This is a genomic window from Flavobacterium fluviatile, from assembly GCF_010645065.1.
In the GTDB taxonomy this organism is placed as follows: Bacteria; Bacteroidota; Bacteroidia; order Flavobacteriales; family Flavobacteriaceae; genus Flavobacterium; species Flavobacterium fluviatile.
Window position 1 is genome coordinate 1 of the sequence record NZ_JAADZW010000011.1, and the last position, 115,343, is coordinate 115,343.

81 protein-coding genes and 1 tRNA gene (1 of these 82 running past the window's edge) are annotated in these 115,343 nt (G+C 34.5%); 34 read left to right on the forward strand and 48 right to left on the reverse strand.

The window, feature by feature from the left end; genetic code table 11:
• The first annotated feature begins 170 nt into the window (after window positions 1-170).
• Entirely contained in the window at window positions 171-296 is a 126-nt protein-coding gene (locus tag GXM17_RS12385; RefSeq protein WP_244307398.1) for a transposase, read from the forward strand.
• A 488-nt stretch (window positions 297-784) separates the two neighbouring features.
• Here the strand turns inward: GXM17_RS12385 and GXM17_RS12390 are convergent, their stop codons facing one another.
• The 8 genes from GXM17_RS12390 to GXM17_RS12425 all read right to left on the reverse strand — a co-directional run bounded on the left by GXM17_RS12390 (window position 785) and on the right by GXM17_RS12425 (window position 14,752).
• Window positions 785-1,057, reverse strand: a complete 273-nt coding sequence (locus tag GXM17_RS12390) for a hypothetical protein (protein ID WP_208796437.1) — start codon at window positions 1,055-1,057, stop codon at window positions 785-787.
• Window positions 1,058-1,181: 124 nt separating this feature from the next.
• Window positions 1,182-2,468, reverse strand: coding sequence for an Ig-like domain-containing protein (locus tag GXM17_RS12395; protein ID WP_144219268.1), 1,287 nt, complete (start codon window positions 2,466-2,468; stop codon window positions 1,182-1,184).
• Window positions 2,469-2,737: 269 nt separating this feature from the next.
• Window positions 2,738-3,475, reverse strand: a complete 738-nt coding sequence (locus GXM17_RS12400; protein ID WP_163399648.1) for a T9SS type A sorting domain-containing protein — start codon at window positions 3,473-3,475, stop codon at window positions 2,738-2,740.
• 276 nt (window positions 3,476-3,751) lie between these two features.
• Window positions 3,752-5,932 carry a T9SS type A sorting domain-containing protein gene (locus tag GXM17_RS12405; RefSeq protein WP_163399649.1) on the reverse strand — a complete coding sequence of 727 codons (2,181 nt, stop codon included), beginning with the start codon at window positions 5,930-5,932 and terminating at the stop codon, window positions 3,752-3,754.
• Window positions 5,933-6,050: 118 nt separating this feature from the next.
• Window positions 6,051-7,631, reverse strand: a complete 1,581-nt coding sequence (locus GXM17_RS12410; RefSeq protein WP_163399650.1) for a hypothetical protein — start codon at window positions 7,629-7,631, stop codon at window positions 6,051-6,053.
• Between the two features lie 19 nt (window positions 7,632-7,650).
• Complete coding sequence (locus GXM17_RS12415; RefSeq protein WP_163399651.1) at window positions 7,651-9,381, reverse strand: RagB/SusD family nutrient uptake outer membrane protein; 1,731 nt, start codon at window positions 9,379-9,381, stop codon at window positions 7,651-7,653.
• 20 nt (window positions 9,382-9,401) lie between these two features.
• Complete coding sequence (locus GXM17_RS12420; RefSeq protein ID WP_208796438.1) at window positions 9,402-12,416, reverse strand: SusC/RagA family TonB-linked outer membrane protein; 3,015 nt, start codon at window positions 12,414-12,416, stop codon at window positions 9,402-9,404.
• 653 nt (window positions 12,417-13,069) lie between these two features.
• Window positions 13,070-14,752, reverse strand: coding sequence for a tetratricopeptide repeat protein (locus tag GXM17_RS12425; protein WP_144219274.1), 1,683 nt, complete (start codon window positions 14,750-14,752; stop codon window positions 13,070-13,072).
• Window positions 14,753-15,243: 491 nt separating this feature from the next.
• Here GXM17_RS12425 and GXM17_RS12430 point away from each other — a divergent pair, with 491 nt between their 5' ends.
• From GXM17_RS12430 to GXM17_RS12485, 12 genes are all read left to right on the forward strand, one after another.
• Window positions 15,244-17,787 carry a glycoside hydrolase family 2 TIM barrel-domain containing protein gene (locus GXM17_RS12430; protein WP_244307393.1) on the forward strand — a complete coding sequence of 848 codons (2,544 nt, stop codon included), beginning with the start codon at window positions 15,244-15,246 and terminating at the stop codon, window positions 17,785-17,787.
• A 23-nt stretch (window positions 17,788-17,810) separates the two neighbouring features.
• Window positions 17,811-19,061 carry a glycoside hydrolase family 117 protein gene (locus GXM17_RS12435; protein ID WP_208796439.1) on the forward strand — a complete coding sequence of 417 codons (1,251 nt, stop codon included), beginning with the start codon at window positions 17,811-17,813 and terminating at the stop codon, window positions 19,059-19,061.
• Window positions 19,062-19,234: 173 nt separating this feature from the next.
• Window positions 19,235-20,026, forward strand: coding sequence for an IclR family transcriptional regulator (locus GXM17_RS12440; RefSeq protein ID WP_163399653.1), 792 nt, complete (start codon window positions 19,235-19,237; stop codon window positions 20,024-20,026).
• A gap of 196 nt (window positions 20,027-20,222) precedes the next feature.
• Window positions 20,223-21,239 (forward strand): zinc-dependent alcohol dehydrogenase, encoded by a 1,017-nt coding sequence (locus GXM17_RS12445; protein WP_163399654.1) that lies wholly within the window; start codon window positions 20,223-20,225, stop codon window positions 21,237-21,239.
• A 119-nt stretch (window positions 21,240-21,358) separates the two neighbouring features.
• Window positions 21,359-22,129: an SDR family oxidoreductase gene (locus GXM17_RS12450; RefSeq protein WP_163399655.1), complete on the forward strand. Its 771-nt coding sequence runs from the start codon at window positions 21,359-21,361 to the stop codon at window positions 22,127-22,129.
• Window positions 22,130-22,154: 25 nt separating this feature from the next.
• A complete protein-coding gene (aldA, locus tag GXM17_RS12455) occupies window positions 22,155-23,609 on the forward strand; it encodes an aldehyde dehydrogenase (RefSeq protein WP_144219277.1) in 1,455 nt (484 codons plus the stop codon).
• A gap of 16 nt (window positions 23,610-23,625) precedes the next feature.
• Entirely contained in the window at window positions 23,626-25,173 is a 1,548-nt protein-coding gene (locus GXM17_RS12460) for a sulfatase family protein (protein WP_163399656.1), read from the forward strand.
• 85 nt (window positions 25,174-25,258) lie between these two features.
• Window positions 25,259-27,391 carry a glycoside hydrolase family 3 C-terminal domain-containing protein gene (locus GXM17_RS12465; RefSeq protein ID WP_244307394.1) on the forward strand — a complete coding sequence of 711 codons (2,133 nt, stop codon included), beginning with the start codon at window positions 25,259-25,261 and terminating at the stop codon, window positions 27,389-27,391.
• A gap of 15 nt (window positions 27,392-27,406) precedes the next feature.
• A complete protein-coding gene (locus GXM17_RS12470; protein WP_163399658.1) occupies window positions 27,407-28,498 on the forward strand; it encodes a mandelate racemase/muconate lactonizing enzyme family protein in 1,092 nt (363 codons plus the stop codon).
• Window positions 28,499-28,957: 459 nt separating this feature from the next.
• Window positions 28,958-30,004 (forward strand): aldose epimerase family protein, encoded by a 1,047-nt coding sequence (locus tag GXM17_RS12475; RefSeq protein WP_163399659.1) that lies wholly within the window; start codon window positions 28,958-28,960, stop codon window positions 30,002-30,004.
• Window positions 30,005-30,037: 33 nt separating this feature from the next.
• Window positions 30,038-31,054, forward strand: coding sequence for an L-rhamnose/proton symporter RhaT (locus GXM17_RS12480; protein ID WP_144219282.1), 1,017 nt, complete (start codon window positions 30,038-30,040; stop codon window positions 31,052-31,054).
• A 113-nt stretch (window positions 31,055-31,167) separates the two neighbouring features.
• Window positions 31,168-33,717 carry a glycoside hydrolase family 2 protein gene (locus tag GXM17_RS12485; protein WP_163399660.1) on the forward strand — a complete coding sequence of 850 codons (2,550 nt, stop codon included), beginning with the start codon at window positions 31,168-31,170 and terminating at the stop codon, window positions 33,715-33,717.
• Between the two features lie 259 nt (window positions 33,718-33,976).
• Here the strand turns inward: GXM17_RS12485 and GXM17_RS12490 are convergent, their stop codons facing one another.
• Both GXM17_RS12490 and GXM17_RS12495 read right to left on the reverse strand, forming a co-directional pair.
• Window positions 33,977-34,843, reverse strand: a complete 867-nt coding sequence (locus GXM17_RS12490; protein WP_163399661.1) for a hypothetical protein — start codon at window positions 34,841-34,843, stop codon at window positions 33,977-33,979.
• 120 nt (window positions 34,844-34,963) lie between these two features.
• The gene (locus tag GXM17_RS12495) at window positions 34,964-35,842 is read right to left on the reverse strand and encodes an AraC family transcriptional regulator (protein ID WP_163399662.1); all 879 of its coding nucleotides are present in this window, start codon (window positions 35,840-35,842) and stop codon (window positions 34,964-34,966) included.
• A gap of 158 nt (window positions 35,843-36,000) precedes the next feature.
• Between GXM17_RS12495 and GXM17_RS12500 the strand changes: the two genes are divergently transcribed.
• The 5 genes from GXM17_RS12500 to GXM17_RS12520 all read left to right on the forward strand — a co-directional run bounded on the left by GXM17_RS12500 (window position 36,001) and on the right by GXM17_RS12520 (window position 40,835).
• On the forward strand, window positions 36,001-37,116 hold the full coding sequence (locus GXM17_RS12500; RefSeq protein ID WP_163399663.1) for a Zn-dependent alcohol dehydrogenase: 1,116 nt from the start codon (window positions 36,001-36,003) through the stop codon (window positions 37,114-37,116).
• 11 nt (window positions 37,117-37,127) lie between these two features.
• Window positions 37,128-37,922: an alpha/beta hydrolase gene (locus GXM17_RS12505; protein WP_163399664.1), complete on the forward strand. Its 795-nt coding sequence runs from the start codon at window positions 37,128-37,130 to the stop codon at window positions 37,920-37,922.
• A 173-nt stretch (window positions 37,923-38,095) separates the two neighbouring features.
• Window positions 38,096-39,247 (forward strand): cytochrome P450, encoded by a 1,152-nt coding sequence (locus GXM17_RS12510; RefSeq protein WP_163399665.1) that lies wholly within the window; start codon window positions 38,096-38,098, stop codon window positions 39,245-39,247.
• A gap of 17 nt (window positions 39,248-39,264) precedes the next feature.
• On the forward strand, window positions 39,265-39,573 hold the full coding sequence (locus tag GXM17_RS12515) for a 2Fe-2S iron-sulfur cluster-binding protein (RefSeq protein ID WP_144219289.1): 309 nt from the start codon (window positions 39,265-39,267) through the stop codon (window positions 39,571-39,573).
• A 14-nt stretch (window positions 39,574-39,587) separates the two neighbouring features.
• On the forward strand, window positions 39,588-40,835 hold the full coding sequence (locus GXM17_RS12520) for an NAD(P)/FAD-dependent oxidoreductase (RefSeq protein ID WP_163399666.1): 1,248 nt from the start codon (window positions 39,588-39,590) through the stop codon (window positions 40,833-40,835).
• 109 nt (window positions 40,836-40,944) lie between these two features.
• Here the strand turns inward: GXM17_RS12520 and GXM17_RS12525 are convergent, their stop codons facing one another.
• The 6 genes from GXM17_RS12525 to GXM17_RS12550 form a co-directional block, all read right to left on the reverse strand.
• Complete coding sequence (locus tag GXM17_RS12525) at window positions 40,945-41,610, reverse strand: bifunctional 4-hydroxy-2-oxoglutarate aldolase/2-dehydro-3-deoxy-phosphogluconate aldolase (RefSeq protein ID WP_144219291.1); 666 nt, start codon at window positions 41,608-41,610, stop codon at window positions 40,945-40,947.
• Between the two features lie 7 nt (window positions 41,611-41,617).
• Window positions 41,618-42,640 (reverse strand): sugar kinase, encoded by a 1,023-nt coding sequence (locus GXM17_RS12530; protein WP_163399667.1) that lies wholly within the window; start codon window positions 42,638-42,640, stop codon window positions 41,618-41,620.
• Window positions 42,641-42,657: 17 nt separating this feature from the next.
• The gene (locus GXM17_RS12535; protein WP_163399668.1) at window positions 42,658-43,914 is read right to left on the reverse strand and encodes a LamG domain-containing protein; all 1,257 of its coding nucleotides are present in this window, start codon (window positions 43,912-43,914) and stop codon (window positions 42,658-42,660) included.
• A gap of 50 nt (window positions 43,915-43,964) precedes the next feature.
• The gene (locus GXM17_RS12540) at window positions 43,965-46,166 is read right to left on the reverse strand and encodes a CRTAC1 family protein (RefSeq protein WP_163399669.1); all 2,202 of its coding nucleotides are present in this window, start codon (window positions 46,164-46,166) and stop codon (window positions 43,965-43,967) included.
• Window position 46,167: 1 nt separating this feature from the next.
• Window positions 46,168-47,418: a T9SS type A sorting domain-containing protein gene (locus GXM17_RS12545; RefSeq protein ID WP_163399670.1), complete on the reverse strand. Its 1,251-nt coding sequence runs from the start codon at window positions 47,416-47,418 to the stop codon at window positions 46,168-46,170.
• Between the two features lie 467 nt (window positions 47,419-47,885).
• The gene (locus GXM17_RS12550; protein ID WP_144219296.1) at window positions 47,886-48,911 is read right to left on the reverse strand and encodes a LacI family DNA-binding transcriptional regulator; all 1,026 of its coding nucleotides are present in this window, start codon (window positions 48,909-48,911) and stop codon (window positions 47,886-47,888) included.
• Window positions 48,912-49,195: 284 nt separating this feature from the next.
• On the opposite strand from GXM17_RS12550, the gene GXM17_RS12555 reads away from it, so the two are divergent.
• The 4 genes from GXM17_RS12555 to GXM17_RS12570 all read left to right on the forward strand — a co-directional run bounded on the left by GXM17_RS12555 (window position 49,196) and on the right by GXM17_RS12570 (window position 56,282).
• On the forward strand, window positions 49,196-50,842 hold the full coding sequence (locus GXM17_RS12555; protein ID WP_144219297.1) for a sodium:solute symporter family protein: 1,647 nt from the start codon (window positions 49,196-49,198) through the stop codon (window positions 50,840-50,842).
• 26 nt (window positions 50,843-50,868) lie between these two features.
• Window positions 50,869-53,148, forward strand: coding sequence for an FAD-dependent oxidoreductase (locus GXM17_RS12560; protein WP_163399671.1), 2,280 nt, complete (start codon window positions 50,869-50,871; stop codon window positions 53,146-53,148).
• A gap of 109 nt (window positions 53,149-53,257) precedes the next feature.
• On the forward strand, window positions 53,258-54,955 hold the full coding sequence (locus tag GXM17_RS12565; RefSeq protein ID WP_163399672.1) for a glycoside hydrolase family 2 protein: 1,698 nt from the start codon (window positions 53,258-53,260) through the stop codon (window positions 54,953-54,955).
• Between the two features lie 49 nt (window positions 54,956-55,004).
• Window positions 55,005-56,282, forward strand: coding sequence for a glycoside hydrolase family 117 protein (locus tag GXM17_RS12570; RefSeq protein ID WP_163399742.1), 1,278 nt, complete (start codon window positions 55,005-55,007; stop codon window positions 56,280-56,282).
• Between the two features lie 143 nt (window positions 56,283-56,425).
• Here GXM17_RS12570 and GXM17_RS12575 read toward each other — a convergent pair whose 3' ends face one another.
• The 10 genes from GXM17_RS12575 to GXM17_RS12620 all read right to left on the reverse strand — a co-directional run bounded on the left by GXM17_RS12575 (window position 56,426) and on the right by GXM17_RS12620 (window position 75,793).
• Entirely contained in the window at window positions 56,426-57,676 is a 1,251-nt protein-coding gene (locus GXM17_RS12575; RefSeq protein WP_163399673.1) for a T9SS type A sorting domain-containing protein, read from the reverse strand.
• 212 nt (window positions 57,677-57,888) lie between these two features.
• Complete coding sequence (locus tag GXM17_RS12580) at window positions 57,889-58,791, reverse strand: IS1595 family transposase (protein WP_163399674.1); 903 nt, start codon at window positions 58,789-58,791, stop codon at window positions 57,889-57,891.
• A 748-nt stretch (window positions 58,792-59,539) separates the two neighbouring features.
• On the reverse strand, window positions 59,540-60,565 hold the full coding sequence (locus GXM17_RS12585; RefSeq protein WP_163399675.1) for a hypothetical protein: 1,026 nt from the start codon (window positions 60,563-60,565) through the stop codon (window positions 59,540-59,542).
• Window positions 60,566-60,741: 176 nt separating this feature from the next.
• Complete coding sequence (gene avs4 / locus GXM17_RS12590; protein WP_163399676.1) at window positions 60,742-65,433, reverse strand: AVAST type 4 anti-phage nuclease Avs4; 4,692 nt, start codon at window positions 65,431-65,433, stop codon at window positions 60,742-60,744.
• Window positions 65,434-65,597: 164 nt separating this feature from the next.
• Complete coding sequence (locus tag GXM17_RS12595; RefSeq protein ID WP_163399677.1) at window positions 65,598-68,258, reverse strand: UvrD-helicase domain-containing protein; 2,661 nt, start codon at window positions 68,256-68,258, stop codon at window positions 65,598-65,600.
• 64 nt (window positions 68,259-68,322) lie between these two features.
• Window positions 68,323-72,966, reverse strand: coding sequence for a DUF3320 domain-containing protein (locus tag GXM17_RS12600; protein WP_163399678.1), 4,644 nt, complete (start codon window positions 72,964-72,966; stop codon window positions 68,323-68,325).
• Between the two features lie 82 nt (window positions 72,967-73,048).
• Entirely contained in the window at window positions 73,049-73,924 is an 876-nt protein-coding gene (locus GXM17_RS12605) for a hypothetical protein (protein WP_163399679.1), read from the reverse strand.
• A gap of 416 nt (window positions 73,925-74,340) precedes the next feature.
• Window positions 74,341-74,577: an IS3 family transposase gene (locus GXM17_RS22000; protein ID WP_163399680.1), complete on the reverse strand. Its 237-nt coding sequence runs from the start codon at window positions 74,575-74,577 to the stop codon at window positions 74,341-74,343.
• A gap of 59 nt (window positions 74,578-74,636) precedes the next feature.
• Window positions 74,637-75,494, reverse strand: coding sequence for a reverse transcriptase family protein (locus tag GXM17_RS12615; RefSeq protein ID WP_163399681.1), 858 nt, complete (start codon window positions 75,492-75,494; stop codon window positions 74,637-74,639).
• A gap of 8 nt (window positions 75,495-75,502) precedes the next feature.
• Window positions 75,503-75,793, reverse strand: a complete 291-nt coding sequence (locus GXM17_RS12620) for a helix-turn-helix domain-containing protein (RefSeq protein ID WP_163399682.1) — start codon at window positions 75,791-75,793, stop codon at window positions 75,503-75,505.
• 986 nt (window positions 75,794-76,779) lie between these two features.
• Between GXM17_RS12620 and GXM17_RS12625 the strand changes: the two genes are divergently transcribed.
• The 3 genes from GXM17_RS12625 (at window position 76,780) to GXM17_RS12635 (ending at window position 80,546) form a co-directional block, all read left to right on the forward strand.
• A complete protein-coding gene (locus tag GXM17_RS12625; RefSeq protein WP_163399683.1) occupies window positions 76,780-77,655 on the forward strand; it encodes a hypothetical protein in 876 nt (291 codons plus the stop codon).
• A 468-nt stretch (window positions 77,656-78,123) separates the two neighbouring features.
• Window positions 78,124-79,185 carry a nucleoid-associated protein gene (locus GXM17_RS12630; protein WP_163399684.1) on the forward strand — a complete coding sequence of 354 codons (1,062 nt, stop codon included), beginning with the start codon at window positions 78,124-78,126 and terminating at the stop codon, window positions 79,183-79,185.
• Entirely contained in the window at window positions 79,185-80,546 is a 1,362-nt protein-coding gene (locus tag GXM17_RS12635; protein ID WP_163399685.1) for a hypothetical protein, read from the forward strand. Before GXM17_RS12630 ends, GXM17_RS12635 begins: the two co-directional genes overlap by 1 nt.
• Window positions 80,547-80,587: 41 nt before the next feature.
• Here the strand turns inward: GXM17_RS12635 and GXM17_RS12640 are convergent, their stop codons facing one another.
• Window positions 80,588-80,842, reverse strand: coding sequence for a helix-turn-helix domain-containing protein (locus GXM17_RS12640; protein ID WP_163399686.1), 255 nt, complete (start codon window positions 80,840-80,842; stop codon window positions 80,588-80,590).
• A 604-nt stretch (window positions 80,843-81,446) separates the two neighbouring features.
• On the opposite strand from GXM17_RS12640, the gene GXM17_RS12645 reads away from it, so the two are divergent.
• The 3 genes from GXM17_RS12645 to GXM17_RS12655 are packed head-to-tail and all read left to right on the forward strand — an operon-like array spanning window position 81,447 to window position 88,581.
• Entirely contained in the window at window positions 81,447-84,473 is a 3,027-nt protein-coding gene (locus GXM17_RS12645) for a SusC/RagA family TonB-linked outer membrane protein (protein ID WP_163399687.1), read from the forward strand.
• 18 nt (window positions 84,474-84,491) lie between these two features.
• Window positions 84,492-85,922 (forward strand): RagB/SusD family nutrient uptake outer membrane protein, encoded by a 1,431-nt coding sequence (locus GXM17_RS12650; RefSeq protein WP_244307396.1) that lies wholly within the window; start codon window positions 84,492-84,494, stop codon window positions 85,920-85,922.
• Between the two features lies 1 nt (window position 85,923).
• Complete coding sequence (locus GXM17_RS12655) at window positions 85,924-88,581, forward strand: S9 family peptidase (RefSeq protein WP_163399688.1); 2,658 nt, start codon at window positions 85,924-85,926, stop codon at window positions 88,579-88,581.
• Between the two features lie 60 nt (window positions 88,582-88,641).
• On the opposite strand, the gene GXM17_RS12660 is transcribed toward GXM17_RS12655, so the two are convergent.
• Both GXM17_RS12660 and GXM17_RS12665 read right to left on the reverse strand, forming a co-directional pair.
• Entirely contained in the window at window positions 88,642-88,923 is a 282-nt protein-coding gene (locus GXM17_RS12660) for a DUF6520 family protein (protein ID WP_163399689.1), read from the reverse strand.
• An 88-nt stretch (window positions 88,924-89,011) separates the two neighbouring features.
• Entirely contained in the window at window positions 89,012-90,523 is a 1,512-nt protein-coding gene (locus GXM17_RS12665; RefSeq protein WP_163399690.1) for a DoxX family protein, read from the reverse strand.
• Between the two features lie 1,179 nt (window positions 90,524-91,702).
• On the opposite strand from GXM17_RS12665, the gene GXM17_RS12670 reads away from it, so the two are divergent.
• The 4 genes from GXM17_RS12670 (at window position 91,703) to GXM17_RS12685 (ending at window position 93,527) form a co-directional block, all read left to right on the forward strand.
• The gene (locus GXM17_RS12670; protein WP_163399691.1) at window positions 91,703-91,987 is read left to right on the forward strand and encodes a hypothetical protein; all 285 of its coding nucleotides are present in this window, start codon (window positions 91,703-91,705) and stop codon (window positions 91,985-91,987) included.
• 254 nt (window positions 91,988-92,241) lie between these two features.
• On the forward strand, window positions 92,242-92,673 hold the full coding sequence (gene mobA, locus GXM17_RS12675) for a conjugal transfer protein MobA (RefSeq protein WP_163399692.1): 432 nt from the start codon (window positions 92,242-92,244) through the stop codon (window positions 92,671-92,673).
• 277 nt (window positions 92,674-92,950) lie between these two features.
• A complete protein-coding gene (locus tag GXM17_RS12680; RefSeq protein WP_163399693.1) occupies window positions 92,951-93,223 on the forward strand; it encodes a MerR family transcriptional regulator in 273 nt (90 codons plus the stop codon).
• Entirely contained in the window at window positions 93,210-93,527 is a 318-nt protein-coding gene (locus tag GXM17_RS12685) for a hypothetical protein (protein ID WP_244307397.1), read from the forward strand. Before GXM17_RS12680 ends, GXM17_RS12685 begins: the two co-directional genes overlap by 14 nt.
• A 46-nt stretch (window positions 93,528-93,573) precedes the next feature.
• Here GXM17_RS12685 and GXM17_RS12690 read toward each other — a convergent pair whose 3' ends face one another.
• From GXM17_RS12690 to GXM17_RS12780, 19 genes are all read right to left on the reverse strand, one after another.
• On the reverse strand, window positions 93,574-94,884 hold the full coding sequence (locus tag GXM17_RS12690; protein WP_163399694.1) for a site-specific integrase: 1,311 nt from the start codon (window positions 94,882-94,884) through the stop codon (window positions 93,574-93,576).
• Between the two features lie 291 nt (window positions 94,885-95,175).
• Window positions 95,176-95,260: transfer RNA gene (locus tag GXM17_RS12695), tRNA-Ser, on the reverse strand.
• 149 nt (window positions 95,261-95,409) lie between these two features.
• Entirely contained in the window at window positions 95,410-95,808 is a 399-nt protein-coding gene (locus GXM17_RS12700; protein ID WP_163399695.1) for an acyl-CoA thioesterase, read from the reverse strand.
• Between the two features lies 1 nt (window position 95,809).
• Window positions 95,810-96,940, reverse strand: coding sequence for a 3,4-dihydroxy-2-butanone-4-phosphate synthase (ribB, locus tag GXM17_RS12705; protein WP_163399696.1), 1,131 nt, complete (start codon window positions 96,938-96,940; stop codon window positions 95,810-95,812).
• 2 nt (window positions 96,941-96,942) lie between these two features.
• Window positions 96,943-98,397 (reverse strand): LptF/LptG family permease, encoded by a 1,455-nt coding sequence (locus GXM17_RS12710; protein ID WP_163399697.1) that lies wholly within the window; start codon window positions 98,395-98,397, stop codon window positions 96,943-96,945.
• An 8-nt stretch (window positions 98,398-98,405) separates the two neighbouring features.
• Entirely contained in the window at window positions 98,406-99,053 is a 648-nt protein-coding gene (lolA1, locus tag GXM17_RS12715; protein WP_482788937.1) for an outer membrane lipoprotein periplasmic chaperone LolA1, read from the reverse strand.
• Window positions 99,054-99,104: 51 nt separating this feature from the next.
• Window positions 99,105-101,561, reverse strand: coding sequence for a DNA translocase FtsK (locus GXM17_RS12720; RefSeq protein ID WP_163399699.1), 2,457 nt, complete (start codon window positions 101,559-101,561; stop codon window positions 99,105-99,107).
• A 20-nt stretch (window positions 101,562-101,581) separates the two neighbouring features.
• Window positions 101,582-101,956 carry a diacylglycerol kinase family protein gene (locus GXM17_RS12725; RefSeq protein WP_163399700.1) on the reverse strand — a complete coding sequence of 125 codons (375 nt, stop codon included), beginning with the start codon at window positions 101,954-101,956 and terminating at the stop codon, window positions 101,582-101,584.
• 9 nt (window positions 101,957-101,965) lie between these two features.
• Window positions 101,966-102,463, reverse strand: coding sequence for a thiol peroxidase (gene tpx / locus GXM17_RS12730; RefSeq protein WP_163399701.1), 498 nt, complete (start codon window positions 102,461-102,463; stop codon window positions 101,966-101,968).
• A gap of 643 nt (window positions 102,464-103,106) precedes the next feature.
• Window positions 103,107-103,364 (reverse strand): DUF6952 family protein, encoded by a 258-nt coding sequence (locus GXM17_RS12735; protein ID WP_008462029.1) that lies wholly within the window; start codon window positions 103,362-103,364, stop codon window positions 103,107-103,109.
• 109 nt (window positions 103,365-103,473) lie between these two features.
• Window positions 103,474-103,782, reverse strand: coding sequence for a thioredoxin family protein (locus tag GXM17_RS12740; protein WP_163399702.1), 309 nt, complete (start codon window positions 103,780-103,782; stop codon window positions 103,474-103,476).
• A gap of 164 nt (window positions 103,783-103,946) precedes the next feature.
• Entirely contained in the window at window positions 103,947-104,585 is a 639-nt protein-coding gene (locus tag GXM17_RS12745; protein ID WP_073416931.1) for a peroxiredoxin, read from the reverse strand.
• Between the two features lie 124 nt (window positions 104,586-104,709).
• Window positions 104,710-106,323: a glycoside hydrolase family 3 protein gene (locus GXM17_RS12750; RefSeq protein WP_163399703.1), complete on the reverse strand. Its 1,614-nt coding sequence runs from the start codon at window positions 106,321-106,323 to the stop codon at window positions 104,710-104,712.
• Between the two features lie 2 nt (window positions 106,324-106,325).
• Entirely contained in the window at window positions 106,326-106,775 is a 450-nt protein-coding gene (locus GXM17_RS12755; RefSeq protein ID WP_163399704.1) for a GNAT family N-acetyltransferase, read from the reverse strand.
• A 256-nt stretch (window positions 106,776-107,031) separates the two neighbouring features.
• Window positions 107,032-107,379 carry a zinc ribbon domain-containing protein gene (locus GXM17_RS12760; protein WP_163399705.1) on the reverse strand — a complete coding sequence of 116 codons (348 nt, stop codon included), beginning with the start codon at window positions 107,377-107,379 and terminating at the stop codon, window positions 107,032-107,034.
• 6 nt (window positions 107,380-107,385) lie between these two features.
• A complete protein-coding gene (locus GXM17_RS12765) occupies window positions 107,386-107,727 on the reverse strand; it encodes a hypothetical protein (protein ID WP_163399706.1) in 342 nt (113 codons plus the stop codon).
• 21 nt (window positions 107,728-107,748) lie between these two features.
• Window positions 107,749-109,020, reverse strand: a complete 1,272-nt coding sequence (locus GXM17_RS12770) for an MFS transporter (RefSeq protein WP_163399707.1) — start codon at window positions 109,018-109,020, stop codon at window positions 107,749-107,751.
• A complete protein-coding gene (locus GXM17_RS12775) occupies window positions 109,007-110,578 on the reverse strand; it encodes a glycoside hydrolase family 10-like protein (RefSeq protein ID WP_163399708.1) in 1,572 nt (523 codons plus the stop codon). The genes GXM17_RS12770 and GXM17_RS12775 overlap by 14 nt, the downstream gene beginning before the upstream one ends.
• Before the next feature lie 465 nt (window positions 110,579-111,043).
• Window positions 111,044-112,252 (reverse strand): anhydro-N-acetylmuramic acid kinase, encoded by a 1,209-nt coding sequence (locus GXM17_RS12780; protein WP_163399709.1) that lies wholly within the window; start codon window positions 112,250-112,252, stop codon window positions 111,044-111,046.
• A 249-nt stretch (window positions 112,253-112,501) separates the two neighbouring features.
• Here GXM17_RS12780 and drt3a point away from each other — a divergent pair, with 249 nt between their 5' ends.
• Window positions 112,502-113,995 carry an antiviral reverse transcriptase Drt3a gene (gene drt3a, locus GXM17_RS12785; RefSeq protein WP_163399710.1) on the forward strand — a complete coding sequence of 498 codons (1,494 nt, stop codon included), beginning with the start codon at window positions 112,502-112,504 and terminating at the stop codon, window positions 113,993-113,995.
• Window positions 113,996-113,997: 2 nt separating this feature from the next.
• On the forward strand, window positions 113,998-115,343 hold the 5' portion of the coding sequence (gene drt3b / locus GXM17_RS12790) for an antiviral reverse transcriptase Drt3b (protein WP_163399711.1). 985 nt of this gene lie beyond the right edge of the window; only the first 1,346 of its 2,331 coding nucleotides appear in the window; it begins with the start codon at window positions 113,998-114,000; its stop codon lies beyond the right edge, outside the window.

Sequence of the window (115,343 nt, forward strand, 5' to 3'; positions counted from 1 at the left end):
TTTTTGGGCTTTTTAAAAGAGCTCAAATATTTTTCAGAATAACTTTTCAACTTACACAGTTAGTGAGACACTACCTAAAATAAAAGCATTCAGAAATCAATTTAGAGTAGTAAGGAATATAGACTTCTTCTTATTCAGATTATCTAATCTTTTTGCTTAATCCCCAACTTTTGCACCTGATCCCTAATGCTGCAGCAGAATCTTTCAATGCAAAAATAAAAGCTTTTAGATCCCAATTAAGAGGTGTTAGAAATGTAGAATTCTTCCTTTTTAGGCTAACTAATATTTATGCTTAATTTTTCAATCCCACAGGTTTTCGTATTGATCCCCATTTTTCAGAACAGGTACACCGATAGGTACAGTTTATCGTAAAAGCAAAAAAACCTTTAAATCGTGAGATCTAAAGGTTTTTGTTTTTTGAAGATTTCTTTCGAAATATCATCAAGCGGAGAAAGAGGGATTCGAACAAAAATTCTGCGTCCCGCTTTTATACTGCATTTCTAATATTTTTTCTGTTTTGCGCCACGATTCTGCCACGGACTTTTTATGCGTTTTTATGCATTTTGAAAAGTTCCGGAGCAAATTATCCGTTTAAATTTAAGTTGTAATTCTTAATTGATTCTAATACAAAAGTAAACCTTTTTATTACAAACTGCGACAAATATTTTATTACCTTTTAAGTAATTTAAATAGAATTGAATTATATTGGCTTTTTGTGTCACAAAGAAGATTCATTTCAGTTCAAGTAGATAATTCGTTTTTCTTAATTTTCATTGAGGCCACCTTAACTTTTTGTCGCAGAAATAGTATCAAGTCCAGTATAGGTTTTTCCAGATTTGTCTACACCTACCACCACGCTACCACCAGGCTCACCATCTAAATGGAACTGAATATTTTTGGAATCTTTCCACCATACTCCAAACGTATGGTAATCTTCATTCCATTTTACATCTTTCAACGGATTTACGTCTAGTAAACCACTTTGATTGAAGTTTCCATAATTTCTAATTTCTCCTGGCGTTTTTCCCGAATCAGCATGAAAATATTGTGGATTCATTTGGGTGGGAAAATTGGGTTGACAACCGCATGATGGTTTTGAATTATTCTCAATAATGTCTGTTAGATAAATTAGGCAATATGGTTGACTTTCTTTTGACAAGAAAAAGACAAAGAATGAGCGCTCAGTCTTTTTCAAGTTTCCAAGTTCTAACCCAATCCACTTTCATGGTATTGATACTATTATCATTCAGATCTGATTTTGAAGCTAATCCGCCTAACCACGTTTCATCAGCCGTCCATAAATCAAAAATGATTTCTAAATCTCTAGTAAACTCGCGATCGGTATAGGTTTTTCCAGATTTGTCTACACCTACCACCACGCTACCAGCAGGCTCACCATCTAAATAGAACTGAATATTTTTGGAATCTTTCCACCATACTCCAAACGTATGGTAATCTTCATTCCATTTTACATCTTTCAACGGATTTACGTCTAGTAAACCACTTTGATTGAAGTTTCCATAATTTCTAATTTCTCCTGGCGTTTTTCCCGAATCAGCATGAAAATATTGTGAATTCATTTGGGTGGGAAAATTGGGTTGACAACCGCATGATGGTTTTGAATTATTCTCAATAATGTCGATTTCATTCCTATTATAAGAGTCTCCATTGTTTAACCAATAGGTATTATATGCAGAAATATGAGCCGATTTTATTCTTGCTTCAGTATACATTGGATAGCTAATTTTAGTTCTTGAATGTATTCTAGCAGTTTGAAACCATCTTCCATCAGGATTACTCTCGTTTAAAGTTGCTTTTATCCATAAATTACCATCAGTAACACCAGAGTTGCTATTTGATGTTGACATGAAAACGGGTATACCGTAATTCCATGTAGATTTATACCATTTTGTAGCATCCCAAGCTGTAAATTCATCAGACATGTCTTCCTGCTTCACCCATTTCATGTCAGATGGAGTTGTATTTGTAATTGAAACAAATGAAGGATAATTTGGATCTATGTTTTTGAAATCTTCTGCAGTGGGGCCTTTAATTAGGGTATTAATCGTTATGTTTACTTTTGCAGTTGCTTTGTCTCCATTTTTATCTGTTAAGGTATACGAAAAACTATCGGAGCCGTAAAAATTTATTTTTGGAACATATTCAAAAATACCGTCTTTAACTTCTATTACAGTACCGTTGCTAGCAGTAGATAATAGGCTATAATCATCTCCTTTACCTCCATCTTGACCGATATTATCATTTAAAGAAACATTTACCTGATTGGAAGTTCCAGTGCTGCTGTTTTCATCAACAACAAGGACATCGTCTTGAGCTGTAGGTTTGGAGTAATCAGGAATAATGTCTGACTCAGAACTATTGCTGCTACAACTACATAGATACACTAGAGATGTTATAGCTATAAGTAAAAATTTTGTTTTTTCTGTAAGGGCGTGTTTAAAAATCATTTTATTTAATTTAACTAATTAATCCTAAAAGGATATTTTTTTATTGTTGAAAATATAAGAATTTCGCTTCGTATTTTAGGATTATTATATTTATAGTTTAGTAGTACAAAATTGGTTTTGTTAATTTTAAGCACTTTTTGACAAATGAATGAAGTGCTATTTTTTAAGTAGTTTAGAATTTCGCTATTTTATTTTAAAACCAAATTGTCTTTAACCTCTTAGTTCTAATTACCGAATCAGAGATATGTGGTTAAAGACCAATTTAGAAATTATTCTTTTATTAATTTTCCAGAACCTGCATCTGTAGCGATGATATAGGTTCCTTTAGATAAATCCGATACATTTAATGAACTAGTTGCTGCTGTTTCTTTTACTAGGGCACCTGACATACTTAAGACTTTATAAGTTTTAGTTTCTAAGTCAGCATTAAAAGTAACTACTTCAGTAGCTGGATTTGGGTAAAAAGCGACAGTGTTTCTGTTTGTTTTTTTTGTACTTAAAGTTTCCGTTACACCTACTACGTAATTTACATAATTTTGATCGGTTGAAGGATTAGATCCAACAATTTGCAGAATATAATTATATCCTTGTACATAGCCAGGAGTTTCAGCTATAGGTAATGTGCCAGTAGGTAAACTGATAACAACAGTTGCGGCTCCATTGGTAAAGTCTGCTGCGGATAAAGTTTTTAAAACAGTTAAATTATCTGAACCCCAACCCAATGGTGCTATTCCGAAACCAGATCTAGAGAAATTTATATATATAGTATTACCAACTGAAGGATTAGTAGCGTCAAAATTAGTAATTTCAATAGTTATTGTTTTGGCAGTTGTATTATCAAAAGTATAGTTAGGAATTCCGCCCCAGGGATAACCAGCAAAGCTACCTGGCTTAGAAACATAGGTATTGCCTCCGTTCATTGTTGTAGAATAATAAACTTGTGCAGTCAAATTTGTAGTGCTTATACTTAAGCCAAACATAATTAATAATAATGTAATTTTTTTCATGGTTTTTTTGTTTTAGTTGTTAATATTTTGAGAAAAGCATGGCGTATATGCTTTTATTCTTTAGTAAGATTATTGTTTAAATTTTCTTTTAAGTAAATTTGTTACTCGACAAAAACTAGACTATAATGAAAGTAAACTACTATTTATATAAACATTTCCCATGAATTATAAGTTTTTTTATTATACTCGTTAAACGCTTGAAAAAATCATGCAAATAGTTCTTAGTTAAGGGGAAGGGGATAACTAAATGGTTCTGGACAGAAAGTATTGAGTGTTTTACTTTTTAATAAACTTTGCTGCCCCTATTTTCTTGTTTTCTTTTAAAAAAACGATATAATAAATCCCTTCTGAAAGTGAACTCACATTAATTCTAGCACTACTAAGGATTTCTTTTTTTACTAATTTCCCAGCACCATCATATATCATTGCAGTCGAGTTTGATTCGTTTGCATACGTATTTTTGATTGTTAGGGTGTCAATAACTGGATTAGGATAAATTGTTATTGTATTGTCGTTTTCGAAAGTTTTTGGATCTACTGATAACAGATTAGTACTAAAATTATATACTTGTAATGCTACTGAACTCACATGACCACCTGTGTCAGGTAATTGTACTGCTATTTGATTATTTGCAGTAACAAGATTATAAGGCACTGGAATTTCTAGAACGCCAAAAAATCGATCTCTTTCTGCTTGGTCATAACCGCGGAAGTTAGTTGGCACAGGGATAATAGTATTGTTCACTTTGACAATCGGACTTAAAGATTGTCCATGATCTCTTCCTAAACCAATTCTTAATACGGCATCTCCATAAGTGCTTTTCTGAACGCCATTTACACTAAAATTAATAGGCTGATTTGCGCTAATAGGTTGCAAATAGGTCGTTGCAAAATATTTAGTTTCGTCGCAAGTTTCATTAATTGTTATGGCATTGGCAAAGGTATACTCTAAAATAATAGTTGATTCGGCACCCAGTGTAACTGATGTTAGTGGTGATGGCACAGTACTTTCTTCTAGTGTAGCGAAGTTATTTATAAGAGTTAATTGTTTTTTGTTAATGCTTGTAATGGCAGTATTGTTGATGTTAAAAAGGTTTAAGTTTACTTTAGTTGCTTGGAAGTTTAAATTGTTTAGAATCACATAAGCCTTATTACCATCGATATAGGTATTGGTTAAAACATCTAAATTATCCGTCTTACTATATACTCGTGTACCTTTAACATTTTTCCATAATTGATAAAATTTTACCAAGTCCGTATAAACCCATTGTCCGGTATAACTCGCTGGTTCATTTGCTTTTCGCATCAAACGATGAGAATATGGAACTCCATTATACATTCCCCATTCCGCTTTGGTAACTACAAATGGAATAGCAAAATCAATAGTATTGGGTCTTTCAAGAAAAGCCATTAATTGGGAATTCATGGCTTTTAAAATCAACCAATCTCTATAAGAACTCCATTGACTGTTATTGTAATCATGAGTTTGAGCTCCGTATTCTGAGATTACATAGGGTTTAGTAACACCAAATTTCATTACGCTATACTGGTCCATCATATCAAAAGTAGCCTCAATATTGCTCCCGGAACGCAATTGTTTTTTTCCGTTATTGATCGATGAAAAATCATAAAGGTGTAAAGACCAAAAATCCATTTTGCTTCCGGCAACGTCCATAAATAATTTATCGCGATTGTTCCAACGCTGAAAATTTCCTACTTCAAATTCAGGAAAAGCATTGGTGTAACCCCCGATTTTAGCGTTTGGGACCTGTACTCTAATGGCATCAGCAACACCATTATGAAAGTCGGCTATATCTTTTATCGATTTAGTGTATTCTTTTAATCCTCCTAAAAGGTCATAATCAGGTTCGTTTATTACTTCAACATATGTAGGTTTCTTTTGGCCTGTAGTACCATCACCACTAAATGCGTTGATGTAACGCCCCATATATTCACCCGTTGCAGTGGCATTGGCTAAATACCAGCCAGAATTAGTGGGTTGATGATCTGTTCCAGTCCAAAACGGATGCAATTGAGCACATAAAACTAAACTCTTTCTATTTTCGTATTGATGAAGGTTGGTTTTTTGGGCATATTGACTTTTACTGTAATTTCCTAGAGAAGTGATTTGAGTAGGATTCGCAAAACCAGGTCTGGCAGGATCTTGATTTAATTGATTTTTTAATACATAAGTAATTCCTCCTGTATCTCTTCCTAGGTACACATCTAGGCCATTTAAAAATTCATTTCTTAAATCGGGCGAAACATTATCGCCATCCCATTCAGTTTCTGTTTGATTGGCATGCGTTGTTATGAATTTTGAACGATCAAAAGTAGAGATGCCTCCTACGGAATGTTTCACGTTAAGTTTTAGATTTACATTTACTTGCGCATAAGTAGGAAAGGCACACGCTAGTAGTATGGCGTAACGAAACACTATTCGTTTGTTTCTTTTCATGGTATTTTGAGAGTATAAAAATAGCTTGTATTAGAAAGTCTGTTTGAAAGCAAGGGCAGTAAATAGGTAAATTATTTACTGCCCCTTGCACTTATTTGTTTAAAATTATCATTACTAGTTACGGTCTTAATTTAGCTTCACTAACAGTAATGTCATCGATATAGAATTTTAAAGCAGAGGAGTTACCTTGGTTGTCACTTCTAAGCATAAAACTATAATCAGCAGTTGTATTGATTTTTACTAGTGCAGAACTGTAAACCCATTTTCCAACTGCAAAATCTGCTGAGAATCCAGGGTTTGGACCTATTCCCCAGTCTGTATTTGGAGTAAAGTATAATCTTAAATCAGGAACAGAGGCTTTGTCACCTAAGCTTTCTACATAAACCCATGATCCCATAGAATAGGTTTTGCCAGCAGTAAGTCTAAAAGTTCCTTTATCGCCACCATGATTATAACCTAAAATCATACCGCCACGAGCATCTATTTGAACGGACAAGCTTTTTTTGCCGCCATGTGCTTTTGTACTTGTAACCGCCGATGTAAATTTGTTCCACGGAGCTCCCCAGCCAAGATATACCCAGTCAGCACTAGTTGAAGTTTCAAAACCATAATCAAAAGTAGTTGAAGCTAAAATATTAACGGATTTGAAAGATACAGCAACATCTGTAAATGAACTAGCAAAAACAGCATCTGCAGTGGTTAACGATCCTTTTGTGTATGATACAGTAATAATATCGTCGTTGTACAAGGTTTGCCCAGCTAATTTTAAAAGAACAATATTACCTTCAGTTGGGCTTATTGTCGCACTAGAAATAGTTACAGGTAGCGTAGCACCAGATTTGTTTTTTAATGTAACAGAAAAATCAGATGCTTTTAATGTTTCAGCATTCATTTCTCTACTGTAATTCAGAGCTATATTTCCTTGATCGTCTATTACTTGAGCGTCATCCATGGTAACTGGGTCAGTCGATGGAATTACGTTGATAAAATCTTTAAGCATTACTGTTGCTTCACCAAATGGGCGAGGGGTATTGGCTTTGATAGTAAATCCAAATGTTCCTAGTTTTTTATATCTTACATCTACTGTTTTAGTATCAGTTGTTGATGTCGCAGGATCTCCTCCGTCGATAGTCCAAAGATAGGCTTCTGGTTCCCCTTCAGTAATCAAAGTATATCTAATCGTTCTTCCTGCTAGTACTTCATTTTTTGCACCATTAACTACATTTAGTTCTGCTCCTAAAGTACCGTCTGTATTTAAATAATTTGCTTTAACAACAATGCTTATTGGAGCTAAAACGGTTACTACTATCGTAGTATCTAATACTTTGGCAACAGGATTTGTGCTTCCTGTAGTATAAGCTTCTCCTTTAAAAACTTGATGTAATTTTACTTCATGTTTTCCAACAACGTTAAATATAGCTTTAACATTCTGTTCCGTTGAAGTAACGTCATTGTCAGAATCTACAATGTCAACAACGCCTTCTGGAAAAGTCCAAAGTCTTGACTCAACCCCCGCTGAAATATCTCCAAAGGTTTCGTGGCTACCTACCCTAATTTTATTTCCATAGTCCATTTGTGAACTAACAATAATTCTGCTGTTGGCCTCATTCAAATCGATAGAATCATAAATGTCACTACATGAATATAACCCTATTGCAACAAGAAATAGTGCAATTACTATTTTAAGTTTTGTTTTCATAATTTAAGTGGTATTGAAATTAGTTGTTTAATTGACTATTTGTTTGTCTCTCAACCGATGGTATAGGGAAATAATCATTTTTAGCTGGAGTATAAGTTACAGCAGCATTCTTGAAATCATCCCTGATTCTTTCTATAATATACAATGGTGCTTTGTTAGCTATAGTTGTAAAATTTTTCACTCTCCAATTTTCATCTGCAAGTAATTCAGTGAAAACAGATTTTGCAATTCCCCATCGTACTAAGTCTTTCCATCTATGACCTTCAAAAGCCAATTCAAGCGGTCTTTCTACTCTATGAATATGTGTTAAAACATTTTCTTTTGTAGGAGGTACTAAAGGTTGATTACCATGTACTTCTTTGCTTATATGTAATTGTGGAAACGTATTACTATTTGTTGCTAAATATTGTTTTAATGTAATTACACCCGCACGAGTTCTAACAAAATCAATATACTTAATAGCTTCATTTACATCGCCAGTGCTGTTAAGAATTGCTTCAGCATACATTAAATAAACATCTGCCAACCTAATTTGCCTGCAGTTAATTCCGCTTCTAGAGTTTCCGTCCTCGTTAGCCAAATGATACCAGTTAGTATATTTCTTAACATAGGCACTTTGACCATAACCCCAACCTTTTAATTCAGCTACATTTCTTAAATAATATTGTCCTTCAAGATTTTTTGGGGCAATAGTAGCAGTAAGACGTTTAGACTGTAAATTAGTAGTGTTTATTGGATTTGTGACATCTACCGCATCATTAGTGTATAATTCGTGTAAGAAATAAGATGGCAATATCGTATTAAATCCACCATAATTTAATTGCGCTAGCCCTACAGCTAAATTTGAAGCTTCTGCTCCAGCTGCATAAGGTGTGTCGTCAACATTACTTCCGTTAGCACCTGGATTTTCAGTTGCACTATAGGCAACTTCAAGAATTGACTCACTATTAAATTCGTGCTCTTCATCAAAATTATCCATGATATTCGCAGTCAGGCTATAAACACCTGAATCAATTACACTTTTAAATTCAGTCGCAGCTGGTCCCCATTGTTTGTCAAATAAATATACTTTTCCAAGTATAGAAGTAGCGGTACCCCAAGTAACTCTACCTAAGTCTTTACCAGACCATGTTTCTGGCAGATTGGCTTTAGCAAATTCCAAATCAGGAATGATAATTTGGCTATTAACCTCTGCGATTGAGCTAAATTTCACATTAAAATCTGCTTTTGTTTGCGGAACTTCTGTATGAATAACAGCTCCTCCATAAGTATTAGCTACTAAGAAATAGAAGAAAGCTCTTAAGGTACGGGCTTGGCCTTCAATACTTTCTTTTTCACCGGCAGCAAAAATACTTGGGTCAGCAGATTGAATTTTTTCTATTACTTGATTGGCTCTAAATATTCCAGTGTACAAATTTGCCCATTTGTTAGTAACCGCTTCACTGGCATCGTTAAAAGTGAAATTTCTGTAAGCATAGGGTCTGTACCAAGATTCAGTACCCCCTAAGTCTGCCATAATTTCATCTTCAATTAGGCCATTACCGCTTATTGATTGAAATTGTAAAGCCCCATAAACTGTAGTTAAGGCTGACTGAAAATCTTTTGTAGTTTTCCAAAAAGTTTGATTTGTAATTGTATTTGGATTTACCTGAGTCAAAAAATCCTCATCATTACAACCTGAAGTAAGTAAAACAGTGCATATCGCTAATGATGCTAGTTTTACTTTTATATTTATTTTTCTATGTATCATTTTAATTTAATTTTAAGTTGTTAAAATTTAACCTGTAAACCAAGCACAAATCTTCTCGAAACAGGATAACTACCGCTATCTACACCACGTGTACTGATTCCATTTCCACCAACTTCAGGATCGTAACCAGTATATTTTGTAAAAGTGAAAGGGTTCATACCTGTAACATACAATCTTATTTTACTTATTCCGTACTGAGTCATAAGCAATTCAGGTAATGAATAACCTAAAGTTAAATTACGAATTCTGAAGTAGGTACCATCTTCTAACCAATAATCAGAACTTGCTCTAACGTTATTGTGATAAGCATTTCCTCTGTCTGAAGGCACATCAGAAGTAGGGTTCTCAGGAGACCACATAGAATATTGGTCTAAATGTCTTCCTTGTGTGTATGCAAAATATCTTGAACCATTGAATAATTTAGCTCCGTAAGAAAAATAAGTCTGAATTCCAAAATCGAAACTTTTGTACGTTAGATCTAAATTCAACCCTGATTCAAATTTTGCCTGACCAGAACCCGCATATACACGGTCATCGTCAGTGATTTTATTGTCACCATTTTGATCAATGTAGCGCATATCACCCAAAATTGCACTTGGTTCTATTTTTTTGTACTCAAGTAAAGTTGCGTCGTCTTTTATAACACCTGCATTTTCTAGTAAAAAGTAAGCGCCAGCTTCATGACCTACAGCAAAGAATGTAGTAAAATCTACAGCATTCCCTAATGAATTGGTAGGACGTCCGTTACCATAACCTCTTTCAATGCCATCAAGGTTAGTTATTTCATTTACGTTTTTAGTAAAAGTTCCAGAAATATTATATTTGAGACCATTTCCCATTTGGTTTTTATAGCTCATTGCTAGCTCAATACCTTTGTTAGTCATATTTCCAGCATTGACAATGATTGGGCTATACACATCGACTGCGTTGGGATTGTACGTACCACCAGACGCAGGAGTTTGCTGAGGCAATAACATATCTTTTTTGTCATTCTTGTAGATATCAGCAGTAAAAGTTAACTTGTTTTGAAACATAGCTAAATCCAATCCAATATTATTTGAAATACTTGTTTCCCATTTTACATCTGGATTAGAGAAACGTCTTTGTATAGCTCCATTTGCTAATGACTGATCTGAACCAAATAAGTAATTTACACCTGACTCAATTTGACCCGCATACGTATATGGAGGGATACTTTGGTTACCTAACTGAGCATAACTTGCCCTTAATTTTAAGCTGTTTACTACTTTGTTGATAGCACCATCCTTGAAAAATTTTTCTTCAGATATATTCCAACCAGCAGAAACACCCGGGAAAGTACCGTACCTGTTATCAGGTCCAAAGTTTGAGGAACCATCTCGTCTAATACTAGCTGATATTAAATAACGATCATTGTAGTTATATTGTACTCTACCTAATAAACCACTAATGCTATTTGTGTAATCATAACTTGTTGGTTTTGTTCCTGCCTGACCTGAACCTAAAGAAGGCGTTTCATTGCTTAATAAACCAATTACACCTACACCAACTTGTTTCGAATTGTATTCTTCGCGTGAAGCTACTCCAGTAAAGTTGAAAGAATGTTTACCTAAATTTAATTTATAATCCAGGATGTTTTCTATAGTAGATCTGTCTGTAAAAGTGTAATCTTCGTTCAATAATGCATCCGCTCTTGAGGCAGTTGCATTATATGAGCCATCAAGACCATATACCAATACTTGTGGACGGAAAAAAGACCTTCTATAATCCCAATTACTTTTACCTATATTTAATTTATAGGTTAAGTTTTTTACTATTTCATATTGTAAATTAACGGCAATATTGCTTGATGTAACTTTTCTTTTGTCAACATTTTGTAATTCTCTTGCCAAATAGCCATAATAAATAGCATTTTCTACAGGATAATCAACACTAGACCCGGATCCCTGTACATCGCTTAATGGAATTTGCCATGGTCTTTGTCCAATAGCATATTCATATAAAGACCATGGTTCTTGCGTTCTATTTTCTACAGTCATCCCCATACTTACAAACGCTTTGAATTTACCTTTTGTAAATTGACCATTAATGCGGTTACTTAATCTATCAAAATCAGAGTTAATTAAAATTCCTTCTTGGTTATAATAATTTGAATTAAAATTCAATGTTAAATCCTGTGTTCCACCAGAAACACCTAGTCCGTAATTAGTAATTAAAGCATTGTTGTTTTGTACGTCGCCAACGTAGTCACTATCATAGTCTAAAAGTTCTGGTGTTGTAATAAAAAAAGTTGGTAACTGGCTAGACAACATTGCCTTTGTTGTATAATCCTCAAACAATTGCTGCTGAGTGTTCATTAAAGGTGTACCTGAAGTAATATTTTGGATACCCGAATAAGCATTGAAATCTATACTAATTTTTCCCTTTTTACCTCTTTTAGTAGTAATCAAGATAACACCATTTGAGGCCCTAGTACCATAAACGGAGGCAGCAGCACCATCTTTTAATACGTCTAATGATTCAATTTGATCAGGTGAGATATTTGGGTTGCTTTGATAAGGAATTCCATCCACTACATACAATGGTTCTAATGAACCTGTCAATGAACCAACTCCTCTAATTTGGATATTAGTTGCTTCACCAGGACGCCCACTAGCAGCCTGAACGTTAACCCCAGCAATTTGGCCTTGTAATGATTCTCCAACATCTGCTACTGGAGCTTTCGCAATAAGGTCTGCCTTTACGGTAGCAACAGCACCTGTAACCTCTTTTTTCTTTTGAGTTCCATAACCTACGACCACAACTTCATTTAAAATTTGCGTATCAGGCTGCATCTGAATGTCTAACTTTTTAGTAGTGCCAACAGTTCTTGTGAGTGTTCTGTATCCCATAAATGAGAAAACTAAGGTTTGTTTTTCACTCACCTCCATTTCATAGCTTCCATCCATATCTGTAGAGGTACTAGTTGTAGATCCCTGGATTTTAATTGTTACCCCTGGTATTGGTAGCCCACTTTCATCTTTTACTTTTCCAGTAAGTTTGTTTTGTGCACTCACATCGAATGCACAAAGAAACAAGAGAAAAAACATTATAAGGAATGTCTTTTTCCAAAAGTTATACTCTTTTTTCATAAAGTTTTGGTAGTTAAATTAATTGACGGTTAGTTTTTTTTTTTTTTTGATAATGAAATTTTAGTCCGGATTTTTTATTGATTTCGTATTTTATCGATTGCTAAATTACTTAAATGACATTATCAATGGTTTTTTTTAAACTAGATATAAACTGAACAGACATGCATTTTTTTTAGTAAAATAAGGCGTTTAACAACTGAACTAACTAAACTAGACACAACTATATCTTGACAAAACTCAATTTTTGATAAAATACTGCTTATATAGTACTATTTTGTCTGGATTTTTTCAGTTAAAGAATAACTAAAAATAAACTCGTAAAATTAAATTTGGTTTTTATATAAATATTTGATGAATTCAGGTTAATTTTTAGAATTGAGGTTGTTTTATAGTTATTAGTATTAAGTTTATATGCGTTTTGCAGTTGATTTTGGATTTTATTTTTATGCCAAGATTCTGCGTTAGATTATTTCCTCATATAGTTGACGCACATTAAAAAGATTTTAATTGCTAAAAGGTAAAAAGACAGTATATATCAGTTTAATTTGGATTATTTGTCTCCTATTGTGTAGTATGGATTAAAGTGAAGCAATAAAATCGGCTAAATTTTCATTTCTATCCAGCTTAAACTTTTTGCGTAAACGGTATCTTGAGGTGTGTACGCTTTCGAAAGAGATACCTAATAGAGAGGACATATCCTTGCTGGAAAAATTAAGCTTTACCAAAGCACATATTTTGAGATCAGTTTGCCCCAGATCTGGATATTTCTCTTTAAGGTTTTTATAAAAACTTTGGTTCACGGCAGTAAATCGGGCTTCGAATTCTTTCCAGTTACTTGCAGAAGAACCTTGAATAGTTTTTAGCATATTGTTTATAGAGGTGCTGTCAATATTCTCTTTGTTTTCGGTAATGCTTTTCTTTAGTTTTTCTATAAATTCCTCTTTTTCAATTAGCTGTAAGGCAGATGACGTGAGTTCCTTATTTTTTAATTCTAAAATCTCACTATTTTTTATCAGCTCTAACTCCTGTTTTTTTGCTAATAATTCTTTTTCGGCAAGATGCTTTCTGCGAATGTTTTTAAACAGCTGATGCCCGTAGATTATTAAAAATAGAATTACAATTATCATGATTGTCGATTTGAGAAACCAAATATTTTCTTCGCTTTCCAGTTCTTTTATATGCTGTTCTTTTAATAGTTCTTTTTCCTTTTGCTTTTGAATGCGGTATTTGTCATTTATTTCAAATAAGTGCTGATTGTTCTTGCTTTTTCGGCCAAATATTTTATTATTCAATGTCATAGCTTCATTTGCATGAAAATAAGCAAGTTTGTACTTGTTGCTTTTAGAGTAAACTGTGGCCAGAGCAGTATGATCCATTAATTTATAATTCGCATGGCTTTTGTATATTTTGGATAAGGCTAATGATTTTTCTAAATAAATTTCGCTCTGAGTATAATCTCCTTTCATTTTATATACATTTCCTAATAAAGAATTGATAATAATAAGGTAGGATTTGTCGTTTTTTTCAAAATAATTTTTTGCCTCTAGTAATTTTGAAATAGCGGCATCAAACTTTTTATCAGTAGCGGCAAGAAAACCAGCTTCGGCCTCGATATAGCCATTGTTGGCTTTGTTTTTTGTTTTTTGTTTGGAGATATAGCAGCTATCAAGGTAAATTTTGGCCATTTTGTAATTCCCATTTACACGATAAAAATTTACTAATGCAAAATAATCGCTCACAATGTATCCGTTATCCATTTCATTTGCAGCAACGAGTTTTTCTTTTAATTTATGAGAAAGGGTAAAATATTTTAAGGCTTCATCATCCCGTTGGTAAAAACTATAAAGCCAGCCCAAAGCATGGTATATAGTGGCTTTGGAGAAATCGTCTTTAGATTGGTCAGCAAGTAATAATGCTTTCCAGTACAAATCGTAGGAATTTCCATAATCGACACTATGTCCGTATAAATCGGCAAGTTCGCTTATGCTGTGTATTAAGTTGAAAGTGTCTTTTTCTATCTTATATTTTTCAATACTTTTTTTGTAATAATAAATGGCTTTTTTCGAGTCAATATATTTTATGGCTTTGGCTTTTCGGAGGTACTCATTTTCTTTATATGTTTTCTGGGCGGTTGTCGAAAATGAAAAAAAGAGTACAATAAGTAGAGTAAAATACTTTTTTAAATTCAAAGAATGAATGAATTCAAATTTCTTTGGTTTTTTTCTTTTTACGGGTGCTTGTCGGTTAAATAGGAATTTCATAAATCTTGATGATTAAATTTAAATGAAAAAAATGTAAGTTAATGGGGTTTGCTTATAGTATTGTACTTAATAACAAGTGCAATATAAAAATTGTCTAGTTTATTTTGTGTGCAATACCTCTCGATTTTAGCAATGTTCAGTTTATGTCTAGTTGCTTATATGTTACTATATCTCTTATTATCACCATATTTGCTAATGTTGTTTATTCATAAAAAATAAAAGGTTTTTATATGTATTGTGCTATTTAAATCTATTTAAATTATGATATATATAATTTTATATTAAAAGACAAATTTGTTGCGAAATGAATTTGTGAAATAAATATACTAACGATCATTGTTGCTTAATGTAATCCGATACTTAATTTTTTATTTGGATTGTCTATTTGATTATTCTGTCATGTTCAGAATAAAAGAATAATGAAACTCAATAAAAAAACACAAATAGTTAAAAGAGAAACAATCTCTTTATAGTTAATTAAAAAAAATAGAGTGAAAAAGAATTTAAAAAAGAAGAGGTATAATGTACTGAAAAAGATTTCTTACGGAAGTATATTGTGTATGGCTTTATATGGTTGTACAGCTTCAAAAACAGACGGGACTAGTTCTGATTTTAATTTTGACTGGAGGTTTAAATTCGAAAGAGCAGAACAGGCGGGTGTGAATAACTGGGAAGAAATTAATTTACCGCATGATTGGAGTGCCACTTTTAGTTTTGACTCTATTAAAGGAGAAGGAGCTACTGGATATAAAGTAGGTGGAATTGGTTTGTATGAAAAAGATTTTTCACTAGGTAAAGAATCCAATACCTTACATTATATTCTTTTTGATGGAATTTATAATAACAGCGAAGTTTGGTTAAATGATCAAAAGCTGGGTGAGCATCCTTATGGATATTCTCCATTTTATTATGACATCACTCCTTATATAGGTGATAATAAAAATACGGTGAAAGTAAAGGTAGATCATTCAAGATACGCTGACAGCCGCTGGTATACAGGTTCGGGAATTTATAGAAATGTAAAATTAATTGCCAAAAACAAATTGCACGTTCCTATTTGGGGTACTTATATCACAACTCCTGCAGTTACAAAAGAAAAAAGTGAAGTAAATGTAGAAGTTAAAGTAAAGAATGCTTTTGATACGACTCAGGATTTTGAAGTAGTTGCCGAAATTCTAGACGCTACTAATAAGAAGGTAGCAGAAGAAACGACGAAACTTAGCTTGAATGCAGGAAAAGAAAAAGAACTAGCGCTAAGAACAACTATTGCAAATCCTGCTTTATGGGATGTGAATTCTCCCAACCTTTATCATGCAAAAATCACGATTCGACAAAATGGACGATCGGTTGATGAAACGATTACGACTTTTGGTGTGCGTACTATAAAGTTTGATGTTAACAATGGTTTTTATTTGAATGGCAAAAACATGAAAATAAAAGGAGTGTGTTTGCATCATGATGGAGGATTGGTTGGTGCTGCTGTGCCTAAGGATGTTTGGAGAAGACGTTTTGTGAAGTTGAAAGAAGCAGGAGTAAACGCGATTCGTATTTCTCATAATCCAGGATCGGCAGAATTTATCGATTTGTGTGACGAGATGGGATTTCTGGTTCAAGATGAGTTTTTTGACGAATGGGATAATCCAAAAGACAAACGCTTGAATATGAAAGAGAAGTCGGTAGATTACATTACACGTGGTTATGGCGAACATTTTCAGGACTGGGCAGAACGTGATTTAAAAAACACGATGTTACGCGACCGAAATCATGCTTCAATTTTTCAGTGGAGCATTGGTAACGAAATAGAGTGGACATATCAAAGATCAGTTGATGCAACGGGTTTCTTTAATATGAATTGGGATGGTAATTATTTCTGGTCTATTCCACCTATTGGTCCAGAAGAAATTAAGAGAAGGTATGAAACCAGTCCAAAAGAAAAATACAATATTGGTGAAACAGCTCATAAATTGGCAAAATGGACGAGAGAAATGGATACAACCCGATATGTTATTGCAAATTCCATATTGCCATCGGTTAGTCATATAAACGGTTTTGGAGATGCAGTAGATATTTTGGGCTACAGTTACCGTCGCGTAATGTATGACTACGGACATAAAAACTATCCAAATAAAATTATAATGGGTACTGAGAATTTGGTACAATGGCATGAATGGAAAGCCATATTGGATCGTCCGTTTGTATCTGGAACTTTTTTATGGACTGGAATTGACTATTTGGGAGAATCTAACAAAAGATGGCCAAAAAAAGGAACTGACAGCGGTATGCTTGATTTTGCGGGATTTGAAAAGCCTTCTTACCACATGATGAAGTCGCTATGGAATGATGCACCTGAATTATACATTGCTACCCAAACAGAAGAAAAATCAAATTATAAAGTTGATGAAAAAACAGGGCAGCCTGTTGAAAAGAAAAAAGGTGCCTGGGAAACAGCGCTATGGGTTTGGCAAGATGTAAATGAACATTGGGAGTATGCAAACGGTACTAGAACAATAGTAGAAATTTATTCCAATTGTGATGAAGTAGAATTGTTTTTGAATGAAGTGTCTCTTGGGAAGAAAAAATTGGCAGATTTTGAAGATCATATTTACAAGTGGTCTGTTCCGTATCAGAAAGGTACACTTTACGCTAAAGGCACTCATAAAGGAAAAACTGTTGAAACGAAATTAATAACGCCTTCAAAACCCCATGCTATTAAGTTGACAACGGATAGAACATTGATAAATGCAGACGGTTATCAAGTGGCTCACATTGTAGCTCAAGTTGTTGATGCTGATGGTAATCCAATAAAAACCTTTAATCCTGAGATTAGCTTTACGGTTGAAGGAAAAGCTAAAGTTCTAGGGATTGATAATGGTGCAGTTGGAAATGTACAGGATTTTCAGTCTAATAAAATTATCATGAGTCAAGGAAGATGCCTATTTATTATACAATCCAAAAAAGACCAAACTTCAAATATTATTATAAAAGCAAAAACAAGTAATCTAGAAAGCAATACAATAAAAATTACTCAAAAATAAACTAATTAAAAAAAACGATACCTATGAATACTATAACAAGAACAGTAATGATGGGCATGCTCTATTTAGGGATGACATTTACATCAGCTACAGCTCAGTCTAAAAAAGAGGAGAAAGAGCTTAGAGCATTAGCAATCAAATATCAGGATAAATATGGTATTAAAGATGTTGATCATTTAAGTGCGGCAACTAAAAGAGCCTTAAAATGGGATCAAAATTTAGGAAATGAATGGTTTATTGAATTTGGAGAACCACAACCGCTAAAAGGTGATTTGGCTTATGAAGAGGGAGTAGTGCGTCGTGATCCAAGTGGTATTATCCAGGAAAACGGCAAGTATTATGTATGGTATTCTAAAAGCACCGGACCTACTGAAGGTTTTGGTGGGGATATGGAAAATAAAAAAGTATTTCCGTGGGATCGATGTGATATTTGGTACGCTACATCTACAGATGGTTGGACTTGGAAAGAAGAAGGGAAAGCTATTGCTAGAGGAAAAAAAGGATCGTATGATGATCGTTCCGTTTTTACAGTTGAGATCATGAAATGGGAAGGTAAATATTACCTATGTTACCAAACTGTCGAAGGAATATACAATGTACGTGTAAAAGAAAAAGTGGGAATGGCTTGGTCTACATCGCCAGATGGACCTTGGACAAAGTTGGATGCGCCAGTGTTGGCTCCAGCTGAAAATGGTATATGGAAAGGTACGGAAGACAACCGTTTTCTGGTAGAGAAAAAAGGGGATTTTGATAGTCATAAAACACACGACCCTTGTATTTTGCCTTATAAAGGAAAATTTTATTTGTATTACAAAGGGGAACAAATGGGAGAAGAAATGACTTTTGGAGGTCGTCAAATTCGTCATGGGGTTGCTATAGCAGATAATCCACTGGGACCTTATGTAAAATCACCTTACAACCCAATCAGTAATAGTGGTCACGAAATATGTGTTTGGCCTTATAACGGTGGAATCGCTTCATTGATTACTACTGATGGTCCAGAGAAAAACACGATTCAATGGTCACCTGACGGAATCAATTTTGAAATCAAAGCTTCTATAAAAGATGCGCCACACGCCATCGGTTTAAACAGAACGGCTGATAATGAAAAAGAACCTACGGAAGTTTTGCGTTGGGGATTAACACATAAATACAACAACTGGAATTACCAAAGTATCATGCGTTTTTCATCAGAAAGAAAAACAACTCACGTGGCTCCTGGCGAAAGCTCCGTGAATGGAAAAGAGGAAAAGGCTGAAAACATGCACAAATAATAACGCTTTTTAAATTCTTAAAATTCCCTTTTTAATTCTTTTATAAAGAAGATTAAAAAGGGAATTCTTTTTTAGTTTATTATATAAGGCATGATGTTATATGCAAAAAATAAGAAATGATTACATTTTAGTAAATAATGCTACTTTTGTTAAATAATTAAGAGACCTTTTATATGATTTCAGAAAAAGAAGATTTAAAATCGAACTATAATGTTCCTAATTTAGAACGCGGCTTGTTGATCATAGAGTTGTTAGCAGTGCATCCAAAAGGCCTTACGTTGGCAGAAATCATTCAATCTTTGGATATTACAAAATCGAGTGCTTTTCGAATTACCAATACTTTAATATTTAAGAACTATCTCCAAAAAAACGAAACAACCAAAAAGATTTCGCTTTCTAGAAAAATGCTAACTTTAGGTATTTCTTCCATGAATGAGCAAAGTATTGTGGAGTTGTCTATAGACATAATGAGAGCTTTACGAGATGAATTGAAAGAATCTGTGATGTTAGGTGTTGTTTTAGGACAACGTGGTACCATCTTAGAGCAAGTATCTTCATCCTATCCTGTAAAGTTGTTTGTGGAGCAGGGTACACAATTTTATTTGCACAGTTCGGTAGGCGGAAAATCTATTTTGTCTTTTATGCCTGAAGAAGAATCCTTAGCACTAATAAATTCTTTAGACTTTAAAAAATTCACCAACAATACAATTATTGATAAGGAGCGTTTTACAAAGCAGCTAGAGGAAGTGCGTAAATTAGGGTATGCCATAGATAATGGGGAGGATATTCAGGGAATCCATTGTATTGGTGCGCCCATCTTCAATGAATCTGGTTATCCTGTTGCCGCACTTTGGATCACTGCTCCACACGGTCGACTGCCTCACGAAGATTTTGAAGCAAAGGGTAAAATTGTTGCGAATTATGCTTTAGAAATTTCGTTAAAACTGGGATATGTCGGCAGATGATAATTAGTTTTCATAAATAAAAAGTAATAATAAAGCGTCAAAAATTTCTTGACGCTTTTTTTATAATTAGTTTTATCTGTGAAATTAGTTTCATATACGAAAAAAAATAATAGTCAAATGGATTTTTATTCATTCGAATTATTATATTTGTTTCAAATAAGAAACAAGTTTATTATTTGAAACTAAAAACATAAAAATGAAAGCAACAATTTATGAAGGCAATAAAACCTTCACGGTAATTGAAAAGGAAATTAAAGAGCCATCAGCTGGAGAAGTACGAATTAAAGTTGCCTATGTAGGAGTATGTGGAACCGATGTACACATTTACCACGGAATGATGGACAAACGTGTAAGTATTCCAGAAACAATCGGGCATGAAATGTCAGGTGTGGTAGATGCAGTTGGAGAAGGCGTTACGGATTTTGAGGTGGGAGACAAAATTGTAGTGCGTCCTTTAGATGATAGAAAAGTAAAAGCATCTGATAAAGGTTTCAATCACATTTGTGAAGAGTTGAAGTTTATCGGTATTGATAGTGAAGGTGCGATGCAACAATATTGGAATGTGCCGACTTTCGTCCTTCATAAATTAAAAGCTTCTACAGATTTAAAATTAGCGGCACTAATTGAACCGCTTTCTGTAGCAACACACGATGTTCGCAGAAGTGGATTGGTAAGAGGAGAAACAGCAGTAGTTTTAGGAGGAGGCCCAATAGGACTATTGGTAGCCATGGTAGCTAAAGAAGTAGGAGCACAGGTTATTATTTCAGAAGTAAATCCAAATCGTATTGCAAAAGCAAAAGAACTTGGTTTTGACGTTGTAAGTCCAATTGAGGTAGATTTAGTTGAATATGTAAAGAGCAAAACGGAAAACCGCAGAGCTGATGTTGTATTTGAAGTAGCTGGTGTACAGCCCGCTTTAGATATCATGTGTGAGGTAGCTGGTATTCGTGGACGAATTGTAATGGTAGCGATACACGGGGTTAAAAAAGAAGTGGATTTGTTTAAGTTTTTCTGGAAGGAATTGTCTTTAATCGGAGCGCGTGTTTACGAGAAAGAAGATTATGAAAAGTCAATTGAATTGATCACTGCCAACGAATTGCCTTTTGAACAAATGATTACCGATGTGCAACCATTAAGTAATATTCAACAGGTTTTTGAAAACATCGACAAAAATCCAGAAGGATTAAAAGTATTGATGGACTGCCAATTGTAATCCGTTAGTGTAATTATTAAAAACGTCTGTTCGAGTGTTTTTTGTGGAGTGAAAAGGAGCAAGAAATGTATCGAGAATCGTTTTTAATACTAAGAATAAATAATTTAAAAGAAAAGATAATGAGTGTTTTAGATACATTTAATTTAAAAGGAAAAGTAGCCTTGGTAACAGGTTGCAAAAGAGGAATAGGAAAAGCAATGGCTATTGGTTTAGCGCAAGCTGGTGCTGACGTGATTGGTGTAAGTGCTTCATTAGAAACAGAAGGAAGTGAAGTTGAAAAAGCAGTAACTGCTTTAGGAAGAAAGTTTAAAGGATACGCTTGTGACTTTAGTAACAGAGAGTCTTTGTATGCCTTTATTGAAGCTGTCAAAGCTGACTTTCCTCAGATTGATATTTTAGTGAATAATGCAGGTACCATTCTTAGAGCGCCAGCAGCAGAGCACCCCGATGAAATGTGGGACAAAGTAGTCGAAGTAAATCAAAATGCACAATTTATCTTGACTAGAGAAATTGGTAAAGATATGGTTGCTCGAGGAAGTGGCAAAGTAGTATTTACAGCTTCTTTATTAACATTCCAAGGAGGAATTACAGTTCCAGGATACGCTGCTAGTAAAGGAGCTATCGGTCAATTAACAATGGCTTTTGCTAACGAATGGGCTTCAAAAGGGGTAAATGTAAATGCTATTGCTCCAGGATATATTGATACTGATAATACCGAAGCATTGCGTAATGACCCTGTTCGTTCTGCATCCATTTTATCAAGAATACCAGCAGGTCGTTGGGGTAAACCAGAAGATTTTGCTGGACCAACTGTTTTCTTATGTTCTGAGGCAGCGTCTTACATGCACGGTACAACGATGCTTGTTGATGGTGGCTGGATGGGACGTTAATATTAATATTTAAAATTGGAGTAAAATGGCTGAAATTAAAGAATACCAATTATTTATAAACGGAGAGTGGAGAACTTCTACTTCTGGAGAAACAATTGACGTGTTAAGTCCTGCAACTGAAGAAGTGGTGGCAAGAGTACAAAACGGTACTGCTGAAGAAGCTTTAGAAACTTTAGCTTTTGCAGATAAAGCTCAAAAAGAGTGGAAGAAAAAACCTGCCAGAGAAAGAGCAGAATTATTATATAAATTCTCTAACGAAATTAAAGCAAATGCTGAATATCTAGCACAATTAATTGTAAAAGAGCAAGGTAAATTATTAAAAGTAGCTCGTTTTGAAGTAGCAGTAGCTTCATCTTTTATCGAGTATGCTTGTGAAGGCGCTCGCAGAATCGAAGGAGATATTATCCCTTCTGATAATGCCAATGAGCAAATTTGGATTCAGAAAGTACCTCGTGGCGTAATCGTTGCCATCACAGCTTGGAATTTTCCTTTTGCTTTAGCAGCTCGTAAGTTAGGACCAGCTTTGATTGCAGGAAACAGTATTGTTATCAAACCAACGTCTGAAACACCTTTATCTACTTTAGAATTAGGAAATATTGCCAATAAGGTAGGGATTCCTGCGGGGGTTATCAACATCCTTACAGGTCCAGGTAGAGCGATGGGGAATGCTTTGGTAAAAAGCCCAATCACGAAAATGGTTACCATGACAGGTTCTACACCTGTAGGTCAGGATATTGCTCGTAATGCAGCAGATAACTTAACGCACGTTCAATTAGAATTAGGAGGAAAAGCACCTTTTATCGTTTTTGCTGATGCTGATATCGATGCGGCTGTAGATGCTGCCTTACATTCGCGTTTTGACAACTGTGGTCAAGTGTGTACTTGTAACGAACGTATGTATTTGCACGAGGATATCTATGATGTTTTTATGGAAAAATTCATTCCAAAAGTAAAAGCGTTAAAAGTAGGTGATCCAATGTTGGAAGAAACAGATATGGGACCAAAAGTAAACGCTGCCGAATTGAAAGCAATGGAACATTTAGTTGCTGTGAGTGTCAAAGAAGGAGCAACCGTTGCCACTGGTGGAAACAAACCAACGGGTGCTGGATTTGAAAAGGGATATTGGTTTGAACCGACTGTTTTGACCAATGTTACGCAAGACATGACTATTGTTCACGAAGAGTCTTTTGGACCAATTTTACCTGTTTTAAAATTCAAAACTTTTGAAGAAGTTATTGGTTTTGCCAATGATTGTGAATATGGTTTGGCTGCTATGGTTTTCACCAATGACATGAACACGATTATGAAATGTAATGACGAATTAGAATACGGAGAAATTTATGTAAACCGTGGCCATGGTGAACAACACCAAGGTTTCCACAACGGATATAAATTATCTGGTTCTGGCGGAGAGGATGGAAAGTATGGTTTTGAACAGTATTTAGAAAAGAAAACTTTTTACATTAGACATAAAGCTTAGTTAATACACAATTATTATGAAAATTACCCCCTATTTAAAACTTGCAACGTTTCTTTGTTTAACAATCGCTACAACTTGCTTGGCTCAGACTAAAGATAGTAAAACAACTCGCCCCAACGTAGTTTTGATTTACCTTGATGACTTGGGTTACGGCGACTTAAGTTGTTATGGCGCTACTACATTGCAAACGCCAAATATTGATAAGTTGGCCAATGGGGGGATACTTTTCAAAAATGGTTACGCGACCTCTGCTACTTGTACACCAAGTAGATATGGAATCTTAACAGGGGTGTATCCTTGGCGTAATAAAGATGCCAAAATTTTACCGGGAACAGCTCCTTTGTTGATTTCTACTGAGCAAGAAACAATTGCAAAAGTTTTTCAGTCAAAAGGATATGAAACGGCCGTTATCGGAAAATGGCATTTAGGTTTAGGAACAGGAAATGTGAACTGGAATGCACACATTTCTCCTGGACCCAATGAAGTAGGTTTTGATTATTCACATATTATGGCGGCAACGCAAGATCGAGTGCCTACGGTTTATATTGAGAATGGAAATGTGGTTGGCTTAGATCCTAAAGATCCAATTGAAGTTAATTACCATAAGAATTTCCCAGGAGAACCTACAGCAATTGAAAATCCTGAATTACTAAAAATGAAATGGCACCATGGACATAACAATAGCATTGTCAATGGAATTCCTAGAATTGGTTTTATGAAAGGGGGACAATCTGCAAAATGGTCAGACGTAGATATGGCGGATCATTTTTTAGCAAAAGCGACCACTTATATAAAAGAACATAAAAACAAACCTTTCTTTTTGTACTATGCTTTACAAGAACCTCATGTTCCTAGAACACCGCATCCTCGTTTTGTAGGTAAATCGGGAATGGGACCACGTGGCGATGTAATCCTTGAGGCCGATTGGATAATTGGTCAATTGGTAGCAAGTTTAGAAGCAGAAGGAATGTTAGAGAATACTTTGATTGTTTTTTCTAGTGATAATGGTCCAGTTTTAAATGATGGATATGAAGATGATGCGGTTGAAAAATTAGGAAATCATGACCCCAAAGGTGGTTTAAGAGGAGGCAAATACAGTTTGTTAGATGCGGGTGCTCATGTTCCTTTCATCACGTATTGGAAAGGCACGATTAAGCCAAAAGTATCCGATGCCTTAGTGTGTCAAATGGATTTGATGGCTTCACTGGCAACCTTAATTGATGCAAAGACAAGTCCAACGGATAGTCAAGATATTTTGCCTGTTTTTTTAGGAAAAAGTGATAAAGGAAGAAATTCTTTGATACTAGAAGCGAATACAAAAACATTACTGAGAAAGGGAGATTGGTTGATGATTCCACCTTATGAAGGTCCTGCTGTAATAGCGGACGTTCAGATTGAAACTGGAATGGAAAAAGATTATCAATTATACAACGTAAAAAAAGATCCCGCTCAGAAAAATAATGTAGCAAAATCAAATCCGAAGAAATTATCAGAAATGGTGAAGGATTTTGAAAAAATGCGGGGCGATGCTTATTCTGGTGTTCAACAACTTGAGTTAAAGTAGCGCATAATTATAAAAATAGATGAAGTTTTTTAGTAAATACATTTCGAATATAATCCTTTGCACTTGTTTAATAGCAGCATCAGCGGTGAAAAGTCAGAACCAAAAATGGTTTGACGAATCATTGTCTTTTGAAAAAAGGGTTGATTTGTTGTTGAATGCAATGACTATTGATGAGAAATGTGGTCAATTTACTTCAGATACCCCTGCAATTCCTCGTTTAGGAGTTCCCGAATACAATTGGTGGAACGAAGCACTTCATGGTGTTGCCCGAAATGGAAAAGCCACTATTTTTCCGCAAGGTATTGCGATGGGCGCTACTTTTAATCCTAGTTTGATTAAGGAGGTGGCGAATGCTATTTCGGATGAAGCAAGAGCGAAGTTTCAAGTTTCAAAATCAATTGGAAATAGGGGTATGTATGCGGGTTTGACTTTTTGGTCGCCCAATATCAATATTTTCAGAGACCCTCGTTGGGGACGAGGTCAAGAAACCTATGGGGAAGATCCTTTTCTAACGTCAAAAATTGGAGTTGCTTTTGTAGAAGGTTTACAAGGAGATAATCCAAAGTATTTTAAAACCACCGCTTGCGCTAAACATTTTGCCGTACACTCTGGACCGGAGGCTTTACGGCATAGTTTTAATGCCAATCCTTCTAAATTAGATTTGTACGAAACCTATTTACCAGCCTTTAAGTCATTGGTACAAGAAGGGAATGTACAAGGAATCATGGGAGCTTACAATGCTGTTTATGGTGATCCTGCCAATGCAAGCAAGCTTTTGATGGATGATATTTTAAAAAAGCAATGGGGTTTTGAAGGTTATATCGTATCTGATTGTGGTGCTCTAGGGGACATAATGAAAGGACACAAAAAAGTAAAAACTGTTGAGGAAGCTGCTGCACTTGCTTTAAAAACTGGAGTGAATTTGAACTGTGGTTGGGTCTATAAAAACATAAAATCGGCGCTGGACAAAGGATTAATTAGCGAAGAGTTGATTAATGAGCGTTTGAAAAAACTGTTTTTAATTCGTTTTCAATTAGGTTTTTTTGACAAAGACGAAAGCAATCCATACAATAATATTGGTATTGAAGTAATCAACTCCGATGCGCATAAAGCAATTGCCAGAAAAGCATCGCAGCAATCCATTGTACTCCTGAAAAATAAGGACAATGTATTGCCTTTGGATAAAAATATTAAAACCTTATACGTTACAGGTTCGTTCGCGGCTTCAACAGATATATTGTTAGCGAATTATTATGGATCTGCGCCCAATATGGTGACCGTTCTTGAAGGAATTACAGATAAAGTTTCACTGGGAACTTCTGTTGAATACCGTTTAGGAGTATTGCCTTTTCAAAATAATTTAAACCCATTGAACTGGGCGGTGCAAGTACCTAAAACAGTTGACGCAACGGTATTAGTAGCCGGTATTTCAAACGAAATTGAAGGAGAAGAAGTAGATGCTATTGCTTCGGAACACAAAGGAGACCGTATAGATTTAAAATTACCGCAAAGTCAAATTGATTATATAAAAGCAGTAAGTAAAAACAAAAAAGGACCGCTTATCTTGGTTTTAGGAACAGGAAGCCCCGTTTCATTAGACGAAGTAGAACCTTATGTTGATGCTATTGTTTTGATGTGGTATCCAGGCGAACAAGGGGGAAATGCCGTGGCTGATGTTATTTTTGGCGATGTAGCGCCTTCTGGTCACTTGCCAATTACCTTTCCAAAAAATGTGGAGCAGTTGCCTCCTTTTGATGATTATAGCATGAAAGGCAGAACCTATAAATACATGACCGAAGAACCGATGTATCCCTTTGGTTTTGGACTTTCATATAGTACTTTGGAGTTAAAAAATGCAACTTCCACCGCAACTGCAATCACAAAACGAACAGCATTTACGATTTCTGTTGACGTTTTAAATAGTGGAAAAAATAAGTTTGAAGATGTGGTTCAGCTGTATTTAGTTCCAGAAGACACTAAAGGCTTTTTACCTTTTTATACTTTAAAAAGTTTTGAAAGAGTGTCATTGAATTCGGGCGAAACGAAAAAAGTTTCTTTTGCTTTAACGGACAACGACTTAAAACAGACAAATCTGAAAGGTGTAAAAGATTGGATAAAAGGGAATTATAAAATAATAATTTCAAATGCTTTGCCAAGTCAAAGAAGTATGGATTTAGGAGCTGCAAAACCAGCCGAAATAGATATAAAATTAAAATAACAAATTAAGTAACAGATGAATACAGCAATTAAAAATATAAAAGTTCAATTATTTAAGGTGCCTTTACCTGAAATTTTAAATGATGCAAAACACGGTGACCACTCACATTTTGAATTGGTTACCACTACAATTACACTTGAAGATGGTTCAGAAGGTACAGGATATACCTATACTGGCGGTAAAGGTGGTTATGCGATCAAAGCAATGGTAGAGCATGATTTTGCTTCGGTATTGGTAGGTAAAGATGGAACTGATATTGATGGAATTTACGACTTCATGGAATGGCACGTACATTATGTAGGTCGTGGCGGTATTGCTTCATTTGCTATTTCAACTATTGATATTGCGCTTTGGGACATTAAATGTAAAAAAGCAGGCCAGCCACTTTGGAAAATGGCAGGTGGTGAAGGCAATACGTGTAAAGCATATTGTGGTGGAATAGATTTGCAATTTCCAATTGAAAAGCTTTTACGCAACATGCAAGGCTACATGGATGCTGGATTTAGAGCGGTGAAAATTAAAATTGGACGTGAGAATCTTGAAGAGGATTTAGAGCGTATCAAAGCGGTGCGTGAATTTGTTGGTCCGGACGTAACTTTTATGGTCGATGCTAATTACTCCATGTCGAAAGAAAAAGCCATTCGCGCCATTGAAGGTTTCAGACAATACGATATTACTTGGTTTGAAGAGCCAATCATACCAGACGATTACAAAGGCTACGGCGAAATCGTTGATAAAACACGATTTCCTTTAGCAATGGGCGAAAACTTACACACGATTCACGAATTTGAATACGCTTTTGATCAAGCAAAATTATCATTTATTCAGCCTGATGCTTCCAACTGTGGGGGTATTACAGGATGGTTGGCTGCAGCTAGATTGGCGGACAAACACAATATTCCAGCTTGTTCCCACGGAATGCAAGAGCTACATGTAAGTTTGGTTTCTTCGCAACCTAATTCAGGTTGGTTAGAAGTACATAGTTTTCCTATAGACGAATACACAACACGCCCTTTGGTGGTAGAAAATCACAGAGCAGTAGCACCTGATTATCCTGGAACTGGCGTGATATTCAATTGGGAGAAATTAGCACCTTATAAAATGTAATTAATGTGTAGCCTAAAACGAAAGTAGGCAGTCATCTTATGTTTTCATCAACTAGGAATCGGATTAAATAAAAAAAGTCGTTCGAACTTGACAGAGAGTTGCTAACTTTTGATCATAAAAACTGAATTCAATTGCCTTTAGCTTTTGCTAAAGGTTCAATTTAATTAATTAAAATGGCTTTAGCCGAAATTAGATTTTGATTAAACCCTCAATATCATCAATATTATCATGCAATTGAAAATAGCGTTTAAAAAGTAATCCTCAAAAATCTAATATAAATAGAACTAAAAGGAAGTTAGATAAAATTGTTTCGATTAAAAAGATTTGTTACCGAAATGTTTATTAAATCGATTTTAATCTTTGAATCAGTGGCAAAACAAAGTAGTAGCGTAATTGAAAGTATAATATTGACTAGCAACTACTATTTGTAATAAAGTAATTGTATAAAAAAATAAAAAAATGGAAGTAACTAAATCAAAATTTGGAACTCATCATAACAAAGAAGTATCGCAATATACTTTGTCCAATGACAACGGAATGGTTGTAAAAATAATGGATTTTGGAGCGACAATCACTTCAATTACAGTGCCTAACAGCGATGGAAGTCGTGACGAACTGGTATGTGGTTTTGAGAAGTTTGAAAGTTATTTTTCAGAAGAATACAAGAATAATGCGCCTTATTTTGGATCAATTGTCGGAAGATATTCATCGCAAATTAAGGATTCGAAATTTACCTTAAACGGAAAAGAATATTTGTTAACCGCTAATTGTGGTAACAACAATTTACATGGAGGTGCAGTAGGTTTTGATAAGAAAATGTGGGAAAGCGAAATCCAAATGAACGGTGACAAAGTAGGGGTGAAAATGTCCCTATTAAGTACTGATTTAGAAGAAGGTTTTCCCGGAAATGTTAAAGTTTTTTGTTTTTATAGTTTGGACAATGACAATGTGTTGAGTGTCCGTTATCTAGCGAGTACAGATGCGGACACACCGTTGTCGCTTACCAACCACGCGTATTTTAATTTATCGGGTTTTACCAATTCGATTGAAAATCATACTGTGACTGTGGCGGCTGCAAAGAAGTTAGAAATAGACCATACCGGTGCTGCAACGGGTAAAGTAGTAGACTTAGAAGGGCAAGTAGATGATTTAAGATTTACACAAAAAATTGCTGACTTACATGCTAAAATGAAAGATGGTTTTGAACATTACTTCATTTTTGATAAAAATAATTTTGAACTTGAACAAGTAGCTGAATTTCAATGTGCAGAAAAGAATCGTTCTTTAACCGTATTTACTGCAGAACCAGGAATGCTTTTTTATACAGGAAAATACACTTCGGATGCATTGCAGCGCGAGACAGGCGAGAAGTACGGAAAATATAGGGGTTTTTGCTGTGAAACACATCGTTATCCAAACGGTATGAACATCAGCAATTCACCAAAATCTATTACCAAAAAAGACGAAGATTTTCAAAGTGAAACGATTTTTAAATTTTCCTTTTAAATAATATAATTAACAACCAAAAAAATAAATACGATGACAGAAGGAATGTTTTTGGCAATTTTCGCCGGATTGATGTTAGGGCTTTATGCACTACCTGAAAAATTTACAAAAGATTTTAAATATGAGAACACTTGGAGTTTATTCTTCTTGTTGACCATGTTTGTAGTTCCCATTATTGCCTCTGCTTCGCTAATTACAGGTTTTTCGGAAATCTTTTTGAATATGCCAACTGAAATTTTGGTCAAAATGGCTCTAGCTAGTTTCTTATGGGGAACAGGAGTAATGATGTGGGGAAAAGCCATTAATCACATTGGTTTGTCTTTAGGTTTTTCTTTGTTTATCGGAACGATTATTTTGGTAGGATCCTTATTGCCTTTCGTAGTAGAGGGATTGCCACCAACAAATAAATTAACGCTTATTCTATCAGGACTTTTTGTAGTACTGATTGGGGTTTTTGCCAATGGTCAAGCAGGTCTTATTAGAGAAAAATTTGAAAAATCAACTGGAAAAGACGGCGCTCCTGAAAAAGGATCTATGGCTACTGGTATTATAATCGCTGTTGTAGGTGGCTTATTGGCTACTGGATTTAGTTATGCCAATGCTGTAGGAAGACCTTATTTACATGAAGCTTGTCAAGCGCATGGAAATGCCGAATGGATTACCGCCGTTGCAGTAATGTTCCCCATTTTCATTAGTGGAGGTGTAGTAATGACCGCTTATTTTATCGGACAATTGTCTACTAAAAAAGCGTGGGTAAATTTTAAAACTCCTGCTTTCTCTCAGAACTTCATATTAATTTTAGTAATGGCTGTTTTTCACTATGCAGCTTCAGCATTGTTTGCGTATGCCGCTTTTAAATTAGGAAGTAGCGGGAATACTGTTGGTTATGCCATATTCAATACCTCATGTGTGGTTACCGCTATTATGAGTGGTATTGTAACAGGAGAGTGGCGTAATGCCTCAGACAAAGCGAGAAATTTTTTGTATGTGGGTTTGGCTTGTATGGTAATCGGAATTGTGATTGTTGCTTTTGGAAATGGCGTAGCATAATTTAAGAGAAGCAATCATCAATGTAATTAACAGATTTTGATATTCAAAACGAAGTGTTTTTATCTCTTTTTTTGAAAATCAGTTTTATGAATTTGTTTTAATACTGTAAAGCAATGGAAAGAAAGTTAGTGAAATGTATTACTTTTTTTATAAGTTTTTTTTGGATTTTAGGCAGTTACGCACAACCCAATACGACTTTGTCACTTGAAGATTCAAGTCAGCAAGTGCTTGATTTAAGTGGTTATAAATGGCGATTTAAAATGATGGCACCCGGCGAAGGAATCAAAAAAGGGCTTCATAAATTACCTGCAGAAGATATTGAAACCTTAGTGTGGAATAATGCCAAAGTGCCAGGAGATGTCTACACTGATTTATGGAAAGCAGGAGTCATTGAAGATCCGCATTTTGGAAGAAATAGTGTCAAAGCCCAATGGGTACAGCAATATGAGTGGTGGTATGCTTTGCAATTCAGTATAACAGAAGGTATCGAAAACCAGATGGTAGATCTTGTTTTTGAAAGTGTTGATTACAGTTGTGAAGTCTGGCTAAATGGTCATTACTTAGGAAAGCATGAAGGGGTATTTTCTCCATTTTCATTTAATGTCAACGACTATTTAAGAATTCATAAATGGGATTTCCTCAAAGGACGAAATATGTTGGTGGTAAAACTGGATACACCACCGCAAGTCAATGCTTTTGTAGCGGGTAAAAAAACACCTTGGTTTGGCGATTATTGGAGAGATATTACTCCAATCGGAATTGTAGGGCCCGTAAAATTGATACGTACGGGTAAGATTCGTTTTAAAGATGTGTATGCCAATAATAAAATTAATAAAGATGGCTCAGCCGATGTCAGTCTTGAACTTACGGTGGAAAATACCAATCGAGTAGCCAAAGAATGTTCTTTTGAAGCAGTGCTGAATGGTAAAAACTTTAAAATGAAGGAGGAGAAAGTTGTTTTTAAAAAAACGATTTCGCCTGGAACGCATAAAGTAATTCAGAAAATACATCTTAAGGATGCTAAGTTATGGTGGCCTTGGGACTTAGGAGATCAAAATTTATATATCGCAAAAATAGCCATTAAAGATGGTAAACTAAATCAGGATGTTAACGAAACTACTTTTGGTATTCGTGAGGTGACTTCCAAATGGAATCCTGGTTTTGTAAAGGATGTCGATGTTACTTTTCCGCGTTCGACTTATATAAATGGAAAGTTTCATTTTATTCGTTCGGCTTGTTGGGGTGGACCGCCAAATATTTTTGTGGGTCGCACAGAAATAAGTGATTACAAAGAGTTGATTCGTTTGGCCAAAGAAATGAATATGAATAACATTCGGATTTTCGGATGGCATCCTCCAGAAATTCCTGAGTTTTATCAATATTGTGATGAAATGGGTATGACCGTTTGGCAAGACATCATTCCGCTAGGTACAGGTAATATTCCATCGGATGAGAAAAACTTAGCTGAAATTTTTAACGAAGGAGTGAAGGTTGTTGTGGCTCGAAGAAATTATCCGTCACTAATTATGATGGAAGGTGGAGAAGAAATGATGTTCCGTACCCGTGATCCAAAATTCGGGCGACAGTTTTTGGAGCGTTTAGGCGATTCCTTGCAAGCTCATGTGAACTTGCCTTATGTTCCCGATTCACCAATGACGGATCATGTAGGACAGCAAGCAGGATTTAAACCAAAAGAAGCGGTTCATGCTTTGCGTTATTTTTATGAAATGGGACGATGGTTGCACGAAGATTGGTACCAAACAAATGCAAACGGATTTCCAATTGTTCCTGAATTTGCTATTACTTCTGTGCCATCGATAGAGAGTTTGAAAAAATTTATTCCTGAAAACGAAATGTGGCCTCCGGGATTGAGCTGGGGTCACCACTGGGCCGATTTGACGCATTTGCGCATGCAAAACTGGGATGTTTTTAATAGTGAAATGAAAGGGTCGCTGGAAGAGTTTGTCAATGCAACGCAAGATGCACAAGGAATTATTTTCCAAAACGGAATCGAACATTTCCGACGTGACAAACCTAGTTTAAGCGGTATTGCATTGTGCCATTATATCACTTATGGTCCTGATATGAAATGGGCGATTGTAGATAATTACAGAAAACCAAAAAACTCCTATTATTTTGTTCAAAAGGCTTATCAGCCCTTATTGGTAAATTTTGAATTCAAAAAACGCCGTTGGGATACTAAAGAGCCTTTTATTGGAAATATTTGGATCATTAATGATTTTTATAAAGAATACAAAGACTGTAAGGTGAAGTTTGAAATGAAAGACGACTCGGGTGCGGTGATTTCAACCAAAAATTTTGAAGTGTCAAAAATTGAGGAAAATAGTGCCAAATCGTTTTTCCCTATAAACGAAAAAGTACTGAAAACGGTAAAGTCAAAGTTCTATGTCAATCTGGAACTGACTGATAAATCTGGAAAAATAATCTCTAAAAACGATTATTTCTTTTTGATAGGCGACCAAAAAGAAGCCACAAAATATTTCAATGAATGGCAAAAACTGCGTTTAAAAGAAGAAAATGATAATGGAGGTTATGGTTCTTATTATCATTATTTCAAAGAGTTTACAGGCGAAGATGGAAAGAGATATGAAAGTCAAATTCAAAACCCTAGAGCTACAGGTTTTGAGAATGATAAAAAATAATTAAGACTAACAAACGATTTTCACTTTATAATATTATGAATAGAAAATTGCTTCAAAAAAAGATGCAATCTAAAAGGAGCACTTCAGATTGAATTTAAAACTAAATATAGTTGAAAAAACAAAAACGCTTACAGAGGAACTTTAAAATCCTACTATAAGCGTTTTTTTTATAAGCTAGAAAAAAGTAGCTAATCAAAACGACTGAAATTTTTTCAGCTTTCTTATTTTACAAGTATTTTTTATAATGCTATTTTCGGTTTTAATCCACAGCTAATTTAAGACCTCTTAAACCCATATCTACTGGAATTTCTCCGGCAGTAGGCTCATATTTTCCATCAACATTTACTTCGTTCCATTCAAAGCTATTGTTTATAGAAAATGAAATAGTAATCGTTACATCTTTTGTCTCATTTCCTGTAATAGCTAAAGCTTTATCGAATTTACCTGTTAAGACACAAGAACCTTCTGGAATTGGAGAAGTTTGGTAAATTGGGTTTGGAACCGTTATGGCTCCTGCAGGTGCTTGACCATCAATAACAGTCCCTAAAGCTTCAAAACCCCAATAACCTTGTAGTTTATTAGCTTTTATAACTACGTTTTTACCATTTATCGTATAATTATCAATATAAGTGTTATAACCTAAAAAACTTGTCAATGTTGCATCGTATTCGGCACCATTGTAAAGTGCTTTTACTTTTCCATTTTGATAAGAAGCAGATATACGAAGCCACTCATAATTTCCCTTTTTAATATCTTTTAAAGGGATTTTTAAAAACATTTCTCCGTCTTTCACAAAAATTTCTTTGCTAAAATCAATAGCTTTTTCACCTCCTTTGGTTGTTTCTTCACCTTTGTAAATAACTTCACCTTGTCCAATTAAAGTATTCGCAGTAGGGGATAGTTCTAAATAATGAGCACTCATTTCATTCATTACCGGAGTTTGCGCCGCATTTCCTTGTGCTATAACCGAAGGGTTTACTAAGTTGTCTAATCGAACCTGATTTTCATCAAATTTTAATTTTACAATCAAGTTGGCATTTGTTTCTGCAGTAGCATCATCTGACGAACTGCAAGAGGTAAGCGCCAGTAAAAAGGATGCAAAAAGTAGTAGGTTAATTTTTTTCATTTTTTTGATTTTGGGATTAATCGATAAGGATATTTTTTTAAAAAACTTCTAGCATACTTTCCTAAAATTTTTCGAAATAAAATCTATGTTTCTATATGTTATAATCTTTTTTTATATTTTCTATATTTTAATAGTAGTGGCGACATGCTCTAAATGGTATTTTTTTCTAAATACTAAAGGCGAGCATTTCATGAATTTTTGAAACTGACGATAAAAAAAAGGCAAACTTTCATACCCACATTCATAGGCAATTTCGCTTACCTGTTTTTTGGTTTCAATTAGTTGTTTGCAAATTAAATTGATGCGGTACTCATTCACGAAAGTGAAAAATGACTTTCCTAAGTTTTTTTTGAAAAAGCGACAAAAGGTTTCTTCATTCATGTGCACTAAATCGGCAATTTCATTCAGACGAATTTTCTGATTGTAATTTTCTTGTATATAATTATAAATCAGATTTATTCGGTCATTTGCTTTACTGTTTAGATTAGGTACAAAACCGTCTGAACTAAGGGTTTCCACCTCTTTTATTTTGCTTAGATCTTCTAAAAGTAGAAGTAAGGCAAGTAGTTTTTCTAGTGGTTTTTGGGTAATGATTTTTTGCAGCCGCTCGAGAATCACATCGTTTTCAATAGTGCGGAAAGAGAGTCCTTTTGAAGCATCTGATAATATCCTTTTTATAGAATGAAATTCTTTTTTCTCCAACCAATTTTCGCCCAAAACGCTATCGTCCCATTGCAATACAATCGATTGAACTCCGCCTTTTAGGTTATCATGATTTTTCCAATAATGCGGCAAATTTTTACCTAACAATACAAAATCCCTTTTTTTAAACTCCTGAACGCTATTACCAACAAAACGGGTACCTTCTCCTTTTACAATATAAGTAAGTTCATATTCAGGATGAAAATGCCAAGGTGTTTCAAAATTTTCAGCCTCATATATAAATGCGTTAAAAGAACTTTCTACCGAAGAGGGTACTTTTTCAAATAGTGCTTTCATTTTTTTTCTTCAAATATATTCAATATTGATTATTAAAAGAAGATTATTTAAAATTTTAGGTCAATATAAGGTATTAATTGTGCAATATTGGTACTGTGACTAATGACTATAGTATATACTTTTAACTTTTATAAAAAGATAAACTTTAAAAGTATTCTATGAGTATTAATTGTAAAGCAGCCATTGCAAAAGGAGATGGAACATTTTCTATAGAGACCATTACAGTAAATGATCCGCAAGGGGATGAGGTGATAGTAGCCATTAAAGCGGCAGGTTTGTGTCATACCGATTATGACTCCTTAAATTGGGGAAAACCAATTGTAATGGGGCATGAAGGAGCAGGAATTGTTACTGCAGTTGGGACAAATGTAAAAAGCGTACAAGTAGGTGATGCAGTGATTTTGAATTGGGCAACTCCTTGTGGAAAATGCTTTCAATGCGAGCATGAGAATGAACACATTTGCGAAAATAATTCGCCTGTAGTAGCAGGAGGAAATGGATATACCCCTGGACATGCCCATTTGGAAGGAACAACTTTGAATGGGTTACCAATCATTCGCTCCTTTAATATAGGAACGCTTGCCGAATATACTCTGGTAAAAGAATCGGCAGTAGTTAAAAATCCAATTCAAAACATGTCCTTTTCGGCAGCAAGTATAGTAAGCTGTGGCGTTATGACGGGTTTTGGATCTGCTGTAAATACGGCTCAGGTTACCGAAAATTCATCGGCTGTAGTGCTTGGAACAGGAGGAGTTGGTTTGAATGTAATTCAAGGATTAAAAGTGTCAAAAGCCTCTAAAATAATTGCGATTGATATCAATCAAGAGCGATTGAATATGGCAGTTGAATTTGGTGCGACTCATACCATTTTGGCCGATAAGAATGACAGAGGAATGTTACAAGCGGCTCAAAAGGTAAAAGAGATGACAGTTGGTCGTGGTGCTGATTATGCTTTTGAGTGTACTGCAATTCCAGCTTTGGGCGCTGCACCGTTGGCAATGGTTCGAAATGCTGGTACTGCTGTTCAGGTTAGCGGAATCGAACAAGAGGTTTTGATTGATATGGCCTTATTCGAATGGGATAAAAAATACATCAATCCGTTGTACGGAAAATGCAATCCGCAAAAAGATTTCCCATTAATTATCGAACATTATCGAAAAGGAGAAATCAAATTAGACGAGATGATTACTAAAACGTATCCTCTGGAAGAATTGCAACAAGCCTTAGACGATATGTTGGCTGGAAAAAATGCAAAAGGTGTAATTACTTTTTAATTTTAGAAATGATGTCAAAATTTAGAACGACCGAAATATCCAACCCAGAATTTGAGAGCAATAACCTTCGATTCATTACGGTTAAAACTCCTAATCTGAATGGGCGAGGAGACATCTGTGTTTTTGTACCGCCTTTTAAAGATTTAAAAGACCTTCCTATTGTAACGCTAATGCACGGGGTGTATGGCAGTGCTTGGATTTGGGCGCACAAAGCAGGAGTACATTTTACCGCTTTAAAAATGATGGAAGAAGGACTGATACAACCGATGGTAATTGCAATGCCTTCAGATGGATTATGGGGAGATGGTTCAGCATATTTACCGCATAATAATGCCCATTATGAAAAATGGATTGTCGAAGATGTGATTGATGCCGTGAGAGAAAATATCAACTGCACTAGCGAAAAATCCAAATTGTTTATCTCGGGACTTTCGATGGGCGGTTATGGGGCTTTGCGTTTGGGAGCCAAGTTTCCAGAGCGTTACCAAGGTATTTCAGCACATTCTTCGATGACCAATAAAAATCAAATGCATTTGTTTGTAGAAGAAGACGAAAGCAATTACAATCAATTTGACCCCATTAACGAGGACGTTTTAAGTTTGATTATAAAAAATAAAGAGCAATTGCCACCCATACGTTTTGATTGTGGCAAAGAGGATTTACTCATCGAATACAATCGGAATCTGCATAAAGGTTTAACAGATGCCAATATAAACCATCAATACCAAGAATTTGAAGGCGCACACGAATGGCCGTACTGGCAAGAACACATCAAAGACAGTTTGTTGTTTTTTAATGAGTTTTAAAAACTGAAAATCTATTTAAGGAGCTGAGTTTAATTAACAATATGAAAAGGTTAGTGTAAATAAATGATGGAGTTAATGTTCCTGCAAGGTCTTTTTCGAGACCTTGTAGGTGTGTTTTTATCAGCATTTGAAACTTAAATGTTAAAAAAAAGATACTAATAAAAATATAAAAGATGAAAAATAGTGAGTTTAACGATCCATTTGAAGAAGCACGTGTAAACCAAGGTTTTGGAGAAATGGACGATCAAAATGATCCTGTAACCATGCTATTGCGTCACAAAGATGTGCGCAAAGGAGCTCACGACTGGAAAACCTTTCAATCAGGGGCGGTACCAGGTCGTATTGTGATTCCTTCAGAAGTGAACATCAGAACAACACGTCAGATTCCGTTTGAAGTAGATCCGCCGCAACATAAAGACTTTAGAGCTATTTTGGATCCTTGGTTCAAAAGACCTTTAGAGGAAGAATACCAAGCCAAATTAAAAGAGCAAATTAGTGCTTTAGTTGATGAGGTTTTAGCCAAAGATTCGGTAGATGTAATCAGTGAATTTTCATTAAAACTACAGTCAAGAGCCTTGACTTTATTACTAAATACGCCTTATGAAGAAGCTGACTTATGGATTTCATGGGGAACTCACGTTTTTCGTAGTGAAGGAGAAGCCTTAGATGGTGCTAAAGCGGCTATTTTGTATGATTATATCGATGGCCGAATTGATGAAGCCATTGCCAAGCCTGGAGAAGATTTGTATTCAGTATTACTGAATGCTGTAGTTGATGGCAAAAAATTAACAAAAGAAGAAGTGAAAGGCGTGATGATTTTGACGTTTGCAGGTGGCCGTGATACGGTAATCAATGCGGTGTCAAATTCCATTGCATATTTTACAGAGCACCCAAAGTCATTAGATCGTTTACGTGCAGAACCTGAAATAAGAAACAAAGCTATTGAAGAGTTGATTCGCTATTTTGCGCCATTAACTCAGATGGGACGAGTAGCCACAACAGATACTGCTGTTTGTGAACATGCTATAAAAGCAGATACAAGAGCTTCTTTGTGTTGGGCGTCTGCAAATCGAGATGCCACTGTTTTTGAAAATCCAAATGAATTGGTTTTAGATCGTAAAATGAACCCGCATTTGAGCTTCGGATTCGGGACACACAACTGTTTGGGAGCAACCCACGCTCGTACAATTATGAAAATAGTGGTGGAAGTATTAACGGAAAAAGTGAGCACTATGGAAATTGTGAGTGCCGAAGAAAATATCGAAGATTTAGGTGATTTCAAACGTAAAGTTGGCTTTCACCGCTTACAAGTAAAATTTAATTAATTAAAAAAATAAAGAAAATGGCAAAAATAACTTTTATCACTAGCGATGATGAAACAATAACTTTAGAAGGAACATCGGGTAGCGTAATGGCACTTGCAGTTGACAATGGTATCAAAGGAATCGATGGTGATTGCGGAGGGGTATGTTCGTGTGCTACTTGTCACGTACATGTTTTACCAGAACATGTTTCAAAAACGGGAACCGCTAGCGAAATTGAAACGGATATGCTAGAATTAGATGATGATGCGGATGAATTCAGCCGTTTGTGTTGTCAATTAGAAATTACCGAAGCGTTGGACGGAGTAGTGCTTCGTGTGGCTAAATAATTAAAAAATGTTGTATGTCTGAAACTAAGAAACCAATTTGTGTGATTATAGGAGCGAGCCATGGCGGCGTAAATTGTGCTACGGCTTTACGAAAAGAAGGCTGGGAAGGCGACATATTGCTTTTTGATGCCGATCCTGTGTTGCCATACCACCGCCCGCCCTTGTCTAAGGCCTATTTGACAAGTAATGATGGTATTGATAAGAATGTTTTAAAATCAGCAGAAAGCTACCAAAAAGAAGACATCACCTTGAATCTGGGGGTAAAGGTGGTCGCAATACATGCAAAAGAGCAAACCATTACTTTGGAAGACGGAACGCAACAGAATTATGATCAATTGGTTTTGGCTACGGGAGCAAGACCTGTTATACCGCCAATTGAAGGATTAGCAACTGCTCAAAATGCATTTCCTTTGCGTACTGCTGCGCACGTTGCTTCTATCAAAAAGGGCATCAATGCGAGTGCTACTAAACGTGTTGTTGTGATTGGAGGAGGTTATATCGGACTAGAAACGGCTGCTTCCTTAAAAAGATTAGGCGCTGAGGTGGTGGTATTGGAACGTGAATCTCGAATTTTAGCACGAGTGACTGCTCCGGAAATGTCTAGTTTTTTTCATGAGTTGCATCATCAAAATGGAGTAGAGGTGCTTACGGGTAAAAATGTAAGCGCGATTGAAAATAATGACGCTTCAAATGTGGTGGTTTGTACCGATGGTTCTCGCTATCCAGCGGATATGATTATTGTGGGTGTAGGTATTTTGGTAAATAAAGAATTGGCAGAACAAGCAGGAATCAAAATTGAAAATGGGATAGTAGTCAATGAAAAGGCGCAAACCAGCGAGGCCAATATTTATGCAATTGGTGATTGTACGTACCATTTTAACCCGCATTACAACCGCTTTATCCGTTTGGAATCGGTTCAGAATGCCGTAGATCAGTCCAAAATCGCGGCTGCTGCAATATGTGGAGGTGCTTCGGTTTACGACACCATTCCATGGTTTTGGTCGGATCAGTACGATGTCAAATTACAAATGGTTGGTCTGTCACAAGGCTATACCGAGGTCGTGGTTAGAAAAGAAGATAAGCCCAATAGTTTTTCAGTTTGGTACTTTAATGAAGATACTTTATTGTCCGTAGATGCGGTTAATAATGCCAAGGCTTATGTATTAGGTACAAAAGCTATTAAGCAGAAAATTAAAATTGATAAATGGAAATTATTTGATAGTACCTCTATTTTAAAGTTAGATACTATTGTAGCGGACTAGATTGGAACTAAAAAAGCGAATATTCAAAAAAATAAAACGAGTTATAAAGTAGAAAAGAGACTGTGAATAAAATAATTTTATCACAATCTCTTTTTATATTTAGATATAATTATTTTAACTTCGAAATAATTTCAATAACTTCTTTAACTTTTTCAGTTAATCCCTTAAAATCTTTATTTGCCACAATCTCTTTAGTTATTAATTGGGATCCCATTCCTACACAAGTTACTCCAGCGTTAAACCATGAAGTCAGATTTTCAGCTGTTGGATGTACTCCTCCAGTTGGCATAATAGATGTCCAAGGTTGTGGACCTTTAATTCCTTTTATAAATTCAGGTCCATAAATATCGCCCGGAAAAAGTTTAACGATTTCGCAACCTAATTCTTCTGCTTTTGTTATTTCTGTAAGTGTTCCGCACCCAGGAGACCATAAAACTTTGCGTCGGTTACAAACTATTACAATATCCTCACGTAATACTGGAGTTACAATAAAATTTGCGCCAAGTTGCATGTATAACGAGGCAGCTGCAGCATCGGTTACGGAGCCAACCCCCATTATCATTCCAGGTAATTCTTTAATTGCATACTTGGTAAGTTCGCCAAAAATTTCGTGCGCAAAATCGCCACGAGCTGTAAATTCCAGCAAACGTGCACCACCATCATAACACGCTTTTAAAATATTCTTACTTAATTCGATATCATTACTGAAAAATAGTGGAATCATTCCAGTATTTTTCATCGCTTGAGCTACTTCAATTCGGGTATATTGTGCCATATTTATATTATCTTGATACTTTTCCTGTAAAATCACCTCCAATTAATTTTTCAACTTCTTCAAGTGTTACTAAGTTATAGTCGCCTGCAATAGTATGTTTCAGACAGCAGGCTGCTACAGCAAAATTAAGGGCTCTTTGTTTGTTTAGTGGTTCTTCATTTAATCCATAAATTAAGCCTCCCATAAAAGCATCACCACTTCCAACACGATCTACAACCGGAGTTACATCTTGAACGTCTGCATCATAAATTGTATTTCCATCGTATAAAATTCCTCCTATACGTTGATGAGAAGCACTTACAGAATAGCGCAATGTGGTTGCCATAAATTTTAACGACGGAATTAGTTTAAAAATGGTATCATACAGCTCGGGCAGTGATTCCTGATTTTGATAATCCGGATTCATTTGTGGTAGGCCCAGCATGAAATTTGCAGTGTCTAGATCTCCTAAAATTACGTTGCAATATTGCAGAATTTTAGGCATAACTTCTTTTGGATGTTTACCATATTTCCAAAGTTTTGATCTGTAGTTTAAATCACAAGAAATTGTTAAGCCCATATCTTTAGCAATTTCCAAAGCCTCAACACAAGCCTCAGCGGCACTTTCAGATAGGGAAGGAGTAATGCCACTCCAGTGAAACCAAGTGGCATCTTTTAGAATTTCTTTCCAGTCAATCATTCCTTTTTTTAAAGTTGACATTCCACTATTTTCGCGATCGTAAACAATATTACTGGCTCTTGTACTAGTTCCTGTTTCTAGAAAATAAATCCCAATTCGATCACCATCCAAGAGCACATTCTGACAGCCAACATTAAGTTTTCTCATCTCTTTTAGTGCACAATTACCTAATTCATTATTTGGTAATCGTGTAATATATTCTGTATTCAGACCATAATTTGCCAGAGATACAGAAACATTAAATTCTCCACCGCCATAAGTAGCTTTATACGATTCTGCTTGTGAGAACCTTAAATGTCTTTCCGTTGAAAGACGCAGTAAAATTTCACCGAAAGTGACTATTTTTGTCATTTTAATTTATAGTTTAATTATTTGCTTTTTAAATTAATAATCAATGTACTAGAATCAATATCAACAGGATCTTTAGTGTTCAATGGTCGAATTATAGCCAATAATGAATATCCAGATTTTGGTTCAAGTTTTTTATCTATTCTCATATCGTATTCTAAATTAGCATAACCAGTGTAGGCAATGAATTTAGTTTCTTTAATTAGTTTTCCTTCAGGATCGGATAGTTTTAGTAGTATTTCACGATCTTCAATGGCCTTATATTGTATTGGGATTTTTAAAATTGTTTTAGAAACTAAGTTTATAATAGCCGCGTGAAAAAGAATTTGTTCATTAAAAAGAGGGATAACCGGTTCGTTGTTAGAAGACGGAATTGGCATATTAGCCTCTACCAATTTATAAGCGCGTACCCAATCATAATAAACGGTATTTTTTGTTGGATCTGCTAATTCGGCATCATTTGGCAACTCAATCCAAGGAAAAGGGTAGGTTTCTGATACCAGACGCATGTGCATTGGTCTGTCAAACGGTTTTTTGTTTATTTCGGAATAAAATTTTTGATGTTTTGGTTCACCATTATTGTAGTAATAACTTGCTGTTTGTTCATCGCGCCACCATCCACCATACACATTAAAATTTTCAGAAGATAATTCCGCATTTTGAAAAACAACTTGAGGAGCGCGGTAATCATGAACCTCTCCATTGCAGTCTGTGTACCAATAATGAGAGTTAGAATGCATTCCATTGGCAAAATAACTGCCTTCAAAAGGTCCATTTCTGCCAATAGATTCATGAATATCCCATTCTAAACTGTATTTGTCACACTCTTTTAGACTTTTCGTTTTTCCATTGGTAGAAAACCAAAAAGTAGCCGACATAGTGGTAGCCGCAGCCTTAATTCGGGATTCATAATACCCAAATAGCACTGTTTTTTTGGAGACAACCGCTCCGCCTGCGATAGTAAATTTTTCTTCCCCGTTGGCGTTTTTGATAAGGGTGTCTTTTTTCATTTTTTCCCCTTTAATTTGTAAAAAACCATCTTTTACGGAAACCTGAGAAGCCAGAAACAAGCCAGGAACTCTGCCTTTCCATTGCGGATGGTAATCAAACCATTTGGTTGTATCAATTTGCGTTCCGTTAAACTCATCTGAAAGCTCGGGATTTAGAACCCATCTTTTCCCCAAGGGCGGTTCTGGAGGACCAGATGTTATCGTTTGAGATTGAACCCAATGTAAATTAGCAAACGCCAATAGTATCATTATTCTTTTTATAGACATCATTTATATTTTTAGGATAATTGTGTTTTTTAATCTAGTTGTTAAATGATTCACGGAGTAGTATAAACTTGGTTTACCTTTAAATTTTTTGCAGTATAAGTCTCGCCATTTCTCCATCGAACGGTGATGCTTTTAATTGTTTCGTCATCACCTAGACCAAAATGTACGGTATTCAATAAACTTTGCGAAAATACTTCTCCTGATGATCCTACTCTTTTGGTATAGCTTTTAGAGGGTGTAGTGACCGTTACAGTAGCAGACATCGGATCAATATGATGCAAATCGGAATAATTTACGCGAACTAGCACATAGTTTTTATTCTGGATCAAACTATTGTCATACAGATACCATTTTCCATAATTATCGCTTCCGTTTAGTAAATCGATATTTCCGTCAAGGTTAAAATCAAAAGCTTGCCCCATATCCCCATGTCCAGGATCATTAGGGTCATGAGCATTATGAAGCGTTGTAGTTTCAAATTGCCCCTTTCCGTTATTTAGCAAAAGCCAATCACTCACGCTCGATTTCAAAAAGCCAAACCTATATACGAACAAATCAATATGACTGTCATTATTAAAATCGGCTGCAACCACCCCTTGATTATTTCCTCCCAAAGGTACATTCCACTTGGTGGTAACATCGGTAAAATGATTATTGTCGTTTCTAAATAATACATCCTGAACATTTCTGTTTTGCGGTGTCCATTCTGGATGTACAGATTGAACTCCATCAATAGATATTCTAATTTCCCAATAGATATTGCCGTTTCTAACAGATTCCAATCGCCATTTGTTGTTGCCTAAATAACCAAGATACCAACCATTTTCTTTTCTTTCATTCGGCCATCCTTTGGCCATTTCTGGGGTTACTTTTATGGTGTCCTTTTCCTGAACGTCCAGGATCTCTTTTTTGGAAGCGCCTAAGTGCAAAGGAAATCCATCATTATACATACGATACCATAAAAATATGCCCGATAAGGTAATGTCACCCGGAGCCTCAAAGTCGATGCTGGTAATGCCTTTGTTGCCTTCGTCTCGCATATCCATACGTTTGGTAATAGGGTTGTAATCCAAAGATTTATTGGCTATTTCGTAGCTAGGTTTTCCTCTACTTAAATAAATATCCATGTCTCCATCATTGTCAATATCTATTTCGCATGCCCCGGTAATCAAATCTGTTTTTTGAAGATTTTCGGGTACCCATTGCTTGGTAACATCAGTAAAGGTTAAATCGCCATTGCCAACCCAAACCGATATAGGCGAAAACAGAATTAAGTCGTCTTTTTGATCTCCATTAATATCCGTCACTAAAACGCGTTCGGCATTGGCACCTTCAATTGCTTTACTATGTGCAATCTTGAAATGACCATTTCCTATGTTTGTGTATATAATTTGTTGACTTCCGGAACTACTATTAATTCCTTCGGCATTGATAAGTAATAAATCCAAATCGCCATCCAAATCCATATCGATCCATCGAACTGCTCTACCGCGTGAGCCGTGTGTAATTCCGGCTTCGATCGAAACTTCTGTAAATTTTCCATTGTCATTGCGTAGTAAATGAGGCGGTTGTGGGTCAGTTCCATTACCACCGCCTTGTGCAATAATAATATCCACATCGCCATCATTGTCATAGTCGCCGACTGCAGAACCGTGTATGTCCCATTGCTTGAGTATTTCGGAATGTTCTTGAACTTTGTTGTTTCCGAGATTCCAAAAAAGTTTGGCAGGCACTTTGTCGTGGTTGTTTAAAACAAAATCATACAAACCATCATTATTCAAATCACCCACCGATGGACCGCCGTATTTCCAAGTATATTCTGTCTTTAATCCAGATTCATCCGAAATGTCTTTAAATTGCGGGATAGCTGGAATGTCTGTAGCGTTAAATTTTATATCCAAAAGGGTGATCTCACCACCTTGTTTGAGTATTTTAATTTTCTTTTCTCCCTCTGTTTTAAAATCGACTAATGCGTTTACAGTAACAATACCAGCGTTCGGAATATCAATATTGTCTACCAAAATTTGGCTATCACAAACTAAGGATAAGTTAGAATAGTTATTTTTGGAATCTACTTTCAGGTGGACTATCCGTTCCGTTTTTCCTTCTACTGTATATTGGATTTCTACCGGTTCGTTATGAACAGCTATAGGAGTTTTTAATGTTTGATTAGTGGTACTCGAGCAGCTATTTAATAAAAGTGAAAGAGTTAGGGTCAGGAGTGTTTGGTGGGTTAGATTGATGAATTTCATTTTATTCTTTAATAATTTTTTGAGTAACAGTAGTGCCTTCTTCCCAATTGATTTGTGCAAAATACATTCCAGCGCTTAAGTTTTTGTTAGCAATAGTAGCATTGGTATTATTGATTTTTTCAACCAACAATTTAGTTCCGCTCAAACTGTAAATTTGAACAGTGCTTATGTTTTTTTCTGATTTTATTTGAATAGAATCTTTAAAAGGATTTGGAAATAGCATCAATTTTTTTTCTTCAATCTTGGCATCTTGTTTCCCTAAATTTGGATCGGTCACAGGTTTGTAAATTCGAATCCAATCGATATTGAAATTATGATTGTCAAAATTTGTAATTTCTTCATCAGTAGGAGTACGTCCTTTACAGGCATTCCAGTTTTGATCTTCCATATTAATAATGATATCCATTTCTTTTACCAGTCCCGTGCGTGTAGTGGCAGTTCTTGGAGTAGCTGTTGAGGTATAGTTTAATGGGTCTATTCCGTCTTTGCCGTTCACAGTATCTAGATTGTCCATTACCTTGACTAATTGACCATCCAAGTAGTATTCTAACCGAGTTTGACTAGCCCAGTACACACCAAGACGAATCCATTTGTCTGTCCAATAGGTTTTTGTAGCTCCCGTGTACCATGTGCTGGCATCGGTAGGCTGATAATCCAAAAACGGACTTCTAATAAATACATGGTGACTTAAATGCAAACGTTGTGCTAGCCAATCATTTCTAGTTGCTTTTCCGCCGTATGCTTCCAGGATATCGATTTCTTGGGTGTCATCTGGACTAAGCATCCAAATATCAGAAGCCATAACTGCATTTGCGATTTTAAAACGCGCTTCTACATATACAGGGTACTTTACCCTTGTTTTCGATGTAATGCAGCCCGCTCTTGTAGCCGCCATAGTCCAGCTTTCGGCAACATTATCTCCATCACAATCTACAGTAAAAGTCTTAGTTTCATTTGCTTGTCTAGTTGCAAAAACATGCAGATTTCCTCCGCTAACGGTAGTATTCTCATACCTCCATTTTGTAGGCCCTGGACCATCCCAAGTGTTGTGATAAAAGTTAGTCCACTTTCCGCCAATCGTTGCTTGATTAGTGGACGCTTCATAGGTGTAATTAAAATCATCAGACTGTGGCTGAATTTTCCAAATTTTTCCTGTTCCAGCATTTGCAGGAACGGGAATGCCATTCCAATCTTGACTGTATAAAAACGGAGACATACATAAAGTAAGCAGTACAATTAATTTTAGTTTCATTATTCTTTGTTTAAATAATTATAATCTTTTTTTGGTCCCGCAATTTACTTTTTCAAAGTGTAGGTCAATGTTTAGGGGACTAGATATAAACTGAACAATAGGAATAATTTGTACAAAATGAATTAAAGGTTTTCAGTGTAAAACTGGATTGCTACTGGTTACCTTGCCATAGAGGAATTTTATATCTTTAGAGTTAGTAGCTTATAATAAGTCTTTATTTAAAATCAATAGTATTCTAAACACCTATACTTTTAATGTAATATAATAAGATTAAAAAAATTAGTTGTCGCAATAGTGACGAAGTACTGAAGATTTGACGGTATAGGCAAGTTGTTGTTTTTATGAAAGAAATAATTGCAGAAATAATGTTAAAAACAATTGGATCAAGAATAGCTCCAGCTTCTTCATGCAAAATATTTAATAGCTAATAATTTATCACATTGCTAAAATTTATAAAATGACTTTCGTCACTTCAATGAAGTGATTTTTAGAGAAGAAGCACGTATATTTAATTGCCCATTTAAGGTAATGCTTTTAGGCTGGAAACCTTTCTTTGTTTCAATTTGTTCAATAAGTATTTTAGCAGCTTCTTCACCAATTTCCCTTGCAGGTTGCGAAACAGAAGTCAGTGGAGGCTCAATTATAGTTGCCATTTGTGAATCGGTAAAACCAACAAAAGCAATGTCATTTGGTATAGAAAATCCATTTTTCTTAAAAACTTGCATGGCTCCAATAGTTACCGGATCATTTGCTCCAAAGATAGCGTCAGGAATATTTCCTGAGTCTATTATATTTTGCGCCGCTTTTTGACCATCGGCTAATGTGAATCCCGTAGCTACAATTTGATTTTTATTATAGCTCAATTGGTATTTTTGGTGAGCGTCTAAAAATCCTCTTAGACGCTCATTTGTCAATGAAACGCCATCCCTACCTTTGAGATGTACAATATTCTTGCAACCTTGATTAATCAAATGCTCGGTGGCAAAAAAGGCCCATTTGTAATCGTTAAAAACAACTTTAGAACAATTGAGTTGATTGTTTACCCTATTGAAAAGCACGATTGGAAAGCCCGACGCAATTAAATTTTGATAATAATCGGTATTATTGCTTTCACTTGATAATGAAACAATCAAGCCATCAACCATGCTATCTTCTAAGGTTTTGATATTTTTTAATTCAGTTTCAAAACATTCGCTAGACTGAGCAATTAGCACTTGATAACCATTTTCAAACAAAATTTCTTGAACCCCTATGATGACCTCAGGAAAAAATGCATTGATAAACTCAGGTACAATAATACCAATAGTAAAAGAACGCTGTTGCATTAACTTTTTAGCAATAGGATTAGGACGATATCCTAATGCTTTGGCCGTTTTTAAAACCAATGCTTTGGTTTCAGGATTGATATCAGCCTTGTCGTTGAAGGCTCTTGAAACCGTAGAAACTGAAGTGTTCAATTGTTTAGCAATGTCTTTGATGGTAATATATTTCATGCGAATTAAACAACTTGAAAAGATTATTTTACAAATGAAAATGATTAATAGGTTATAAAAGTACAATAATTTTCGGTAACGTTCTCGAAAGATTTAACAAGCTTCGGTAACGTTCTCGGTAGGGTTTGTAAAAAATATAATTTAATTCCATTTATTCAATTCTTACTTTTAATAAAAATTAAAAAAAGGTTATGAAATCGCCTTTTAAGAAAGCTTTGCATATGCAAATAAAATTGGTTAAAAAGCGATTTTATCAATGACCACTAAAAAACAAATTTACTTATATGAAAAACATTGATATTTGGGTGATTCTGATTTTTTCTGCACTCATTTTTGTTTGCGGTTTGGCTTTTTCTAAAACAGGAAAAAACATGAAATCCTATTTTGCTGCTGGAGGCGCCTTGCCTTGGTGGATGAGTGGGTTGTCTTTATTCATGAGTTTTTTCTCGGCAGGAACCTTTGTTGTTTGGGGTTCTATAGCGTACAAAAGTGGTTGGGTAGCTGTAAGTATTCAATGGACTATGGCTATTGCAGGTATCCTTATAGGTTTTTTTATTGCTCCCAAATGGCGTAAAACAAATTCGCTAACCGTAGCCGAATACATAACCAATCGTTATGGTTTTAAAATTCAAAAAACATATACCTATTTATTTCTACTGACTTCATTATTTACCACAGGAGCATTTTTATACCCTGTGGCCAAGATTGTAGAGGTTTCTACAGGGATTCCTATTTATACCAGCATCATCAGTTTAGGGATCTTAATTTTAATCTATACCGCCGTGGGAGGACTTTGGGCAGTTATCGTTACCGATGTGTTGCAGTTTGTGGTTTTAACAGCCGTTGTCATAATCATAGTTCCATTGGCTTTTGATAAAATTGGAGGAGTAGGCCAATTCATAGAACTTTCGCCTGATGCTTTTTTCAATTTGGTAAACGAAGAATATTCTATTGCTTTTATAATTGCTTTTGGACTTTATAATTTATTTTTTTTGGCCGGAAACTGGGCTTATGTACAACGTTACACCTCTGTTGCCACACCCAAAGACGCTCAAAAAGTGGGCTGGTTGTTTGGAGCTTTGTATGTGATAAGTCCGTTATTTTGGATGTTACCTCCTATGATTTACCGCATTCTAAACCCAAATCTTGATGGAGTAGAGTCAGAAGGTGCTTATTTATTAATGTGTAAAGAAGTTTTACCAGCGGGAATGCTCGGTTTAATGCTCGTTGGGATGATATTTGCCACTTCTAGTTCGGTAAATACCACTTTAAATATCGCCGCAGGAGTTTTTACCAATGACCTTTTTAAACATTTCAAACCTCAGGCAAGTGACGCTCAATTGATGCGTGTGGGGAAAACGGCTACCGTTGTTTTAGGCTTGATTACCATTGGGGTAGCTTTGGTTGTACCACTTTTAGGAGGTGTTGTCAATTTTGTTTTGAGTTTAGCAGCGGTAACAGGAGGAGCCATGTTTTTGCCTCCGTTGTGGACTATTTTCTCTAAAAAACAAACAGGGACTAGTATGTTATCGGTTACCTTAATCACCTTATTGATTACGGGATTTTTCAAATTTTTAGCTCCACAATTACTAGATATAACCCTGAGTCGTAGTGCCGAAATGATTCTAGGTGTTGCTGTTCCAATGGTATTAATGTTGGTATCAGAATTCTATTTAATCCAAACCAATCCATCGCAAGATACTTATGAAGCTTATGTACAAAAAACAGCTATTGGTGAAAATGTATATGAAGATGATTCGGATGGAAGTAATAAAAAAGGGGGAAGAGTCATTGGAATTGGAGTTGCCTTAACAGGAGCCTTAATACTTTCATTAGAATTTATTTCTACTATTTTAATTTCTATCGTGGTAGGAGTGGGAGCAGCAGTTTGCTTATTGGGCATCTTCATAGTTTATAAAAATAAAGAATAAATACATACGATTTAATTAAGAAAAAAATGCAAGTAGAAAGCTTTAGTTCAAAAGTAAGATCCAATAAAATTACTACAATTCAATCTGATTTAGTCGTTGTTGGCGGAGGATTAGCTGGTGTTTGTGCGGCCATTGCAGCTGCCCGTGAGGGTGTAACTGTAACTCTTGTTCAAGATAGACCTGTTTTGGGTGGTAACGCTTCAAGCGAAGTTCGTTTGTGGACTTTGGGCGCAACTTCACATATGGGAAACAACAACCGTTGGGCTCGTGAGGGCGGTATCATCGATGAGATTTTAGTCGAAAATTTATATCGAAATAAAGAAGGAAATGCACTTATATTTGATACGGTTTTGTTAGAAAAAGTTTCGAATGAGAAAAATTTAACGCTGTTATTAAACACCGCAGTTTATGAGGTAGAAAAAGCGGATACCAAAAACATTAGTCAAGTTACTGCCTTTTGTAGCCAAAATTCAACTACTTATATCATTAAATCCAATTTATTTTGTGACGCTTCGGGAGATGGAATTGTGGGTTTTCAGGCTGGCGCTGCGTTTAGAATGGGTGCTGAAACAGTGGAAGAATTTGGAGAGAAATTTGCTCCTGACCAATCCTATGGTGAATTACTAGGACATACCATTTATTTTTACAGTAAAGATACGGGAGCACCAGTAAAATATGTCGCTCCAGAATTTGCCTTAAAAGACATTACCGAAATTCCACGATATAAAAGCTTGAGTGATAAAGATTCGGGTTGTCGTTTGTGGTGGTTGGAATATGGCGGACGAAAAGATACCATTCACGAATCTGAAGACATCAAATGGGAACTATGGAAAGTAGTTTATGGGGTTTGGGATTACATCAAAAACTCGGGTGAATTTCCTGATGCTGCAAATCTAACGTTGGAGTGGGTTGGAACGATTCCTGGTAAACGAGAAAGCCGCCGTTTTGAGGGACATTATATGATCAAACAACAAGATCTAATCGAACAAAATACGTTTGAGGATGCGGTGTCTTTTGGAGGCTGGGCAGTCGATTTACATCCTTCGGATGGGGTCTATGACAGCCGTCCGGGTTGTACCCAATACCATTCTAAAGGGGTATATCAGATTCCGCTACGCACCATGATAAGTCAAAATATAGAGAATTTATTTCTTTCCGGACGTATCATTAGCGCTACTCACGTAGCTTTTGGTTCGACTCGTGTCATGGCAACTTGTGCTCATGCCGCACAGGCTGTTGGATACGGAGCGGCACAATGTGTGAAAAATAATTTGAAACCAGCCCAATTGCTAATTTCTGATAATCTAAAAGAATTGCAACAAACCTTGAGCATCAATGGGCAAAGCATTCCAGGGATAGCCATTGATAAAACTCAAAATTTATTGAAACAAGCAACCATCCAAGCTTCTTCTACTTTAAAATTAAACCAAATAGATTTTGACGGTGAATATACATCTCTAGAAGTGGCGGTTGCTCAATTATTGCCTTTCAAAGCCCATCAAAACTATGGCTTTAAAGTAAAAGTAAAAGCGCAAGAAGCTACCATGCTAACAGTACAATTGCGTACTTCGTCCAAAGCCAGAAATTACACGCCTGATATTATTTTAGAAACGATAGAAATAAAAATTAACCCAGGCGAACAAGAAGTAGCTTTTGAATTTAAAACAGCCACGACTGAAAATCAGTATGCTTTTGTTACTTTTTTATCCAATGACAAACTGAGTATTCAAAGCAGTACAAAACGATATACAGGAGTTCTTTCGGTCTTCAATGGACAAAATAAAGCGGTAAATAATAACGGAAAACAAACGCCTCCTGACAACATCGGAATTGATGCTTTTGAATTTTGGATTCCGTTTCGCAGACCCAAAGGACAGAATATTGCCATGCAAATCGAACCAACCGTAGCGTGTTTTGGAGTAGAAAATCTAACCAATGGTTTTGTACGTCCTTATGGCAGTGCCAATGCTTGGTTGGCTGATCTTACTGATACCAAACCAACGCTACAGGTGGAATGGGAAACCGAAGTAGCACTTTCTGAAATAAAACTATTCTTAGACCCTGATTACGACCACCCCATGGAATCGACTTTAATGGGACATCCCGAAGAAGTGGTTCCGTTTTGTGTGCAGAATTACACCATCAAAGACAGGAGTGGAAAAGTTTTATTCGAAAAAAAAAACAATTGTCAAGCAATTAATACTTGGACTTTCGATTCAAAAATAACAACCAAAGGATTTAGCATCGAATTGAAACAAAGCCATCCAAATGTGCCTGTAGCTGTTTTTGAAATTTTTTGCCAATAACCATTGATAGTAAGGATAGAATAAGTCAGTCTTTTATTTTAAAACTAGAAAGAAACAAAGAATAGAGGAAGCTATTGGTCGGAAATAAACAGGCGTAAATATTGAAAATATGAAAACAAAATTAATTATACTGGTATTTTTAGGCTTTATAGTTTCTAATGCCCAAACAATTTCATTAAATGGAAAATGGAAGTTTAAGGCTTCGAATACTCTTTCTGAATCAGAATTGTTGCAATCGGATTTTTCTAATTGGGATACTATGCAAGTACCGGGGAATTGGGATACTCACGAAAAATATGCAACTTATGTGGGCAAAGGCTATTATCAAAAAGACTTTAGAGTTCCTCAAAAATGGCAAGGAAAACAAATCAGAGTTCAGTTTGAAGCTGTTTATGAAACCGCTATGGTTTGGGTCAACGGGAAATTACTAGGTAAACATGTTGGAGGCTATTTGCCTTTTGAATTTAACATCGCTCCTTTTCTAAAACTAGGCGAAAGCAATTCGATTATTGTCATGGCTGATAACTCTTACAAACGAGGCGCTTGGTGGGCTTGGGGCGGTATTAGCCGTGAGGTGTGGTTGGTAGCTACTGAAGATTTGCGTTTCGTTTACCAACATATTGCATCCATACCTGATTTTGAAAAAGGAGAAATCAATTTTTCTATAAAATACAAGGTGGAAAATAATGGTACCAATAGTGCCACAGCTCAAATTCTACCCAAAATTAAAGGGATCGATGTAGCTCCTGTTTCGGTAAAAATAAACCGAAATGCAACCGCTATTGCTGAAATAAAATTCAAACGCAAACTAGCTGATTTTAAATTTTGGCATTTTGATAGTCCTAATTTGTACCAATTGACGAGCGAACTGCAAGTAGAGGGAAAAAAAGTGGATGTTACCGAAGATAATTTTGGTATTCGAAAGTTTGAAGTTCGTGGCGAACAGTTTTATTTGAACAATCAAGCGGTACGTATGAATGGAGTCAATCGGGTACACGATCATCCTAAATACGGCAATACCGAGCCAGATGGATTGATTAAAAAAGACATGAAAGACATTCAGTCTTTAGGTTGTACGTTCTCGAGATTGATGCATGCGCCTTTGTCCAAAAACCTTTTGGATTATTGTGACAAAAATGGTTTTCTATTAGTTGAAGAAATTCCGGTTTGGGGCGATGATGACCCTCAATCGTTTCCAAATAATCCAGTAACCAAAAAATGGATGGCCGATATGATCGAAAGAGATTTTAATCATCCCTCAGTGGTGGCTTGGAGTGTGGGGAACGAATTACGTGATGCTGTAGCAGACTGGGACGAAAAAGCTTTGACTAAAGACCAATACGATTATGTAAATGAGATGCTCGATTATGTGGCTAGTTTAGATACTACCCGCCTAAAAACCTATGTTACCATTACGTCTTATCGTAAGGGAGAAATTGGCACAGAACCTTACGAAAAAGTAGATTTTATTTCGATGAATAGCTATGGAAATGCTCCTGTATTGGCGCAAAAAACACATGAAAAATTCCCAGGCAAACCCATTTTTGTTTCTGAAATTGGATTAAGCCAGATTGGTAATGAACCCAATTCGGAACTGCGTAAAGAATTGGTGACTTATATCAAGGAATTAAAACAATTTCCTTGGATTTCGGGTGTATCGCTATGGAGTTACAATGATTATAGAAGTAATTACAAAGGCACACCCACATCGGGTTATAGAGAATGGGGAATTGTAGATGCTTTTCGAAAAAAGAAAAAGAAAGCGTATGTACAATTGAAAGCCCTTTATAAAGAATGGGAAGAATAATTTAAACAAAAACTATTAAACAGTTTACAAACTCAATAAAATACAAATGATGTTAGCTATTTTAAATAAAAACCGAATTACGACCACAATTTCTATCGGATTAGTTACTTTATTTTTAGCCACTTCTTGTGGAAGTTCGAAGCAAAAAGAGATTGTCGGTTATCCATGGGATATTCCACAAACCAAACCAAACCGAACTTTGAGTGCGGCTATGGAGCGTTTGTATGACAATTATTTAACTCCAAGGCCGGAGGATAACGAACTCTTTTCGAGTTTTAAATATACAGAACTCAAAGGATTTGATTATCATAATGGAGACGGAACAATCTCAAGACGTGACCCTTCCAAAATTATTTTCGAAAATGGAAAATACTATGTTTGGTACACTAAAAGAGATACAGAAACAGCTCCTGTAGGTGCTAGTAAAGCTAGTGAAAGTACCGAAAACATTCCCTCAACCGATTGGGATTTATGTGAAATATGGTACGCTACCAGTAAAGATGGCTTGTCTTGGGAAGAACAGGGCGTGGCAATCGAAAGACCTTTACTGCCACAAGTAGGATGGCGCTCAGTAGCGACTCCTGATATTTTAAAATGGGAAGGAAAATTTTATTTGTATTACCAAGGGTTTATGGAAGCCAGCGGAAAAAAAGGAGATCATTGTCCTGTGACTGCTTCATACTCTGATTCACCAGATGGCCCATGGATAGCGGCAAATAAAATAATTGTCGAAAATGGTGATAAAGGGACTTGGGATCAATTTTCTATTCATGATCCGTATCCTTTATTGTATAAAGGTAAAATCTACTTGTATTTTAAGGCGGCTTATGGTGATCGGCCTGATTATTTAGTTGGGAATGGCTTGGCTATGGCCGATAATCCTTTGGGACCATTCACTAAGCATCCTTTGAATCCTTTATTCAATTCAGGTCACGAAACCGCTTTGTTTCCTTTTAAAGAGGGTATTGCTGCCCTGATTACAAGTAACGGAAATGAAAGCAACACTATCCAATATGCAAAGGACGGAGTCAATTTTAATATTGCTTCGGTTTCGGCTTTGCTGCCTACTGCTGCGGGGGCTTATGTACCCGATGCTTTTACAAGTAACGGCAACGGACGTGGTATAAGTTGGGGATTATGTCATTTTACAGATATGGGTGGTCCTAATAAAAACTATAGTATTCTAGGTCGTTTTGATTGTGATTTAAGTTTAGATATCTATGACCCGAAAATGAAAAACACGAATCTCTTTTTGAAACCAGAAGTATATTTTTCGCAAAAACTTTCAGTAGAGCAATTGGAACGGATAAAAAAGGATAAAAACTAAATCCAGCATGCAAAAGCTCACATTATTGATCCAATTAGCGTTGGAAACAGATCTATAGTTAATCTCCAACGCTACTAATGCTCAAGATTTCAAATGTTGTATTTTTTTCGAGAAAAGTAAATTTAGTTTGAAATTTTTGAGCTTTATTGTTTTATGACCTTTTGGGAAATTGTAGTGCCATCTTCCCAATTGATTTGTGCAAAATACATTCCAGCGCTTAAGTTTTTGGTAGCAATAGTAGCATTGGTATTATTGATTTTTTCAACCAACAATTTAGTTCCGCTCAAACTGTAAATTTGAACAGTGCTTATGTTTTTTTCTGATTTTATTTGAATAGAATCTTTAAAAGGATTTGGAAATAGCATCAATTTTTTTTCTTCAATCTTGGCATCTTGTTTCCCTAAATTTGGATCGGTCACAGGTTTGTAAATTCGAATCCAATCGATATTGAAATTATGATTGTCAAAATTTGTAATTTCTTCATCAGTAGGAGTACGTCCTTTACAGGCATTCCAGTTTTGATCTTCCATATTAATAATGATATCCATTTCTTTTACCAGTCCCGTGCGTGTAGTGGCAGTTCTTGGAGTAGCTGTTGAGGTATAGTTTAATGGGTCTATTCCGTCTTTGCCGTTCACAGTATCTAGATTGTCCATTACCTTGACTAATTGACCATCCAAGTAGTATTCTAACCGAGTTTGACTAGCCCAGTACACACCAAGACGAATCCATTTGTCTGTCCAATAGGTTTTTGTAGCTCCCGTGTACCATGTGCTGGCATCGGTAGGCTGATAATCCAAAAACGGACTTCTAATAAATACATGGTGACTTAAATGCAAACGTTGTGCTAGCCAATCATTTCTAGTTGCTTTTCCGCCGTATGCTTCCAGGATATCGATTTCTTGGGTGTCATCTGGACTAAGCATCCAAATATCAGAAGCCATAACTGCATTTGCGATTTTAAAACGCGCTTCTACATATACAGGGTACTTTACCCTTGTTTTCGATGTAATGCAGCCCGCTCTTGTAGCCGCCATAGTCCAGCTTTCGGCAACATTATCTCCATCACAATCTACAGTAAAAGTCTTAGTTTCATTTGCTTGTCTAGTTGCAAAAACATGCAGATTTCCTCCGCTAACGGTAGTATTCTCATACCTCCATTTTGTAGGCCCTGGACCATCCCAAGTGTTGTGATAAAAGTTAGTCCACTTTCCGCCAATCGTTGCTTGATTAGTGGACGCTTCATAGGTGTAATTAAAATCATCAGACTGTGGCTGAATTTTCCAAATTTTTCCTGTTCCAGCATTTGCAGGAACGGGAATGCCATTCCAATCTTGACTGTATAAAAACGGAGACATACATAAAGTAAGCAGTACAATTAATTTTAGTTTCATTATTCTTTGTTTAAATAATTATAATCTTTTTTTGGTCCCGCAATTTAGTTTTTCGAAGTATAAGTCAATGTTTACGGGACTAGATATAAACTGAACAATAGTAACAATTAGAAAAATATCTCAACAATTCTGTGGAACAGGATCATCATCTATCAACTTTTGCAAGCAGGATGGAGTTTGCAGGTTAAAATATATGATTTTGATTAATCGAGTTATACACTTACTATCTGTTTTATTTCTTTTTGATATATGGGTTTGGCATTTACCATTCTTTCTATCGATTTATGAAAAATACTTGTTTTAAATTGAGAACGATTTATTCTAAAACAAAACTCATCAAAATAAGCTTGGATATGCCATTTACTAACATGAGTTGGTATTGTTCTAATCCATGATTTCAATTGCATGATTACAATGTGTAATTCCTTAAAATTTTTACCTTGATCACTTAGTTTTTGTTCAATATTATAAAGCTTTTTTAGAGGGTCATATCCTCTCCATTTATCGGTAACTATTTTGGCACTTTTGCTTATATGCTCTTCAAAAATTGGTGTTAGTGATTTTGAAGAATAGTCATCAATAGATTTTACATAAACTCTTTTTATTTGATGCTTTTTGTTTAACTCTACTGCTATTACTGCCTTTTTCTTTTTAGAGTTATAACTCCTTCCTTGTTTTGCTTCTTCTTTTCCACCCACGGTAAATTCATCTACATGAACCAGTTCTGACAAAGGATATTTCTGACTGCTTTGCATTGCTTTACGTACTTTTTGCATAAAAAACCAGGCGGTACCTTGGCGAATTTCAAAACGTTTGCCCATTTGAATACTTGAAACACTTTTACCACTAGTTGTCATTTCAAATACGATACAAAAAGCTTTATGTAAACCAAATTTAACCTTATGAAAGAATGTATTGGCAGTAGAACTTTCCACATGTTGGCAGCCGTAACATTGATAATTATATCCTGATTTTTCACATCCTTTTGTATGACCACATTTCATATAAATAAAGCCATCTTTCCATTTTATTTGTGCTAAATAAGCTTTGCAAGCTTCATCATCCGGCAATTCTTTTATAAAGTTTAGTATGCTTTGTCCTTCAAATGCTTCCATAGTAGTTGATTTTAAAGGCATAGAGATACAGAAACTAAATGACTAACTCAATTGATTAAATTTCTTAAATGTACCTGAACTGCCTGATGATTATGTATTAAAATGGAAAGTGAAATTTCTGACTAATATTTGTCAAGACATTTCTATATTAAAGTGGCAGATACTGGATATGACGGTTTCAAATAATTGAAGCAACAGTACAATACGCTCCAAACGATGACGGACTATATGATGTGGAGGGTCTTTTTTTTTTTATTCGCCGATCTATACTTCACTCGTTATATGATGGGAACAAGTGGAAAAGATGGAATGAGGTCTATTGCCATCACGTCAATTTTAGATGTGTGAAGCTGTAACTATAACATTTCATGAAAGTTATCTGCTTTTTAAGATTTTAATCTGTTGTTTGCAATAGATACAGTGAATGTGCTGCTATTCGCGAGATGCTTTTTAAATAAAGTACTGTATAATAGTTTTGAATCTAAACTTGTTAGCAGTTGATTTTGCTTACTTTCTATTTTCCAAAAAATCATGTGCCATGATTTTGCTGCAATTCTAAAACGAGTGATTGCTATAATATTTTTGATGTTTCTAAAAGTTTCGAACCTAAACTTCTTAGACCTTGATTTTGATGAGGTTGTACTTTTTCAAAATGCATTGTGCCACGATTGTGCCACAAAACTTAGACGGGTGAAATATCTTTAAAAAACGCCCTAAGTTTTTGTGGCAGAAAAGGTATCCACCCCAATTACAATTTATCTTTTTTAATAAATGATTTCACAGTGCATTTTCCTAAAGTTAAATTGAAAGTAATGTTATCTTTAGACAATCTTTGTTGTCCTGATGGCAGCGTTTGTAATTTTCTAAGAAAATGAAAAATTTCATCCACTACAGGATCGTATAATATTTTTCCTTTTTCAAAATCAAAGGACTCGGTTCCAAATGAAGCAATCACATTATCTGTTGTAAGATCATAAGTTTCTGGATCTGTATTTTGATACTCATCTAAGATAAATCGTGTTTCAACTCCAATCAGATCATATTTTTCTAAAACAATACTATTTAAAATAGCAATATTGTGGCCAAATTTTTTCTTCTGTACGCTTGGGTAAATTATAGCTTCTATATTATCTTTTGAGGGAACAGGATAAAACAAAAATTGAGATGATAGTTCCGCACTAAAAAGATAATCTCGTGGTCGGTCTCTGGATACTTCAAGACTGAAAACATCGACAAAGAAATCCTCCAAGATGTGGAAGATCTCTTGTAATTGATTTTCAAATATAGGATTTAGAGTTTTATCCTTTTGAATTAAATTACAATTAATTGTTGCTCCTTCTTTTAGTTTGAAATGAGATAGGGTTATTACATCACCTTTTTTGGGTTTCATTTCCCAATATGCTTCTGCTTCGTTAATACCGCAGTAAAGTACTTGGTGTTTGGGTAAATTACAACGACCATAATTGCATAAATCAACAGGGGGAGCAAGAAGTTGAGAAATATCAGTCAAATAACTTAATTCAGAGTCTTTTAAAATTTGATTATTTATTGAAATACGAACTATTCTTTGCGGAGGATCTTTTCGATAACTACCCGGTTTGATATTGAAAAAAGTATGAATGTCGTTTTGTAATTTAACAAAATCTTCATTTGATAAATCATGAGTTTTGCCTAAAAGAGTTCTATAATAGTTAACTTTCTCAAGAATATCTTCAGTACGATTTAGATTTAGTTTTTCAGTATTGTATTTGTTATTAGCTACTTTTTCTATCATTACACTCTATTGTTTTAATTAGTTATTTTTTATTTAAGTAAATTTCATTCCATCTTTTAAAACAAATTGATTTGACTAACCAGTATACATAAAATATTATCTTTTATATTTTTCTTCATCGGGCGACATCCATCTTTAAAGAATAATATCATTAAAAGTAATAACGTTATAAAAATTTACAGGATACTTTCTCTCATTAAATAACCATGTATTGAACCACGTTCTATCATAAAATCAAGTATTGGGATGACCTTATTTTTTAATCTTATATCCTGTTTGATTTGTTTTTTATTTATAAAAATAAATTTTCTCATAAATATCTCTAAATAATATTCTGTATTTGATTGTAGCTTGCCTAAATTTAGAAATCTATTTTTGAAGATAATCGGGTATATCAAATCAATGCCTTCCTGTGTAAATTTACTGCCGATAGAGTTTACTACTTTGGCAACTGAATATAATACAGCGGGCTGATCTACCAATTCTGCTGCAACATTACGATATAAGGCTAAATTTTCCTTTTTTAAACTGTGCCATTGTTCTGTATTTTCTCTCCAATTATTCCAGGCAAGAAGGTATGTCCAGATTAAATCGTTTATACTATAACTACGGGAGTTTTTGCAGACTGAAATAAAAGCTGGATACAAACTGTCCCATACCTGCCAAAATTGTTCGTAATGATTCATTCTATCTTGCGCAAAAATAATTTGGTCTAAAAAAGAAACTGTTTCTTCAGATACCTGAAAAGAATCTTTAAAAGGATTAAGGTAAATGTCCATTTCACTTTTTTCCCTTTCTAAAATAAAGTAAGCATATCTTTTAAAAATATTTACACGTTCTTTATAAATGTCTATATTTTCATTTTCTTCGCGATATGTTCTCCTGTCTTGTAAAAGGATTGCAGCGAGTTTGGGTAAGGATTTTTGGTAAAAAGTTAAATGGTCTCTATCTTTTGTATTTGATGGAATTAACTGATAGATTATCTCTAAATCCTGAATACTGAACGCAGCAATATCGATCTGCTCAAATGACAGATTATCAAAAGAGAAATCCGGAAGCTGATTTTCAAGTTCCACGAAGATAGTTTCTTTTGAAATTCTTTGCCAGTGGCCCGATTCCTTTTTTTTCTTTTTGTAAATGCTATCATATATAGGTTTTAAAATGCAAAAGCCTAGCAAAATTTTTTGACTGCTAACAGGATCTGTCTGCCAGAGATTGGACTTATGAATTGCTTCAATAGCATAATCGCATATGCGTTTGTAATAACCAATTGGTGTCCTGTCAAAAAGGGATAAAACTAAAATTGAAACACAGCTTTCATTATTTTGGGGATAAATTTGCATTAAAGCCGGAACTGCATTTATTGATGCTTCTACACCATCACTTATCTGATAATCGTAATCATCAGAAAATAGCTCAGAAATTGACGTGAGAATTATTTCATTGCAAAAATCCTTGTCTTCTGGAGATAATATATCTTTATATTGAATCATTAGCTTAGAACAAACATGTCCTGGTATGCTGTAATCAAATATTCCCATTGCTTGTCTCCCCTCTTTCAGCTCCTGTACTAATTGTTTCGTTTCTAACAAAGCCGTGAGAGGATTGCTGTCATATTCTAAAAGTTTAGCACTAGCAGTTTGCTCTCTGCCGGAGATAAAGTCGCCCCAGGTTCTTAAAAATGAGTATTTAAAAGTATCATCAACATCTTTAACTGCCTGCTCGCTTTGTTGTTTTTGTTCCTCGGAGAGATTATTGGGGGTAAATTCAACTACAAACTTGTTATCCTCCTTACTTAAAATTTTCACAGAAAGGTTTCTTCTGTCCATTCGTGCCAGTAAAATATGTAAAGTATGATTTTCATGCTGGGATTTTTGACTCAGATTTTCTTTATGAATGTCTAAGATTTTATAAAGACTATTGATAAAGTCGGTATTTTGATCCTCGGTAAAGTTTGTAACTCCACAAAATTGATAGTTTAGAAAAATTCTTTCCAGATTTAGGTTTCTATGACTGTCCTCACATGTTTTTATTCGTTCGTCATTATAGAATGTATCATGATCCAATCCAAATCCTATCGAATATAATGATTTAGCCTGATGCTCATTAAGGCTTCTTGAAGAATCCATATGGAAAAAGTCCAGTGTTTTGAATAAAACCAAAGCAACATTATAAAATTTATCAGGATAGGCCAATATAACGCTGCATACAACCGCTGTAATTGAAGCTGATTTTGATTTTAGAAGCTTTAGTAGTACTTTTTCCAGAATTTCAGTCTGCGGTAATTCTGCTAATTCCAGGAGCATTTTCTCCAATGCCATATGAACCGACTGTAATAAATAGGGAACCACCGGACTGCTAAATCCTCTGTAAGCTCCCCAGAATGCCCAGCATAAATATTGTTTTACCTGCTCATTTTCAATGTACAAGGTTATCTCGGTAACATCATCTTTACCATAATCGGATTTACGATATGATTCTACAGCATCGTTGGTAAATTCAATTATGAAATCAAGAGTTTGATAAAAGGAATTCTGCAGCAGCCAGTAAATAGGTGTCTGGTATGCACTTGCCGGAGAATAATTAAACCTAAATTCATCTGCAATGCCATATTTGGTTTCTACATGAAAACTATCAGATTCAAAAGGATGTTTCTTTTTTTTGCTTTTTCGCCAAAATAAACCGCAAAGCTCAATAACAGATAATGGCAGTTTTTTAATCAGATTTAATGCAAGGTAAGGTTTGCTTAAAATAGTAGAGCAAAGTCCTTCATACGGCGAATTGTGGCTTCTCCATTGGTTGGCAATAACTTTGTCAAAGATGTTTTTTAATTCAGAGCTTATTTCATTAGAGGAATTAAAAACAACATTTAAGATTTTTTGTTGCGCTTTATCATCAATGTAAAATTTTTCAATTGTTTCTGTTTTTTCAATAATGCTCAATGCTAACAGGCCTGAAATCCGTGTTGTTTCTCCATCCTTTTTATACTTAGTCCAATCGGCCAAAATAGGTAAAATTATTGGTAGGTTATTTTCAAAAAAAGAGCTTTTATATTTATCAATAAAAGCAATTACTACTTCCCATCCTTTGCCTTTTGGAGCTGTCGAATAGAAATCTTTTGTTGCAGCTATTTCTGTACATGCAATTCTCAATAAAAATAAAATTCTTTTTAGGGTTTTAAATTCTTCTGAGATAATGTTGTTTTCGAAAAAATTAAAAAAATATTCTGAATAATCTGAAAGTAAAATTGAGATGAGCAATTCATCTTTCCAAAACTGAGAAATGTCAGCAGCTACAAAAATATTTTGAACAAAAGTTTCTACCTCGCTTGAATTTTTAGATAACTGTTCTGACATCCAAAGCCTAAAAGCTCGTCTAATAGGCAGTGAATTTCCTAATTCTTCAAAGAAAAGCGATACATTAACATGATTGGCATAAGTACGGGATATTATTTTGTCTAAAGCCCATTCTTCATAAATATCATGCGTAATAAAGTATCCGTTATGTGTTTGATCATAACCAAGAATTTCATCTTGTTTCAAATGAAATAAAGCAGATTGGGGTAATGTATCGGGGCTAATATAAAATAGACCCAATTCACATCTTTTTTTTGCAATATATATGAGGGATCGGTCTCTTTCCAGATGTAGGTTGTCCCTTTGAATATTACTATTTTGAATTTTCTTTTTCCAGATTAAGTCAATAAAGTTTCTAAAATTTCCTTCTTTATCAATCTTAGGATAATATTTTATATACTCATTCAGATAAAAAAGATTAGAAAGCCTTTGGGAAAAATTTTCATTCGCAGGCAAAATAAAATTATTTTTCTCTGACAATTGAGTTAATTCATCTGGCGTGATTAAAGGGATATTGATGACCTCACAAGATAATTGATAGTTTTCAGTAATATGAAATGATAGATCATTGAGATAAGAATACCGGGTAGTAAAAACTATATTCCAACCATTACTTATGAGTAATTTAATTAACTTATTCAAAATATCATTGTTAGCTAGTTCAGCCAGTTTTTCTGCAGAATCAATAACAAACACCTTTTTAGGTTCTTTTTCATATGCTTCAAAAAAAAGATCAAATGTGAAGTTATTATTGAATCGAAGCAATTCATTTATGTTAGATACATTAAGCTCTGTAGCCTTAAAGATGCATATTGGGAAACTGGTCGAAAAAGTATTGTAGAATTCTTTAAAGACAGCTGTTTTTCCGCAACCACCTTCTCCCGATATTATGATATTTTCGTTCCGTCCAAGTGAATGGTTCAGCTGTTCGATTATACCACTTCTGTCAATCTTAATTTGACTGCCATTAAAGTTAATTTCTGTTTGGATTGCCTGAAGTATATTTTCATTGTGCTTAACAATTTCGTCAATTAGAGCGGCACCGTCAGGTTCGAGCTTAAAAAAAAGATCCTGAATATATTTGTTCTCAGGCAAGGACAATTGCAATTCAAAATGGCTTGGTACTTGCCACAGAATTTCAATATCTATTTTTTGCGCTGCTTTCTCAATTTCAATTTGATATTTCGGCTTTTTTTTATCTGTTTTGCTACTTTCAGAAAGTTCTATATTTGTGTAGAGATATACTGTATTTAAGTGCGGGTTCTTTGATTTCGCTTTTGTTATAGACTCAATAATATCCTTTTGCGATATTGAAGATGTATAATATTTAGCTTGGAATCCATAATATTTCCCTTCTTTTTCAAATGGCTCTGTTTCTATTCCTGTTTGGTTTTTATAACGGAACAAGCCTATTTTGTTTCCAAATACAGAACAAAACAGCAGATAAGACAATTGTTCAAATGCCCATTGTTCACGGTTGTTATATTTTAAATCAAAAATCTTCCAATTCATTCTCTTATCATTTTAAAATTTAAAGATTAAATATAGGTTTGAATCACTTTTTTATTTATAAAGTATTTTAGATTGTTTTTATTTTAATTTTGGCTGGTTATGGGTGATGTTGTTTGTTTTTGTCTGTCTAGTATTAGCGCTTGTTAAATATTTCTTTTTGGACTTTATTGCAAGTTTATGGTATTTCTACAATCAGGATAATTTGTGCATCCTAAAAAGTTGCCGTACTTTCCTGCTCTTTTTGTCATAAAACCGCTTTCGCAATTAGAACATACAAATTTATCTTTTAAAATATCTACGCTACTATATGTCTGATTACAAATAGGATAATGTGAACATCCCAAAAATTGATTGCCATTTACTGAATTTTGTCTTATCACCAGTTTCCCTGTTTTGCAGTAAGGACAATTAGTAATATTTAACTTTCCATTAATATTAGCTAATAAGTAATTATTGTCTGTTAACAATTCTTCTGTAAACAAGGAAGCTTCTGATGGGACTAGTAATATAACTTCATTTTTAGTTCTGGTTAAGGCAACATAAAATAACCGGCGCTCTTCTGCAAATCTATATTCTTCTTCTTCACTCAGCAAGAGAGACAAAATAGGATCATCAGTCATTTTGTTAGGGAACCCCATCAGATGATTTCGAAGATTCAAAATAATAACATTATCGGCTTCTGTTCCTTTGGACTTGTGTACAGTTAGATATTTAATATTAATTTTTTCGAGTCCTTTGACTTCTAAGGTATCATTTCTTTCAATATATTTTATTTTGCTATCCGGTCTCAGTCTTATCAGATCATTGATATCAAAGCTGTGCCTTCCTAAGACCAAGATTGATTTCTCACCATATTTACTGACTAACTTTTGTATTTCATTGATGAAAACTTCCTCAATTTCATCGGGTTTATAATACACAAAATTTAAGGGATCTTCCAAAGGCTCTTTATTTGAACTTGGCTTTTTGGATATTTGCTTTGGATTTTTTTGAATGTATTTTGAACTGATGTCAATAAGTGACTGTGAATTTCTATAAGTTCGTTCTATCAGTAATTGCTCATAATTGCCAACATGTTTTTCAAAATTACTAAATAAAGAAACATCGCTGCCTGCAAAGCGGTAAATAGACTGCCAGTCATCTCCCACGCAAATTAATCTTGCACCTGACAAGTCCCGAACTCCTTTGATCAGATTAAACCGGGAAAACGAAATATCCTGGTATTCATCAATAATTATATATTTATAGGTGTAGTTGGGCTTATGGTTTTTTACAGTGTCAGCAGCTTTATTGATCATATCATTGAAATCAATTTCATTTCTTTTTTTTAGAATCTGATTGTATTTTTTAAGAATTGGGAGTACAAACTGTAAAAACATTCCCTGGCGCTCAATCATGTAAGGGTTTTGGGATTTATTCTTCTCCGACAGTAAACTCATTAATGAATCATGATTTAATTGTCTAGATTTGATTAGATTGATAAAGCTTTCAATGAGCTTATTTATTTCTTTTCCAAAGTTTTTTTCATCTTCTGACACTTTTGTATAGATATCCTTAGTATCTCTTGGCTTAAAAGTTATATTCTCTGCTATAAGTATATTTTTAAGCTTCTCCAATAAAACATTATCTCTGTTAAAATAGGAGTACGTTTCCAAAAGTTTAGTTTTATGGATTTTGTGCGTACTTCTTTTTAACTCCATTTCTTCCACATATTTTTGTTCATGTAATGGCGATAACCATTTTGCCCGATTATGCTCATCCACACCGAAATGTTCTAGATACAATTTGTAATCGGTTATAAAGAAGTCAGGACGATACATGGTATCTCCAAAGGGATAAGGCTTTTCGTATTCATATTCAATTCCATTCAGATATAAAAAATTGGCTATCATAAGTTCCTCTACACTTTTTACTTTCTCACCATGTATTGAATTTAGATTGGATTTTGCTGCTATATTTAGAGGCTCACATTTTGATTTTAATGTTTGAAAATCAATCCCTTTTTCTGTATCTATTTTTTCGCCTAATGAATTGTAATTGTCATTTTCCTCTGGAATGTTCATATAGCATGCTACATATTGAATATATGATTGCAAGGCTTTTTCATCATCTAAAATATCGGTTTTTAAATATTCCTTGATTATACTGCTTAAAGTATTTTCGTTAGTAATAGCTGGAACATCTGTGTGATTTTTTTTAATTATGTCGTAGCCAAGTTTATGAAAGGTCGTTGCCTGTACGTCAAGGTTAAGTTTGTAGAGTCTTTCATTTAATTCGTCTACAGTTTTTTTTGTAAACGATAATAGTAGGATTTCATCAGGACTAATGTTTTTCTGTTCAATAAGATATTGAACTTTACCCAGAATTGTTAATGTTTTTCCAGAGCCTGCTCCTGCAATTATTAAATTTGAATACTCATCTGTGATTACAGCGGTACGCTGCTGGTCATCCAGTTTTTTTTGTTCAATATTGTCAAAGTACAGTTTTAACTTTTCTTTCTGTGTATTGACATAATTTTGGTTATACTGAATTATGTATGTATCAAAATCTTCAAAAATGCTATTAAAAGTCTTTACAGTTTCCTCTTTTTTGTAAAAATTAGTTTTGTTTTTAAAGAATTGACGCGCTGATGAATATTGAGATTTTATCTGGTCACGTTCAACCCAAGTGATGTAGTCGTTTAATTTTTGAATATTGTCTATGAAATCTTTCGCTTGATCTAGATTAATTATGTATTTGGTGTCTTTATACTTTTTCTTTTCTTGCAATTGCTGAAAGATAACAAGAAAAAGGAACATCGAAGCGATAATAATTATTAAAACCATATTTACTTTTGATCTGAGGTTAACTTAAAACCTTGTTCTATTTTAGAATTACTATCAAGTGATTTTATATCAATTTTAAAAAATCTCCATCTTTTTTTACAATTTCAAATTTGACTGCTTTTTTGATGGATTGTAATATATGGTTTCGCATATCTTCTGTAACTCTTGCAAATCCAAAAAGTTTCGCAATTAAGATAACAGCATTATCTGGTTGAATAGCGATAGAACTTTCAACAACTTTAATGATTGCCAAGTTCATCTCTTCATCAGAAATAAGACTTAATTTTTTTGAATTTGGACTAAGTAAACTTCTATCTCTTATTACTGGTAAATGATCTTCAAAATGCCAAAGAAATTCATCTTTCTTTTTAATTAAGCCAGTTCTAATAGCATAGTTTACTGCATCTGTAATAGATGCTCTGACACGGCTTCCTATTTTTGAAATGCCATTTGCATCTGCAATTCGACGAGCCATTTCTTCAAAATGAACAGGGCTTTCTACTTTGACGACTTCATGTATCCACGCTCCAAGTTTTCCAAGGGAATAAGTATGAATTTCTTGATGGCAAACCTCAATAGGAAGAGAAGCTTTTATATAGCGGGGGATTGAATTATCAATTTCTTCAGGCTCTTCCCGGACAAGATTTTTTAAATCTTCCATTAATTCTTCTTCAAGTGCATCATTATGTTCAACTTGATTTTTAGCATTTTCAATAGTTTCTATTAAAAGTCTTAGCTCTCCTTGGGGATTGCGGAACCAATCAGTGCTCCATACATTAAATAATTTCCAGCCCATGCCTTCAAGGACTATAGTTCTTAATCTATCTCGATCCCGAGCTGATTTTGCAGTTTCATAAGACTTTCCGTCGCAGCATATTCCAAGAATATATCTTCCAGGATTATCGTTATCAACTATTGCCAAGTCAATATAAAATCCAGCAGAGCCGACTTTTTCTCTCACGATATAACCATTATCGCGAAGACTTTGAGCAATAATTTCCTCAAATGGCTGGGGTTTAGTTATTATTTCTTCCTTGTCGCTTTCAAACTTCCCATGCTGTGCATAATAAAGAAAACTTTTTAATGCTCGAATACCAAATTTCGCATTTGGTCCAGGATTCATATCACTGGCTGTAATATTTGTGAATACTTCACATCTGCTTTTTGCCCTTGTAATTAAAACATTTAGTCTTCTTTCACCACCTTCATTATTTAGAGGTCCAAAACTCATAGGTACTTTACCATCTTCAGTTCTTCCATAACCAATACTAATAAAAATGACATCTCGTTCATCTCCTTGAACATTTTCAAGATTTTTGATAAAAAGAGGTTCAGTAGCGTGGCTCCTAAAGAAATTTTCAACTTCAGGATTTTTTCTTCTTTTTACTTCAAGTGCATTTTGAATAGCCTGCATTTGCGCTGTGCTAAAAGCAACAACGCCGAGACTTAGCTTCGGATTATTTAGCGCATGGTTAATGATAGCATCAGCAACTTTTTCAGCTTCTTTAGGGTTGGTGCGTGTTTTACCTTTGTCATAATAAGTATCTGGCAGGTGGTTAAATGCTAAACCCATTTTGCTTCTAGATCCGGGACTTGGAAAAATTATTAATTTATTTTCGTAAAACTCCTGGTTTGACAAGTTAATTAAGGATTCATGTCTACTGCGATAATGCCAGCGCAACATACGTTGAGGAGCACCTTGAGCATCACACATTCCAAGGATGCTCTGCATATCAGCAGTTACGTTTTCTTCATCTTCAGTATCGGTATTTAGTTTGTCAAAAAAACTTGTTGGAGGCATTTGCTTTGTATCCCCCACAACAACTACTTGTCTTCCACGTAAAATAGCACCCAAAGCATCAACAGGACGTACTTGGCTGGCTTCATCAAAAATAACCAGATCGAAATCAATACTATTTGGAGGGAGAAAATTTGCAATTGACATTGGACTCATCATTATAACAGGTTTAATTGCTTGAATTGCCAGTCCCGCTTCCTGCATAAGTTTCCTAATCGGCATATGTCTGGCTTTACGGTTGAATTCGCTTTTAAGTACATTAATTTGTCCGCCGCCTTCCTGTTTTGGTAAACTTTCCCAATGTTTAAGAGCAACTTTGGCGCGATTATAGAACTGATAAAGTACATCAAGTCGTTTAAATTTTTCGATGACTTCTTCATGACTTGATCTTTCAAATTTTCGAAGTTCTACACTATTAGTCATTGCCTGCTCAATCAAATGTTCGTACCAAGTTTTTTGTACAGCTGTTTTTAAATGCAAAACAGCGTCGGGCCAGTTATAAACTGCTCTAATCAAATAATCGGCTCCATTTCTTTCAATCTCTTCTTTCATTACGTTCCAAGATATTGCCTGATGTATCTCAGGTAGATTTTCGAACCAATTTTTTATTAAGCTTTGCTGTTTTGCTAAACTTGTATTTAGTATTTGATTATCTTTTAAATCCAGTTTTTCTAAAAGTGACTTTAATGAAATATTTTGTTTTTTTAAAGCATTCTCCAAATTAATTAAAAAGTCAGCCGCAACAGAAGACTCCTGATTTTTGCTAAGAAAGGATAGAAATGTGTTTGATATTACGTCATCCTGAATAAGAAGGTGTACCCCTTGTAGATATTGAACTGCTTTTTTAACAGTTTGCCAATCTGTTCGTTTCTTTTGATATCTGATATCAAATAATTTTTGCGCTAAAGGTTCTAAAGATAGGAGAGAAGCTGTAAGACGCTTTCCTTCCATTAAAGCATTAACATACTCTAATTTTGTGTTTAAATCTGAAGGTACCTGAGTTGTGAGAAGTGCCGACAATCTTTTTACACTATTTTTATAATCTCCTATTAAAAATTTATACCACTTACTGCCATGTACAATTAAATTTTGCCTGATTTCAAGTAGATCATAATCCCAAGATTCTGGAATAACTAAATTGTCATATTGTCTATGCAGTTCCTCTAGTCGAATTCCAGTTTCTAATAATTCGGCAATATCAGCTTGATTATTGAGCCAAGCAGAATCGATTATATTCATGGATGTGAGGCCTGGATTCTCAGATGCAGTTTTTATAGTTTTTAATAATAGCTTAACATCATCTATTTCTGTGGACGGATTAATTTCAACATAATTTGAAATGGAAGTAATAAGAGTTATTACCTCACTTGTATCTTTAATTACAATTTCTAATAATTCTTTTGAGGTTTCCTCATCTATTGGGAGGAAAATTTTTATATCAGTTCCATAAAACAGCAAGTTCTCAGGTTGTCCAATTTTTTCTAGTCTTACCTGTATTTTTTCAGCCAGTTGTTCAACCTCTTTAATCTTTATAGAATCCCATATGCTAATATTTCCAACGTGTATTTTAGGAAATTTATAATCTTTATTACGAGTTGTTATTTTTAGTAAATTTCCCATCACTTCTTGTGCTGAGTAACCACTTTTTGAAATTTCAGAATTTACCGAAGTACAATATTGATTAAGTTCGTTTATCATAGGATGAAGAAATCTAATTTCTTCTTCCAAACGTGTTATTGTTGGCCTGCCTAAATCAAGTATCCGTTTTAATTCATTATGTAATTCTCTTTTGTTTGCTTTATGGCTATGTAATTCTAAGCATGCTTCTCCTAAGTTAACACTGTCTAATCGTCGTTTTACAACTTCTAATGCGGCCATTTTTTCAGCAACAAAAAGCACTTTTTTTCCATTTCCGACAGCATTTGCTATAAGATTTGTAATGGTTTGTGATTTCCCTGTTCCTGGAGGTCCTTGTATTACCATGTTACGCCCTTCATGTACAGCAAGCATTGCAATTACTTGTGAACTGTCGGCATCTACTACTTGCATAAGCTCATCCGCATTCGTATCATTGTCAAGATGATGTTCTTCACCAATTGATGGTTGAGGTTCATTAAATCCAGTATCGAATAAAGATTGTAAAATATTATGGTTGAATGGTTTTTTATCTTCTGGCCATTTGTCACTGTCTAAATCATGATAAATCATAAATTTACCAAAAGAAAAGAATCCTAATTCTATGGCATCCTCTTCAACTTTCCAATTTTCAATATGGCTGATCCGTTCTTTTATAATGCTGTAATATGCTTTAAGATCTAGTTCTTCCTCCTCCGGGAGATCAGGAATAGTGATGTTGTAATCTACCATCATTTTTGCCTGCAATGATAGATTTGGCCCGATTTCAGTGCCACTATATCTTAAACGAAAACGTTCATTTGCACTGGAACGCTCAAGTACGACGGGAAGTAAAATTAATGGCGCTTTTCTTGTATCGTCACTATTACCTTTTTCATACCAATTTAGTATTCCTAATGCAAGATATAACATGTTGACACCCTGCTCTTCAATGCTTGTTCTAGCAAAATAATAAGTATTTAGTATTTTAGTCTGAAGCTTGGTTTCTGTTTCATTGGTCTGTAATCTGGTATCATTATAAGCATCTTGTATTTCCGGTTCGGTAAGTTCCGGAAGTTCAAATAATTCATCATCGTCATCTTTGCCTGGGCGTCCTAAAAAAGTCATAGCTTTATTCTGCCTGACTAAGATATCATATATCGATGAAGATTGTTCTTGTACAATTTGTAAGCCTTTAACTTTGGATGTCTTATAGTTAAGTAATGTATTGCGCATTCCTAGATCTAAAAGCTCTTTACGAGATGCTTCCAATTTAGGTAGAATTGATTCAGACATATATTAAGATAATTAAGTTTCCTAAGTTATTAAATAAAACACTACAAAAAGAGAAAGACAATGTTTTAAACTTTTAAAACATTTAGGAAAGGGGAGTACTATTTATTTTTTGATTAATTTGATGTATAGCAACTTTAAGGACCTGCCAAGAAATTTTAGAGGTATGATGATCAGGGTTAAAACGATTTTTCACCTGTTCACTTGGGTGTATATAATTCCGAAAATCCCTAAGCGAATGACTGAATTTTTTCACGTCCTCATTGAGGTATCCAACTTCGCAGGAAACTTCTATTAAATTAGCTAGTGTCCACTCACTAAGATGTTTTACTCTGCCTTCTTTTGTAGGAGCTTTAGAAGCTGTATTGTAAACTCTAGGATGTTTGTTTGCAATGCCGTTTAATAAACCCTCTAAAGTACTGCCGCATAAAAATATAACGGAAAGAGGAGCTTCGACACTCAAACATTTTTTGATTTCTGAAAGCCTTAGGTTAAGCGTTTCTGTAAGTGAAGTTTCTAAATTCAATGTATCTAATTCTAATTCATCAAATTCTTTTTTTAGAAAATCATCTTCTATTGAATTTGCTTTAGAATTTGTTTCTTCAAAAATTATTTTGTCGGCTTTACCAAAACTTATAGTAGCTCCATCGCGTATTACTTTCCAACTATCAAAAACAAGGAATTTATTAAAATCATCAATCATTTTATCTAGACGGGTAAAGTTTTCAATGAAATTTACTGGGGCAAAGAGTTGAATAATGCATTTATCCAATTCTGGTGTTCCATTAATTTTACTTAGTTTTTCATCGGTGAATTTCCATCTGGAAGGAAAACCTTCACCATAAGAATCGTTAAAACCTAAATTATTGAAAAACGCAACCAGTTTTGGACCAGTTCTATATTCGGTTTCCTCATTGATAAGATGTCTTAACTTCTCGAGTGTTTTCTGATGTAAAATCATATTGCTTTATTTAGCTATTTAATGAAATCATTAATTAAGATAATTGCAAAAATTAGAAATTTAAATTTAAAGTTTTTACGGAAAAACGTAATTGTAAAATTTATTTTAAAAATAAAAATTGAATAAATGTGTTTTTGCAAATGGATTTTGAATGTTTATTAAAACATTAAGTTCAATATTTTCAAAATTATAGATTAAAGAATATAAATCACTACGTATAAATACCTTTTTTAGTTAGGGCTCAATCTATTGTAGTTCCATTTTTGTCAAAGTCATCTCTGGTATTAAAGGTAAATTTGGCTTTGATTTATATTTACTGGCTGGTGATTTTAATACAAATTTAATTGCATTTAATTAAATGATATAGTTACAGGTTAGTAAGCAGTTCAAATGGACTGCTATAAAAGCAATAGAATCTATTTTGTAATAAGATGCTGTTTTTGAAATTCCTCGATTGTCAGGTTTCCAAGCGCGGAATGTCTTCTGTATCTATTATAGAAATTTTTGATATAGTCAATGACTGACTTTTTTGTTTTTTTTATCGTTGTATAGTTGTTTTGGTAAATTAATTCTGTTTTTGAGGTTTTGAAAAAACTCTCAGAGACAGCATTATAATAGCAATTGCCCTTTCTGCTTCCATAATTCACTATCATGACCTTTTTCGAACCAAAATCTTCCTACAACGTTATTTAAGTTTTAACCTGAATTTCTATTATTTACATACGGTTTTCTGCTTCCGGATTTTCTTTATATACTTAATGCGCTCCATGTGTCCTTTTCTTGAAGCATCACTTTTACTTGGATCTATAGCTGAATTAAATGTGTGTGGTAATGGTGAAATCCCATTGTTTTTAATATGAACCCCCGTGACTTTAGGGTTATAAGTGCAATAATGAGTTTTTGAGAAATTTATCTTTAATCCTCTATCACGTAACTCACTTATCATATTCAAAGTTTGATCTTTGAAATCCACTGGTTTTGAAAATGTAATGTCATCTACATAAACGGATAATTTAAATCCATCCGCAATATATTTTTTAAAGATGTCTCCACAGCTATGGTAAACTACAAGTGAAGCCAAAAATGAAGATGTTGGGCAGCCTTGAGGAATTGCTCCCTCTTTTGTACAAATACGAGTAATCAATTTTGCAACATCCGGATAGAAACCTTCTTTACGAAGGGCTTTTTCTACACTTTTAAAATGAACAGAGGGATAGAAATCCTTTAAATCGGTGAGGAAGAAAAATTTATTTCCTTGATGATGGCGAGCATTTAATACAGCATCTTTTTTTTTCAATCCACCAAAGAAGTAATTTGGTAAAATAAATTTGTACAGGACATTTTGTAGTAACAATGATTGCACGTGTTTTAATTTTTGTATTGGTGCATTTATTGGTCTTGTTAAAGCTATTCCATTTTCGAATCTGGGTAGACCCTTTTCATCTGTTTTAGGTTCATCCCAATTTTTGTAAAATTTACTATCATCAACATCCAATTCATCTGCTAGTTGAATTAAATAGCTTTTGTCAACTTTTAAAGTATATGCTAAATCTTTGATTCGAGTTTTCATATTATCATCTATAAGGAAAAAACATCAGTTACTAAGCCCTTAATTAATGGTTCAAGTATTTTAAATGCATCACGCTTAGACTCTGCAATATCTTCTTTGTCTAATGAAAAGAAAAATAATATAGGCATGGGAATTGAAAGGGCATTTGCAATTAGTTTTAATATACCTAGAGTTGGCTCTTTTTTTCCTTTTTCTATTGCTGAAAGATATGACTGTGATAAGCCACATTTAACAGCAAAATCGGTTTGTTTAATACCTTTCTGCTTTCTTAAATCTTTAATGGCGCTACCTATATCCATAATAATTTAAATAAATTAATAAAAAAAATGAGAAGTGTGGAATTAGAATAGTCCTGTGATATCGTCAATCCCGAAGAATTTCAAAAATTTTAGAACCAAAAAGAGTGTTTGCAACATCTGATCAGGACTATTTCCCTTTTGATTGTTTAACATCTCTTCTAACTCTACAAGAATATTTTCAAGTAAAGCTTTATCTTCTTCCGAGAACGCGTACCCGTTCTTTGCGAATAATGACCTAACTCCATTTAGAAGTTGATCAACTTTTTGTTTGTGTTGCATACTGTATAGTATTAAAATTACATGGGAAGCACTATTGCTACCTGCTTAATTAGCTGCGTGAACCCATATAGGATACAGTTCTGAAAACACTTCTCGATTTCCTGCTTAAAAAAAATAAAAATAAATTTCATCTAATCTTATCTGACTTTTATCTAATAACGTTTTCGTCTAATAGCATCTTTATCTAACAGCGTTGAACTAATAAGGTTTTCAGCTAATAAGATTTTTGAACTAATAGGTTTTAAGCTAATAAGGCTTTAGTCAAATTGAATTTGCGATGTCATTCAATCTAGGTCTAAGCAATTTTGTAAGGGATGGATTCCAATCGAACTTTGATGCCCACGTAAGGCGTTTTCGGTTCATCGGTTTCGTTTCCTTTATATTAACCCATAATGGGTGGAGGGAAAACCCTCTTCAACAGTTTTTGTAAAAAAAAAACTCTTGGGTTCACTACACAAACATTTCAAAGAACTACAGTGCAAATATAGTAAAATATTTCTAATAGAAATAAAAATACCTAAAAAATATGTTTTTTTTTCTGTGAGAGATAAAATAAATATGATGCAGTGTTTTTTTTTGTCCCCCAATTTGACATTTAGCTATATTACTAGATACTTAAAGATTATATTTAAAGGGTATAAATACCTATTGTGTTTGAAGTTAAAAATGAGTTAATTGCTTCTTTTATTATAAACTAGATTTAAGTTATGTCAAGAAGAGGAGATGATGGCTGTACATTTATTATGACCTTTTTTAGTATTATTGCTACTATAATATATTCGATAGTTCTTGCATTTCAAGGGCAATTTACTCCTATTAGAGTTGTTTTGGTAATTGCTACCATTATTTTGGCTTTGTATTTATGGGATAAATTCAAGCAATGGAAATCTAAGCAACAAATAGTTAAAAATGAAAAAAGCTCAACTGGTAGTATTATTGTTTTTATTTTTATAGCTGCTTTTGTTGTCGTCCTTATCAAAACAACAAAGAAAAAAGGTTATGCTACAGATAAAAGTGTTTCGGTTGATTATACAAAACCCGTAATAAAAGTAAATGAAAATGAAGATCTATATGTAAGTAAAGAAGCTAAAAAAGAAATAATCTGGTCTTTCCACAACTTTAATAATAGTAGCTTTGAATTACCAGAAAACTTAGTAATAAGTAATGAATATTCTAATGGTCATTCAAACATCTATTTTGATTATAATTCGAATTTTTCATTTTCAATAAGTTATGAAATGTTGAATGAAGAAAATTTAAATTCAAATATTGAAGATTTACCGATTGATCTGCAACAATATGCTGAGGCTTTTAATGAAAATAACAAACGTAATTTTGATGATTTTATACTTGATAGTTATGAAATATCTGAACTAGGTAATAAGAAAAGCATCAAGATTCAACAATCTTCTCGAAAAGTTTCTGGCGTCAAGAATATCAAAATGAAAGTTGTAAATTATAATGTAATCTCAACACCATATTATTATAATATTACTTATTCATATCCTAAAGACAGTATTAAGTACGATACTATATTTAAAAAAATTGAAAAATCCTTCATTTTTAAAGATACAGTAAAATAAGCTCATATCCTTTGTACCATGTAGTCAATTTTAAGATGTAGTACTTTTAAACTGTTGTACTTTTTAATTAGTTGGATGTCCACAAATTATTTATAATTTGTAGTGCTTTTTAGTTTGGAAATGAATGTTATGTTCTTGAAAAAGATTATAATAACTAAGGATAATGTCCTTCATTAACACTGTTCAAAAGCGATTATTAATTAATTTTTATAGAAGCTATAGTTTGCCGACTAGTTATAATAGATTTATAAAAAAACAAGTATAAATACCTGCTAATCCATATTAATTATTAAATACATTTGAAACTACTTTCCGAAAAGGATATGCAAATATGGTTTTCCGTAAATTCAATTATTTAAAAAGAAAGATATTTGATCATTGTACGCTTCTTGTTATTATTATTTAATAAAATAAAACGTATTTAGTAAACTACAACTTGATATTAAAATAAGAATTTAACAGTAAATTATGCAAGATAAAATTAAGGTAAATCGATACATTATTCATTTTTTGGATAAACAAAAAAGTAAGACGACTGCAACAATTGATTATTCTCAAAAAGTTTCGCAAACGGATGATTTCTCCAAAATCTTGACAGAGAGTTTACATAAATCAATTACAGAAAGTGCATCACTGAAAAACACCAAATTCAAAGCAAATAACACTAACGATTTTTCAACCTTCTTAAATAATTATTTGGAATTATCTGACGACGCTGATGATCAAAGTTTTTTAGATTTTTCGAAAACTCTAGAAAAGTTAAGAGAAGAAGTAGAGAATAAGCCATTTGCAACTGGTGGATACTATCTATTTATTGATTATGCTATTGATAATAGCAGATATATTTCTGTAGTCGTATTAAGAAAGAAAGGTGGTCTGAATGTTATCAAAAAAGATGGAGTATATACTTTAGATAATACTGAAAATATAAATATTGATAAAATTGCGATGGCATTTCGTCTAAATTTTTCAATCTATTTAAATCTAGAATCAGAAGTGGATAAAAATAATTATCTAGCTCTTATTACAACTCAACAAGATGGCGAAATTTCTGAATATTTTAGAGATTGGGTAAATGCTGGTGATATGATCAAGAACTCAGAAAACACAAAAAATTTTCTTAGGATTGTTAAAAACATTGATATGCCACAAAATGATGCTGGCGAAGATTCCTTTAAGAGTCTTGATGAATTTAAAAGGGCCATATTTGACCATATAAAAGACAGGAAGAGTAAAACCATTAATTTGTTAGATATAAGTAGAAACTTTTATGGTGAAGGCAATGAAAATAAAATTGCAGAAACTGCCAGAGAATATGGAATTGATATAGACAATGAATTTAAAAAAGATGCTAGGATTGTACGTGAATTAATCACTATTAAAGCAAGTGTTGATGGTATAATCTTATCCGTTGATTATGATAAAATAAATCCTGACGAAGTAGAAATAAAAGATGAATATATATTGATTAAAAATAAAAAATTAGCAAATAAACTAACAATTAGATATAATGCTGCAAATAGTAAGTAATGGAAAATGAAAGTTTAATTGAGGATTTTATAAAATTATTTAATGATAAGACTGATTGTGATACTATTATTAAAAGTGGTGTTGAAACAAGGTTTACGTTAAATACAGCTGAGTCTTCTTTAATTAATAAAACAATTAATAATGTTTTTCAAGATGCCGATGTTGTTTCAAATAAAATAACAATTAATTTAAATAAATGCAAATTTGAAAATTGTTATTTTTTCCATGATATTAAAGACTATCTCATAAACTTTGATAGATACAGAAATACATATCTTGAATCAGATATTATTATTTTAAGATATCAGGGAACATCGCTCTGGAAGCATAAAAATGAAAATTTTAGCCAGGAAAAAGCATTGGTTTTTAACTTTCCAATCTACAATGAATTATTTGATTTTTTTAAAGACAATACATTATTTACAACATTTTATAGTCCAATAAATAATGAAATAATTATATTAAACAAGGATAACGGTGCTTTTCATATAGGTTATAAAAATTTAGAAGAAAAAGTTTCAGTATTACCTCATTTACAACCTCTTATTCAAGTTCTTAAAGATAATTTTGTTAACAAAGAATTTGTGCAATTTTTCAAAGAAAACATTACGGTATTTGGTATTGGAAATTCTGATCCTAAGGAAAGATTTTTTGAGATTTTAAAAAATTTAAATCCAATAATTCTATTAACAGAACGGGATTATGAAAATTATGTTCGAGACTTTAATTTTGAGAATATTAAGACTAAATTTAAGGAAGAAAGAAATAAGTATTTTGAAGGTCTGGAGAAAAATATTGAATTAGTTAGTAAGCAGGTATTGTCAATTCCATTAACATTTGCGGCTACAGCTTTTGCTAGTTATCAAGTTAAAGATAAGCCACTCATTGTTTTCTTAATTTTACTAGCTTTTCTTTTATATTCAATTATTGCATTTAAGATGCTTGGAATTTCACAATTTAATATCCAATGTATAAATGAAGATGTTAATAAAGAGGAAAAGGAAATTATAGATAATTATAATAAGAATTACAGTCATTTCGAGGAAGACTTTAATAAAATTCGATCGAAAATCTCTAAGATTGAAAGTTTAATGTCATTGATTAGATGGGTACTTAAAAGTATGTTAGCTCTCTTTTTTCTATTTTCGGTTTATCAAATTTTCAATAAAGATCAATTAAAAAAAGAATCAATTTCCATTCCTTTAGAAAAAATAAAATATATTTCAATTGATAGTCTTGTGCTATTAAAGAAAGATAGTGTACTAATAAAGAAAGATATTGTGAACACTATCACAATTTCGAAAAAGAAAGGCACCGTTAATTTGTCCACAGTACCAGATAAAAATTCAATCACACATTAAAATAACTTAAAAATATACAATTTGAGTAGTAATACATCTTTTTATAATTCTTCAAAATTGAAAAGCATTTTAATGTTGACATTCAGTTCTTTAGCTATTCCAAATAAGGCTTCAACAGTAGTATTAGTTTGACCTCTTTCAATCAAACCTATATGGTTTTTTACTAATCCTACTCTTAATCCAAGCTCTTCTTGTGAAATAGGTTTTCCTGTATCCTTATTAATACATTTATTCCGTAATTGTGTTATTCTTTTTCCTAGCAGTATTCTTTCCGTTACAAAGCGTTCTTTTTCCATTTGATAAAATTCGCTTTTTACAAAAATAAAAAAGGCAATATATATATTGCTTTTAAAATAATATTGTTATATTTGGCAGTAATAATTTATATTTGCGATACTTCATATAAAAATATTTGAAGCATTCGCTTTGAATCTCGTTCACGAAAACTGGTAATTTTTAAACACGCGAGAAGATAAGTGCCAATGCTCACGCCTTAAAGGGTGTGGGCTCACTTATTTGCGTGTGGGTATACCAGTACCTCGTGAGCAATAAGCTGAGTTCCGCGCCTCTTTTTTTGGGCTCTATTCTAGATTTTTTCTCAGTTTTATTCTTAGCGTACTTCACTATTTCACAGTCTCGTAATTAGCTTTTGTCCAACCAATAAACCTATGTGCTTATGAATTAAAAAAGAGTAAAACCATATTGAACGCCTGCGCTGTCTTTTTCATTTTGAGTTAGTCATTGTATAGTTGCAGGCTTTAAAAAAGGCAAAATTAGTCATGGTTTTCAGTATATTTCCTAATTGAAACTAGACAAAAAAAGGCCCTCTAACCCGTCGACAAACTAGTATAGAGGACCAAAGCTAATAAAACTCACGTCTTATAAAACTAACCCAATATTATGAAAACTTTTTCATTAAATAAAGGGTTGCCGGCACTTTGGTATCCGTTTATTTTCGGGTTTTACCTTTTTTGTACGCCAACCTTAGCACGGAATCCCTTGAGGTTTTCCGTTTCACAACAACAATCTCAGGTCACAGGTACCATTACCGATGGTACAAATCCCCTTCCCGGAGTCAGCATTACAGTCAAAGGCCAACAAAAAACAGCCTTTTCGGATTTCGATGGCAAATTTGTGATAAATGTATCTCATAACGATACCCTGATTTTTACTTACCTTGGTTTTAAGACTGTCAGTATTCCCGTTGCTGATCGCAAAATAATCAATGTAAAAATGTGGGAAGATGCAACTTCCTTACAGGAAGTCAAGATCAATGCAGGTTACTATTCTGTAAAGAACAGTCAACGCACAGGAAGCATTTCAAAAATCAGTTCAAAAGATATCGAAAAACAGCCTGTTACCAATGTACTTGCGGCTATGCAGGGACGCATGGCAGGTGTTAATATTACTCAAAACACAGGTGTAGCCGGAGGCGGTTTCGATATACAAATCAGAGGGCAGAACAGTTTACGCTCTGATGGGAACAGACCGTTATATATCATTGATGGAGTTCCCTACTCCTCGGATGCTGTGGGGTCTGATCTGACAGGGATTGTTCTGCCCGGTCCAACAAGTCCTTTAAGCAGTATCAATCCCGCAGATATAGAAAGTATTGAAGTCCTGAAAGATGCAGATGCAACGGCTATTTATGGTTCAAGGGGAGCTAATGGAGTGGTACTTATAACCACCAAAAAAGGCAAGGAGGGCAAAACAAGATTTACCGCAAATGTATCGAGTGGATTTGGATCAGTGACACGCCTTATGAAACTAATGAATACACAGCAGTACTTGCAAATGCGCAGGGAAGCCTTTGCTAATGATGGTATCCCTTATGGCCCAACCGATTATGATGTCAATGGAACATGGGATCAAAACCGCTATACGGATTGGCAAGAAGTACTCATAGGAGGAACTTCAGAAATTAATGATGTGCAAGCTTCCGTATCTGGAGGTTCTTCCCAGACGCAATTTCTTATCAACGGCAATTTTCATAAGGAAACCACGGTTTTTCCCGGCAACTACAATTACCGCAAAGGAAATCTGCATGCAAATCTGAACCATGAATCCGAAAATAAAAAATTCCATATCAATTTTTCTATGGGCTACACTGTTCAGGAAAATAACCAGCCGGGAATTGATATTACCCAAGAAGCGATTCTTCTGCCACCCAATACACCCGCATTATATGATGAAGAGGGAAATTTAAACTGGGAAAACAGTACTTGGAATAACCCACTAAGTAATCTGGAAGGGAAATATACTTCTAGATCCAATGACCTTTTTGGCAATAGCTTGGTATCTTATAATATCCTGCCCAATTTAATTGCTAAAGCGAGTTTTGGTTTTACCGATACGCGTTTTGATGACAGCCGGACTCAGCCCTCCACTATGTATGATCCAGCTTATGGATTAGGCAGTGAATACTCCTCCATTTATGTCAATAATACGACCAGAAAATCATGGATTATCGAACCCCAAATTTCATGGTCTAAAAAAGTTGGCAAAGGAAAAACCGAAATCCTCATTGGAAGTACATTTCAACAACAGACGGCAAACCAACTGGTACAGGAAGCCAACGGATTTAGCAGTAATAGCCTGATTTATAATCTTTCCTCAGCCTTTCATGTATTTGATGTAGTGCATAGTGAATCAATCTATAAATATCAGGCTTTTTTCGGGAGGGTTAATTTTTCCTGGAATGACAGGTACATCTTAAATCTAACGGGGCGAAGGGACGGTTCAAGCAGGTTCGGCCCAGGAAGACAGTTTGCTACCTTCGGGGCGATTGGAAGCGCATGGCTGTTTTCAAATGAAACATTCGTAAAAGAGAATCTTAGTTTTCTAAGTTTCGGAAAATTAAGACTAAGTTATGGTACTACCGGAAATGATCAGATTGGTGACTACCAGTTTTTAAACACCTATGGTTCCTCGGGAAACACCTATGGAGGTATAAATGGTCTGGAACCGACACGTTTGTTTAATCCTAATTTTGGTTGGGAGACCAATAAAAAACTTGAATTGGCATTTGAAACCGGTTTTTTAAAAGACCGCATTTTTATAACGGCTGGCTGGTACAGCAACCGTTCTTCGAATCAATTGGTTGGAATTCCACTACCTGCAACAACCGGATTTAATTCCATACAGGCAAATTTAGATGCCACTGTTCAAAACAGGGGTGTCGAACTTACCCTTAGAACCGTAAATTTTCAAAAAGAGTCCTTTAACTGGACAAGTAATTTTAATTTGACAATCGCCCGCAATAAACTGTTGTCTTTTCCTGATCTGAGAGGATCAACTTATGAGAACCAATATTTAATAGGCCAGCCTTTAAACATTAAGAAATTATACCACTATACGGGAATAGATCCCACGACAGGAATTTACCAATTTGAGGATTTCAATGCAGACGGTTTAATTACATCACCACAGGATAAGCAGGCTATCCGTGATTTGAATCCAAAATATTTTGGTGGGTTTCAAAATACCATTACCTACAAAAACTGGCAATTGGACTTTCTGTTTCAGTTTGTAAATCAACTCAACTATAGCGGATCATACGGCACAGGACTACCAGGCAGCATGACCAATCAGCCTGTGACGGTAATGGACCACTGGCAGAACCCCGGAGATACTGCAATGTATCAGCAGTACACCAAAGGGGTAAATAGTGAAGCTATGGATGCATTTTACAAGTTTTATGCCAGTGATGCCATGATAACGGATGCCTCATATGTAAGGCTCAAGAATTTGTCATTGTCTTATACTATCCCTGAGCAGTGGCTTAAAGGAGTAAAATGCCGATTGATATTTCAGGGACAGAACCTTTTCACGATCACTTCCTATAAGGGGGCTGACCCCGAATCCAGATTCACGACAAGCCTTCCTCCGCTAAGGGTATTTACAACCGGGCTTCAGCTTACTTTTTAACTTCTTAATTTAAACATTATGGAAAAGAAATCGTTTTTACGTTTTATCCAAAACTATAAAATCAAAATAGTAGACCACAAGCTACTCATAGGATTACTTGTGTCCTGTATGGTGCTTCTTGGTGGCTGTGATAATTTTGTTGAGGTTGACCTTCCGTCCTCACAACTAACGGCAAACGCCGTTTTTCAGGACAGGGCTACCGCAAATGCAGCGATGGTAACCATTTATGCAAAAATGCGAGATGAGGGTATTTTAAGCGGGAGTGTTGCAGGAATCTCCAATCAAATGGGGAACTATGCAGATGAACTTGTGTATTACGGTGATATTTCCGGCACAACCCGAAACTTCTACAACAATACACTCCTTGCTTCCAATTCGGAGGTCTTTAACTGGTGGAGTAGCAGCTACAACCAGATTTATGCTGCAAATGCCATTATTGAAGGGGTAAATGCTTCCACGGCGCTCAATACTGTAGATAAAAACCAACTTACCGGAGAGGCTTTGTTTGTACGATCATTGTTGCATTTTTACCTTTTGAATCTTTATGGGGATATTCCTTATATCACCACAACAGACTATCAGCAAAATAAAGTAGCACATAGAATGCCTTCTGCTGAGCTGTATTCCCATATTATAAATGATCTGGAACTGGCTGTTTCAATATTACCGGAAGATTATATTTCCAGTGACCGAGTGCGTCCGAATAAATCCGTAGCGATGGCACTATTGGCAAGGGTCTATCTTTATAAAGGCATGTGGGCAGAAGCAGCAAATGCGGCTTCTTATACCTTAAACAATACCGGAATGTACGTTTGGGAGACTAATCTTGACGCTATATTTCTCAAAGAAAGTACCACAACGATTTGGCAGTTTATGCCTAGAGCGGATGGGCAGAATACACAGGAAGGCGAAACATTCATCTTTACTGCACCACCGCCATCACTTGTTGCTTTAAGAGCTGAACTTATAAGTGAATTTGAACCGGGTGACCAGCGAAAGGATCATTGGATTCATGCCATTACAAACGGCACAGACACTTGGTATCATGCCAATAAATACAAGCAGAAATCAAATACTCCTAGTTCATTAGAGTGTTCTATAGTATTTCGTTTGGCCGAGCAATACTTGATTCGCTCTGAAGCCCGCGCACAGCAAGGTGACCTTATAGGGGCGAAAGAAGATTTGGATAAAATCAGAAATACCGCCGGACTTGCTGGAACGACTGCCGTGAGCCAGCAAGATATACTCAGCGTCATATTACATGAGAGAAGAGTGGAGTTTTTTACAGAACTGGGACACCGTTTTTTCGATTTAAAAAGAACGAATCTTTTGGATGATGCATTATCATCTGTAAAAGTAGGCTGGAATACTACAGACAGATTATTGCCACTACCTGAATCAGAACTTACACTGAATCCGAATCTAAATCCTCAAAATCCGGACTACTAAAATGAGACCTAATAATATAAAATATAACAGGAAAACTGGTACTTTCAGAAAGAGGGTGCTAGTTTTTTATATAGTGCTCGCCAGTTTGCTGATCTCATTTTTTGGGTTTGCGCAAAAAAAACATAAAAAGCAGCTTACGGCTGCCGATTATCACTTATGGAGTTATCTTAAAGCCGAGAAACTCTGTGAAAACGCAAAATGGGTGAGTTTTTCTGTTTCGTATGAAAATGGCAACGACACTTTATTTGTTAAAAACAGTACAGGAACAAGAACCTTTAATTTCCCAAGGGCAGGAAAAGGAGAATTTATCGGTGACAATTGGTTTTGTGCGATATCTCCCAAGGGAGAACTTCTAATTACGGACTTGTTAACTTCAAAACAAGAGATTATTGCCAAGGTGCTCAGGTACGATTTGAGAGTCGGAACTAAAGATATCATCCTTTTGAAAAAGCAGTCTGATGGAAATAAAGAGTTGGAGTTGAAAAATGCAGCTACCAATAAATCTACAATTTTAAATGATATTGGCAACTACTGGTATAATCCTGAGGCCGATGCAGTGGTCTACACTATAAAGTCTAATAACAATACCATAATTGCACTGCTGAATTTAAGTGATAAAACCACAACTGTAATAAGCAGTAATCCTATCGTTTTTGAATATTCCGATATCGTATGGCAAAAGAGCGGAAAATCCATAGCCTTTTTGCAGCAGCCTTTAAATGATGATAAAAAAACAACCCGTACTTGCGTTGGGTATTATACTATTGCAGAACATAAGTTGTATACTTTTAATCCGGCTCAGCAGGATAATTTCCTAGCTAATATGGAGATTATCTCATCTTCTTTTGCCTATCTCAGCATTTCTGAGGATGGGAAAAGAATATTCTTTGGATTGCAGAAAACTGTAATTCCTGTGGATCCTTCACAAGTACAAACCTGGAATGCGCAGGATAAATTTCTTTATCCTGCCAAAGTACAGATTGACGGTTGGGACAGAACAGCAAAAGTAGCTGTTTGGTGGCCTGAGCAGAATCGCTTTAACTGTATTACGGACAATGAATTTCCGAAAATGATGTTAAGTGGAGATCAAAAGCAGGCTTTGCTCTATAATCCGCAGCAGTACGAGCCGCAGGCAAACCGTGATGCTCCTCTGGATATTTATATTTTGAATCTTGAAACAGAGGATCGGAAATTAGTATTGCAAAACCAGTTAGGAGGCGAAACAGGAACTTCTGTTTCTATATACGAAAAGCATATCGTTTATTTTAAAGACAAGCATTGGTGGGTTTATGATCTGGGGAGTGGATTGCATAAAAATCTCACCAAAGATCTTGGTGTGACTTTTTCAGATGAAGAATCTGACTGGCCTGAAGAAGCAAGTCCTTTCGGTAATCCAGGATGGATGAGGCACGATAAAACACTTTTTGTTTATGATAAGTATGATATCTGGAGTATTGCAATAAATGGAAGAGGCGCTGTTAGGCTCACTAAGGGACGCGAAAATAAAACAGTGTATAGAATCGTTTCCCAATCTAAAGACGAGTCCACTAAAATGAATTACGACGGCAGTTATAAAGGTCAGTTTGGGCCGAGTGACAGGTTACTAATCAAAACCGAAGCATTGGAACATACAGGATATTGCTTTTGGGATAAGAAGAATGGTTTAAAACCATTATTGGACAAGAAAATGAACACCAGCCAGTTTATAACCTCTGCAAAGAGTGAAGCTTATGTTTATGTTGAGGAAAACTTTCGTTTACCCCCGAGATTAGTCATAAAAGAAAGCCTAAATTCAAAAGAAAAAATACTTTTTCAAAGTAACCCACAACATTTTAAATACAATTGGGGAAATTCTAAGCTGATAACCTATACCAACTCTAATGGCACGGTTTTAAATGGAGTTTTATTCTATCCTGCAAATTATCATGCCGATAAAAAATATCCGCTGGTGGTACATGTTTATGAAAAACAATCCAAAGAATTGTATAGCTATGTAAACCCATCGCAGAATAACCCAACAGGATTTAATATTGCCAATTTTACTTCAAAAGGATACTTCGTGTTATTACCCGATATTGTGTATGAAATTGGAAATCCCGGATTTTCCGCAGTAGATTGTGTGGTCTCCGCTACCAGAAAAGTCATTGTCGGTGAATCATCTATTGACAGCACCCGAATTGGTCTTACAGGTCATTCTTATGGCGGATATCAAGCGGATTATATCATCACACAAACCAATATGTTTAAAGCCGCAGTAGCAGGCGCAGCCATTACCGATTATGTGAGCGGTTACCTACGGGTAGCATGGGGGCTTCAAAAGCCTAATTTTTGGCACTATGAATTTGGGCAATTGAGAATAGGTAAATCACTGTATGAAGATTACCCAGCGTACCTAAGAAACTCTCCTATATATCATGCGGATAAAGTAGAAACTCCACTCTTGTCATGGGCAGGCGAACAGGACAGTGTGGTGCATTATTTTCAGAGTATTGAATTTTATTTGGCACTCAGACGACTCGGAAAGATAAATACGATGCTGATTTATCCCGGAGAAGATCATGTACTAATGGAAGAAAAACATCAGCAGGACTTGACAGGTAGAATTGAACAGTGGTTTGACTATTATTTAAAAGGAGAAAAAGGACTGGAATGGTTTTAAAAGTAAAAAGCAATGCAGTTCCATCAGGGAACTGCATTGCCATTTCTACCAGCAATGGAATCACGGTTTATAAACCGGAACCTTACATTCATTGGCAGAATTTTTACCAAATAATTGGGCACCACTTGGCACTAAACCAACTCTACAAATGGTTCCATTATTGGTTGTTGAACACATATCATGCTCCTCACAAGAGGTTGCTTCAGGGTTCAATTTGATGTACCCTCGAATTGGCGCAGACGATTTGGCGCGCTCATTCATGGCATGGGTTGTAAATGCACCAACTGTTGCAAGTGCAAATACCGCTACAGGTAAAACCTGTTTTGCAAAATTTAATTTCATAATAAAAAATTTAAAGTGTTAGTGATCTACTCTTTTACAGGTTTTCGATCTTTTCCCTGACACTGCAGTATGCTTTAATGACGGAATCTTATTTTTGATATGAGTTTGTGAGTTTCTTGCTTAATTTATAATGAACCAAATGTGATCGTATAAATCCATAAAAATTGTTGTCGAGAATAAAGAAGTTTTTTAACTTTTCTTTTTTAATATGATAGATGTAAAAACTGCCCTGATAGGAATTGGTATTCAGGTCATATATATCAATTACGCTAGCATCCTTCCACATTTCAGCAGGCTCATATTTCCCCAACTGTGCTGAATTGACAAACAATAAATTTTTACAAACGGCACTTGTTTTATTGACAATTACAGGGGGGGCTGAGAATTTCATTTCCTGTCTGCTTGCCACAGTAGTCACTTTAATTTGGGCCTTACTGATGGTGTCTATTGTCTTGCCTCGATAATCAAGATTAAGCACTGGATCTGTTACAATAAATTGATTGCGATAGAGATAAATATATACCAACTTCTGAATGTCTTTGTCGTAATGCAGCGTTCCATCGACATCAAAAATTCCATCGATCTGTTTCTGTAACAGGCTTGTATTGAAACGTGTGTTTGGTTTGCTGCCAAAATCCAGGGACCCCAGTACACTTTCTCCATTTACATTGCTGTTGGAACGAAATGCTAATGTGAGTGAATCCATGAGCTCATAATGGGAAAAAGTAGTAGATCCATTCCATTTTACATAGCCCTTCCAATTGTTCATATTTCCTTTAAAAATAACAGGAACAGATCCGTCTATAAGATAAAAATAAGGAGGTAAAATTCTGACTTGGACGGATTGGAATAAAAAATCTATCCTAGTAGGATGAATCTTAAACTCATTTCTTTTCAGAAGGGCTGTATCCAGCATTGTCACTAATAAAGGTGCAGTATGACTGCCTAGATATATCTTGTCTTTTGAAGCTCCGGCAAAATAATAGGAACTATACTTTAGATCGACGTCGTTAACTTTTACGGCATTTCCGGGAAAACGGCGAACGAAATTGTTTCGATGATGTATGATGTCTTCTGATAACATAAATAGCAGGGCAATAGTACTAATACTAAAAACAACAGTTATCGAAAAGGCACTGACCAGTGCAGCAGGTTTTGAAATAAAGTGCACTTTTGGCACTCTTACGGCCAGTATCAGTATACCTGCTGCGGCCAGCATCATGAAAACAAAATTAAAAATGAAATGTTCTTCCCATCCCATTTTTTCCAAAATTCCTCCACAGGAACAAGGGACAAATGGGCTATAATTTAAAATAATGAAAATATATGCGGTAAACATAATCATCAGGTACAACGCTCCAAAAAGCCCCGTAATTCTCCACCTTTTTGAAACGATTAGCAATACAATGAATAATTCAAGCATAGGCACCATCCATGCAATATATCCGGCAAACGCACTTAATAAAGGTGACTGCCCCAATTGCACACGGAAGTTCTCAAAGTCAAGCAGTTTGCTTATACCCGCGTATACAAAAAGCAAAATATAAAGTAGGCAGATTATGTCGACTATAGTATTTTTAAATGATATTGATGTTTTCATGTTATTGCTTTTAACGTTTACAATGTTTCATAATGTGACTTAAGGCATATTGAATAGCCTAATAGATTTGTTTCTTTTATAATCTCCATTTTATAAGTGTTTTATATATCTAAATTAGAAAAACGCTGCCAAAGGATTGATGTAAAAAACGGTCCAAAATTTGTAAAAAACGATCCATTTTTTACTTATAACGTTGTCCAAATTTTATTATAATGCAATTGAGAAATTACAATGTAAAGTTCTGTAAAACAAATTATCAAGTCTTGCCGAATCAGGAAAATCAGATGCCAAAAACGGATTAAAATACCATTAGTTGCTATAGTTATATAGGAAACTTCAAAATCGAATGTTTTACTTATGGATGTATATCCAAATAGCAGAATATAAATCCGGGCAAATCTGTAAATCATAATTGACATGGCGTGAGGGCATACTAATTTACCCTAGCTTGTACTGCTAAAAATTGGCTAACGATCATATATTTAGTGTTTTGTAAAGCTAAATTAGAACAATATTGTAGAAGGATTGTTAACAAAAACGATCCAAAATTTGCAAAAAACGATCCATTTTATAGGCTCTCTAAAAAAGCTAAAACATATAAAAAGTCTAGCAAATACAGGCCTTATGGCGAAAAATCAATAGTTTTTTCCTTATGATACCTAAAATAGCCTTAGAATTATGGAGTATAAAAAGCGTCGTAAATCTGAAAGGATGTTTAATATGATATCGATACTAAAAAATTAGGTGAACTTATAAAGAGGGAAGCTAACACAGAAACATTTGATATAACTAATTAAAAAAACGACTTTGGAGTTTTTTTCTGCCCCTGCAAGGGCAAGTGGTTTTGAGCTGCAGAAAGTATTTCAAGCAGCTCAGAACACAACTTGCCGTTGTCTGGTGACAACTTTTTAAGGAATGGTTTTATTTAAAAGGGCTTAATGCCCTTTTTTATTATAGTAGGTTATATGTACTTTATTTGAGGACTATAAGTACTGTATGAATACAAGCAAAATTTTGATAAAGCTGGCTGAGATATGGTTATAATGGACTTATATAATTATTAAAGTATGCAGGTAGACAAGTCCTCAGGTATTCTTGCATTCAAGCATTCAAGTATTTTAGTATTCAAGTGGGAAGGTATCCACTCAATCATGTATTTAAGTGTGCATGTATGCATGTATGCAGGGTTTCATTCCTGCCTGCAAGCCTGCACGCAGTCACGCAATCAAGCCTGCAAGTATTCATATAGGTCAGCACTTGTTCAGGCAGTGCAGTATTACCAATAAGAAAAAAGATATTTTTCCAAAAGAAACAGAAAAAAGGAAAAAAGAAAAAGAAAGCAATCTCAAAGGACGGGATGCAGACAGGCCAAAAGGAATCGGAATAAGTCCCGAAGGGTGTCTTGTGAGGTACGAGCAAGGCATTATGCCGAAGTCTTTTTGCCAGACTGAAAGCCCCTCATAACTTTGTTTTCTTTTTTTATTTTTTTTAAGGAAAATATCAGGTAAAAAGAATCTAATGTATAATTGAATTTTATACGCAGTATCAATCTAGCGATAGTGTGAATTCTGGTGTATTATGTTGTGTATTTACTTGACCGCAGATAACATCTGTATATAGAAATAATATGCCAAATACCGCAAAAGACTTCCACATTTCAGTATTGATAATGATTATAGAATATATTCGGTATTAAATAATTATTAGAAATTAGAGTCATGGAAATTCAAGAAAAAAGGAATCCCCATAAAGGAGGAAGACACCCTAAAAAAGATCCTGCGATCCACCGTTATTCCATCAGTCTTAATGAAGTAGAAAATGCCCGCTTTCTAACTCTTTTTGAAACTTCAGGTATGCATGTAATGGCGCACTTTATTAAAGTGTGTGTTTTTCAAAAAGTGATTAAAACAGTTAAGATTGATAAAGCAGCGATGGATTACTATATGCGCCTGACTACTTTATATGGCCAGTTTAGAGCTGTTGGTGTAAATTACAATCAGCTAGTGAAGATTTTCTACCGTAATTTTTCCGAAAAACAAGCTTCTGCACACCTTTACAAATTGGAAAAGCAGACAATCGAATTATCTGTTTTGTCGAAAAAGATTATAGAGCTCACACAAGAATTTGAAATAAACTATCTCAAAAAATAGAACTTCGAATGTTTGTTGTTTTAATTATGCCAAATGCAGTTATTATATTTCATCGAAAAGAAAAAGCAAATGTAATATCATAGTTTGAATTCTATTTTGGCGTTGTAACAAAGGGATAGTCAATTAAAGTAAAACGTAACAGCCAATAGAAGCCAAAAAACTACATTCAGGATACTGGATAGATTAATTGTTTCTTACTACATTATTTTAGCTATATCAATTGGCTGATAAAGTTATTATTACATAAAAAAAAGAAATCAAAACGATATATAGTGTTATGGGAGAAATTTTAACTAAAGAAGATTTACGACAGTTTGGTTTGTTATTATTGGATAGCATGCGAACTATAATTCAAGAGAATAATGAAAAAAACCAATCGTCACAGTCTGAATGGATAAAAAGTAAAGCTGTCAGAAAGCTGCTTGATATTTCTGCAGGTTCGGTTCAAAATCTAAGAATGACACGGAAAGTCCGATTTAAAAAGGTTCTCGGCTCGTACTACTACAATAAGGAAGATCTGCTAAAACTTTTCAAAGATGAGTCAAATTAATAATATAACCGAACACCAAGTCATAGATTGCTTATCTATTTATATGGAAGATCCGCAGCTCAACGTATGGCATTTGGCTATTTTAAATGCTATTTTAAGTTTGGGCTATAGGCAGGGAGAGAGGCAGAGAATTAAAGTCAGCCGCCGTAAGCTCATGTTATTGTCGCATATTAGTACACTTCCCACTTATCATAAATATTTTAAACAGCTTCAGGATTTGGGCTATATTAAATATATGCCTTCTTATCATCCTGGTTATAGAAGTGAAGTTGAATTATATCAAGAGAGGTTATCTCAATTATGAGATAACCTCTTTCTTTTTTGTATTAAATTATTTTGGAGATTATAATCTAAGAGGATGAAATATTATATTTCTCTCTAATTATTTCTATTTCTTTCGCCAGTCTGCTCAGAGCAGTTAGATCTTCCTGTGATATTTCAGTTTTATCAGGGTTCAGTTTTTTATTCAGCAGTGTCATTTCCCGGCCTATAGTAGCCTGCTCGGTAATAGCGTAAGATTCCGTCTGTTTAACTGATGAATGTCCCAGCATCTCCTTTACTACATTGATTGGGACATTATTGTTTAATGTTACTGTGCTTCCAAAAGTTCTGCGTGCCATATGTGTATTGAGCGTGAATGGAAAACCGCACAATGCAGCAATTTCCTTGAGGTATTCATTCATTTTCTGATTTGAAGAAACCGGCAATACAGTTCCCCGCTTAAGACAGAGCGGATGATCTTTGTATTTTTCAAGAATTTCGATCGCCTTGGGAAGAAGCGGGATTCTTGCCGTAGAATTTGTTTTCTGCCTCTCAGATAAAATCCACTGATTTCCGTCAACGCCATCTTTTATGTCAGCTTTTTGGAGCTGAAATGCATCAATATAAGCAAGTCCTGTGTAGCACTGGAAAACAAAAATATCCCGCACGGTATTAAGCCGGTCAATCGAAAATTCGCGTCTTTCCAGTTCAGCCAATTCTTTTGCAGATATAGGCTTCTTTATGATTTTAGTTTTCTTTCCTTTAAAATTCTTAAATGGATCTTTGATAATGATTTCTTTATCTATGGCCCGTATTACAATTTTCTTGAAATTGGAAATGTATTTAAGTGTGGTATTATTTGCGCATTTCCTTACGGTACGGAGATAGAACTCAAAGTCTTTTATGAATTCAAAATTTAAATCTGCAAATTCAAAGTCACTAGTATTGTATTTGAATTTAATGAAAGCCGTTAGGTGATTTTTAGTAATATTGAATCTCTCTAATGTGGCTTCTGTATATCCGTTGCCAATTAGGGCTTTCAATTCATCATTGTGTTTTTGAAATTCTTCCAGCACCTTGGCTCTGGGTGTCATTCTTCCCATAACATGATCCATAATCTTTTGTGAAGTTATGGGTTTTCCGGTATACATAATTTCGGATTTGATTTCATGGATCTTCATAGCGAGTGAATCCAGAAAAAAGTTCAGGGATTTCGCGTCTTCTTTTGTACCTGTTGCTCTCTCGGTTTTCTGGTTCCAGCGCTCGCTGTCCCACTTCCGTCTTGTGGATGCTTCTTTCGGGATTCCGTCAACGGTTATCCTAAAATAAACGATTCTAATGTTACTCTCATTGCGGGCTGCTTTCAAAAAGAAAATTAGCCCAAAGCTGTTCTCTAGCATAATTCAACTTATTAGATTAGTAAATGTAGAATTATAACCTCATTTAAACAAGATGTAAACGTGCTTAACCCCTTTGATATCGCGACTTAAGATGAAATTTTGTGGCACATTTTCGAAATTTCCAAGTGTGCCACGAATGTGCCACAAAGATTTTGTTCGATTTTATAAATATTGAAAAGTGGTATAAAAGAAAAAACCCTGCAAATCGTTGGATTTGCAGGGTTTACCGCTCTTTTTGGCCTTTTTTGAAAACTTTGAAAATCTTATTTTTCCTTTGTTTTCGGGCCTTCGCGGAGAAAGAGGGATTCGAACCCCCGGACCTGTTACAGTCAACAGTTTTCAAGACTGCCGCATTCGACCGCTCTGCCATTTCTCCAGTATGTTGCTCTCATTTGCTGATTGCGAGTGCAAATATAAGACGCTTTTTCGGTTCTCAAAACTTTTTTTCAAGTTTTTTTTAAACTTTTTTCGATCGATTTACAAATGTCTAATTATCAGTATTTATTAAAGTAGATTTTTAAAAATTTATTCTAAATCATCCACAATAGGCGTCGGTTTCTTGTTTTCATCTACGGCAACAAACGAAAAAGTTCCGGAAACTACAGTTTCACGAAGTTCTGAATACATCTGTTCCATGAAAATATCAACGTGAATTTTACAGCTTGTTCTTCCAACGCTGATTACTTTTGCTACTAGTTCAATTAAAGTGCCTGCCGGAATTGCTTTTTTAAAGTCAATCTGACCTGTTGAAATCGTTACTACCTTTTTTCGGCTGAAACGTGTGGCACAAATAAAAGCAACCTCATCCATGAGATGAAGGGCTGTTCCTCCAAATAATGTATCATAATGATTGGTAGTACTTGGAAAAACAGCTTTGAAGATACGAGTTTCAGACTTTATGATTCTTTCCTCTAAAGTGCCCATATTAATAATTTACATATTCTGTAATTTCCAATCCGTAACCGATCATCCCCACACGTTTTGTCTGTTGGGTATTTGAAACTAATTTTATTTTTGAAATATCAAGATCGTGTAAAATCTGGGCTCCTATTCCGTAATCTTTTGTATCAATCACTACCTTTGGTGCTTTCATTGTTCCTTCTGCCTGTAAAGCTTTCAATTCTGAAATACGGTTTAAAAGATTAACCGCAGTCATATCCTGATTGATAAAAATAACAGCTCCTTTTCCGTCTTCGTTGATGATCTTAAACATATCATCTAATTGCTGATCTACATTGTTTGTTAAAGTACCCAATAAATCATTATTTACCTGAGATGAGTGGATACGGGTTAAAATAGACTCACCTAAATTCCATGTCCCTTTCGTTAGGGCAATATGTATTTGTTTATTGGTAGTTTGCTCGTAAGCTCTTAATCTGAATGTGCCAAAACGGGTTTCTATGTCGAAATCCTCTTTCTTAACAATTAAGCTGTCGTGCTGCATTCTGTATGCTACCAAATCCTCAATAGAAACTAATTTTAAGTTGAATTTTTTAGCTACTTCCACCAATTGTGGCAAACGTGCCATTGTACCATCTTCATTCAGGATTTCACAAATTACTCCGGCAGGTTTAAATCCCGCAAGTCTTGCGAAATCAATAGCTGCTTCTGTATGACCTGTTCTTCTTAAAACTCCTCCCTGCTTAGCAATTAGAGGAAAAATATGTCCGGGACGTGCCAATTCGTGTGGTTTAGTATTTGGATCTATAAGCGATAATACTGTTTTTGAGCGGTCAGCAGCTGAAATTCCTGTGCTGACTCCTTTACCTTTCAAATCAACAGAAACAGTAAAAGCGGTTTCCATATGATCTGTGTTATTCGTTACCATGGCACGTAAGTCGAGTTCCTTACAACGGCTTTCGGTTAGAGGAGTACAAATTAATCCGCGGCCGTGTGTAGCCATAAAGTTGATCATTTCCGGAGTCGTTTTTTCGGCTGCAGCCAAAAAATCACCTTCATTTTCGCGATCTTCATCATCGACTACAATTATTACCTTACCCTGACGAATATCCTCTATAGCTTCTTCAATGGTATTGAGTTGTATTTTTGTTGACATAATTATTGTTGTTTTTGAGCTGGGAAAAATCGCTCGGAAATTTTTTGAAATGTTTGTTGAATAGGAGTTATAATAATATCAAAATTGATAAGACCATTATCATTAGTAGCCCGGTAAGTCAATAAAATTGCCAAAGGGGATAATATGAACGAAGACATCCATGCTCCCATGAATGGTGTCATTCCGCCTTCTTGTGAAAGTCTTTTTCCAAAGGTATTAATAAAATGGAATGTAATAAAGATTAAAACAGCAAATACAATGGGTAATCCAAGTCCTCCTTTTCTAATAATGGCACCTAATGGGGCACCGATAAAAAACATCAAGAAACAGGCAAATGCGATAACAAACTTTTCATAAAGAGCTGTAAGGTGTTTGTTGATATCACGCTGTTTGTCCTTTAGTTCTTTTTGAGTAGATTCAATAGAGTAGATAGTGCTGGTTAAATTGCTGCTAGCCATATCTAAAATTGCCTTTTTTTGTTTATTATCATAAACAGACAAAAGATTGTTGGGTAATGATTTTTTTTTCTGCTTTTCTTTTTGAACACTAACAAATTTTGATAATCCAACCCGTTGATTTATGTTTTCAGTAAATGAAACAACTTCATTATCTCTGTTTTTATTTAAAGAATCGAGTGTGTAGCGCAACTCATTAACATTAAGCATTGTACTGGTGCTGTTAATGTTTTCGTTTTCAGTGTCGGTTTTATTTAATTCAGATAAGTCGATATTGATAATCTGTTTTTTGAAAGCCCCTTTTACAAAAGGCAATTTTGCTCTGTCTTCATATTTCTTTGGAGTAACATCCTGATAATAATATCCGTCATTAAGTACTAATTGTAGAATACTGGACTTTTCGCTGCTTATTAATTCTCCGTTTTTGGCTTTTATAACTGTTTTGTTTTCCCCCATATTTGAAGGCTTCTCATGGATAGTAACTCCTGTTAAAATATTTCCGTTTTCACCGGATTTTTTATTTACCTTGATGTTGTAGAAGCCGACATCATTAAATTGTCCTTCAGCTATTGCCATTGCAGGTTTGGCCTGTGCAATATTTTTTCTGAAATTAACAAATTTATATTCGGCATACGGAATAACATTATTAGAAAACCAAAACGCAACAATACTTAACACAAAGATAAAAATAATCAGCACCCTCATCGCGCGCTGAAGAGAAATGCCCGAAGATTTCATTGCCGCAAACTCATAATTTTCAGCCAAATTACCAAAAGTCATTATCGAAGCCAATAAAACAGATAATGGCAAAACAAGCGGAATAATTCTCGGCATTGAGAATAGTAGGAACTTTACTACTAATATCAAATCAAGATCTTTGCCGGCTAATTCAGAAATAAAAAGCCATACTGTTTGCAGTATGAATATAAAAAAAAGGATTACAAATACCGTAGTAAATGTAATCAGGAATGTTTTTAATAAATATTTGTCTAAAATTTTCAACCTTGTAATTAATCTAATTTATTGATGTAGTACTTTGGGTATTTACTCGCCACAAAGGTAAATTGATTTTTTGATAAAGGCTGATTGGTTTTAAAAGAATTAACCGTTAAAGTTGTTTTTGTACCATTTTTTCCGGTTTCGATCAAATTGTAAATGTGTTTTGTCTGAACGTCAATTCCTAAAAGGATTTCTTTTCTTTGGTCTTTTCCGCTGGTTGGTACTAATTTGATATATTGGATTTTTCTTCCTTTAACATTCTGAACAATATCCATATTATATTTGTATCCGGAATTGAAAAAAGTCAGCATTTTTGAAGGCGTGATGGCGCTATCATCCTTTTCGGTTACTTTAGAGATAGTAACTTCTTCGTCTTCAGGTACAATCGTGTATGTTTTTTGTCCGTCAAATATTTTAGTAACGCCCATAAAATTCAATACATACTGATTTCCTTTCATGATGACATTTCCTTTGCTGTCCTGGTTAATATTCTCTTTAGCATTGTTTAAAGAATATTTAAAGTCAATAGAAATATTATTATAACTTTTAATCTTGGCTGTTACCTGGTTCAATAAATCCTTTGCTTTTTTATCCTGAGCCTGAACGGAAGTAAAACTCAAAAGCAATAAAATTGCTACCTGCAGATACTTTTTAGTCATTTTCATAATAGAATTGTTTGTGATTTCCTGAATTTTCATTTTCATGATGGGTTAATTTTGTTCATTATTAAAAAATTGATCAAGAGCACTTAAATCTAAAATATTTACGTTTCGGGCTTTACTGCCTTCAAAAGGTCCAACAATTCCGGCTGCTTCCAGTTGGTCAATCAAACGACCGGCTCTGTTGTAGCCTAATTTTAGTTTTCTTTGCAACAATGAAGCTGAACCTTGCTGTGCATTGACAATAATTTCCGCAGCCTCTCTAAATAAAGTATCTCTTTCAGAAATATCCATATCAAGATTGATGCCAGTTTCTTCTCCAATAAACTCCGGAAGCAAATAGGCTGTGGCATACGCTTTTTGTGAACCAATAAAATCTGTAATTTTTTCGACTTCAGGAGTGTCGATGAAAGCACACTGAACACGGATTACGTCGTTTCCGTTCGAGTATAATAAATCTCCGCGCCCAATTAGCTGATCTGCTCCTTGTGTGTCCAGAATCGTTCTGGAATCAATTTTAGAAGTTACCCTAAAGGCAATTCTCGCAGGGAAATTAGCTTTAATCAAACCGGTAATAACGTTTACCGAAGGTCTCTGGGTAGCGATAATTAAGTGGATACCAATAGCACGTGCCAACTGGGCCAGACGGGCAATAGGTATTTCAACTTCTTTTCCTGCAGTCATAATTAAATCGGCAAATTCATCTACTACCAAAACAATGTAAGGCAGAAAGCGGTGGCCGGCTTCAGGATTTAATTTTCTGGACTTGAATTTTTCATTGTATTCCTTGATGTTGCGAACCATTGCGTCTTTTAATAAAGAATAACGGTTGTCCATTTCGGTACAAAGCGAATTTAAGGTATTGACCACTTTTGCATTATCTGTAATAATGGCATCTTCAGTATCAGGTAGCTTGGCTAAATAATGTCTTTCTATTTTATTGAAAAGCGTAAGTTCGACTTTTTTCGGATCGACCAGAACAAATTTTACTTCCGCCGGATGTTTTTTGTATAAAAGCGAAGTTAGTACAGCATTCAGTCCAACTGATTTTCCTTGTCCTGTAGCTCCTGCCATCAATAAGTGAGGCATTTTGGCTAAATCGACAACAAAAGTTTCATTTGAAATGGTTTTTCCTAAAGCAATTGGCAGTTCCATTTCAGCTTCCTGAAATTTAGCAGCTCCAATAACACTTTTCATGGAGACCATAGTTGGAGTCTTGTTTGGAACTTCAATACCAATAGTTCCTTTTCCGGGAATTGGCGCGATAATACGAATTCCTAATGCTGAAAGTGATAAGGCGATATCATCTTCTAGGCTCTTGATTTTAGAGATTCTGATTCCGGCCTCCGGAACAATTTCGTATAAAGTTACAGATGGCCCTACAGTTGCTTTTATCTGTGCTATTTCAATTTTGTAGTTACGAAGTGTGTCTACAATTTTATTTTTATTTTCTTCTAACTCTTCCTGGTTGATTGTAATTCCTCCTGTCGAATATTCTTTTAATAAATCGATCGTTGGGAATTTATAATTTGATAAATCCAGAGTCGGGTCAAATAATCCGAAGTCAGCAACTAACCGGGATGCCAGATTTTCTTCGATAATATCTTCTTCTTCTGCTTTTTCAATAACGAACTCCTCGTTATGATGAACCGGCGTATCTGCTGCCGGGTTTACATTCATTTCAACCGGTTTTAGAATGGGATTTAAATCAATTTCTGATGAATTTGTAATGGTCGGCTTTAAAGCCTCTTTGTTGATTTCGAATTGAGAATCAACAGTTTTAAGATGTATGTTGTCTAATTCAGGATCTTCTTCCTCAATAGCAAATTCTTCCAGGTTATATGCGCTTTCAGGTTCTTGCTGCTGAGATGATTTTATTGTATTTAATTCTGATTTTAATTCATTTTTAGTGGAATCAAAATAGGACTGGATTTTTTCAGGGGATACTTTTATTTTGAAAATCAAATAAACGATTAATCCAAAAAGAAGAGCCAGTAAAGTACCTGTCTTTCCGATATAATCCTGAAGGAATAAATTAAGTTCGTATCCAATTGTTCCTCCTAACTCGGGAGCTGAAGTGGCAAAAAAGCCGAATAATACTGAAACGATTATGATGGCAAATAAATCCCAAAACCAGGTGTTTTTTAGTTTTTTAATCGAAAGTTCTAATGCCAGAAACATTCCGGTGAGGAAAAATAAACGGACAAAGATGAATGAAGCAATTCCGAAACCTTTATATACAATTAAATCGGCAAGATAGGCCCCGAATTTTCCGAGCCAGTTTTGCACAGCTTCTTTACGGTCGTCCAAATGACTGACAGCACTTTGATCTGTCTGCCACTGCCCGTTGATATAAAAAGAAACAAATGCAACTAATAATGCAATAGAAAATAGCACCAAAAGACATCCAAAAACAATTTTTTGTTGTTTGGATAACTTCCAGGATCTTTTAGTTTCGTTTTTTGATTCGTTTTTTTTGTCTGAAGTTTCTTTTTTTGTTTTTGCCATTCCTGCGTATCCTGTTTTGCCTATATAAATTTTGGTATATAAATAATCAAGCCTATTGCCATTGCTGTCATTGCGGCAAAAAATACTGCTCCGGCAGCAATATCTTTAATAAATCCGATTTTCTCGTGATAATTGGGGTGAATAAAATCGGCAACTTTTTCAATAGCTGTGTTCAATCCTTCTATACTTAGCACGAGACCAATTGCAAAGATTTGAAAAAGCCACTCCTCATGTGAAATATCAAAATAGAATCCGGCAATAGTCATTAGTATTCCGATTGAAAACTGTACCATAATGCTATGCTCGGTAGTAATCAGTTTTAAAGCCCCCTTAAAAGCGTATGTAACGCTTTTAAGTCGGCCTTTAACAAAAGTATTGTCTTTTTGAAATTTCATTTAATAGAATTATAGAGCTGCTAAAGCTGCTTCGTAATTTGGTTCGTTTGCGATTTCCGGAACTTGTTCTGTATGAACTACTTTTCCGTCAGCATCAACTACGATGATAGCTCTTGAAAGCAAACCTTTTAAAGGTCCGTCAACAATTTCCAGGCCATTTGCTTTACCAAAAGAGCCTTCCTGAAAATCGGATAAGTTAACTACATTTTCTAATCCTTCTGCTCCACAAAAACGTTTTTGAGCGAAAGGTAAATCTCTTGAAATGCATAAAACAGTTGTGTTTTCTAATCCGCCTGCACTTTCATTGAATTTTCTAACAGAGGTAGCGCAAGTTCCTGTATCAACACTCGGGAAGATGTTTAAAACTAATTTTTTACCAGCAAAGTTGCTTAATGAAGCAACTGATAAATCATTTTGTACTAATTTGAAATCAGCTAATTGCGATCCAACTGCCGGTAATTCACCTGATGTGTTTACAGGATTTCCTCCTAAAGTTATTGAAGCCATGTTTTTGTTTTAAAATTAAATGAGGTTCAAAAGTAAGGATTAAAATTTGAATCTAAAAGTATTTGTTATACGTTTAGGGCCAGATTAAAGATGGTTTTTGGATAGAAGCGAATTTACAAATCAGTCGTTTATTTTTTGTAATAACTTTTTTTTGGGGATATATTGTTGTACTGCTTTTACTCTCGATTTTGTCATTCCGACAAAGGAGGAATCTCCGTTAGAAACTCGAAAAAGATTGATGACTTAGATTGTGGAGCAACTTGCGGAGATCCCTCCTTCGTCGGGATGACAAAATTACGCATAAAACTGTGATTGAAAAACGAAACATCTCGTAAAACCGTTCGCCTGCGAGAGGGATGGGAGCAGGCTACCGAAGTAGCGCGGACAGCCCGACAGCGTCCTGATAAGAGGGCGAATAGGAGCAAAGAAAGTCTGCCCTCTTATCGGGATGGTGGCTCGCCCTAACTATAATTAGATAATGAGGCAATTTGATAATTAGATAATTGATTATGATTTTGTAGATTTACTTTGCGTGGGCTTCGACTCTGCTCAGCCTGGCAAAGATTATCTCAATATTGAAAACAAAAAAGCGTCTCCAAATAGAAACGCTTCTTCAGTTGTTTTTTGTTTTTTAAGTGGGCAACTATTTGTCGATAGAACCTAAAACACGTTTCATGAACGTATTTAGAGCTTCTTTTTTATCGGTTCCCTGTGCTACCAATTTCTGAACTTCAAGCGCACCGTACATATTTGAAATCAGTTCACCGATTACGTCTAATTCTTCGTCTTTAAGAGAAGGGATTTCGGTCATAGCTTCTAAAACCTCGATAGTTTCAATGATATAATCCTGATCGTTTTCTTCGATAAACTGTGTTAAATGTTTAATTACTGGTAATTTCATAATTTAGACTTCTTAGATTTTAGACATTCTTAGACTTCTTAGACTTTACTTTAAAATTTTTAAAACATCAAAGATGTGCAAAAATCCGGGCCAGTCTAACTATCTAAATTTAAGCAATTGCATTAACAAGATCGATTAAAACTTCTTGTTTATTTGTCTGCGTTTCACCAACTAATTGTCCGTTTACGAAAGTCGCGAAAGTAGGCAGGTTGCTTACGTTAGCTAATTTTCTTGATTCCGGAGCATTTTCAGCATCAACCAAAACAAAAGTGATAGCTTCATTTTCAGCAGCTAATTTTTTGAATTTTGGTTTCATAATACGGCAATTTCCACACCATGAAGCTGAATATTGTACTACTACTTTTTCGTTTTTAGCAACTAAATCTGCTAACGTGTCTTCGTTTAAGTCGATTAACATAGTTTTTTAAATTTCAATGTCAATTTCAATGTCAAAAATCAATTTTTAAGCAATTGATATTGAATTCAAATTGAAATTATTGTTTGTTTTTTGAAAGAATTTTGAAATTCAATGGCAAAGTCAGAATTGAATATTGAAATTGCCATTGAAATTGTTATTGCAAATTAGTTAGCGCTTAAGTATTCAGCAGTACTGTTTCTGTCTGCAGTCATAGCTTCTTTACCAGCTTCCCAGTTAGCAGGACAAACTTCGCCTTTAGTCTGGATGTGCGTGTAAGCATCAACCATTCTTAAGTATTCGTTTACGTTACGTCCTAATGGCATGTCGTTTACGCTTTCGTGGAATATTTTTCCAGTTTCGTCGATTAGGTAAGTCGCTCTGTAAGTTACGTTTGAACCTTCGATGATAACTGAATCAGTATCTTCGCTGTAGCTTGTAGATTCGATATCAAGAATACCTAAAATGTTTGCTAAGTTACGGTTTGTATCCGCTAAGATTGGGTACGTTACACCTTCGATTCCACCGTTGTTTTTTGGAGTGTTTAACCAGGCAAAGTGAACTTCGTTAGTATCGCAGGAAGCACCAATTACGATAGTATTTCTTTTTTCGAATTCTGGTAGTGCAGCCTGAAAGGCGTGTAATTCAGTTGGACATACAAAAGTAAAATCTTTTGGATACCAGAACAATAGTACTTTTTTGTTGTTGTTTACTGCTTCTTCAAAGATGTTGATTTTTAAGTTATCACCCATTTCTGAGATAGCATCTACTGCAATACTTGGGAATTTTTTTCCTACTAAAGACATAATATTCGTTTTACGTTAAAATTTATTTCTGGTGCAAAAGTAGGGTATAAGTAGAGTTGCTTACAATAAGATGTGATTATAAAAATTTATAAGTTGATAGGTTTTGATTATTTTAAATTTTAACTTATTGAATTTCAATATTTACGGGTAAAATTCCATTGAAAGTATTTTTTTCTAAAAATTGAATTGCTGCTATTTTTTGAAATTCTTCAAAATCCTGATAGGCCTGAATTAATCCGAAAGCTTTTTTAAGATTTGGAATTATGGGTAAAACGTACGGATTTCCGAAAACATACATGATACATTTTTTGGTCAGAAGCAAATCCGAAAGCAACCCTAAAACTTCAACATTTATTTCAAAATTATTTAAAGGTTTTGCTTTTGGAACAAACAATGAAATGATGATGGTTTCGAAATTTTCTAAGTGATTTTTGATAGCTGAAATATCAGAAGATTCTAAGTTTTCAAAAGCAAATTCCGGTGAAGGCAGTTTTGTATTTAAAGTTTTGAAGAATGTATTTTCTGTATTTTTATATAAACTCAGTTTGGCTAATTTGTTGTTTTTCTCAGCTTCAACGGCTAAATCTGAAATTCCGTTGTCAATGATTTTTGTGATGCAGTTCTGGGCGATTTCAAGGTTTAATTTTGAAGCATTTTCGAAATTCAATTCGCCTGAAGTGAAAGTTTCATTCGAAAATAGTCCCACTTTTTCTTTGGCTTTTCTGATCCTTTCATAGCTTTCGGAAATACGGTCAGGAGAAGCATTTTTATAAATGGCTTCAATTCCTTCCGGAACATTTTCCGCGAAGCATAAAACATCGTTTCCGGCATTGAAAGCTTCCCATTCTAATTGACCTTTTGTCTCGTACAATTTAGAAACGCTGTGCATGTTCAACGCATCAGAAATTACCAAACCTTCATAACCTAATTTTCCACGCAAAAGATCCTGAATAACGACTTTTGATAAAGTTGCGGAAGTATCTTTTCCATCATTTAGACTTGGAACGGCTAAATGTCCGATCATTATTGAATCGACATTATTTTCAATTCCTTTGATGAACGGATACAATTCGTTTTCCAGTAACTCTTCTAAAGTTTCTTTTAAAACCGGCAATCCCAAATGTGAATCTACATTGGTGTTTCCGTGTCCGGGAAAGTGTTTCAGACACCCTAAAACACCAACTTCCGACATCCCTCTTAAATACTCAACCGCAAAATGGGCTACTTTTTCTTTGTTTTCACCAAAAGAACGATATCCAATCACAGGATTATTTGGATTGTTATTGATGTCTGCCAAAGGTGCTAAATTATAATGAATTCCGGCGGCTTTTAAATCCAGTCCGATTTGTTTTCCAACTTCATAAATCAGCTCAGATTTGCTTTCAGGCAAAGCGCCAAGCGTAATCGCATACGGATATTGCGGTGTTTTTTCGATACGCATTGCCAAACCCGATTCGGCATCAATACTAATTAAAAGTGGGGTAGAAGCCGCTTTTTGGTAACGTACGATCAAAGCTTTGATTTTTTCGTAACTGTCATCGTTAAAAACAATTTTCTGCTTGCTTTCGTAATTGGTAGCTGCACTGGCACGACTGTGAAAAAAGGTCAGTCCGCCAATATTGTATTCTTTGATAAGGCGTTCTGTTTTCTGAATATTTTCTTCAGTATCGTTGATAAAAACGGCTGGAAAGAAAAATTGTCCTATTTTTTGTCGTAATGCTTCGGCTGTCATTTTCATTATTATAAAGTCTTTTTCATGCAGACACTATTATCCATTTCCTCGTAAGGCGGATAATTTGGTATTATAGTGTAATCTAATTTTTGATATAAGCTGATGGCTTCGGGCTGTTTTTTTCCGGTTTCGAGTATCGTGTAAGTATAACCGACTTCCTTTGCCCAGATTTCAAGTTCCTTTAAAACAGCCGATGCAATTCCTTTTTTTCGGTGGTCAGGATGAACGTACATTCGTTTGATTTCTGTTGTTCCGGGTTCTTTTTCGCGGAAAGCACCACAGCCCACCGGAATTCCGTTTTCGTAATAAACGATAGTATGTTTTATTTTGTCCGTTTTATTGTACTGATTATAAAACGCATGATCTTCTCCGTCTCTAATCGCTAAATCCTGATCTAACAAAGTAACCAGATTTATAAAATCGATATCGTCTGAATTGGTTCTTTTTAAGGCGATCATTATACAATTTTAATTTTATTATCAAACTTTATTGATAGATGTTTTTATATTCTACTCGTACATTTCAGGTCTCACAATATACTCAGTTACGTATTCTCCGTTTTTATCCGAATAATAATAATTTAGGGTAACTTTATTATCTCTAAACAACTTCATACCCGGGTTTGTTTTTACATTTTGTAAAATTCCCGGGAAAATATATTTTTTTACTGTATCGATTTTAACATCAGCTTTTGCTATTCCAATTAAAACATAATTATACTGAATTGTTTTTGTTTGGTAACGCAACTACATTCTTCAAAGTTGTAGATTCATCAATATTCATTGGACAAGTTTTATTAAACTCATTAGCAAATTCAACGAGTTGCTTGTCAATTGATGGCTTAAATAGGGATTGTGTAACAAAAAACATTATTATAAATCCGATTATAAATCCTATGAAAGTTTTAATATCAAATTTTCTTTTCGGCTTTTTTGCTTTCAAATCTTCAACTTCCGGTTTTAAATTTTCGTAATCGGTAATCGGTAATTGAAAACCACAAACTGAGCAATATTTTGAATTTATGTCGTTTTCTGTTTGACAATTTGAACATTTTTTTTTCATAACTTTTTATTTCAGTTTGGCTTTCTTTTGTTTAACCAATTGTTTTTTGGTTTCAATTGCTTTTTCCAGTCGGTTTTTAAAGCGAAAAAGTTTTGGAAGTCCTTCTAAGCGGTCCTCTATTGTGATTTCTTCATACACAATAATTGCTTTTTCTAAAACCCGAATTTCATTGTCGAGATCCAGTTGGATTTTGTAAATATTCGCTAGTCTGTCGTAAGGATGATTTCCTTTAAAGCTTTCCGCAACATTTTCTTCATACAATTCAATTGCTTTTTCAAGATTTCCGTTTTTTTCGAACTCAGCTCCTTTCAGGTTGCGTTCGGCCTGCAAATTTTCATTGATTTCCATAGGTAAAAGTTTGATTTGGGGTTAAACTTCTTCTGATTTTTTTCCGAAATCTTTCGGAAAAACTAAAAAACGTGATAAAATAAGACCTGGAATTGTAGCTATGAAAACCCAAATAAAGAAGTTTTGATAGCCTAAATATTGTTGTATAAAACCGCTCAACATTCCCGGAAGCATCATTCCCATTGCCATAAAGCCGGTTGCCAGTGCATAATGTGCTGTTTTTGATTCTCCTTCTGCAACATAAATCAGATACATCATAAAAGCTGTAAATCCAAAGCCGTAACCGAACTGTTCTAAAATTACAACGACGTAAATGTAATAGATAGATGCCGGATGAAAAAAAGCTAATAAGATGAAACCAATTATAGGTAAATGCATCGCTAAAAACATGGGAAACATCCATTTGGTAAGACCTTGTTTTGAAATTGCAATTCCGCCCAAAATCCCTCCTAAAGTTAAAGCGCCAACGCCAAATGTCCCGTAAATTATTCCAACTGCTTCTGTATCGAGTCCCATTCCGCCTAATTCTTTTCCGTCAAGCAAAAACGGACTGAGCATTTTAAGCAACTGCGATTCTCCTAATCTGAAAACCAGAATGAAAGTCAGAATTAATCCGATTTGTTTTTTCCTGAAAAAGCTGATAAAAATAGTTCCGAAGCTTTGATGATGATGCGCTTCTTTGTTTTCTGCAGCGTTGATTTCGTTTTTAGGAGTAAAAAGGAAATTGTAAAGCGTTATGAATGTCATTAGTAAACCAACCGCAATCATGGTGTAGGACCAGGCTTTTGTATTGTCACCATATTTATGTTCCAGATATCCGGCAAAAAGTACAATCAATCCGTTTCCTGCCAGCATTGATAATCTGTAGAAAGTACTTCTGATTCCGAGGAAAAACGACTGCTGTTCTTTTGGCAAAACCAATAAATAAAAACCATCGCTCGCAATATCATTCGAAGCCGAAGCAAAAGCTGCAACCCAAAATATGGCTAAAGTCATCATGAAAAATCCATTTGTCGGAATGGTAAATCCGACCAGCAAAAAGGCAATTGAAATCAGTAGCTGCATCGACAAAAACCATTTCCTTTTGGTTCCTGTCAACTCAATAAAAGGACTCCAAAGCGGCTTTATGACCCATGGTAAATACAATAAACTGGTGTAAACGCCAATATCTTCATTTGAAATACCCAGATTTTTGTACATAATTACCGAAACCGAAATTATGACAGCATAAGGCAGTCCGGAAGCAAAATTGAGAAGCGGAATCCAAAACCACGGTTTGTTATCTGTTTTCATTTGGCTGGGCAGGGATATAATTTTTAAATGTTTTTTTTAAATCGATAATAGTCGGTGTACTTTCGTTTGCAAAATAATCAATAAATGTTACCGCACAAGCTTTGTACTGATTGATTTTTTGTATGGCTACAGAAAGCAAAATTCCGCCTTCGTTTTCGTGTACCCTTACTTTTTCAATAATTTGTCTGGGGTCATTAATATCGATTTTCGAAATATGATCAGCTCCATAAATCACTAAGTACCTCACTTTTGTATTTAATGGTGATTTTATACTGAATGTATATCGGAGACTGTCTTTTGCATATTCATTTATAAACGGCGTGTCGATAATAATACGTTTTAGATTTGGAACTGCCGGTGGGAGAGCCGGATATTTATACTGATTTTCTTCTAAATGGCGTGAAATATCAAAGTTCTTGTCCATGAACCATTTGGCACTGAAATAAGCACTTCCGCTTACGTTTTTGAAACCTCTCAAATAATCAACCTGATTTGGGATTTCTGTCATGAAATTCCAACTTTTATCACTGTCGCCTCTGATTTTATAAGATGCGTGACCAATGTAGATTGCAGTGTTTTTTGAGTTTTCTGACCACCATTTTACTAATTTAGAATAGTTTGCAATACGATTGTTCATGCTCCAGTACAACTGTGGAAGGATATAATCGATCCATTTTTGGTCCATCCATAAAACAGGATCGGCATATAAATCGTCGTAATTAGATGTTGACTGCGTTTCAGAACCTTTAGGATCAACGGATTTATTTCGCCAAACCCCAAACGGACTGATTCCGAATTGCACCCATGGTTTACTGGCTTTTATGGTGGTAGAAATCGTGTGCACAAAATTGCTCACATTCGCCCGTCGCCAGTCGGCAAGTGACAGACCGCTTCCGTATTTTTTGTAGGATGCGGTGTCGTTAAACACTTTTCTGGGAACGGCATACGGATAAAAATAATCATCAAAGTGAATAGCATCGATGTCGTATTTATCGACTACTTCTTTCACAACTTTAGTTAAATGCGACTGAACTTCAGGCAGGGCAGGGTCATAATAGTATTTTCCGCCATATTCAATCATCCATTCCGGATGTTTAAAAATATCGTGATTTGGGCTCAATTGCTGTTTGTTTAAATCGAAAGTCGCACGGTACGGATTCATCCACGCATGAAACTCAAAACCTCTGTCGTGCGCCTGCTCAATCATCCAGGCCAGTGCATCGTAATAAGGACTAGGCGCCTGACCTTCTTTTCCGGTTAAGAATCTGGACCACGGAGCCAGTTCTGTAGGATAAAAAGCATCACCAACACTTCTGATCTGAACGATTACGGCATTGTAATTCAGTTTTCTGTATGCCTCTAAAATCGCAATGTAATCAGTTTTTTCTTTTTCAACATTATCAACAGCCGTTTTGGGCCAGTCAATGTTTACGACAGTTGCAATCCAGACACCTCTAAATTCGTTTTTAGGATGATTTAATTTTTCCTGTGAAGTGGTGTTCCATCCAAAGATAAATAAGAATATGATAGAGAATATTAGGTGCTGATTTTTATGCATTTCAATCTTTTTTAACAGAAACCAAAAATAGTTTTTTTAACGGACTATCGTAAATAATTTAGTGATTATAATTTTAAAGGTATTTATTTGAATTTCATATATTTTTTTTGCCACGAATTGCACTAATGTTCACTAATTTTTCTGCTAATGTTTGACAAGAATAATTTTGGCGATCTTTTTTATACACATAGAAGCATAGTTTTCTTGGCTTATAAAGGCATTTTATTTATTTGAAATACATCAGCTGTATGCTTCAATTTTTTTTTCTACAGATTAAAAATTAAAATATTCAATACTAATCTATTTTTTTACCACAAATTTCACAAATTCCCGCTAATTATTTTTCGCAATATCAAGCAAAAAATTTGCGAAAATTAGTGTAATTTGTGGTGGACTTTTTTTTTCAAACAGAATGATTAATCCTTAATCTGTGGCATATTTTTAATAATTCGCGTCAAAACCCTACTAATCCGGAAAAGAAATTTTTCCCATTGTGACAGAAGGAATTCCTTTGTTGGTACCAAAATTATAATTTCCGCCGGCAACCGTTTCATTAGCTAAAACAGCAAATAAAACCGCTTCTTTCGCATCGCTTAAAATACCCAGATCATCGCTTTTTTGAAATTCGCAAGGCAATAATTCTTTCAACCATTTTACCAGTAACGGATTGTTAGTGCCGCCTCCCGACATGTAAATCTTAAACTCCGCAATTGGTGTTCCGCTGTTTTTAACCACAAACTGAATCGCTTCAGCAATTGTTTCGGCACTTAGCCTTGTCAAAGTAGCCAGCAAATCTGATGCCGAAATGTTTTCGAGTTTGGTTTTTGAAAGTGCTGAATCGACAAAACCTTTATTGAACAATTCCTGACCGATGGTTTTTGGAAAGCTTTTCCGGAAGAAAGCATTATTTTTTAGTTCCGATAAAAGGGTTTGATTTACGATTCCACTTTGGGCGATTTCCGCATCTTTATCGTAATTTTTTTCAGGGAAATAATGTTTGGTAAAAATGTCAATCAAGGTATTGGCAGTTCCGGTATCGGTTACAAAAACATCTTCAGCGTTTAGGGAAGCGGACAAATACGTGAAATTCGCTATCCCGCCCATGTTGAGCATGATTCGGTTTTCGCCTTTTTTACTAAACAATAAATAATCACCATAAACTGCCAAAGGCGCTCCTTCGCCACCTGCTGCAACATGTTTCTGCCTGAAATCAGATAGTGTAATAATTCCGGTTTTTACCGCAATATGATCACCGTCCCCAATTTGTAAAGTCGCATTTGGAAATTTTTCCTGCTGATGCAAAAACTTCGGAGCGTGCAAAACCGTTTGTCCGTGCGAGGCAATTAAGTCAACTTCGTGTGGGGGAATATTCCATTTTTGAAGACAATCATTGACCATACCGGCGTGCAGGATTCCGATCCATTCGTTAAGTAGAGCCAAATGCTGAAAATCGATTGTTTTTTTAGCAAACACTTTTCTGATTTCGGTTTTAATATCTTCCGAATAATTTATGGTTTCAAATTCGAGAATTGTGACACTTGTATTTTCGCCCGCACCAGAAATAGCACAAAGCGCAATATCAAGCCCGTCAAGCGAAGTTCCGGACATTAAGCCCAGTATTTTTCGGGTTTGTTTTTGGGCGATGTTGTAGAGAGCAGTTATGTTTTTGTTCATTTTGATGGAGGCTTTTTAATAATGCTAAAATCGGAATGTTTTGGGGATAAATTTAGGGAAAGTTGGGGATTTTTTTGGGTTGGGAAAAACGGGTATTAATACTTGGTTGTTTAGATTTGTTAATTGATATTTTTGAAAAGGAAAATTTAAAAATCATAAAAAATTTGGTTTTCAGTAAAATATAAATGAATTTAAAATGATATTTGTTAATTAATTCTATTTTATAAACTCTTGCAAAAAATATAAACAATGCTTGATCAATCTTTTTCCTATGAAAATTTCCGAATTATACTTGATGTTGAAAATAGGAAGGGTAGGTATTTAGAAGATGAAAAATTTTTTGATACGGATGATATTTTTGAAGATTCTAGAGATATTACTGAAAAAATTATTGCAATTAATAAATTAATTGACGACGAATATCAGAAGTTAAAAAAAATAATTGTAAAAGCTCCACAGGATTTTCAAATGTATGATGAGTTATTACAACAAAAGAATTTACTTAAGGAAGAAAGAGAGCAAAAAAGACTTGAAATATTATCGTGCTTAAGTGAAAGAACTAATAGCGATGAATATCGAATTAAAATAACAAAGGGTCAAATAAAATTTAATAGTCAATTATATGTTGCTGATGATAAACCTGAACATTACTTTGTACTTAAACAGTTACAACGAAATATTTATAAAACATTTAAAGTTAAACAGGCAGACAGAAAAAGTATAATATCTCAACTAAAAATTCTTTTTGACGATGGATTTCCAAAAGTTATTATTCGTACAGATATCAAAAGTTTTTATGAAACAATTCCTCATAAACATCTTCTATCAAAAATAGAAGAAAATAGTTTACTTAGCTATCCTTCAAAACGAATAATTCGAGACATATTAAATCAATATTGGAAAATTTTAATTGATGATGGTATAAAAACTAACTCAGATGAAAGAGTTGGTATACCGCGAGGAATCGGTATAAGTGCATATCTTGCAGAAATTTATATGAGGGATTTTGACAGAAAGATTTCTTCAAGTAATAGTGTTACATATTTTGCTAGATATGTTGACGACATAATTATTGTTATAACTCCTACTTTAAGAAATGAGAATATTTCAACATCAAAATACAGAAATGAAATAAAATCGATTTTATTTAGAACTTCAGGTTTGGATCTAAATTTGGAAAAAACTTTTTTAATAGATCTTAGGAAAGAAAAAAAAGATAGAAAAACTTCTAAAAAATATAATTTAACATATTTAGGATATCAATTTATTATTGGATACGAGAAAAAAAGTGACAAAGAAACATATTGGATTGAAAAGCTACCTCTTAAAATTTTAATGTCAGAAAATAAATTAGAACGTTACAAAAAGAAAATTATTTCTGCATTTGAAAACTATCAATTAGAAAAAATTAAATATGCCGGAAGAGAAAATAGTATAAACAGAATTTTACTTTTAAGAATGAAATTTTTAACTAATAATTTTCAATTATTTAGGCGAAAAAAAAATGTTTTTGTTGGAATTTATTTTTCAAATGAGTTTTTAAATACGACAGATGAATTGAAAGTATTGGATAAAACATTGAAAGAAGAAATATTAAAGATTGAAAATGCAAGTAATATTATATTGGTTAGTAAACTAAATAAATTATCCTTCGAAAAAGGTTTTAAAAATAAGCTTTTTCTGAATTTTAATTTCAGGTCATTTCAAAACAGTAAAGTATTAGGTATTTGGAAAAAATTATAACTATGAGAAAAAAAATACCTATTATAGATTGCAAGGAACGAGTAGCCCTTTCAGATGTTTTGCCATATGAGACTCCTCTTTTATTTTCAAACAGATACTTTTATAAGTACTTGTTAAAGAGAGAGAAAAGTGAAAAAAGTCTTGGGTATAAAAACAAAAAAAATAAAGCTTTTGCAGAGATTGAATCTATTTTATTTAGTCGTGAAGAAATAACCCGTCCTTTCATATTTAATATAAATCATAGGGTAAATGACTTTAGAAAATTAAGTCTCATTCATCCTAGTAATCAATTAAGAGTAATTGAATTCTATGAAAAGTATAAAAGTTTAATACTTTACTATTGCACTATTAGCCCTTTTTCCATTAGAAGACCCGCAAGTGTAGCAAAATTTACTTTTTACAATGACCTGCTTCATAAAAAGAATCAAGATGGAGATCTGGAACATTCTCAAATTGAACAAGATGAAAGTGAATATGAGAATTTAAAATCGTACTTCACTTACCAAAAATACAGTAACATTCACAAATTTTTTGAATCGTATCAATTTCATCGATGTGAAAAAAAATATAGTAAACTTTTAAGAATTGACATTTCAAAATGTTTCGATAGTATTTATACACATACAATTTCATGGGCAATTCTAAATAAACAAATTGTAAAAGATAATGTTGTTCATTCCTTAAAAACTTTTGGTGGAGAATTTGATAACTTAATGCAGAAACTTAATGCTAATGAAACTAATGGAATAATAATTGGACCTGAATTTTCACGAATTTTCGCAGAAATAATTCTTCAACAAATTGACAAAGACATATTTGACAAGTTAAAGATTACAGATGAAAATGGTAAAAATCTTATTCATAAAATAGACTATGAAGCATTTAGATATGTTGATGATTACTTTATCTTTTATAATAATGAAGTCGATTCACAAAGAATATTAAAGGAATTTAAACTATGTCTTAGTGAATATAAAATGTATGTAAATGAAAACAAATCAATTGTTTATGATAAACCTATTATTACAGAAATTAGTTTAGCAAAGCAAAAGATCAGTGATTTGTTTAATGATCATTTAAAGTTAATTGAAAATCAAAAAGTGACTGAAGATGATCAAAGTAACCCAGAATTATACTTTTCATCGAATAATGTGATTACACGATTTAAATCAATTGTTAAGGAAACCGGTGTTGAATATAAGGATATTATGAACTATAGCCTTGCGGTACTAGATAAGAAAACTGCAAAACTTATTAATAAATTTAAAAAAGAAAAAACTGAAAACCCTAAATTAAGCGAAAAAGAATTTGAAAAGGGATTTCTTGAGATTTTAGATGTTGCATTTTT

Coding starts and splice junctions, on each gene's coding strand:
- GXM17_RS12625 (WP_163399683.1), top strand. CDS start 76,780: ATGTCAAGAAGAGGAGATGATGGCTGTACATTTATTATGACCTTTTTT.
- GXM17_RS12425 (WP_144219274.1), bottom strand. CDS start 14,752: ATGAAATTCCTATTTAACCGACAAGCACCCGTAAAAAGAAAAAAACCA.
- GXM17_RS12540 (WP_163399669.1), bottom strand. CDS start 46,166: ATGAAATTCATCAATCTAACCCACCAAACACTCCTGACCCTAACTCTT.
- GXM17_RS12660 (WP_163399689.1), bottom strand. CDS start 88,923: ATGAAATTAAATTTTGCAAAACAGGTTTTACCTGTAGCGGTATTTGCA.
- GXM17_RS12595 (WP_163399677.1), bottom strand. CDS start 68,258: ATGGTTTTAATAATTATTATCGCTTCGATGTTCCTTTTTCTTGTTATC.
- lolA1 (WP_482788937.1), bottom strand. CDS start 99,053: ATGACTAAAAAGTATCTGCAGGTAGCAATTTTATTGCTTTTGAGTTTT.
- GXM17_RS12615 (WP_163399681.1), bottom strand. CDS start 75,494: ATGAAAACTCGAATCAAAGATTTAGCATATACTTTAAAAGTTGACAAA.
- GXM17_RS12770 (WP_163399707.1), bottom strand. CDS start 109,020: ATGAAAACAGATAACAAACCGTGGTTTTGGATTCCGCTTCTCAATTTT.
- GXM17_RS12525 (WP_144219291.1), bottom strand. CDS start 41,610: ATGGCACAATATACCCGAATTGAAGTAGCTCAAGCGATGAAAAATACT.
- GXM17_RS12775 (WP_163399708.1), bottom strand. CDS start 110,578: ATGCATAAAAATCAGCACCTAATATTCTCTATCATATTCTTATTTATC.
- GXM17_RS12760 (WP_163399705.1), bottom strand. CDS start 107,379: ATGAAAAAAAAATGTTCAAATTGTCAAACAGAAAACGACATAAATTCA.
- GXM17_RS12475 (WP_163399659.1), top strand. CDS start 28,958: ATGGAAGTAACTAAATCAAAATTTGGAACTCATCATAACAAAGAAGTA.
- GXM17_RS12550 (WP_144219296.1), bottom strand. CDS start 48,911: ATGAAATATATTACCATCAAAGACATTGCTAAACAATTGAACACTTCA.
- GXM17_RS12580 (WP_163399674.1), bottom strand. CDS start 58,791: ATGGAAGCATTTGAAGGACAAAGCATACTAAACTTTATAAAAGAATTG.
- GXM17_RS12575 (WP_163399673.1), bottom strand. CDS start 57,676: ATGAAACTAAAATTAATTGTACTGCTTACTTTATGTATGTCTCCGTTT.
- GXM17_RS12460 (WP_163399656.1), top strand. CDS start 23,626: ATGAAAATTACCCCCTATTTAAAACTTGCAACGTTTCTTTGTTTAACA.
- GXM17_RS12555 (WP_144219297.1), top strand. CDS start 49,196: ATGAAAAACATTGATATTTGGGTGATTCTGATTTTTTCTGCACTCATT.
- GXM17_RS12480 (WP_144219282.1), top strand. CDS start 30,038: ATGACAGAAGGAATGTTTTTGGCAATTTTCGCCGGATTGATGTTAGGG.
- GXM17_RS12630 (WP_163399684.1), top strand. CDS start 78,124: ATGCAAGATAAAATTAAGGTAAATCGATACATTATTCATTTTTTGGAT.
- GXM17_RS12780 (WP_163399709.1), bottom strand. CDS start 112,252: ATGAACAAAAACATAACTGCTCTCTACAACATCGCCCAAAAACAAACC.
- GXM17_RS12620 (WP_163399682.1), bottom strand. CDS start 75,793: ATGGATATAGGTAGCGCCATTAAAGATTTAAGAAAGCAGAAAGGTATT.
- GXM17_RS12545 (WP_163399670.1), bottom strand. CDS start 47,418: ATGAAACTAAAATTAATTGTACTGCTTACTTTATGTATGTCTCCGTTT.
- GXM17_RS12765 (WP_163399706.1), bottom strand. CDS start 107,727: ATGGAAATCAATGAAAATTTGCAGGCCGAACGCAACCTGAAAGGAGCT.
- GXM17_RS12750 (WP_163399703.1), bottom strand. CDS start 106,323: ATGAAAATGACAGCCGAAGCATTACGACAAAAAATAGGACAATTTTTC.
- GXM17_RS12700 (WP_163399695.1), bottom strand. CDS start 95,808: ATGGGCACTTTAGAGGAAAGAATCATAAAGTCTGAAACTCGTATCTTC.
- GXM17_RS12445 (WP_163399654.1), top strand. CDS start 20,223: ATGAAAGCAACAATTTATGAAGGCAATAAAACCTTCACGGTAATTGAA.
- GXM17_RS22000 (WP_163399680.1), bottom strand. CDS start 74,577: ATGATAGTGAATTATGGAAGCAGAAAGGGCAATTGCTATTATAATGCT.
- GXM17_RS12530 (WP_163399667.1), bottom strand. CDS start 42,640: ATGACAAAAATAGTCACTTTCGGTGAAATTTTACTGCGTCTTTCAACG.
- GXM17_RS12680 (WP_163399693.1), top strand. CDS start 92,951: ATGGGAGAAATTTTAACTAAAGAAGATTTACGACAGTTTGGTTTGTTA.
- GXM17_RS12535 (WP_163399668.1), bottom strand. CDS start 43,914: ATGTCTATAAAAAGAATAATGATACTATTGGCGTTTGCTAATTTACAT.
- GXM17_RS12585 (WP_163399675.1), bottom strand. CDS start 60,565: ATGATAGAAAAAGTAGCTAATAACAAATACAATACTGAAAAACTAAAT.
- GXM17_RS12495 (WP_163399662.1), bottom strand. CDS start 35,842: ATGAAAGCACTATTTGAAAAAGTACCCTCTTCGGTAGAAAGTTCTTTT.
- GXM17_RS12560 (WP_163399671.1), top strand. CDS start 50,869: ATGCAAGTAGAAAGCTTTAGTTCAAAAGTAAGATCCAATAAAATTACT.
- GXM17_RS12740 (WP_163399702.1), bottom strand. CDS start 103,782: ATGTTAATCGACTTAAACGAAGACACGTTAGCAGATTTAGTTGCTAAA.
- GXM17_RS12670 (WP_163399691.1), top strand. CDS start 91,703: ATGCAGGGTTTCATTCCTGCCTGCAAGCCTGCACGCAGTCACGCAATC.
- GXM17_RS12645 (WP_163399687.1), top strand. CDS start 81,447: ATGAAAACTTTTTCATTAAATAAAGGGTTGCCGGCACTTTGGTATCCG.
- mobA (WP_163399692.1), top strand. CDS start 92,242: ATGGAAATTCAAGAAAAAAGGAATCCCCATAAAGGAGGAAGACACCCT.
- GXM17_RS12490 (WP_163399661.1), bottom strand. CDS start 34,843: ATGAAAAAAATTAACCTACTACTTTTTGCATCCTTTTTACTGGCGCTT.
- GXM17_RS12755 (WP_163399704.1), bottom strand. CDS start 106,775: ATGATCGCCTTAAAAAGAACCAATTCAGACGATATCGATTTTATAAAT.
- GXM17_RS12520 (WP_163399666.1), top strand. CDS start 39,588: ATGTCTGAAACTAAGAAACCAATTTGTGTGATTATAGGAGCGAGCCAT.
- GXM17_RS12435 (WP_208796439.1), top strand. CDS start 17,811: ATGAATACTATAACAAGAACAGTAATGATGGGCATGCTCTATTTAGGG.
- GXM17_RS12640 (WP_163399686.1), bottom strand. CDS start 80,842: ATGGAAAAAGAACGCTTTGTAACGGAAAGAATACTGCTAGGAAAAAGA.
- GXM17_RS12405 (WP_163399649.1), bottom strand. CDS start 5,932: ATGAAAAGAAACAAACGAATAGTGTTTCGTTACGCCATACTACTAGCG.
- GXM17_RS12470 (WP_163399658.1), top strand. CDS start 27,407: ATGAATACAGCAATTAAAAATATAAAAGTTCAATTATTTAAGGTGCCT.
- GXM17_RS12725 (WP_163399700.1), bottom strand. CDS start 101,956: ATGAAATTTCAAAAAGACAATACTTTTGTTAAAGGCCGACTTAAAAGC.
- GXM17_RS12720 (WP_163399699.1), bottom strand. CDS start 101,561: ATGGCAAAAACAAAAAAAGAAACTTCAGACAAAAAAAACGAATCAAAA.
- GXM17_RS12505 (WP_163399664.1), top strand. CDS start 37,128: ATGTCAAAATTTAGAACGACCGAAATATCCAACCCAGAATTTGAGAGC.
- GXM17_RS12450 (WP_163399655.1), top strand. CDS start 21,359: ATGAGTGTTTTAGATACATTTAATTTAAAAGGAAAAGTAGCCTTGGTA.
- GXM17_RS12665 (WP_163399690.1), bottom strand. CDS start 90,523: ATGAAAACATCAATATCATTTAAAAATACTATAGTCGACATAATCTGC.
- GXM17_RS12390 (WP_208796437.1), bottom strand. CDS start 1,057: ATGAATCCACAATATTTTCATGCTGATTCGGGAAAAACGCCAGGAGAA.
- GXM17_RS12735 (WP_008462029.1), bottom strand. CDS start 103,364: ATGAAATTACCAGTAATTAAACATTTAACACAGTTTATCGAAGAAAAC.
- GXM17_RS12510 (WP_163399665.1), top strand. CDS start 38,096: ATGAAAAATAGTGAGTTTAACGATCCATTTGAAGAAGCACGTGTAAAC.
- GXM17_RS12440 (WP_163399653.1), top strand. CDS start 19,235: ATGATTTCAGAAAAAGAAGATTTAAAATCGAACTATAATGTTCCTAAT.
- GXM17_RS12485 (WP_163399660.1), top strand. CDS start 31,168: ATGGAAAGAAAGTTAGTGAAATGTATTACTTTTTTTATAAGTTTTTTT.
- GXM17_RS12685 (WP_244307397.1), top strand. CDS start 93,210: ATGAGTCAAATTAATAATATAACCGAACACCAAGTCATAGATTGCTTA.
- GXM17_RS12410 (WP_163399650.1), bottom strand. CDS start 7,631: ATGAAAACAAAACTTAAAATAGTAATTGCACTATTTCTTGTTGCAATA.
- GXM17_RS12690 (WP_163399694.1), bottom strand. CDS start 94,884: ATGCTAGAGAACAGCTTTGGGCTAATTTTCTTTTTGAAAGCAGCCCGC.
- GXM17_RS12395 (WP_144219268.1), bottom strand. CDS start 2,468: ATGATTTTTAAACACGCCCTTACAGAAAAAACAAAATTTTTACTTATA.
- ribB (WP_163399696.1), bottom strand. CDS start 96,940: ATGTCAACAAAAATACAACTCAATACCATTGAAGAAGCTATAGAGGAT.
- GXM17_RS12600 (WP_163399678.1), bottom strand. CDS start 72,966: ATGTCTGAATCAATTCTACCTAAATTGGAAGCATCTCGTAAAGAGCTT.
- GXM17_RS12635 (WP_163399685.1), top strand. CDS start 79,185: ATGGAAAATGAAAGTTTAATTGAGGATTTTATAAAATTATTTAATGAT.
- GXM17_RS12745 (WP_073416931.1), bottom strand. CDS start 104,585: ATGTCTTTAGTAGGAAAAAAATTCCCAAGTATTGCAGTAGATGCTATC.
- GXM17_RS12500 (WP_163399663.1), top strand. CDS start 36,001: ATGAGTATTAATTGTAAAGCAGCCATTGCAAAAGGAGATGGAACATTT.
- GXM17_RS12605 (WP_163399679.1), bottom strand. CDS start 73,924: ATGATTTTACATCAGAAAACACTCGAGAAGTTAAGACATCTTATCAAT.
- GXM17_RS12415 (WP_163399651.1), bottom strand. CDS start 9,381: ATGATACATAGAAAAATAAATATAAAAGTAAAACTAGCATCATTAGCG.
- tpx (WP_163399701.1), bottom strand. CDS start 102,463: ATGGCTTCAATAACTTTAGGAGGAAATCCTGTAAACACATCAGGTGAA.
- GXM17_RS12650 (WP_244307396.1), top strand. CDS start 84,492: ATGGAAAAGAAATCGTTTTTACGTTTTATCCAAAACTATAAAATCAAA.
- GXM17_RS12400 (WP_163399648.1), bottom strand. CDS start 3,475: ATGAAAAAAATTACATTATTATTAATTATGTTTGGCTTAAGTATAAGC.
- GXM17_RS12655 (WP_163399688.1), top strand. CDS start 85,924: ATGAGACCTAATAATATAAAATATAACAGGAAAACTGGTACTTTCAGA.
- GXM17_RS12565 (WP_163399672.1), top strand. CDS start 53,258: ATGAAAACAAAATTAATTATACTGGTATTTTTAGGCTTTATAGTTTCT.
- aldA (WP_144219277.1), top strand. CDS start 22,155: ATGGCTGAAATTAAAGAATACCAATTATTTATAAACGGAGAGTGGAGA.
- GXM17_RS12570 (WP_163399742.1), top strand. CDS start 55,005: ATGTTAGCTATTTTAAATAAAAACCGAATTACGACCACAATTTCTATC.
- avs4 (WP_163399676.1), bottom strand. CDS start 65,433: ATGAATTGGAAGATTTTTGATTTAAAATATAACAACCGTGAACAATGG.
- drt3a (WP_163399710.1), top strand. CDS start 112,502: ATGCTTGATCAATCTTTTTCCTATGAAAATTTCCGAATTATACTTGAT.
- GXM17_RS12515 (WP_144219289.1), top strand. CDS start 39,265: ATGGCAAAAATAACTTTTATCACTAGCGATGATGAAACAATAACTTTA.